78 protein-coding genes and 2 pseudogenes are annotated in these 86528 nt (G+C 53.1%); 44 read left to right on the top strand and 36 right to left on the bottom strand.

Annotated elements, in window-relative coordinates; translation table 11 throughout:
* From X965_RS19580 to X965_RS16255, 5 genes and pseudogenes are all read left to right on the top strand, one after another.
* A pseudogene (locus X965_RS19580) lies at positions 1-408 on the top strand (hypothetical protein); the annotation flags it as partial.
* Between the two features lie 512 nt (positions 409-920).
* Positions 921-2219, top strand: coding sequence for a dicarboxylate/amino acid:cation symporter (locus X965_RS16270; protein ID WP_036413821.1), 1299 nt, complete (start codon positions 921-923; stop codon positions 2217-2219).
* 446 nt (positions 2220-2665) lie between these two features.
* Positions 2666-4324 carry a fumarate hydratase gene (locus tag X965_RS16265; protein ID WP_004236173.1) on the top strand — a complete coding sequence of 553 codons (1659 nt, stop codon included), beginning with the start codon at positions 2666-2668 and terminating at the stop codon, positions 4322-4324.
* 26 nt (positions 4325-4350) lie between these two features.
* Positions 4351-4941, top strand: a complete 591-nt coding sequence (gene cobO, locus X965_RS16260; RefSeq protein ID WP_004236172.1) for a cob(I)yrinic acid a,c-diamide adenosyltransferase — start codon at positions 4351-4353, stop codon at positions 4939-4941.
* Between the two features lie 173 nt (positions 4942-5114).
* Positions 5115-5867, top strand: coding sequence for a M48 family metalloprotease (locus X965_RS16255; protein WP_004236171.1), 753 nt, complete (start codon positions 5115-5117; stop codon positions 5865-5867).
* A 43-nt stretch (positions 5868-5910) separates the two neighbouring features.
* On the opposite strand, the gene X965_RS16250 is transcribed toward X965_RS16255, so the two are convergent.
* Genes X965_RS16250 through X965_RS16145 form a run of 22 tightly spaced genes read right to left on the bottom strand, consistent with a single transcriptional unit; the run spans position 5911 to position 24119 of the window.
* Positions 5911-6822 (bottom strand): LysR substrate-binding domain-containing protein, encoded by a 912-nt coding sequence (locus tag X965_RS16250; protein WP_004236170.1) that lies wholly within the window; start codon positions 6820-6822, stop codon positions 5911-5913.
* A 31-nt stretch (positions 6823-6853) separates the two neighbouring features.
* Complete coding sequence (gene cobT, locus X965_RS16245) at positions 6854-7915, bottom strand: nicotinate-nucleotide--dimethylbenzimidazole phosphoribosyltransferase (protein WP_036418890.1); 1062 nt, start codon at positions 7913-7915, stop codon at positions 6854-6856.
* A gap of 30 nt (positions 7916-7945) precedes the next feature.
* Positions 7946-8572 carry an alpha-ribazole phosphatase gene (gene cobC / locus X965_RS16240; protein WP_036418887.1) on the bottom strand — a complete coding sequence of 209 codons (627 nt, stop codon included), beginning with the start codon at positions 8570-8572 and terminating at the stop codon, positions 7946-7948.
* Between the two features lie 4 nt (positions 8573-8576).
* Positions 8577-9344: an adenosylcobinamide-GDP ribazoletransferase gene (cobS, locus tag X965_RS16235; RefSeq protein WP_036418884.1), complete on the bottom strand. Its 768-nt coding sequence runs from the start codon at positions 9342-9344 to the stop codon at positions 8577-8579.
* Positions 9341-9886 (bottom strand): bifunctional adenosylcobinamide kinase/adenosylcobinamide-phosphate guanylyltransferase, encoded by a 546-nt coding sequence (cobU, locus tag X965_RS16230; RefSeq protein ID WP_024472834.1) that lies wholly within the window; start codon positions 9884-9886, stop codon positions 9341-9343. The genes cobS and cobU overlap by 4 nt, the downstream gene beginning before the upstream one ends.
* Positions 9883-11418 carry a cobyric acid synthase gene (locus tag X965_RS16225; protein ID WP_036418881.1) on the bottom strand — a complete coding sequence of 512 codons (1536 nt, stop codon included), beginning with the start codon at positions 11416-11418 and terminating at the stop codon, positions 9883-9885. Before X965_RS16225 ends, cobU begins: the two co-directional genes overlap by 4 nt.
* 17 nt (positions 11419-11435) lie before the next feature.
* Positions 11436-12263, bottom strand: coding sequence for an ATP-binding cassette domain-containing protein (locus tag X965_RS16220; protein WP_036418878.1), 828 nt, complete (start codon positions 12261-12263; stop codon positions 11436-11438).
* Positions 12260-12937, bottom strand: coding sequence for an energy-coupling factor ABC transporter transmembrane protein (locus X965_RS16215; RefSeq protein ID WP_036418875.1), 678 nt, complete (start codon positions 12935-12937; stop codon positions 12260-12262). The genes X965_RS16220 and X965_RS16215 overlap by 4 nt, the downstream gene beginning before the upstream one ends.
* Positions 12924-13202, bottom strand: a complete 279-nt coding sequence (locus tag X965_RS16210; RefSeq protein WP_024472830.1) for an energy-coupling factor ABC transporter substrate-binding protein — start codon at positions 13200-13202, stop codon at positions 12924-12926. The genes X965_RS16215 and X965_RS16210 overlap by 14 nt, the downstream gene beginning before the upstream one ends.
* Complete coding sequence (locus X965_RS16205; protein ID WP_036408521.1) at positions 13199-13933, bottom strand: energy-coupling factor ABC transporter permease; 735 nt, start codon at positions 13931-13933, stop codon at positions 13199-13201. The genes X965_RS16210 and X965_RS16205 overlap by 4 nt, the downstream gene beginning before the upstream one ends.
* A 15-nt stretch (positions 13934-13948) precedes the next feature.
* Positions 13949-14674, bottom strand: a complete 726-nt coding sequence (locus X965_RS16200; protein ID WP_004236156.1) for a cobalt-factor II C(20)-methyltransferase — start codon at positions 14672-14674, stop codon at positions 13949-13951.
* Positions 14675-14683: 9 nt separating this feature from the next.
* Positions 14684-15466, bottom strand: coding sequence for a sirohydrochlorin cobaltochelatase (locus X965_RS16195; protein WP_004236155.1), 783 nt, complete (start codon positions 15464-15466; stop codon positions 14684-14686).
* 17 nt (positions 15467-15483) lie between these two features.
* Positions 15484-16272 (bottom strand): cobalt-precorrin-6A reductase, encoded by a 789-nt coding sequence (locus X965_RS16190; protein ID WP_004239029.1) that lies wholly within the window; start codon positions 16270-16272, stop codon positions 15484-15486.
* A complete protein-coding gene (locus X965_RS16185) occupies positions 16269-16994 on the bottom strand; it encodes a precorrin-3B C(17)-methyltransferase (RefSeq protein ID WP_004236153.1) in 726 nt (241 codons plus the stop codon). Before X965_RS16185 ends, X965_RS16190 begins: the two co-directional genes overlap by 4 nt.
* On the bottom strand, positions 16988-18055 hold the full coding sequence (locus X965_RS16180) for a cobalt-precorrin 5A hydrolase (protein ID WP_004236152.1): 1068 nt from the start codon (positions 18053-18055) through the stop codon (positions 16988-16990). The genes X965_RS16185 and X965_RS16180 overlap by 7 nt, the downstream gene beginning before the upstream one ends.
* Positions 18030-18809, bottom strand: a complete 780-nt coding sequence (locus X965_RS16175) for a cobalt-precorrin-4 methyltransferase (RefSeq protein WP_004239025.1) — start codon at positions 18807-18809, stop codon at positions 18030-18032. Before X965_RS16175 ends, X965_RS16180 begins: the two co-directional genes overlap by 26 nt.
* A complete protein-coding gene (locus X965_RS16170) occupies positions 18802-19371 on the bottom strand; it encodes a decarboxylating cobalt-precorrin-6B (C(15))-methyltransferase (protein ID WP_004236150.1) in 570 nt (189 codons plus the stop codon). The genes X965_RS16175 and X965_RS16170 overlap by 8 nt, the downstream gene beginning before the upstream one ends.
* Positions 19371-19982 (bottom strand): cobalt-precorrin-7 (C(5))-methyltransferase, encoded by a 612-nt coding sequence (locus X965_RS16165; RefSeq protein WP_004236149.1) that lies wholly within the window; start codon positions 19980-19982, stop codon positions 19371-19373. The genes X965_RS16170 and X965_RS16165 overlap by 1 nt, the downstream gene beginning before the upstream one ends.
* Positions 19979-21136, bottom strand: coding sequence for a cobalt-precorrin-5B (C(1))-methyltransferase CbiD (cbiD, locus tag X965_RS16160; RefSeq protein ID WP_004236148.1), 1158 nt, complete (start codon positions 21134-21136; stop codon positions 19979-19981). Before cbiD ends, X965_RS16165 begins: the two co-directional genes overlap by 4 nt.
* A gap of 2 nt (positions 21137-21138) precedes the next feature.
* Positions 21139-21768 (bottom strand): cobalt-precorrin-8 methylmutase, encoded by a 630-nt coding sequence (locus X965_RS16155; RefSeq protein ID WP_004236146.1) that lies wholly within the window; start codon positions 21766-21768, stop codon positions 21139-21141.
* A gap of 9 nt (positions 21769-21777) precedes the next feature.
* Positions 21778-22737: an adenosylcobinamide-phosphate synthase CbiB gene (gene cbiB, locus X965_RS16150; RefSeq protein WP_004236142.1), complete on the bottom strand. Its 960-nt coding sequence runs from the start codon at positions 22735-22737 to the stop codon at positions 21778-21780.
* On the bottom strand, positions 22734-24119 hold the full coding sequence (locus X965_RS16145; RefSeq protein WP_036418871.1) for a cobyrinate a,c-diamide synthase: 1386 nt from the start codon (positions 24117-24119) through the stop codon (positions 22734-22736). The genes cbiB and X965_RS16145 overlap by 4 nt, the downstream gene beginning before the upstream one ends.
* A gap of 779 nt (positions 24120-24898) precedes the next feature.
* Here X965_RS16145 and cobA point away from each other — a divergent pair.
* The 11 genes from cobA (at position 24899) to X965_RS16090 (ending at position 37576) form a co-directional block, all read left to right on the top strand.
* On the top strand, positions 24899-25684 hold the full coding sequence (cobA, locus tag X965_RS16140) for a uroporphyrinogen-III C-methyltransferase (protein ID WP_036418868.1): 786 nt from the start codon (positions 24899-24901) through the stop codon (positions 25682-25684).
* Between the two features lie 63 nt (positions 25685-25747).
* On the top strand, positions 25748-26830 hold the full coding sequence (gene cobD / locus X965_RS16135; RefSeq protein ID WP_255267026.1) for a threonine-phosphate decarboxylase CobD: 1083 nt from the start codon (positions 25748-25750) through the stop codon (positions 26828-26830).
* Positions 26823-27683 (top strand): GHMP kinase, encoded by an 861-nt coding sequence (locus X965_RS16130; protein WP_004236135.1) that lies wholly within the window; start codon positions 26823-26825, stop codon positions 27681-27683. Before cobD ends, X965_RS16130 begins: the two co-directional genes overlap by 8 nt.
* A 767-nt stretch (positions 27684-28450) precedes the next feature.
* On the top strand, positions 28451-29152 hold the full coding sequence (locus X965_RS16125; RefSeq protein WP_225310093.1) for a bifunctional precorrin-2 dehydrogenase/sirohydrochlorin ferrochelatase: 702 nt from the start codon (positions 28451-28453) through the stop codon (positions 29150-29152).
* Positions 29153-29811: 659 nt separating this feature from the next.
* On the top strand, positions 29812-30252 hold the full coding sequence (gene glmS, locus X965_RS16120; protein ID WP_004236129.1) for a methylaspartate mutase subunit S: 441 nt from the start codon (positions 29812-29814) through the stop codon (positions 30250-30252).
* On the top strand, positions 30252-31643 hold the full coding sequence (glmL, locus tag X965_RS16115) for a methylaspartate mutase accessory protein GlmL (protein WP_004236127.1): 1392 nt from the start codon (positions 30252-30254) through the stop codon (positions 31641-31643). Before glmS ends, glmL begins: the two co-directional genes overlap by 1 nt.
* 21 nt (positions 31644-31664) lie before the next feature.
* Entirely contained in the window at positions 31665-33110 is a 1446-nt protein-coding gene (locus X965_RS16110) for a methylaspartate mutase subunit E (protein ID WP_004236125.1), read from the top strand.
* Positions 33110-34351, top strand: coding sequence for a methylaspartate ammonia-lyase (locus tag X965_RS16105; protein ID WP_004236123.1), 1242 nt, complete (start codon positions 33110-33112; stop codon positions 34349-34351). Before X965_RS16110 ends, X965_RS16105 begins: the two co-directional genes overlap by 1 nt.
* 9 nt (positions 34352-34360) lie before the next feature.
* Positions 34361-35734 carry an acyclic terpene utilization AtuA family protein gene (locus tag X965_RS16100; RefSeq protein ID WP_004239011.1) on the top strand — a complete coding sequence of 458 codons (1374 nt, stop codon included), beginning with the start codon at positions 34361-34363 and terminating at the stop codon, positions 35732-35734.
* Positions 35731-36048 (top strand): DUF4387 domain-containing protein, encoded by a 318-nt coding sequence (locus X965_RS16095; RefSeq protein ID WP_004236121.1) that lies wholly within the window; start codon positions 35731-35733, stop codon positions 36046-36048. Before X965_RS16100 ends, X965_RS16095 begins: the two co-directional genes overlap by 4 nt.
* Before the next feature lie 232 nt (positions 36049-36280).
* Positions 36281-37576 (top strand): dicarboxylate/amino acid:cation symporter, encoded by a 1296-nt coding sequence (locus X965_RS16090; protein ID WP_004236120.1) that lies wholly within the window; start codon positions 36281-36283, stop codon positions 37574-37576.
* A gap of 142 nt (positions 37577-37718) precedes the next feature.
* Here X965_RS16090 and nirD read toward each other — a convergent pair whose 3' ends face one another.
* The 5 genes and pseudogenes from nirD to X965_RS16065 all read right to left on the bottom strand — a co-directional run bounded on the left by nirD (position 37719) and on the right by X965_RS16065 (position 43901).
* Positions 37719-38054 (bottom strand): nitrite reductase small subunit NirD, encoded by a 336-nt coding sequence (gene nirD, locus X965_RS16085; protein ID WP_004236118.1) that lies wholly within the window; start codon positions 38052-38054, stop codon positions 37719-37721.
* A 2-nt stretch (positions 38055-38056) separates the two neighbouring features.
* Positions 38057-40597, bottom strand: a complete 2541-nt coding sequence (gene nirB, locus X965_RS16080; protein WP_036418896.1) for a nitrite reductase large subunit NirB — start codon at positions 40595-40597, stop codon at positions 38057-38059.
* A 335-nt stretch (positions 40598-40932) separates the two neighbouring features.
* Positions 40933-42115 (bottom strand): annotated as a pseudogene (locus tag X965_RS16075) (MFS transporter).
* Between the two features lie 83 nt (positions 42116-42198).
* Positions 42199-43173, bottom strand: a complete 975-nt coding sequence (locus X965_RS16070) for a sugar phosphate isomerase/epimerase (RefSeq protein ID WP_036413845.1) — start codon at positions 43171-43173, stop codon at positions 42199-42201.
* Positions 43174-43190: 17 nt separating this feature from the next.
* Positions 43191-43901 (bottom strand): UTRA domain-containing protein, encoded by a 711-nt coding sequence (locus tag X965_RS16065; RefSeq protein WP_004236111.1) that lies wholly within the window; start codon positions 43899-43901, stop codon positions 43191-43193.
* A 958-nt stretch (positions 43902-44859) separates the two neighbouring features.
* Here X965_RS16065 and eutS point away from each other — a divergent pair.
* The 23 genes from eutS to X965_RS15945 all read left to right on the top strand — a co-directional run bounded on the left by eutS (position 44860) and on the right by X965_RS15945 (position 67164).
* Positions 44860-45195, top strand: coding sequence for an ethanolamine utilization microcompartment protein EutS (gene eutS, locus X965_RS16055; protein WP_004236109.1), 336 nt, complete (start codon positions 44860-44862; stop codon positions 45193-45195).
* Positions 45196-45222: 27 nt separating this feature from the next.
* Positions 45223-45669 (top strand): EutP/PduV family microcompartment system protein, encoded by a 447-nt coding sequence (eutP, locus tag X965_RS16050; protein ID WP_036418865.1) that lies wholly within the window; start codon positions 45223-45225, stop codon positions 45667-45669.
* 12 nt (positions 45670-45681) lie between these two features.
* Positions 45682-46446: an ethanolamine utilization acetate kinase EutQ gene (gene eutQ, locus X965_RS16045; RefSeq protein ID WP_004236107.1), complete on the top strand. Its 765-nt coding sequence runs from the start codon at positions 45682-45684 to the stop codon at positions 46444-46446.
* A gap of 11 nt (positions 46447-46457) precedes the next feature.
* Entirely contained in the window at positions 46458-47303 is an 846-nt protein-coding gene (gene eutT / locus X965_RS16040; RefSeq protein ID WP_004239002.1) for an ethanolamine utilization cob(I)yrinic acid a,c-diamide adenosyltransferase EutT, read from the top strand.
* The gene (pta, locus tag X965_RS16035) at positions 47293-48315 is read left to right on the top strand and encodes a phosphate acetyltransferase (protein WP_004236104.1); all 1023 of its coding nucleotides are present in this window, start codon (positions 47293-47295) and stop codon (positions 48313-48315) included. The genes eutT and pta overlap by 11 nt, the downstream gene beginning before the upstream one ends.
* Positions 48316-48353: 38 nt before the next feature.
* Entirely contained in the window at positions 48354-48647 is a 294-nt protein-coding gene (gene eutM / locus X965_RS16030) for an ethanolamine utilization microcompartment protein EutM (protein WP_004236103.1), read from the top strand.
* Between the two features lie 144 nt (positions 48648-48791).
* Complete coding sequence (eutN, locus tag X965_RS16025; protein WP_004236102.1) at positions 48792-49079, top strand: ethanolamine utilization microcompartment protein EutN; 288 nt, start codon at positions 48792-48794, stop codon at positions 49077-49079.
* A 38-nt stretch (positions 49080-49117) separates the two neighbouring features.
* A complete protein-coding gene (locus X965_RS16020; RefSeq protein ID WP_004236100.1) occupies positions 49118-50554 on the top strand; it encodes an aldehyde dehydrogenase family protein in 1437 nt (478 codons plus the stop codon).
* A 98-nt stretch (positions 50555-50652) separates the two neighbouring features.
* A complete protein-coding gene (eutJ, locus tag X965_RS16015; RefSeq protein ID WP_004236098.1) occupies positions 50653-51498 on the top strand; it encodes an ethanolamine utilization protein EutJ in 846 nt (281 codons plus the stop codon).
* On the top strand, positions 51488-52690 hold the full coding sequence (locus tag X965_RS16010) for an iron-containing alcohol dehydrogenase (protein WP_004236096.1): 1203 nt from the start codon (positions 51488-51490) through the stop codon (positions 52688-52690). The genes eutJ and X965_RS16010 overlap by 11 nt, the downstream gene beginning before the upstream one ends.
* Positions 52691-52738: 48 nt before the next feature.
* Positions 52739-54004 carry an ethanolamine utilization protein EutH gene (gene eutH, locus X965_RS16005; RefSeq protein ID WP_036413848.1) on the top strand — a complete coding sequence of 422 codons (1266 nt, stop codon included), beginning with the start codon at positions 52739-52741 and terminating at the stop codon, positions 54002-54004.
* 2 nt (positions 54005-54006) lie between these two features.
* Positions 54007-55425: an ethanolamine ammonia-lyase reactivating factor EutA gene (eutA, locus tag X965_RS16000; protein ID WP_004238997.1), complete on the top strand. Its 1419-nt coding sequence runs from the start codon at positions 54007-54009 to the stop codon at positions 55423-55425.
* Between the two features lie 11 nt (positions 55426-55436).
* Complete coding sequence (locus X965_RS15995; RefSeq protein ID WP_004236092.1) at positions 55437-56798, top strand: ethanolamine ammonia-lyase subunit EutB; 1362 nt, start codon at positions 55437-55439, stop codon at positions 56796-56798.
* A gap of 18 nt (positions 56799-56816) precedes the next feature.
* Positions 56817-57710, top strand: coding sequence for an ethanolamine ammonia-lyase subunit EutC (gene eutC / locus X965_RS15990; RefSeq protein WP_004236091.1), 894 nt, complete (start codon positions 56817-56819; stop codon positions 57708-57710).
* Between the two features lie 13 nt (positions 57711-57723).
* The gene (eutL, locus tag X965_RS15985) at positions 57724-58383 is read left to right on the top strand and encodes an ethanolamine utilization microcompartment protein EutL (RefSeq protein WP_004238995.1); all 660 of its coding nucleotides are present in this window, start codon (positions 57724-57726) and stop codon (positions 58381-58383) included.
* Positions 58384-58430: 47 nt separating this feature from the next.
* Positions 58431-58988: a BMC domain-containing protein gene (locus tag X965_RS15980; RefSeq protein WP_004236088.1), complete on the top strand. Its 558-nt coding sequence runs from the start codon at positions 58431-58433 to the stop codon at positions 58986-58988.
* Entirely contained in the window at positions 58981-60333 is a 1353-nt protein-coding gene (locus tag X965_RS15975) for a 4Fe-4S dicluster domain-containing protein (protein ID WP_004236086.1), read from the top strand. The genes X965_RS15980 and X965_RS15975 overlap by 8 nt, the downstream gene beginning before the upstream one ends.
* A 2-nt stretch (positions 60334-60335) precedes the next feature.
* The gene (locus X965_RS15970) at positions 60336-60890 is read left to right on the top strand and encodes a BMC domain-containing protein (RefSeq protein WP_004236084.1); all 555 of its coding nucleotides are present in this window, start codon (positions 60336-60338) and stop codon (positions 60888-60890) included.
* A 35-nt stretch (positions 60891-60925) separates the two neighbouring features.
* Positions 60926-61960, top strand: coding sequence for an HTH-type transcriptional regulator EutR (gene eutR / locus X965_RS15965; protein WP_015422472.1), 1035 nt, complete (start codon positions 60926-60928; stop codon positions 61958-61960).
* A gap of 215 nt (positions 61961-62175) precedes the next feature.
* Positions 62176-63219: an L-asparaginase 2 gene (gene ansB, locus X965_RS15960; RefSeq protein WP_004236080.1), complete on the top strand. Its 1044-nt coding sequence runs from the start codon at positions 62176-62178 to the stop codon at positions 63217-63219.
* 338 nt (positions 63220-63557) lie between these two features.
* Positions 63558-65522: a TonB-dependent siderophore receptor gene (locus X965_RS15955; protein WP_241157482.1), complete on the top strand. Its 1965-nt coding sequence runs from the start codon at positions 63558-63560 to the stop codon at positions 65520-65522.
* A gap of 12 nt (positions 65523-65534) precedes the next feature.
* On the top strand, positions 65535-66254 hold the full coding sequence (locus tag X965_RS15950) for a ferredoxin (protein ID WP_004236078.1): 720 nt from the start codon (positions 65535-65537) through the stop codon (positions 66252-66254).
* Between the two features lies 1 nt (position 66255).
* Positions 66256-67164 (top strand): ABC transporter substrate-binding protein, encoded by a 909-nt coding sequence (locus tag X965_RS15945; RefSeq protein ID WP_004236076.1) that lies wholly within the window; start codon positions 66256-66258, stop codon positions 67162-67164.
* Between the two features lie 18 nt (positions 67165-67182).
* On the opposite strand, the gene X965_RS15940 is transcribed toward X965_RS15945, so the two are convergent.
* Positions 67183-67905 carry an NUDIX domain-containing protein gene (locus tag X965_RS15940; protein ID WP_004236075.1) on the bottom strand — a complete coding sequence of 241 codons (723 nt, stop codon included), beginning with the start codon at positions 67903-67905 and terminating at the stop codon, positions 67183-67185.
* Between the two features lie 158 nt (positions 67906-68063).
* Between X965_RS15940 and X965_RS15935 the strand changes: the two genes are divergently transcribed.
* Both X965_RS15935 and X965_RS15930 read left to right on the top strand, forming a co-directional pair.
* Entirely contained in the window at positions 68064-69086 is a 1023-nt protein-coding gene (locus X965_RS15935) for an SPFH domain-containing protein (protein WP_004236074.1), read from the top strand.
* A complete protein-coding gene (locus tag X965_RS15930) occupies positions 69083-70009 on the top strand; it encodes a hypothetical protein (protein ID WP_004236073.1) in 927 nt (308 codons plus the stop codon). Before X965_RS15935 ends, X965_RS15930 begins: the two co-directional genes overlap by 4 nt.
* 85 nt (positions 70010-70094) lie before the next feature.
* Here X965_RS15930 and X965_RS15925 read toward each other — a convergent pair whose 3' ends face one another.
* The 7 genes from X965_RS15925 to X965_RS15895 all read right to left on the bottom strand — a co-directional run bounded on the left by X965_RS15925 (position 70095) and on the right by X965_RS15895 (position 81938).
* Positions 70095-71462: an NCS2 family permease gene (locus tag X965_RS15925; RefSeq protein WP_004236072.1), complete on the bottom strand. Its 1368-nt coding sequence runs from the start codon at positions 71460-71462 to the stop codon at positions 70095-70097.
* Between the two features lie 57 nt (positions 71463-71519).
* Positions 71520-72836, bottom strand: a complete 1317-nt coding sequence (guaD, locus tag X965_RS15920; RefSeq protein WP_004236071.1) for a guanine deaminase — start codon at positions 72834-72836, stop codon at positions 71520-71522.
* Positions 72837-72897: 61 nt separating this feature from the next.
* Positions 72898-75768 carry a molybdopterin-dependent oxidoreductase Mo/Fe-S-binding subunit gene (locus X965_RS15915; protein ID WP_004236070.1) on the bottom strand — a complete coding sequence of 957 codons (2871 nt, stop codon included), beginning with the start codon at positions 75766-75768 and terminating at the stop codon, positions 72898-72900.
* Between the two features lie 3 nt (positions 75769-75771).
* A complete protein-coding gene (gene ygfM / locus X965_RS15910) occupies positions 75772-76545 on the bottom strand; it encodes a molybdopterin-dependent oxidoreductase FAD-binding subunit (RefSeq protein ID WP_004236068.1) in 774 nt (257 codons plus the stop codon).
* 58 nt (positions 76546-76603) lie between these two features.
* Positions 76604-77929: a putative aminohydrolase SsnA gene (ssnA, locus tag X965_RS15905; RefSeq protein ID WP_004236066.1), complete on the bottom strand. Its 1326-nt coding sequence runs from the start codon at positions 77927-77929 to the stop codon at positions 76604-76606.
* A 2-nt stretch (positions 77930-77931) separates the two neighbouring features.
* Positions 77932-81042: a putative selenate reductase subunit YgfK gene (ygfK, locus tag X965_RS15900; RefSeq protein WP_036418856.1), complete on the bottom strand. Its 3111-nt coding sequence runs from the start codon at positions 81040-81042 to the stop codon at positions 77932-77934.
* Positions 81043-81386: 344 nt separating this feature from the next.
* Positions 81387-81938, bottom strand: a complete 552-nt coding sequence (locus X965_RS15895; protein ID WP_032099120.1) for an NTP transferase domain-containing protein — start codon at positions 81936-81938, stop codon at positions 81387-81389.
* Between the two features lie 146 nt (positions 81939-82084).
* On the opposite strand from X965_RS15895, the gene yqeC reads away from it, so the two are divergent.
* Both yqeC and yqeB read left to right on the top strand, forming a co-directional pair.
* Positions 82085-82900 (top strand): selenium cofactor biosynthesis protein YqeC, encoded by an 816-nt coding sequence (yqeC, locus tag X965_RS15890; protein WP_004236063.1) that lies wholly within the window; start codon positions 82085-82087, stop codon positions 82898-82900.
* A gap of 40 nt (positions 82901-82940) precedes the next feature.
* The gene (gene yqeB, locus X965_RS15885; RefSeq protein WP_036418854.1) at positions 82941-84557 is read left to right on the top strand and encodes a selenium-dependent molybdenum cofactor biosynthesis protein YqeB; all 1617 of its coding nucleotides are present in this window, start codon (positions 82941-82943) and stop codon (positions 84555-84557) included.
* A 38-nt stretch (positions 84558-84595) separates the two neighbouring features.
* Here yqeB and X965_RS15880 read toward each other — a convergent pair whose 3' ends face one another.
* Positions 84596-85954: an Nramp family divalent metal transporter gene (locus X965_RS15880; protein WP_036418853.1), complete on the bottom strand. Its 1359-nt coding sequence runs from the start codon at positions 85952-85954 to the stop codon at positions 84596-84598.
* A 102-nt stretch (positions 85955-86056) separates the two neighbouring features.
* Between X965_RS15880 and X965_RS15875 the strand changes: the two genes are divergently transcribed.
* Positions 86057-86353, top strand: a complete 297-nt coding sequence (locus tag X965_RS15875; protein WP_036418850.1) for a hypothetical protein — start codon at positions 86057-86059, stop codon at positions 86351-86353.
* The last annotated feature ends 175 nt before the right edge of the window (positions 86354-86528 follow it).

The following is an 86528-nucleotide window of genomic DNA, read 5'->3' as shown; positions in this document are numbered from 1 at the left end:
AACCGCCAGTCTGTCGGCAATATTAAAACCAAATGTTTTGATAAAGCAGAACTGGTCGCCTATATCGAATCCGATTACGGAGAAAAATTACAGCCGGTGGCGCCGGGTGATGAGCTGAAAGACAGCGTCAATATGACTTTCGATTACGCCATTCCGGAGCCGAAGTTTAAAGATGCGGAAACACAGAAACAGGCGCTGAAATTAACCGGCCTGCTGAAGCAGATTAACGAATCTGATAATCCGGATATTCACGACAAGCTGAATAAAGAGATTCACCAGACCACCATGGATCTGGTATCCGCGTCTGCCGGGTCCGCATCATCCAATACGGTGGCGGAAAATGAGTATTACAACACCTTTATCACGCAGACCGGCAATTTCCGCGCCTTCGGGGTTCTGCCGAAATAAGTGATTTTTCATTCAGTTCCGGAAAGGGCCGCATTATCACGCGGCCCTTTTTTATTAAAAATTTTAATGAAAAATAATGAATTGCTGGTTTTATCAGCAACAAAAAATTAAACAATAAAGAGAGGGACATCAAATAAAAAAGGAGTATGATTTCAGGAGAGCCGTATTTTTCATCTGAAAACCGGCCGGTAGTATAAAAAAACAACATCAGGGTTAATCTGATGTAAATAACAGTTTAAAACACACTTTATTACGTAACATCTGTTACGGAATCCTTTATCTGCAACAAAGTAATGGCGGAATAATGTACGGTCCGCCCGGTAAAATAACACATCACTATGTCAATAGCGGTGTATTTTATTGTTCATTTTGTTAAAGGCAGATGTCAGTTTTGTTCTGAACTCCCTCACTTTCTGCTTATTATTTTTTCTGCTGCCGTCAGGCTCAGAAGAAATTAATCAGATTTTTTAAAGTCTCCGGGGGATTAAGTACATCAGCATTATGGAGATAGTATGAAGTCAAGAAGTTTAACGACCTGGATTGTGGCTGCGTTATTTATCGGGGTGATTGTCGGCTTTGCGCTGAACAAACTGGCCACACCCGGGTTTAATCAGCAATATTCTGCTGATATCTCAGTGGTGACAGATATTTTCCTGCGACTCATTAAAATGATTATCGCGCCGCTGATCCTCTCCACGCTGGTGGTGGGTATTGCAAAAATGGGGGATGCGCGGACACTCGGCCGGGTTTTCTCCAAGACGTTGTTTTTATTTATCTGCGCTTCTTTTATTTCCATCACTCTCGGGCTGGTGATTGTTAACCTGCTTAAACCGGGTGCGGGAATTAACTTTGTGGCACCGGCGGATACAGTGGTGGACAATGTGGCGACCGCCGCGTTTTCGGTGAAAAACTTTATCGCCCATCTGATCCCGACCAGTATCGTTGATGCCATGGCCCGTAATGAGATTTTGCAGATCGTTGTTTTCTCTATTTTTATGGGAATTGCTCTTTCCGCTATCGGTGAAAAAGGTAAGCCGATTCTGACACTGCTGGAGTCGGTGGTCAGCCTGATGCTGAAACTGACCGGCTATGTCATGCTGTTTGCGCCGCTGACGGTTTTTGCCGCTATTTCCGGTATGATCGCCGAGCGCGGGCTGGTGGTGCTGCTGGAAGCCGGTATTTTTATGGGTGAATTCTACCTGACACTGGCAACATTATGGCTGGTGTTAATCGGTCTGGCAGTTCTGATCGTGGGGCGCTGTATTCTGCGGCTGACCAAAGGGATCGCTGAGCCGGCGCTGCTGGCATTTACCACCTCCAGCTCTGAAGCGGCGTTTCCGGGCACACTGAAGCAGCTCGAGCAGTTCGGTGTCTCCAATAAAATCGCCAGCTTTGTACTGCCGATTGGCTACTCCTTTAACCTCGTCGGCTCTATGGCGTACTGCTCTTTTGCGGTTATCTTTATCGCCCAGGCCTGTAATATTGAGATTTCCATGGGAGATCAGATTACAATGTTGCTGATCCTGATGCTGACATCCAAAGGTATGGCGGGTGTGCCGCGTGCCTCGCTGGTGGTGATTGCCGCCACACTGACACAGTTTAATATCCCGGAAGCCGGGTTAATTCTGCTGATGGGAGTCGATCCGTTCCTGGATATGGGCCGCTCCGCGACCAACGTGATGAGTAATGCGATGGGCGCGGCGATTGTCGGGCGCTGGGAAGGCGAGCATTACGGGGAAGGCTGTCACGGAAAACCGCCGGTAGCGGTTGTTGAGATGGCAGAACCGGAGCCGCTGAAAAAAGCAGGCTGAAGAACCTATTCTCTGTATGAAAAAAAACACAGGTACCGATTTTCACCTGTGTTTTTTTATATCTGCAGTTTGTATCTCATGACCCGCTTAACACTTTTACATTTTCATTATTCTGTATTTCCGTATTAAGATCTCATTTTTATTAAAATAAACTTTGGTTTTTTATTTTATAAATTTAATTCAATCATCAAATGTAACGATAATATGTTATTTTCTCATTTTGAAATCGTTAATTTATGGTTTATTACTTTGTTTTTAAACGGATTTAATAATGATATTAAAATGGTGTGATACGTGTCTGTTCCTTCATGAAATTCACCAACTTCTTCATTTTAATCATTTGTTTTCGTGCATAATAAGCCACCATAATCGGGACAGGTAATTTTATTTTTTAAATTGTGAGTCAATAGGTTCTTCATTTTTCTGATTTAATACGAGTGAATATAATGACAAATAAAACTTTTGAGTATCAGGAGCCATTCCCGTTATCGGAAGATAAAACGGACTATTATCTGCTGAGCAGGGAGCACGTTTCCACGGCGACATTTGAAGGCCGTGAGATGCTTAAGGTTGAACCTGAAGCGCTGACGCTGATTGCCCAGCAGGCCGTGCATGATGCCTCCTATTTCCTCCGTCCGGCACATCAGAAACAGGTTGCACAGATTTTAAGCGACCCTGAAGCCAGCGAAAACGACAAATATGTCGCGCTGCAACTGCTGCGCAATGCGGAAATCTCTGCCAAAGGGGTTCTGCCGAACTGTCAGGATACCGGCACCGCGACTATCGTGGCGAAAAAAGGCCAGCAGGTATGGACCGGCGTCAACGATGCGGAATGCTTATCCCGTGGTATTTACAACACATTCCAGCGTGAAAACCTGCGTTATTCACAGAACGCAGCGCTGGATATGTACACGGAAGTGAATACCGGCACCAACTTACCTGCACAGATTGATATCCTGGCCACCGAAGGCGCGGAATATCACTTCCTGTTTATCAATAAAGGCGGTGGCTCTGCCAACAAAACCGCGCTGTATCAGGAAACCAAGGCCATTCTGGAACATGATCGCCTGAAAGCATTCCTGATCGACAAAATGAAGTATCTCGGTACCACTGCCTGCCCGCCGTACCATATTGCGTTCTGTATCGGCGGCACCTCACCGGAAATGAACCTGAAAACGGTGAAACTGGCGTCCACCAAATATTATGACAATCTGCCGGATACCGGTAATGAGCTGGGACGCGCCTTCCGCGATCGCGAGCTGGAGCAGGAACTGCTGGAAGCCACCCGTGAGTTCGGCTTCGGTGCCCAGTTTGGCGGTAAATATTTCGCCCATGATATCCGTGTGATCCGTCTGCCGCGTCACGGCGGTTCCTGCCCGATTGGTCTGGCACTGTCCTGTTCGTCTGACCGTAACATCAAAGGCAAGATCACCAAAGACGGGATCTGGCTGGAGAAACTGGAATACAATCCGGCAAGTTACATTCCGGAATCCATGCGCAAAGAGAATGAAAGCGACATGGTCAGTATCGATCTGAACCGGCCGATGGCGGAAATCCTCAAAGAGCTGAGCAAGTATCCGGTCTCCACCCGCGTCTCTCTCAGCGGCCCGCTCATCATTGCCCGTGATATCGCGCATATGAAACTGAAAGAGCGCCTGGACAGCGGACAGGGATTACCGCAGTATTTCAAAGATCATATGGTGTACTATGCGGGTCCGGCGAAAAAACCGGAAGACCTGGTCTCCGGCTCTCTCGGCCCGACCACCGGTAACCGGATGGATCCGTATGTGGACTTGTTCCAGTCGCAGGGCGGCAGTATGCTGATGCTGGCAAAAGGAAACCGCAGTCAGGCGGTGACCGATTCCTGTAAAGCACACGGCGGCTTCTATCTGGGCAGTATCGGCGGTTCTGCGGCGATTCTGGCTCAGGAATATGTGAAGAGCCTGGATATTCTGGAATACCCTGAACTGGGTATGGAAGCAGTCTGGAAAATGGAAGTGGAAGGGCTCCCGGCCTTTATCCTGGTGGATGACAAAGGGAATAACTTCTTCGAACAGGTTCAGACGAAAAAATGTGAGAAATGCGTGGCAGGCCAGCCTGCCTGAGCCAACACTTTCCCTGAGGAGTTTGCATGAGCGACGAACGTTATCAACAACGGCAACAGAAACTGAAAGAGCATGTCGACGGGCGCGTTGCCGCGGCTCAGAAGACCGGCGGAGTCCTGATGGTCTTCACCGGTAACGGGAAAGGGAAATCTACTGCGGCCTTTGGTACCGCGACCCGCGCCGCCGGACACGGTATGAAAGTGGGCGTGGTGCAGTTTATCAAAGGCCAGTGGGAATGCGGCGAGCGCAATGTGCTGGAAAAACTGGGGGTTGAATTCCATATCATGGCCACCGGTTTTACCTGGAACACGCAGGACAAAGAAGGCGATACCAAAGCGGCACAGGAAGTATGGCAGTTCGGCAAAGCGATGTTAGAGGATCCGTCCTATGACCTCGTGGTGCTGGATGAACTGACGTACATGGTGCGCTACGGCTATATCGACCTGGATGAGATTATCAGTTACCTGAAAAATCGCCCAGAAAACCAGAGCGTGATTATTACCGGCCGGGGATGTCACCGCGATATCACGGATCTGGCAGACACCGTCAGTGAGCTGCGTCCGGTTAAACACGCGTTTGACAGTGGTATTCAGGCACAGAAAGGTATCGACTGGTAATTCATCCCGTAAATACAGTCTGTTATCACAATCGCTCCGTTTATACGGGGCGATTTTTTTTGCCGGTCCGGCAGTGCTGCGCTTTGTTTTTCGGAATAGACTGCTGGCAGCGGATGAACATAAATTGATACCTTTGCATCCGTAAAAATACTGAGTAAACGGAAGCAGACAGAATGAAATTAAAGACGATCTCAGCCCTTGCGGTATCCGCTGTTGTTCTGGCCGGTTGCCAGAATATGAATTATGACACCCTGGCACAGTCCGGCGGCCAGTTATTTCAGGCGGCCACCTTAACCGATGCGGATATGGTGAAACTGACGGACGGTGCCTGCAAAGAGATGGACGCAAAAAATAACATTGCACCGGCCTCCGGAAAATACGCGGCACGCATGGACAAAATCGCCAAATCATTAGGTTCCGATGTGAACGGCACAAAAGTGAATTACAAGGTCTATATGACCAATGAACCGAATGCCTGGGCGATGGCGAACGGTTGTGTCCGTGTTTACAGCGGTCTGATGGATATCATGAATGATAATGAAATCGAAGGTGTCCTGGGGCATGAATTAGGACACGTCGGCCTGGGTCACACCCGTAAAGCAATGCAGGTTGCCTATGCTGCGGTGGCGGCAAAAACCGCGGCGGGTTCAGCGGGCGGTCTGGCGTCTGAACTGAGTAATTCTCAGTTTGCTGATATGGGTATCAAACTGGTTAATGCGCAGTTCTCACAGCGTCAGGAAACGGAAGCGGACAATTATTCCTATGATCTGCTGAAAAAACGCGGCATTTCAACGGAAGGTCTGGCCACCGGGTTTGAAAAGCTTGCGAAAATGGATAAAGGGCAGAACAGCATATTTGATTCTCACCCGCCGACCGCAGAGCGCGCAGAGAATATCCGCAACCGGATCGCGGCAGATAAACAGTAAGTATTCCGGATAACAAAAAAGGTGGCTGAGCCACCTTTTTTATTTAAGACAGAATCAGTTCTTTTTCCCGCGATTTCTCGTGGATCCAGTCACTGAATTTCCGCAGGTTGAGTGATCCTTTTTTGTCCTCTTTATAGGTGAGAACAAAGCGGTTGCCGGTGCTCATCGGCAGATCGCACGGGATCACCAGATCGCCGTTTTCCAGATCTTTCTGGATAGCAAAACGCGGCAGCAGCGCCACACCGAGATTTGAGCGGATGGCGGAGATCAGCATCGAAAGCAGATCAAAGCGCGGGCCGACCCGGGTTTTCGGGTTGTGAATGCCCGAGAGCTGGAACCAGTCACTCCAGGCATCGAGGCGGGTGGTCTGATGCAGCAGAGTAAACTCTTCCAGCACCTGGCTGGTGGTGAGTTTGATACTGTCATCCCGCCACAGCATGCGGCTGCAGACCGGTACCAGCTCTTCCTCAAACAGATATTCAAAATCCGGCCACGGATTACAGAAATCCTCACGCATGATTGCCGCATCGTATTTCAGGCTGGTAAAGTCCGCCGGTGTGGTTAATGCGCTAATACTTAATGCGATTTCCGGATGTTTCTCACGGAAGCTCTGCAGGTTCGGGATCAGCCAGTGTGTGCTGAAGGTCGGTGTTACCGCCAGCTCAAACAGCTGCTGTGATGACTGCCAGGACATAATATCCTGGGTGTCTTTTTCCAGCTTATCCAGCGTGTCATGCACCAGCCCGAGGTAATGCTTTCCGGCATCACTGAGGAAAATACGTTTGCGGACGTGATGAAACAGCGACACATTCAGAAATTCTTCCAGCGCGGCTATCTGACGGAAAACCGCACTCTGGGTCAGTGATAACTCTTCGGCTGCCCGGGTGTAGCTCTCATACTGCGCGACAGCTTCGAAGGTGATCAGTAAATCCGTTTTCGGGATCTTCTTTCGCATGGCGTTTTACTCCCTAAAAATATAATCCATTTTACCGGGTGGGGGATGGCGGCAGAGTGAAACCACTCCCGGCCTGATGCCCCATATGACAATACATGCTGCATGCGGCATTAATAACGGACATGGCTAATGCCGCGCCGCTGCCTTCACCCAGCCGGAGATCCAAATATAAGAAAGGTTTCAGACCGAGCTGCTCAAGCGCGATACCTGCGCCTTTCTCGGCGGAAAAGTGGGACGGGATCAGATAGTTCCGGACAGCAGGAGCCAGACGGCAGGCCGCGATGGCGCAGGCGTAAGATAAAAAGCCGTCGAGCACGACAGGAATACCGCAGACGGCGGCACCCAGAATCACACCGGTCATCCCGGTCAGATCATACCCGCCGACTTTGGCGAGCACGTCAATGGCATCTGCCGGATCAGGGTTGTTGACCGCGATAGCCTGCCGGACAATAGCTTCTTTGTGTGAAACGCGATCCAGCGGCAGATTGGCGCCGATCCCGACCGTATCATGCGGATCAAGTCCGCACAGGACGCTGATCATCGCAGACGCCGGGGTGGTATTGGCAATCCCCAGTTCCCCGGTGCCGACAACGCGGATCCCGGCGGCAACCCGCTGTTTTACCAGCTCTGCACTGGCAACCAGCAGGTGCTCCGCATCGGCGTAAGACATTGCCGGGCCTTTGGCGATATTGCCGCAGCCGCGTGCCAGTTTCAGGGAAATCATGTCATCGATAGGATCGCAGTCAATGCCGATATCCACAGGCAGCACGCTGGTACCGTTGCTGCGGGCAACCGCGCAGACACCGGTCAGCTGTTTCTGAATATTGCGGGCCTGGATAGCGGTGACTTCCTGCGGGGTGACGGCGACACCTTCTGCAAATACGCCGTGATCCGCACACATCACAATAATTTCTTTCGGCAGATTATCCGGATGGTCAATCCCCGGCATTCCGGCAAGATGTACCGCCAGATCTTCCAGGCGGCCGAGACTGCGCGGCGGCTTGGCCAATCCGTTGATATGTTGTTCTGCCGCCTGCATGGCCGCGTGATCCAGAGGCGGGATCGCACGGATCAGGTCTTTCAGTGTTGTCATTGTTTTTATGCTCACATTATATTTTTATAATCAAACAACAGGCGTAAAACGTGATCGCCCGTTAAACACAGCTAACGTCATAAATCCGTCGCGGCATTCCGCCACACTGTAACTGTCCTGTGCACAGGGGAACTGCCACATGGCCTCTGCGGGCAGGCCGAACCAGCGGGTGATAATAAGCCCGAGCACGCCCTTGTGGGCGACAATCAGCCGGGTTGCCGGGGTTTCTGATGCTTCCCGGCGCAGTTCATCCGCCACCGCCTGAACCCTCACCGCAAACTGCGGGAACGGCTCGCCGCCGGTCGGTGCGGCATGCAGCCAGTCATTCATCCAGGTCTCCCAGTCTGCCGGGTAACGGGCGGCAATCTCACTGTAATGCTGCATTTCCCACTCGCCGAAGTGCATTTCATTGAGGCGCGGGTCGCAGTGATAGTGATGAGTTTCCGGGGCACGGATATATTCCGCCGTCTGTTTTGCCCGCTGCAATTCACTGATCAGTATAGTATCTATCTGAATATCACGCAGATAAGCGGCCACGCTGGCGGCCTGGCGGTGGCCGTGTTCCGTCAGCGGTAAATCGGTGCTGCCGTAGAACAAACCGTCTTTGTTCCCGGCGGTTTCCCCGTGGCGGACAAGAATAAAGCGGCTGATACTCATCTGCTTACACCCAGAACAGCGCGAGCAGGAAGATAATTTCCCCGCACTCTTCAGCGGCACCGAGTGTGTCCCCGGTCTGTCCGCCGAGGTGATGGCGGAAATAACGCCCCAACCCGTAAATAATAAAGGCGGTGATAATCAGTGCGCCGAGGGCTTTCATTCCGCCTGCAACCGTGACAATCACCGCGCCGGTGGCGAGAGTGATGACAAACTGACGCAGAGTGATACGGCCGATATAAATATTGCCCATACCTTCCCCCTCGCGGGCATAGCGCTGGTTGTACATCACCAGTGACATACAGGTGCGGCCTGCGACCGGGGCGCAAATCAGCAATCCGGCAGCGGTGATCAGGGAAAGGGAAGAGGAGGCGAGAAGCTCATACGCGGCAGCGGATTTTGCCATCAGGGCAAAAATCAGTGCCAGACAGCCATGCGTACCGATGCGGCTGTCGCGCATGATCTCCAGCATTCTTTCGCGTTTGCGGGCGGAGAAAATACCGTCACAGGTATCTGCCAGGCCATCGAGGTGAAAACCGCCGGTGATCAGGATCAGTGCCAGCACATAGCCCAGCGCGGCGATCAGCGGACTGTGAGCCGCTTGCGCAATCCACACCGTCAGCAGTGTTGCAATGATCCCGGCAATCAATCCGACCACCGGAAAAAATGGTACGCCACGTCCGTACTGCTGAAACTCCGTGCCTTCACTCCAGCGCTGCGGCACCGGAATGCGGGTAATAAACTGGAGTGTCGCCCACAGGTATTTCAGGTTCATTTGATCTGAACTCCGATCCCGGAGACCACCAGCCAGACCTGTTCGGCCTGACGGGCGAGTTTCTGATTAATACGTCCGGCGATATCGACAAAATGACGCGCCAGCCGGTTTTCCGGTGTGATGCTCATCCCCAGTTCGTTGGTGACGATATACACCGGGCACTCACTCTCTTTGCAGGCATCAATAATATGGTCGATTTCGCTGTTGATGCCGATCTCCAGTTGTGCGTAATCGAGCGTGTCCGGATCCGCGCCGCCCGAGGCGTCATAGAGCAGATTGGCAATCAGCGTGGTGATGCATTCCAGCATCACCCCTTCGCCCGGTTTGCGTTCATAACGGATAGCACGGGCAATGTTTTTAAAACCTTCCCATGTGCGCCAGTGCTGCGGGCGATCGGCCTTATGGCGTGCCACGCGGGCGGCCATTTCATCATCCGTCACCACTGAGGTGGCGATATAGAGCGCACTGTGACAGCGGTTATCCACCAGTTCTTCAGCAAAACTGCTTTTACCGCTGCGGGCTCCGCCGGTAATTAAAATCATGCTGTTTTCTCCTTGTGTGCACGCATCAGACGGCAGATTTCATCAATATTGAGGTGTTCCCGCATCTGCTGCGCCAGAATATTAAACTGCTGTTCTTTATGCAGTGCATAGTCAAACGTGCTTTCCGGCAGCGGCTCCAGCCCTTTCTTTTTCCGCAGCTGATTGAGCAGCGGACGGGTGAAATTGTTGCGGTCAAAAATTCCGTGCAGATAAGAGCCCATCACACTGCCGTCCGGGTTGACTGCACCGTCAGCATGGTTGCACGGCTCGCGGTTTTTCTCATGCATCTGTGCAAACGGGATGGCATCCGCGCCGGTTTCGGATACGCCCATGTGGATCTCGTAGCCGCTGATCGGTTCACCCTGACAGGCTGACCAGATCCCCGGCAGTGCGCCGCACACGGTTCCGGCGGTCTGGGTGGTATTTTTTTCCGGTGAGAAGCGGGTGGTGATATCGAGCAGCCCCAGTCCCGGCAGATCGGATAATCCGGATTCGACATCATCATAAATATGTTTACCGAGGATCTGATAGCCGCCGCAGATCCCGGCGACCGGTGTACCCTGTGCATGGCGGGTGAGAATGGCTTTATCCATTCCTTTCTGACGCAGCCACAGCAGGTCACCGAGGGTATTTTTACTGCCCGGGATAATCAGCAGATCCGGTTCACCGACCAGCAGCGGATCGGATTCATAACGCAGACGGACATCCGGCTGGGCGGCAAGGGCATTGAAGTCGGTGAAGTTGGCAATGTGCGGCAGCTGAACCACCACAATATCCAGCACTTCCTCTGTTTTGCCGTCATATTTGCCGACCTGCAGCGCCACGCCGTCCTCATCTTCCAGATCCACATCCAGCCACGGCAGCACGCCGAGCACCGGAACGTTGGTCAGATCTTCGATTTGTTTAATGCCCGGCATCAGCAGAGCGACATCACCGCGGAATTTATTGATGATCACGCCGATCACCCGGGCGCGTTCGTCGTCTGCCAGCAGGGCGAGTGTGCCGTAAATCGAGGCGAACACACCGCCGCGATCGATATCCGCCACCAGGATCACCGGCGCGTCTATCATTTCAGCCATACCCATATTCACAATATCGCCGTCGCGCAGATTGATCTCCGCCGGGCTGCCTGCGCCTTCCAGCACAATAATGTCGTGCTCAGAAGCCAGGTCATTGTAAACATCACGGATCATGGCTTTCAACTGAGGTTTGTAGAGGTGATACTCCGCCGCATCCATATTTTGCGCGACTTTCCCCATCAGAATAACCTGGGATTTGCGGTCAGAGGTCGGTTTGAGCAGAACCGGGTTCATGCGCACATCCGGTTCTATACCGGCAGCTTCCGCCTGAAAGATCTGCGCCCGGCCCATCTCTTTGCCGTCACGGGTGATCCCCGAGTTCAGTGCCATATTCTGTGATTTGAACGGCGCGCAGTGATAGCCATCCTGAGAAAAAATCCGGCAGAATCCGGCAACTAATACACTTTTTCCGACATCGGAAGCAGTACCCTGGATCATCAGTGAAAATGTCATGCCATTACCTCGTGTGTTCAGGCGGCGGGAGTTGTCTGCTGCTGCAATTGTGCAAACAGCGCCTGTTCAGTTTTGCACAGCGGCAGTCCGGTTTCGCAGTGGAGTTTGACCAGCCACGGCTGTTCCAGCCCGGCGGCGGTGATCATCTCTTTTTGCAGGAAAACGGACTCCGGCGTGCCGTGGCCGCACACTTCGCCGTGCGACATCACGTAAATACCATCACAGACCTGATAAATCAGATCAATGTCATGGCTGGAAATCACAATGTGTTTACCGGCGGCGGCAATACGGGCCAGCAGATCGATCATCTGCTGACGTCCGGCAGGATCCAGCCCGGCCGTCGGTTCATCGAGCAGCAGATAATCTGACTGCATCACCAGCGCCCCGGCGATCGCCACGCGTTTTTTCTGGCCGAAGCTCAGATGCTGCACCGGTTTGTCTCGGAAGGCGAGCGCATCCACCAGACGCAGTGCCTCATCAGTGCGGCGTTTGATTTCATCCTCTTCCACGCCGAGATTACGCAGGGCGAAAGCGATATCACTGTCCACATCTGTGTAGAAAATCTGCATATCCGGATCCTGAAAAACGGTCACCACATGCTGACGCAATTCCAGCAGGGATTTTTTGTCGTATTTCAGCGGATTACCCCGCCAGTTCACCTGACCGTCCTGTGGTTTCAGAATACCGGACAGGTTCATAAACAGGGTGGATTTTCCGCAGCCGTTGGCACCGATAATCCCGGTGACCTGGTGTGCGCCAAAATCCATCGTCAGGTTTTTCAGGATATTATCGTCCTGATAGCGGAATGTGAGACCGCTGACCGATAATTGCGGATGATGATTCATAGATGGAAATCTCCCCGATAGAGCTTCACATTCAGTGCGACGGACATTTGCTGATAGCGCATCATCACGCGGGAAAACAGCATGGTGACCAGCATCGCCAGTGAGCGGTAGCCGGTGCGCAGGTTGCGGTAGCCGAAGCGCAGGGATTGTGCGTGATAAATGGTGGCGGCTTCTTCCAGAAAGATAAAGATAAAGCGCCAGGTCAGCAGGATCTGCTCGATCAGCACCAGCGGCAGGTGGCCGCGTTTCATCAGTTTAATCAGCTGCTCAAACGGCATATTGAGCATAAACCAGAAGGTGGCAGCGAGAGCCGCCATGCTGCGCCAGAAGGTCTGATTGGCAGTTGTCAGACCGGCGGGATCAAGGCCAACCCAGTACTGACCAATCTGAATGCCCCACAGCAGAGTGTCCGGTGTGCGGGCAAATGAGATAATAATGGCCACCAGACCCACCGCCAGAAAACTGAACGGGATCAGCAGCCATTTCAGATAGCGGAGCGGCGATACCCGCAGTAACCAGCAGGTAAACGCCGCAATACACAGCAATAAAGCCGCCTGGCCTGCCGGCGGCAGGCTCATCGCCAGAACCATCATCACGACCCAGAAGGTAAACTTCACCCCCGGGTCACGCTGACGCCAGCGGCTTTGATAACTCAGCGCATCAAGGCTTTGCATTTTTCCGGCCGCTGCGGTAGTAACCGAGCACGTAGAAAATCACTGCAGTGCCCAGACAGCCCTGTAATGTGAACAGCAGACTTTCGATTTCACCACTGGCCGGCTCGTACAGAGACTCAAACCAGGGCTCATAATCCGGCGCGATGGCCAGGATCTGCTGCTCAGCCTGATCGTCTGAACCGCCGTATTCACCGCCATGATCGATAAAGAACGGGATGATAAAAATCGCAACAGTCAGAAACAGTAAAATCAGTGTCTTTTTCATGCCCGCACCTCGTTACCCACCAGGTTACGTTTCACCAGCTGATCATAGACCAGTACCGTCAGCAGACCTTCCGCAATCGCAATCGGTACCTGGGTCAGACAGAAGATACCCATGAATTTCAGGATCGCCGCACCCATCCCCATCTGCGGATCCGGGAAAGCAACACCGAGCTGCACCGAGGTGACAAAATAGGTGGTTAAATCCGCTATCACCGCGACAAGGAAGACGCAGACATCCTTACGCCAGCCCAGTTTGATGGTGAAACGCCAGACCAGATAACCGACAATCGGTCCGATAACCGCCATCGACATGCCGTTGGCACCGAGGGTGGTCAGGCCGCCGTGCGCCAGCAGCAATGCCTGGAACAGCAGCACGATGGAGCCGAGCACAGCTACCACAGATGGCCCGAACAGGATCACTGCCAGCGCCACCCCGGTAGGGTGAGAGCAGCTGCCGGTCACTGACGGGATCTTCAGCGCGGAAAGCACAAAGATAAAGGCGCCGCACAGTGCCAGCAGAACTTTCTGGTTGGCATCTTCCTGAACAATCGCTTTAAGGCGGACAATCCCCGCGCCGAGGAACGGCAGGAAAATCAGCCACCAGGCAATCGCCCACATCGGCGGTAAAAAGCCTTCCATGATATGCATGGCAAAGGCTTCCTGGGGTGCAATCATCAGCAGAATAGTGACGGCGGCACCGGTTAACGAGAACTGCGTGAGTTTCTGTTGCATAACAACCTCACCGAATTATTTCCGGGTTTTATTAATTAATACCGTTGAGAAATAAGGCAGTGTCTGTTCGTCGTCGATCTCATCCAGGCGCCGCCAGCACTGTTCAGTTTCCAGTGTGGCATCGGCCATCAGGATGGCATGATCAAACAAATCATGGCGGCGGAGCAGATCGCGTACCTGTTGTAAACGACCATAGACTTTCATTAACACAATGCATTCATGATGCGTGATCGCATGCTCCAGCTCTTCGGGAGATGCGGTACATGACATGACAGCAAGGCTCTGGTTTTCCATTGCCAGCGGGACAACGGCCCGTGAAGCGATAGCCGCAAACGAGGTCACGCCCGGAATCACTTCCAGCCATGGCTGATTGCCGATACGCTCCAGCAGGGAAACCCAGGTACTGAACAGCATGGAATCGCCCAGGGTGATAAAGCCGACTTTTTTACCGTCAGCCACATCCTCCTGAATCGCTTTCGCGACATCATCCCAGACTGCTTCTTTCGCTTCCTGAGGCGCTTTCATCAGGAAGTGATAGGTTTTCACCGTAGTTTTACCGGTGATATACGGGGCGACAATGGTATGTGCCAGGCTCGGGGCATCTTTCTTACCGGCCGGGGCATACAGGATATCCAGCTCGCTGATAATCCGTGCGCCGCGCACCGTGATAAGGTCACTGGCACCGGGACCGGTGCCGATAGCGTAAAGTCTGCCCTGTGGTTTTTCTGTTTGCTGACTCATGTGCGGATATTACTCCCCGTTATCCATTGTCTGCGCCAGGTGTTCGACAAACATCTGACGGATCATATTGTTCTCACCCATGCCCTGTAACCATGCGGTAGCCTCGATTCCGGCCTGTTCCAGCTGTGTTTTCCAGGAATCTTCTTCATCGGAGGCCATATCATTGATGGCATGGTCACCGGCGACCAGCATCAGCGGCATCAGGTGTACTTTGCGGACGTTTTCGGCTTTCAGACCTTTAATAATCAGGTCGATTTCCGGATAGCTCTCCACCGCCCCGACACGTCCCGGGAAGCCGCTGTTGGTCATCATGTGATCCAGGCAGGCATAAGCGGAGAAGGCGTGGTGAGTGGCACCGTGACCCATAAATACCACACGCTCGTCGGCTTTCAGTTCCGGCATCTGGAAGTGCAGGGCATCAATCAGCTGTGAGTAATCCTCAAAACTGCTCAGCAGCGGCTTGCCCACGCGCAGATAGCGGAAGAACGGACGGTATTTTTCAACCTGGCCGACAATCTTTTCGTATTCGTCCCCGTTAATCACATGCAGTGACTGGATAGCCACATCCTCATAACCCTGCTCGTGCAGATGGCGTAATGCCTCTTCAGGGTTATTGATATGCAGGTTATCGCGCTCTTTTAATTTGCGGATAATCATGCCGGAGGTGAAGGCGCGGAAAAAATCACGGCCGGGGAACGCTGCCGCAAGCTGCTTTTCACAGCTTTCGATATTTTTTTCACGGGTTTCCGCGTAACTGGTGCCGAAACTAATCACTAATAACGCTTTTTTCATCTCATAACCTCAGTAAATCAACAGACAGAAAAACGGGATGTCAGATACTGCTCTACCCCGCAAAGATCCTGCAATTCAGTCACATCACCGGACACCCGGGTCTGCGGGCGTACCACGACAATGCAGGGAATTCCCAGCGCCAGACAGGGGGCGATTTTTTCACTGAATCCGCCCTGGGTGCCGGACTCTTTGGTGATCACCACATCCGTGCCGCAGTAACGGTAAAACGCTTCATTAAATTCCGCCGAAAACGGCCCTTTGAGGGCAAAAATCTGGTCAATGGTCATCCCGTAAGATTCGCACTGCGCCAGCACTTCCTGTGTCGGCAGTACCCGCGCCAGCACGGTTTTGCCCGGCAGCCGGGCAATATAATCCGCCAGCTGTTTGCTGCCGGTGGTCAGCAAAATCCGCTGACCGAGTGTCATGGCAATCTCACAGGCGCTGTCGATGGAGTCCGTTTTGTAAATCAGCGGGTTATCAACCGCGTCAATATCACTCGGGCGGTTATAACGCACCAGCGGAATGCCCAGCTCACGCTGCACCTGCAAAATAGTGTCGCTGAGCACGGCGGCGTAAGGATGCGAGAGATCCGCCAGCAGGCGGATCCCGTGACGGCGGCAGTATTCCGCCATCGCCTGTGCATCCATCCGGCCTTCCCGGATCTCACCCTGTAATCCGGCTGCCTGCTGACGGCCTGCGGCGGTGGCGACCGAGAGCCGGTAGCGGACTCCCTGTGCATCCAGGCGCTCACAGAGCAGACGGGCATCACTGGTCCCGCCGAAAATCAGCAGTCTGCCGTCATTCACAGTTTGTATCCCCGTGGTGTGATCATCAGGTCATCACTGATATAGGTGGATTTATTACCGACAATCACCAGGCTGGTCATATCGACACGCTCATATTCCATCTCACCGAAGGTGGTGATCCATTTCTCTTCTTTCTTACGGGCCGCAGCTTTCACCACGCCGATCGGGGTGGTGGCGGCTTTGAACGGTGCCATCAGTTCAAAGGCACGGGCCAGATGACCTTCGCGGCCCAGGCTGCGCGGGTTATAGAAACAGATAACAAAATCGGCTTCGGCGGCGGCTTTGATGCGTTTCTCAATCACCTCCCACGGCGTGAGCAGGTCGCTCAGGCTGATATGGCAGAAGTCGTGCATCAGCGGGGCACCCAGTAAAGATGCGGCGGCGATACTGGCGGTAATACCCGGCACCACACGCACCTGAATATCGCGCTTCTCTTTGGTGACGATTTCGAGGATAAGCCCGGCCATGCCGTAAATCCCGGCGTCACCGCTGCACACCATCGCCACGTTTTTGCCTTCCTGTGCAAGCTCAATGGCCAGATAGCAGCGTTCGATCTCTTTGCGCATGCCGGTTTTGATGACTTCTTTGTCGCCCACCAGAGGTTTCACCAGATGGGTATAGGTTTTATACCCGACGACCACTTCCGCTTCTTTCAGTGCGGTGACGGCTTCTTCGGTCATCATGGCTTCACTGCCGGGGCCAATGCCTATAACGGTTAACATACTGTTTCTGCTCCTAACGTAATGGTGATCCCCCGGGTCTTACAGGTTTGCCCTATCAGACAGCCTTTGCTCATCAGCCAGGCGACCGGCCGGGATACACTCCCGACACCCGTGGTTTTTTTAACAAATTCTGATTCCGGGAACTGTGCCGCCACAGGGGCAAGCTCCTCAGCACTGAATACGGTAAACGGCACCTGATAGCGGGCAGCGAGCGCCAGCAGGGCGGGCTCCTGTGCTTTCAGGGTAATACTGCCGATAGCGCGGACGGCTTCCGGCAGCAGATTGTTCTCAGCCAGCTGTTCAGCAAACAGCTGCTGAACCTCGTCTGCCCCGGTATCTCTGCGGCAGCCCATACCGGCAATAATCCGGCGCGGGATCAGTTTATATACCGGCACCGGCAGCATCACTTCCTCGCGGCGGTAACTGACACACACCAGCGCATCCAGTTCCGGCAGAGTGCGCAGATCCGCCACCGGGATAAGCCCCGGTAAGGCGTATTTATCCTGCTCTGCCGCCATATCAGGATGCCACCAGATGCCGATACGATCCCCGCTGACCATCATCTGGTTCAGGGTTTTGACGGTGGCGCGGAAATCGGTGAACGTGGCATTCATCTCCTGCGCCAGCAGATCAAAACTGGTGACCTGATTGACATCGGTTGCGGTGGTGATCACCGCCTGTCCGCCGATCCGGCCCGCCAGCCAGGTGGCCAGCTCGTTAGCCCCGCCGAGATGGCCGGAGAGCAGACTGATCACATGCTGTCCTTTCTCATCCATCACGATCACGGCAGGGTCACTCATTTTGTCCTGAATCACCGGTGCCAGTACCCGCACGGTAATGCCGGTCGCGCCGATGACAATCAGAGCGTCATTCTCTGCAAATGCCTGCTGTAAGGTGGCGGCAAAGCCGTCACGGAACGGTTCAAAGCCATCCGAGACCAGTTTTTCGCTGGTGTAACAGGTCACCGGCAGCAGCGGGCGGATCTTTTCCGCCAGCGCTTTGCCGCCCGGTGTCAGGCAAAACAGCGCAATGCGCTTACCGCGAGGCTTTGCGGTACTCATGGCTGAAGCCTGCGTCATACAGTTTTGAATAGTGATACTCGTCGCCGAGGAACGGACCGACCAGAATCAGTGCGGTTTTGCGGATTTTTGCGTCGCGCACGGCAACGGTGATCTCCGCCAGAGTACTGCGCAGCACCTGACAATCCGGCCAGGTCGCTTTATACACCACGGCGACCGGGGTGGTTTCCGGATAACCGCCTTCGGTCAGTTGCTCCACCACGCCTTTGATATCCTGAACAGACAGGAAAATCGCCATTGAGGTCTGGTGAGCGGCAAAGCTGCGCAGACTCTCTTTCGGCGGCATCGGTGTGCGGCCTTCGATACGGGTGATGATCAGGCTCTGGGACACTTCCGGTACGGTGTATTCCACACCCAGTTCGGCTGCGGCACCGAGGAAGGAACTGACGCCCGGGATCGCGCTGAAGCCGATATTGTGTTCTGCCAGCACTTCGCCCTGTTCACGGATAGAGCCGTACAGGGATAGGTCGCCGGTCTGCAGACGCACCACCAGTTTGTGGCTTTTCACGCCGTCAACCATCACAGTGATGATGTCGTCGAGGGTCATGGCGGCGCTGTCGTAGCTTTCGACGCCGTCTTTGCAGTAGTCCAGCAGATCAGTATTGATAAGCGAACCGGCATAAATGACGATGTCAGCCTGTTGTAAAATACGGTAGCCTTTCAGGGTGATAAGACTGATATCCCCGGGACCGGCTCCGACAAACCAGACTTTCTGACGGTCAAACTGTTCAGCCACAACGCGCCTCCTTACGGCAGGAAATAAGATAGGTAGGATTATTCGGTTTAAAATAATAACTGTGTCCGAGCGCGGTCATATTTCCGGCCTGTAATTCACAGCAGTCCAGTTCGCTCACCGCACACTGTTTCAGGTGCGCAATGGCTTGTGTCAGGTTATCCAGCAGGATAAAGGTCATCACCAGGGTGCCGTCGCTGTGCAGATGATCGAGAGACCAGTCGATAATCTCCGTGAGATTTCCTCCGGTACCGCCGACAAACACGGCATCTGCTTTTTCGGCCAGTTCCACCGGTGCATACGCGTCAATCACGCGGATTTGCGGGCAGCGGAAATGGAGGCAGTTCTCTTTGATAAGCGCAATGGCTTCCGGTTTTTTCTCGATGGCAATAATCTCAAGCGCCGGGTGGCTGAGTGCCGCCTCAATCGAAACACTGCCGGTGCCCGCACCCACATCAATCAGGCGCTGTGCACCCTGTAAATCCAGCCGCGACAGGGCGAGAGCCCGTACCGGCTCTTTGGTCATCGGGATCTGTTGTCCGCGCAGAAACAGTTCGTCTTTCATCAGGCCACACTGCCTTGTTTATCAATTAACACCACATTCATGTCGTAATCCCCGCTGACATCGTCCGCATTGAGGATGGTGATCCGTTCATTGCGGCCGGAGAGGTTTTCTCCGATGATCATCCGCCGGGTCTGGCCGCGCTGACGGATTTCAGCGGCAATTTCTTTCGGGCCGATCTTACTGTCCGTCACCATACCGATACGCTCATGGGCGAGCAGCCAGTCAAAATCCGGGCTGCGGTTGTGGCTGCTGGTGAGATAAATATCATTCATATCCATTCCCGCGCGGGAACACAGATATTGTACGGAGCTGATGCCCGGCACCATCTGCACCTGCTCCGGTGCGAAGGTTTCACTGATGCGTTTGCCGATGCCGAAAAACATCGGGTCACCGGAAGCCAGAATGACAATGCGGCGATCAAGACGCTCTGCTATCCAGTTCATCAGGCCGCTGATATCCGCATCAATGACACGGGTTTCTGTGGTCAGCCCGGCAAATTCATCCAGATGGCGCTGACCGCCGATTAAAATGTCCGCCCCGGAAATCACATCCGCTGCCCGCCGGGTCAGATACGCTTCTGAGCCGGGGCCCACACCTGTCACATAAATCATCGGAATCCCTCCGTTATGGCGCTGAGCGGCCGGTTGGTCCCCAGCACCTGATTATCAAACGAGAACAGAATGGCATCACAGTGCGGCGGCTCATCGGAGAAACGCAGCATCTGATTAATCCGGTCACAGATTTTTTCTGCGATCCGCGGATAGACCGCCTGCCAGCCTTGTGCGTTAATCAGTTCAATCGCCGCTTCGGTGGTGGTGCAGCCGTCCACTTCCTGTAATAAGGAGAGCGGGGCGCCGATCAGGGCGAGATTGGCGATCAGGGTTTCCATCCGCGCATCCGCAATATGGCTGTGGGTGTGGAAAATGCCTGCCGCGATTTTGACCAGCTTGCCGAAGTGCCCGAGGATCACCACCTGCTCAAACTTCAGTCGTGTGGCTTCCTGCAGCATATAGCCGACAAAGTTACTCATAGTGACGACATAGGTGCCGTCCAGCCCGAGCTGTTCGCTGACAAACCGTTCGCCGTGGTTACCCGGCACCAGGAAAACGCGGGTCATACCCTGGGTGCGTTTCATTTCCAGCTCGATGGAGAGGGAGCGTTTCCAGCTCTCTTCCGACATCGGCGTGACAATACCGCTGGTGCCGATGACAGAAATTCCGCCGAGAATACCGAGGCGACCGTTATAGGTTTTTTTCGCCCGCTCTTCCCCTTCCGGGGCAAATATGGTGATATCCGCCCCCCGGTTCGGGCCGATGACTTCGCGGACCGCCGCTTCAATAGTCTGACGCGGCGTTTTGTTGATCGCCGCGTCACCGATAGGCAGACCAACACCGGCCTTCGTCACCCGGCCGACACCTTCGCCGCCGTCCAGGGTGATAATGCCGCTGTCATTGACTGCGACACGGGCAAAAATCAGCATGCCGTGGGTGGCATCAATATCATCCCCGCCATCTTTACGGATGGCGGCGGTGGCGGATTGCCCGCAAATCAGCGGATCTTCCACATTCAGGTTCAGTGTCACACCGGACGGCGTGACAATCGACACCTGCTGAATCACTTCCTGACGCAACACCATCAGCGCCGCCACTTTGGCGGCAGCGGTGGCACAGGAGCCGGTGGTATACCCCTTGCGCAGTGCCTTGCCTTTGTGCCAGACGACGCCGGTGCCGTTATCGTCAGGTGCTGTGATGTTTTTCTGCGTCATGATTACGCCTCCGGCATCCGGTAAAGGATGGCGTTGATAATCGCAGCGGCCACGTTACTGCCGCCTTTGCGGCCGAGCGCGGCGATACACGGCAGCGAACTCTCCGCCAGCGCATCTTTGGATTCCGCCGCGCCGACAAAACCGACCGGTACACCGACAACGGCAACCGGTTTTTCTGCGTGTTCCAGCACGCGGAACAGGGCGGTCGGGGCATTACCGAAGACAAAAATTTTCTCACCCGGCTCCTGCATGGCGATATCCACGGCGGCCATAGAGCGGGTCATCTGCTGCTCTTTGGCGGCAGCGACCACACGCGGGTCGCTGACATAGCAGCGGCACTCTGAGCCGTATTTCGCCAGGCGGGTTTTGTTGATCCCGGACAGCGCCATAGTGGTATCGGTATAAATAGTGCAGCCGCGCATAATGCCGTCACGGAGGATTTCAATCACACCATCAGAAAAATGCAGGATATCCAGCCAGTCAAAATCGGCAGTGGTATGGATAGCGCGTTTGATAATTGCCGCGTGATCATCACTGGCGAAACGGTATTCCGGCCGTGTTTCGCGGATAATGTCATCAATGATCAGAAAACTGTTTTTTTCGATTTCCTGCGGCTGTTGTATGTAACTCATATTTTTCCCTTACAAAATCCACTGTGCCAGAAGATGAATGACGGCGAACAGCGCCAGTGCGGCGGAGGAGGCAACCCACATCAGCCGGATGGTGCTGAGAATATCGTCTGCATTGATGTCGCGGGTGTTGTCGCCGATCCACGGCTTATCCACCAGCTGACCGAAATAGGTATTCGGCCCGCCCAGCTGTACACCGAGTGCGCCGGCGACAGTCGCTTCGGACCAGCCGCTGTTCGGGCTGCGGTGATTGGCGTGATCACGTAATCCGGTGCGGAAAGCCTCGCGGTAACGGTATTTCAGAACAAAGGCGGCGAAGGTGAACAGCAGCCAGCTCAGACGCGCCGGGATATAGTTGGCGACATCATCCGCACGGGCGGAAAACATACCGATATCGCCGTACTTTTCATTTTTATAGCCGACCATCGAGTCCAGGGTATTCACCGCTTTATAGGCCATCGCCAGCGGTGCGCCGCCCAGTAATAAGAAGAACAGCGGGGCGATTACGCCGTCGGTGGTATTTTCCGCGACGGTTTCGGTTACCGCGCGGGTGATTTGCGGCGGTGTCAGCTCCCGGGTATCACGCCCGACGATCCATGATAATTTTTCACGGCTCTCCGCCAGATCATCCGCCTTCAGCGCGTCATACACCCGCATCGCCGCATCCTGTAAACAGCGGGTGGCAAGGACGGTGTAGGTCATCCAGATGGTGACGAGCCAGCCGAGACTGGTTTCCAGATAAAACGCCAGCGCCAGCACGCCGTAACTCACCGCCCAGGTGCCGCCGACGATCACAATCCACAACACGGCTCCGCCACGGCGCAGTGCCGCACCGCTCTGACAGCGGCGGCGGATCACACCTTCGGTTTTACGGATGGCGTTGCCAATCCAGCGGATCGGGTGCGGCCAGTGCTCCGGGTCACCGAGGCGCCAGTCGAGCAGGAAAGCGGCCAGCCAACTGAGCAACGTCATAACACACTCCGTGCCAGGGCAAACCAGTGATCCAATAACCCCGGACGCTGGGCAAAATGCACATGCAGATATCCGGCAAAGGTATTTCCGACCTGATAACCGCCGCGCCAGCGTTTGAGGATTTCGCCGTCGCGCTCTTTGATAAACTCAAAAGCAGACGGCAGATCAGTCTCAAAATCAGAATAATGAAACTCGTGGCCGCGCAGGCGTTCACCGGCACGAACCAGAGTGGTGTCTGTCAGTGCGGTACCTTCACAGTAACCAAAGCGCTTCAGTCGGTTACCCATGGTGCTGTGCCCGGCAATGATGCCGGTCATCGGGAAGGTGTTGCCGGTGCTGTCTGTCAGGGTTTCACCGAGATACATCAGCCCGCCGCACTCCGCATAAACAGGAATACCGCGCTGATGCGCTGCCAGCAGTGCGTCCCGCATCACGGTGTTAGATGAAAGTTTTTCAGCATAGACTTCCGGATAACCGCCGCCTATGTAAATCATATGGCACGGATCCGGCAGGACGCTGTCATTGAGCGGGCTGAATGTGACAATCTCCGCGCCGCTCTGACGCAGTAAATCGAGATTATCAGGATAATAGAAGTTAAAAGCGGCATCATCCGCCACAGCGACAGTCAGCCCGCGTCCGGTACCCGGTGTGGCCAGCGGCAGCGGTGTGCCGTCTGCCGGTGCCTGCCAGCGTGTCAGGGAAAGCAGCTTATCCACATCAACGGTTTTTTCTATCTGATCAGCCAGACGCTGCCAGCGCTCAGTCTGCTGTGCCTGCTCCTGCGGCGGGATCAGCCCCAGATGACGGGAAGGAAGTTCAATATCGTTCATCACCGGCACGTAGCCGATCACCGGCACATGGCAGTAATGTTCAATGGCGTGTTTCAGGAGCTGAAAATGGCTGTCACTGTTAACGCGGTTAATCAGTACCCCGGCGATATTCAGTGACGGATCAAAATGCTGAAATCCCATCACCGTGGCGGCAATTGAGGTGGAAACCGCTTTGCCGTCGACCAGCATAATCACCGGGCAGTTCAGCTGTTTTGCCATCGCGGCGGTGCTGCAATAGTGAGGATCGGTACCGAAGCCGTCATACAGGCCCATCACACCCTCAATCACACCGGCGTCTTTGTCCTGCATATAATGACGGAATTGCGGGGTCAGAACGGACTCCGGCAGCATAAAGGCATCCAGGTTACGGGAAGGTACGCCGGTGACGGCGGTATGCCAGCTGCTGTCGAGGTAATCAGGGCCGACTTTGCAGGGCTGGACACGCAATCCGCGTGCACTGAGTGCCCGCATGATCCCGAGGGTGATGGTGGTTTTTCCGCAGCCGCTGCTGGTGCCCGCGATTACGAAGACCTGTTTTTGTGCCTTATTCATACGCTACCTTTGACACGGTGTTGTTGCCAAAAAAACGTCCTGATACCAGGAAAGCAAAAAAAGGTTAAATAAATTAACCCGGTGAACTGTCTTTTTATTTTCATGATCATAAGCAACACGGAATATTGCTGAACAGCGACACGAAAATGTAATGATCATTTAATTAACATTGCCGATTTTTGATATAGTGATTTTTTTACGGCTATTTATATTCGGGTTTAATAAAACATAAAATGCTGCTTTTATATATCTGCTTATTACAGTTTGTGAGTTTCTTCACATAAATACTTGATTTGTGATCAAGATGAATAAAATGCAACTATTTTATTTTTATAAACATATGCAAATATGTTAATTAAATGATCTTGTTTTTATTATTTGTTAATGATAATTTCAGAAATGGCGGCTGATTTGTTGATTATAATAACCTGTTTTTATGAGGTGAATGTAAAAACCCATTTATTTCAGTTGCTTGAAAGTTCATGATCTACTTGATTTTTTTTCATGAACTCTTCCGTTACGTGAACGTATTATTGGGATATTAGTCATATATTTTTTCCTGTGATTATTTAATAATACAAAATATTAAACAGAATTGTCTTTATTACGCATTTATCGTGAATAGATCAAAGAATAAAGTTCACGGGTAATTAATACTGCTGTCCAACTACAAAACATCATTAATAAATAGTATTTTTTATCACCACCAGGTGTCGTGCATAACGAATAAAATGATGTGATTTTTTCATGTTGATTAATCTGATTGATAAGGCAATAAAATGAGCAAAGGTAAAGTATGGCTGGTCGGAGCCGGACCCGGAGATGCATCATTAATTACCGTAAAGGGACTTCACTGTATACGTCATGCCGAAGTGCTGGTGCATGACCGTCTTGTCAATCCTGAGCTGATCGCCTGTGCACCGGCGGACTGCAAAATCATCAATGTCGGTAAAACACCGAATCACCATCCGGTGCCGCAGGAAGAAATCAATGCCATCCTGGTGAAATATGCCGCAGAAGGCAAAAATGTTGTGCGCCTGAAAGGCGGGGATCCGTATGTGTTCGGCCGCGGCGGCGAAGAAGCGGAATCTCTGGCCGAAAACGGCCTCGATTTTGAGGTTATCCCGGGCATCAGTTCCTCTATCGGCGGGCTGGCGTATGCGGGGATCCCGGTGACTCACCGCGATCACGCATCAAGCTTCCATGTGGTCACCGGCCATATGTGTCAGGGGAATGAGCCGCAGAACTGGAATGCACTCGCTGCCCTTAACGGCACACTGGTGATTCTGATGGGGATGACCCGCCTGGCCGAAATCAGTCAGTTGCTGATCGACGGCGGAAAATCACCGGATACCCCGGCTGCCGTGGTCATGTATGCCAGCCAGCAGCGCCAGCAGGTGGTTACTGTCACCCTCGCCACCTTACCGGAAGAGGCTGCGCGTCATAAATTACATCCGCCGGCACTGATTGTCGTTGGTAATGTGGTGAATCTGCACCAAATTCTGGCATTTGCGGCCACACAAATTGATATTACGCAGGAAGCCCCATTAGAAGCTGCGTCATAGTATTATCCTTAAAATAATAAGCATCCGGCTGTATGCAGGTGATTCTGTGTGCAGCCCTTACATTTGGAGGAGGCTATGAGCGAACACGGTGGTAATGTGGTAGAGGTGGCTGAGCTCCTCGGCATCTCACCCGCATCTATCTTCGATTTCAGTGCCAATATTAACCCGCTGGGGCCGCCCGAGAGGGTTAAAGCCATCATCCGCGATAACCTGTCAGTTATTGAACGCTACCCGGATATTGAATACCGCTATCTGCATGCCGCACTGGCCAAAGGTGCGGGTTGTGAACTGGGGCAGGTCATTGCCGGTAACGGAGAGACGGAACTGATTTACGCGCTGGTGCGCCATCTCAACCCCCACAGCGCATTACTGTTAACCCCCGGATTTGCCGAATACCGCAGAGCACTGGAACAGCAGGGCTGCGATATCATCGAACACCCGCTGACGGAAGAGAATGATTTCCAGCCGGATGAATCCCTGCTGGCGGATATTGAAGCCCGCCGCCCGGACTGTGTGTTTATCGCCACACCGAATAACCCGACCGGTCTGATGCCGGATACCGCACTGCTGCACAAACTGGTGTCCCTGTGCGAATCCCGCCATATTCATCTGATTGTCGATGAAGCGTTTATTGATTTTCTGCCGGAAGGATCACCGCTGACAGCGCGCCTGCCGGAAACCCGCTACCTTTATCTGCTGCGTTCGCTGACAAAATTCTTCGCCATTCCCGGTCTGCGCCTCGGTTATCTGCTGTGCGGCGACAGCCACATTATCAGTAATCTGAAAGCCTGGCGTGAGCCGTGGACTATCAATGGTCTGGCTGCGCTGGTGGGTGAAGCACTGCTGGATGATGAAGACTATATCCGCAAAACACAGGATTTTATTGCCGCCCAGCGGGAATACCTGTGCAATGAACTGCGGCAGTTTCCGCTGCTGAAAATCCGGCAGCCATCGGCAAACTATATCTTTATCCGCTGCCTGAACGGCGTGGAACTCCAGTCCGCTCTGCTGAAATATAAGCTGCTGATCCGCCGCTGTCAGAACTACCCGGGGCTGGATGGCTCTTATTACCGGATCGCGGTCCGCAGTCAGGCGGAGAACCGTCATCTTATCGGCGCATTAAAACAGGTATTTCAACATGGCTGAGGCACATTGTCCGGCATCCTGCGGAGAATTGTTGCAGGGATGGATCCTCGGGGGAGAAAAACTGGTTTCCTGCCCCATCAACTGGTACAGCTATGTCTCGGTGGAAGAAGGTGTTCCGCTGGGGCTGGAACGGCCCCGCATGCGCCAGATGCTGGAACGCGTACTGAAACATCTGGATATCGTGCCGGAAGCCACCGGTATGCTGCGGATCGAATATGAATCCACCATCCCCGTCGGTAAAGGGCTGGCTAGCAGCACAGCGGATATTGCCGCCACCGCCCAGGCGACCGCACGTTTTTACGGCCATGAATTATCACCGGAAACTCTCGCAGAACTCTGTGTGGCGGTTGAACCGACAGACAGCACGCTCTTTTCCTCCCTGACACTGTTTGACCACCAGACGGCTGAGACACAAATATCACTCGGCTGGGCGCCGGATCTGAAACTGCTGCTGCTGGAAAGTCCGGATGTGGTACTGACGGAAGATTTCCACAAGCGCGACCGCCGGGCCGCATTGCTGGCGCGGGAACCTCTGCTGGCTCAGGCCTGGAAACTGCTTACCGCCGCCTGTGAACAACAGGATCCGCAGCGACTGGGCGAAGCAGCCACTCTGAGTGCGATCGCCAGCCAGGATCTGCTGCCCAAACCCGGTTTCAGCGAGCTGCATGCCCTTGCAGATAAAGGAAAGATTTACGGTCTGAATGTCGCCCACAGCGGCAGCGTGGCCGGGCTTATCTATGATGACACCCTGCACGATAAAGATTTTATTTATGACTGGATCCAGCGGCATCAGCTGGACAGATTCTACCCTCAGGTGCATGAGGTGAGCATGGCGCCGGGCGGCGTCCGCTAAATACTCATCATCCTTCAGCCTGTGGCTGTGTTGGCTTCATTCAGCTGACCGGGTCACATACTGGTGTATGCTCCCCGGTCATCTTCACTTTGCCGCCTTGCCACAGACCGAATGATTTTGAGTATTCCTATCCGCGTCATTCTTCAATCCGCAGCTGCGTTGGCTGCACTCAATAAACCGGGTCACATACTGATGTATGCTCCCCGGTTTCTTTCGTTTGCCGCCTTGCTGCAAATTGAATAATTTAGCGGATGACTCCTGAGTCTCTTTTTATTTAACGTCCTGACTTCTGTGGGATGATATTGAATATCCACGGTTTTCATCATGCCAAAGTAAAAGGCAGATAACCGGCAGAGAGACGAAAAGCATGCGCGTCATGGATGACGCGCCTGAGCGCACAGGGAGGTGTTTACAGCGGCTTTTCGTTTTGCCGGTTATCAGCCCGGCCCCGGTGCTGAGCGTTTCACCCCCCTTTGTTAACAACAGGCCACCGAACCAAAGTTCGCATCATTCCATCCGCAGCAAAAGTAAAAGGCAGATAACCGGCAGAGAGACGAAAAGCATGCGCGTCATGGATGACGCGCCTGAGCGCACAGGGAAGTGTTTACAGCGACTTTTCGTTTTGCCGGTTATCAGCCCGGTCCCGGTGCTGAGCATTCCGCCTTCTTTATTAACAACAGACTCAGGTGCTGAGCATTCCCCCTCTATTTAACGCGCTGCCCCACAAAGTACGCGCCGCTTTGCTGCGTCCCGGTAACGGGCAGGATATGATTCAGACAACTGATTCTGACGCTGTCCGCAAAGGAGACACTATGCTGCGTTATCCGCTGTTTTGTGATTTACAGGGAAAGACCTGTCTGGTCGTGGGGGGCGGGGAAGTTGCCGCCCATAAATGCCGGACACTGTTACAGGCCGGGGCGCATGTCACCGTCATTGCCCGCTGGTTCCACGGAGATCTCACCGCTCTGGCGGGAAATCCGCATCTTACGCTGACAGAAGCGGACTTTGATGCTGCACTGTGGCCGCAGGGCTGTTGGCTGGCCTTTGCCGCGACAGACTCACCGGAGGTAAATCAGCAGGTGCTGGAACAGGCCAATGCCCGTCACTGCTTCTGTAACGTGACTGACGCGCCGGAAAGCGCCTCATTTATCTCCCCGGCCACCATTGATGTCCCGCCGGTTCAGATTGCGCTGACCTGCGGCGGAAACCCGGTCTATACACAGTTTCTGAAACACCGTGTTATGCAGGCGATTCCGGCGGATGCCCCGGTGAAGCTGCGTGCCGCCGCACGGCTGCGCGAGCAGGTTAAAGCCACCAATGCTTCCCGCGATGCCAAACGGCTGTTCTGGCAGAAGTTCTTTACCGACACCGCCCTGGAACAACTCCTGCCGCTGGAAGATGAGGAACTGCTGACTGACTACCTTAATTACCTGCTGGCTCAGTTTACCGAAGAGCACGGAATCCGCTGAAAAAATAAAACCCCGGCACCGTAATAGCGGTTCCGGGGTAATTATGTGAGCTGAATGGCTTATTTCAGTCATTGGAATAACAAAAACAAGACAGCATCATTATCATATTAATAATAAGTCATTTACTTTTTTGTATCATTTATTTTTTTATTTCTCTGTGGCATTCCGTTGCATACTTTAATAAGATGTTCGTCACACTATTTCGTCATTTTTTATCAAAATATATTCATGTTGAATATACTATAAAATATAGTTTAAACATTAAAAATTAATTGCTATTTATGGTGAATTTAATAATATAACAATGATCACAAAATCAGGATTGATTTATTTGTCATTAGGTTTAAATAATTGTTAATTAAAGTTTTTGTTTGTTGTTTTTGATGGTATCTATATGATTTTAAATGGAATTTAAGTGTGATCTGCATCGTGTTTTATACCCCACCGAAAACCATTCCGTTTTTGCAAGATATCCTTACTTTATATCAATTGTTTTTAAATCCCCTGAATTGCACATTATCATCAGTGGAAAGTTAAGGAATTAAATAGGGATGAACACCTGATTTGTACTTAGATACTTTCTTAATTAATACCAAACGGATTTAACAGATTTTGTTTTAACTTTAATTCCGAACATTCAGTTTATTTAGAGGTATATCATGCAGAAGCCTACCATTGTTATTGGTGTAATTGGTGCCGATTGCCATGCCGTCGGTAACAAAGTTTTAGATCGCGTGTTTTCCCAGCACAATTTTAATGTGATTAACCTGGGTGTCATGGTCAGCCAGGACGAATATATCGACGCCGCTATTGAAACCGGCGCGCAGGCAATCGTTGTTTCCTCTATTTACGGTCACGGCGAAGTGGACTGTTTAGGTATGCGTGAGCGCTGCATCGAACGTGGTCTGGGCGAAATTCTGCTGTATGTCGGCGGTAACCTGGTTATCGGTAAACAGGAACCGGCTGAAATCGAGAAAAAATTCAGCGACATGGGCTTTAACCGCGTGTTCTTCCCGAGCACTGACCTGGAATACGTCTGCGATGTCATGAAAAAAGACATTGAAAAAAGCCCGGCCCGCAAAGAAGGAATGACCGCGTAATGATCAACGTCTCGATAGATATCGGTTCAACCTGGACAAAAGGTGCCGTGTTCGACGTGGGAAGTGATGATCATATTGAATTAAAGAATTATGCCCTGACCCCCACGACGATTGACCATCTGGCAGACGGATTTTTCACTGTACTGAATAAAATCCTCAATGTGTCCGATGCGCGTCCTTTACTGGAAGCCGGGAAAGTTAACATTAACTATTCCTCTTCCGCCAAAGGCGGGTTAGCGGTAGCGGCACTGGGTCTGGTTCCGACAATTACCCTTGAGTCAGCAAAAGTCACTGCTCACTCAGCGGGCGCAAAAGTGTCTCAGCACTTTGCGTACAAGCTCAACCGGACTGATATCCGCAAACTCGAACAGACACCCCCGGATATTTTCCTGTTCACCGGCGGGACGGATGGCGGCGATGTCGGATACGGATTACAAAACGCAAAAATGCTGGCGGAATCCGATCTGAACTGTTCCATCATTTATGCGGGTAACCGTGATATTCAGGACGATATTGCTGAGATCCTCGGCCATAAAGAACTGACTGTCGTTAACAACATTTTACCGAGTCTGGATAGTCCGAACCCGTTTGATGCGCGTAAAGCTATCTGTGACATTTTTCTGAAAAAGATTGTGAAGGGCAAGGGACTGGACGTCATTGTTGAACAGACCGGCGAAGAGCCGCGTCCGACACCATTCTCTGTCTTTGAGTTAGTACAGCAAATCCGTGACAACGTTCCCGGCTGGGAAGAGTTTGTGCTGATGGATATGGGTGGCGCAACGACGGATATTTATTCGTCCTGCAACAACAGCTTACTGCCGGATACCATTTTACACGGGATTCCGGAGCCGAAAGTGAAACGGACTGTGGAAGGTGACCTTGGCATGCGTGTATCGGCGGTGATCGCCGGTGAGGCAGGCCGCGAATTAGCCGAAGCGCAGTTTGTGAATCATCCGGAGCAGCTGGATGCCTTTTACCGCTACACCCGTTATGTCAATGAGCACCCTGATTATCTGCCTCAGACGGACGAAGAACGTGTTTATGACCATCTGTTAGCCGGTATTTGTGTCGCACTGGGAACTGAACGCCATGCGGGCACAAAACAGCAGGTGACCACCTGTGCAGGTACGGTGGATTTACAGATTGGCCGTGATTTATCACGGGTCAGCAAAATCATCGGTACCGGCGGCTGGTTGTCGCGGACAGCTGATTTTGACATTAAACAGTATATGCGGTACCGCAAATTCGATAACAAAGGCCGTCAGATTCTGCTGCCGGACGAATTTGAGTACTACCGGGATTCACAAGGGTTATTTCCTCTGTTAGCCAACGTCGCCTGCCGGTATCCGAAAGCAGCAGCTCAGACCGGCGTGCAGATTTTGACCAGATAGCAAGATTATTGGAGCCATTAAATGGAACTGAAGAATAAAAAAATTGCAATCGACGACTTCATGGCCGAGCGCAAAGACGTATTAAAGACCTGGGTGACAGGGAAAGACGTGGAAAACTTTGAAGATGGTGTCAAATATCAGGCGACTATCTCTGAAGATAAAAACTTTGCCAAAAAATTATTCGAAGCTGACCGCGACGGCATCACATTAAGCCAGCCGCGTGCAGGTGTTGCCTTAATCGAAGAGCACATCGAGCTGCTGAAAAAACTGCAGAAAGAGTGTGACCTGCTGCCGACCACTATCGATGCGTATACCCGTCTGAACCGTTATGAAGAAGCGGCAGTCGGTATCCAGAAATCTGTTGAAGCCGGTACCTCTAAACTGAACGGCCTGCCGGTGGTTAACCACGGTGTTGCAGCCTGCCGTCACATCACTGAATCCCTGGATAAACCACTGCAGATCCGTCACGGAACCCCGGATGCACGTCTGCTGTGTGAAATCTCCATGGCGAGTGGTTTCACCAGTTACGAAGGCGGCGGTATCTCCTATAACATCCCTTACGCAAAACGCGTCACCCTGGAAAAATCCATCCGTGACTGGCAGTACTGCGACCGCGTAATCGGTTTATATGAAGAAAACGGTATCCGTATCAACCGCGAACCATTCGGTCCGTTAACCGGTACGCTGATCCCGCCATTCATTTCCCACACTGTGGCAATCATCGAAGGTCTGGTGGCGCTGGAGCAGGGCGTTAAATCCATCACCGTCGGTTACGGCCAGGTCGGTAACTTAGTGCAGGATATCGCGGCAATCCGCTCCCTGCGTGAACTGTCTCATGAATATTTCCGCGCTTACGGCTACGAAGATTATGAGCTGAGTACCGTATTCCACCAGTGGATGGGCGGTTTCCCTGAAGATGAATCCCGTGCGGCGGCAGTTATCTCCTGGGGTGCGGCGGTTGCCGGTATGTCCGGTGCAACCAAAGTAATCACCAAGTCTCCGCATGAAGCATTCGGTATCCCGACTGCGGAAGCGAACTGCCAGGGTCTGCGTGCCTCCAACCAGATGCTGAACATGGTCCGCGACCAGAAATTCCCGCCGTGCAAAGACGTGGATCTGGAAGTGGAACTGATTAAACGCGAAGTCCGCGCAGTGATGAAGAAAGTCCTTGAACTGGGTAACGGCGACATTGCAGTCGGTACTGTCCGCGCATTCGAAGCCGGTGTTCTGGATATTCCGTTCGCTCCTGCGATGTGTAACTCCGGCAAGATGATGCCTATCCGCGACAACAACGGTGCAATCCGTGTGTTCGACGCAGGCGCGGTTCCGCTGCCGGATGACGTTCTGTCCATGCACCATGATTTCGTTGCTGAGCGTGCCCGCGAAGAGGGTCGTGAAGCTTCATTCCAGATGATTATTGATGATATTAACGCAGTATCTCACAGTAAATTAGTAGGAAGACCATAATGAAAATTAAACAGGCATTGTTCACGGCGGGTAACTCATCCTTCTATTTTGACGACCAGCAGGCTATCAAAGACGGCGCAGGTCACGACGGTTTCGTCTACACCGGTAAGCCGGTCACTCCGGGCTTTACCGCAGTGCGTCAGGCGGGTGAGTGTGTGTCAGTCCAGTTAATCCTGGAAAACGGTTCTGTGGCAATGGGTGACTGTGCCGCGGTTCAATACTCCGGTGCGGGTGGTCGTGACCCGTTATTCCTGGCGGAAAACTTCATTCCGTTCCTGGAAAAACACATCAAACCGCTGCTGGAAGGCCGTGATGTCAGTGAGTTCCGCAACAACGCTAAGTTCTTCGATGAACTGAAAGTGGAAGGCAAACAACTGCATACCGCTATCCGTTATGGTCTGTCCCAGGCTCTGCTGGACGCTACAGCACTGGCAAGCAACCGTCTGAAAGCTGAAGTTGTGTGCGACGAGTGGCATCTGCCGGTTGTGGCTGAGCCAATCCCTCTGTTCGGTCAGAGTGGTGATGACCGCTACAACGCTGTGGACAAAATGATCCTCAAACACGTTGACGTTCTGCCGCACGGCCTCATCAACAACGTGGATGAAAAACTGGGCCGTCAGGGTGAAAAACTGCGCGCTTATGTTGAGTGGCTGGCCAAACGTATCGTTGAATTACGTACAGAAGACACTTACAAACCGTCTCTGCACATCGACGTTTACGGCACCATCGGTTTAATTTTCGACAAAGATCCGATTCGTTGCGCAGAGTACATCGCAAGTCTGCAGGAGCAGGCCGGTGATCTGGAACTGTACATCGAAGGTCCGGTTGACGCAGGTAACAAACCAGACCAGATCCGCCTGATGAAAGGCATTATGGATCACCTGAAAAAACTGGGTTCCAAAGTCAAAATCGTTGCTGACGAATGGTGTAACACCTGTCAGGACATCATCGACTTCACGGATGCCGGCTGCTGTGACATGGTTCAGATCAAAACCCCTGACCTGGGTTCTGTTCACAACATCGCTGACGCGGTGCTGTACTGCCAGAAACACGGTATGGAAGCATACCAGGGCGGTACCTGTAACGAAACCGACGTCAGTGCGCGTACCTGTGTGCATATCGCGATTGCGACACGTCCGATGCGTATGCTGATCAAGCCGGGTATGGGCTTCGATGAAGGTATGAACATTGTTCATAACGAAATGAACCGCACACTGGCTGTACTGAAAGCAAAAGCATAAGGAAGCATTATGTCCAGGACATTTAAAATCCTGTCCCCTACTGCCATCCTGGGGTACGGATTTCCGGAAGAGAGTTTTATGAAGGCGATGGAAGAATCGCCGGATCTTATCGCCGTCGACGCCGGGTCTTCTGACCCGGGTCCTCACTACCTCGGTTCCGGTAAAGCCTTTACCGACCGTGCCGGGGTAAAACGCGACCTGCGTTATATGCTGAAAGCCGGTGTGAAAAACAATATTCCGGTTGTCATCGGTACTGCCGGTGGTTCAGGTGCACAGCCTCATCTGGAATGGTGCCGAGAAATCATTCTGGAACTGGCAAAGGAAGAAGGTCTGTCATTCAAGATGGCCCTGATCCCTGCGGATGTTGAGAAGAAAACCGTTCACGAAGCGCTGGATGCAGGCAAAATTACGCCGCTGGCGTTCGTGCCTGAACTGACGCATGAAGTGATCGACGAAAGTACCTATATCGTTGCTCAGATGGGTGTCGAGCCGTTCCAGGAAGCACTGGCAGCCGGTGCTCAGGTTGTTCTGGCCGGCCGTTCTTATGACCCTTGCTGCTTCGCGGCTCTGCCGATTATGAAAGGGTTTGACGAAGGTCTGGCACTGCACTGCGGTAAGATTCTGGAGTGTGCGGCAATCGCAGCCACCCCGGGTTCCGGCTCTGACTGTGCAATGGGTATTATCGACGAAACCGGTTTCACCCTGAAAGCATTCAACCCGATCCGTAAGTTTACGGACACCTCAGCAGCGGCTCACACCCTGTATGAGAAATCCAACCCGTACGTATTACCGGGACCGGGCGGTGTGCTGGATCTGAAAGAGTGTAAGTTTGAAGATCTGGGTAACGGGCAGGTTCGTGTAACCGGTTCACGCCATGTATCAACACCGTATACCGTTAAACTGGAAGCTGCACGTCCGGTCGGTTACCGCACCATCACTATCGCCGGTACGCATGACCCTATCATGATCGCCGGTATGGATAAGATTCTGGTGGAAGTGCGTAAAAGTGTTGAGAAAAACCTCAGCATCGACCCTGATACCGTGAAAATGAATTTCCATCTGTACGGTAAAAACGGTGTGATGGGTGACGCAGAACCTGAAACTGTGACCAAGAGTTATGAGCTGGGTATTTTACTGGATGTTGTTGCTCCTACCCAGGAGCAGGCAGACAGTATCTGTTCCCTGGCACGTTCCACTATGCTGCACTACGGGTATGATGGCCGTATCGCCACCGCGGGCAACTTAGCCTTCCCGTTCTCTCCGTCGGATATCCGTGCCGGTAAAGTGTATGAGTTCTCCATCTATCATCTGATGGAATACACCCCGGATATTAAATTCACATTCCGTATGGAGAATGTAACACCTGAAGGAGTGGCGAAATGAAAAAGTCAATTTTAGAATTAGCCAAAGTTGTGCGTTCTAAAAACTCCGGTCCGTATGAAATTGTGATGGATATTTTATTCAAGGATAAAGAAACTTATACCGCGGTAAAAAATTCAAAACAATTTAATAAAGACTTAGTCGCTGGTCTGTATTGTGTGAAACCTGACTTTATCGATAATATTGTCTGGTTTGACCCGGCGAATGCTGTGAAAATTGTAATGCCGAGACATATTGTTTCTGGTGCTGTCGGAGATACCGATGTTTATGGTGCCCAGCAACATGCGCCTTTATTAAAAATGGAATTTGATATTTAACAATATCAGTCATTCAATATCTCATTAGTACGACAACTCGGTGTGGCGTACGGGGTTCCCCCGCGCTCCACATCGATTTCAGAAACAGAAATCGTCATTTTTCTCAGTGTGATGTATAAAATTATTTAATATTTAAAGCCACGGAAGGCTGGGTAAAAATAACTGAAATAAAATTTCAGAGGATATTAAGTAAGTTGAGAATAAATGCGACCCAACACAGAATGGAATTATTATGAAATCGAAGAGTTTAACCACTTGGATAGTCATTGGTCTTATTGTCGGTGTGATTGTCGGCTTCAGCTTTAATGAAATGGCATCTGCTGAATTTAATAAGGTCTATGCAAAAGATATCTCCATTATTACCGATATCTTCTTACGTCTGATTAAAATGATTATCGCCCCATTGATTATATCAACACTGGTTGTTGGTATCGCGAAAATGGGTGATGCGAAAACGTTAGGTCGTGTTTTCTCCAAAACACTGTTCTTATTTATCTGCGCATCCTTTATCTCAATCCTGTTAGGTCTGGTTATTGTTAACCTGTTCCAGCCGGGCGCAGGTATTAACTTCGTTGCGGATACTGCCGGTGCGGTTCAGGGTATTGTGGAACCTGTTCCTTTCTCCTTCAAAACCTTTATTGCTCATGCGATTCCGACCAGTATCGTTGATGCAATGGCGCGTAACGAAATTCTGCAGATCGTTGTATTCTCAATCTTTATGGGTATCAGCCTCTCCGCTATCGGTGAGAAAGGCCTGCCGATTGTGAATGTGCTGGAATCCCTCGTCAGCCTGATGCTGAAATTAACCGGTTACGTCATGCTGTTCGCACCACTGACAGTGTTTGCCGCTATCTCAGGTATGATTGCAGAGCGTGGTCTGGGTGTTCTGGTCAGCGCCGGTATCTTTATGGGTGAGTTCTATTTCACACTGGCGATGCTGTGGGTGATTCTGATTGGTCTGGCTGCGGTGGTTGTCGGCCGCTGTATCTTCCGTCTGACCAAAGGTATCACTGAACCTGCACTGCTGGCATTCACCACATCAAGTTCTGAAGCTGCATTCCCGGGTACTCTGGAAAAACTGGAAGAGTTCGGTGTTTCCAACAAGATCGCCAGCTTCGTACTGCCAATCGGTTACTCCTTTAACCTCGTCGGTTCAATGGCTTACTGTTCATTCGCGGTTATCTTTATCGCTCAGGCATGTAACATCACCCTGTCTATGGGTGAGCAGGTTACCATGCTGCTGATTCTGATGCTGACATCGAAAGGGATGGCCGGTGTACCGCGTGCGTCTCTGGTGGTTATCGCGGCGACACTGAACCAGTTCAACATTCCGGAAGCGGGTCTGATTCTGCTGATGGGTGTGGATCCGTTCCTCGACATGGGCCGCTCTGCCACTAACGTAATGAGTAACGCCATCGGTGCCGCTATCGTCGGCCGCTGGGAAGGTGAGCACTACGGTGAAGGCTGCCGCGGAAAACCAAAGGCAGTTATTGAACCTCCGGTAGCACAGGCCACAACGTCAGCCTGACCGGTCGTTCAGAATAAACAAGACAGGCGCGGTACAAGGGATACAGATACCGCGCAACAATAAAAAATCAGTTTTATGTGTTATGTACTAAGTATTAAGCGCAAAATGCCCTCAGTCATTTTGCGCTTTTTTTTGTATGGGGTTACTGCGGCACGGCGGAAACACTCACAGTGCCATCCGTCACCTTAACGGCAAAGGCGGCGACGGAATATGCGGCGTCTTCCGCACACAACCCGTCCGTCAGCCGGAAACGCTGTTTTTTCAGCGGACTGACAATCCACAGCGAGCCGTCATGCTCTGCAATTAATCCGCGCGACAGCACACTGGCCTGCGCAAAAGGATCGATATTACTCAGGGCAAAAATGCGCTCGTCCGGATAAGGACGGAACAGCGCCACCTGTTCACCCTTTACCAGCGCACACACACCGGTTCCCGGGGTGATATCACTGACCTGACAAACCGTAATCCATTGACTCATGATTATTCCTCCCCGATCAGAGTGACAGCAATCCGCTCTTCCGGGCGGGCCGGACGATGTTGTGAGCGCTCACTTACCATTTGCACATTCGGATCCGGCAGCGGGCTGTTAACAAAGTGACTGAAGCGTTTGCGGGCATGCGGGTTGTTCACCGTTTCCTGCCACTCGCAGGTCACTTTTTCGCGCAGCTGCGCCAGTTCCTGCTCCAGCTGTGCATTGAGCCCCAGTTTATCGCTGACAATCACATCCCGCAGGTAATCAATCCCGCCCTCCAGGCTTTCCAGCCAGGTGGATGTCCGGCTGAGTTTGTCGGCGGTGCGGATGTAAAACATCATAAAGCGGTCGATGTAGCGTATCAGGGTCTCTTTATCAAGGTCAGCCATCAGCAGATCGCCGTGGCGCGGTTTCATGCCGCCGTTTCCGCAGACATACAGGTTCCAGCCCTTGTCGGTGGCGATAATCCCGATATCTTTCCCCTGCGCCTCCGAGCACTCGCGGGTGCAGCCCGAGATGCCGAATTTCATTTTATGCGGGGTGCGGATACCTTTATAACGGTGTTCCAGCTCAACGCCCAGCGCGGTGCTGTCACCGACCCCGAACCGGCACCATGCCGTGCCGACACAGGTTTTCGCCATCCGCAGTGCTTTGGCATAGGCGTGCCCGGTTTCAAATCCGGCGGCGATCAGTTTTTCCCAGATAGCCGGTAAATCCTGCTTTTGCGCCCCGAACATGGCAATGCGCTGTGAGCCGGTAATTTTGGTATACAGATTGTATTCCTGTGCAACTGTACCGATAGCCAGCAGACCTTCCGGGGTAATTTCGCCGCCCGGTGAACGCGGGATCACCGAGTAGGTGCCGTCCTTCTGCATATTAGCGAGGAAATTATCGTTGGTATCCTGTAACGGTACCAGGTCGTCGCGCAGAATATAGTCATTCCGGCAGGACGCGAGCAGGGAGCCGATGGTCGGTTTACATACTTCACAGCCGTAACCTTCGCCGTAGCGGCCCAGCAGCTCATCAAAGGTAGTGATTTTTTCCACGCGGATCAGGTGATACAGCTCCTGGCGTGAATAGGCAAAATGCTCGCAGAGGTGATGATTCACCTCAATACCCAGATTAGTCAGTTCTGTATTCAGCACCTGAGTGATCAGCGGAACACATCCGCCGCAGCCGGTACCGGCTTTGGTTTCCGCTTTGATATCCGCAACCGTCTGGCAACCGTTATGAATGGCCTGAATAATGTCTCCTTTGGTGACATCAAAACAGGAACAGATTTGTGCACTGTCCGGCAGGGATTCCACGCCGATCGCCGGTTTGCTGCCGGCGTGTGCCGGGAGGATCAGAACATCCGGATTTTCCGGCAGTTCGATACGGTTCAGTGCCAGTTGCAGCAGATTACCGTAATCTTCGGTATCCCCGACCAGCACCGCACCCAGCAGATATTTATTATCGTCGCTGACAATCAGCCGCTTATAAACCTCATTGGCTTCATCGAGATAAATATAACTGTGGCAGCCGTCGTCTGTCGCATGTGTATTGCCGATACCACCGACATCCACACCCAGCAGTTTCAGTTTTGCGCTCATATCCGCACCGGTAAACTGATTCTCCTTCCCCAGCAGATGATCAGCCGCCACCTGTGCCATTTTGTAGCCCGGTGCCACCAGTCCGTAAGTTCTGCCGTGCCATGACGCGCATTCCCCGATAGCATACACATCCGGGTCAGATGTCTGACACTGGTCATTAATCACCAGACCGCCGCGCTCCGCCACGGCCAGTCCGCACTGACGGGCAAGCCGGTCACGCGGGCGGATCCCGGTGGAAAAGACGACAAAATCGGTCTCCAGCGATGAACCATCGGCAAAATGCAGCACTTTGCGGCTCTCTCCGCTGCCGGATGCGGTAATTTCCGTGGTGTTTTTGCCGGTATGTACCGTTACACCCATCCGTTCAATTTTCTGCTTCAGCTGTTCACCGCCGAGCGCATCGAGCTGTTCCGCCATCAGGACTGGCGAAAATTCAATAACATGGGTTTCAATACCCAGGTTTTTCAGGGCCCCGGCGGCTTCCAGCCCCAGCAGACCACCGCCGATCACCACACCTTTGCGGCTGCGGCGGGCGCAGGCTTCAATGGCATTGAGATCTTCAATCGTCCGGTAAACAAAACAGTCGCGGGTATCACTGCCTTTGATCGGCGGGATCCACGGATAAGAGCCGGTCGCAATCACCAGTTTGTCATAATGCACAGTGCGGCCGGTATTGGTATGCAGCACCTTTTCCTGACGGTTAACGGTAATCACCCGCTCATTGATTAATACCGAAATATTGTGTTTTTCATAGAAACCGGGTTTAACCAGGGATAATTCTTCCGCCGTATGATGAGAAAAATAGGAGGAGAGATGCACGCGGTCATAAGCGACACGCGGCTCTTCGCAGAATACGGTGATATCGAACTGTCCGGCGTCCGCTTTATCGGTAAGCTCTTCGGCAAAGCGGTGGCCGACCATACCGTTACCGATGATTGCTAACTTGACGTTGCTCATTTCAGCCTCAGATTTTGTGTGGATTAAGGCTAAAAATACGGCGATCCCGGTTTTTCTCATTGATGTATATCAAATGCAGCTTAATCAATTCAGCTTATGTAATTCATTGCTTTAAATAATTTTTGTCAATACTCCTTAAGGGGTAGTGATGTATTGGTTTTTCAACCGGTTATTTTTACTCATTTAATGGCAAATATATATTTCACGACATATGACACAATTTCCGGATTAAAAGAAATATATTTAACTAAAGGTAAATATCTGAAATAGTCATCCGGAAAACAGAAACGGATAACACCACCGTATATCAGGGGGATGTTATCCGTACGGTATGATTAGCGGGAAGATGCCATCATATCAGCGCGAGCTTTGCGGTTTTTAATACTGATAATCAGAATACCGGAAGCGAAAGCGCCGCAGCAGGCAAACAATGCCATCAGGCCGAACACGATTTTGTAACCGGTCATGCCCGGATAGCTGTCGAGAATATGGCCGTAGAGGCTGAAGCAGAACATGGCCGGGGCATAACCGATAAAGCTGCCCAGTGCCATTGCAGCCCCGGTACTGGACTCTTTGATATTGGCTTCACCAATCGGCGCAAAGAAAATCGCGCGCTGAGTGAAAACAATAGTACCGAAGCCCAGTGTGCAGACCATACCCAAATACACCGGCATACTTTCGTGCGGCAGGAAAATAAAGGTGACCAGGACAATCACACTGATAATAAAGGTATAAAACAGGTATTTGGTCGGTGATTTTAAAATCTTATCCGCGATTAATCCGCCGATAGGGCCGCCGACCATTTTCAGGCAATACTGATTCAGAATACCGTAAATACCGGCCAGTGCGACAGGCAGTGCCGTCTTTTAATACCGCGCTGACGCCGGGTTTTTTCTCTTTATTTTCACCGGATTCATTCACCGGTTCGGTGACAGCGTGTTTATCATCTTTCAGGAACAGGAAGATAATACCACCGACCAGAATAGCCACGCCGGAATAAAATAAGATCCCCATTTTAAAACCGAGATAACCACTGCCGAACCAGGCAAAGACCGCAAGAGCGGAGAAGGCCACCACGGTATCGACCACACCGCGGCCGGTTTCAAAGAAGCCGAATATCCGGCCATGCTGTGAGCTGTTGCCCAGCAGGCTGACAGATTTTAATAATACCGGCCAGTTAAGCATATCGCAGGTGACACCAAATAATGCCCAGACAAATAAAATGCCCCAGTAGCCCGGCATTGTGGATAAATACACACCCAGCAGGCCGGTTGCAATTAATGAGAATGAAATTGTCAGACGGCGCGGTAATTTGTCAGAAAAATAAATAGATAAAAAGAAACCAATGGTCGTCACAATTGAGTTTACTGACATGGCATTACCAATCTGACCATTTGTCAGATGGAAATATTCCTGCATCGGAACATAAAAGGCGTCTTTCAGTGACGGTAATTTATAGATAGTACCGCCACACAGAACTAACAGGCTGAATATAGCCCATCTTTTTTTATCAAGCATAGTGTGCCTCCCGACTGAAAAATAATTTTCAGCCAGTATTGAGTGTTGTTTTTAAATTAATGGTGTGTAGTGCTGATATTTTTTTATTTATGAATAACGGCGAGTGCCTCTGTCTTTATTTCATCAATGACGTTACGGACATAAATCAGCTGATTGACGGCATCTTCTTTTTCACGGGCGAGACGTTCTTCAATTTCATTTTCAGGTAACGGTGTTTCACTCAGCTGACGCCACGGGATCCACGGATCATTCCCTTCATTTTTAAAACGGAAGGCCGGTGCGTAATAATCCACTTCTTCTTCCAGCCCGTAGGAAATAACCTGTGGTTTCTCTTCACCCAGACATATTAATGCCCGCAGCATCTCTTTAAACGGCAGATTACCTTCCCCGGAACGGCAGGCGGTATGGCCGAAACCATCACCTTCTTCCAGAATCACCGCATCCTTGATATGCACCTGAGTAATATGATCCTGCATGACTGCCAGGGCTTCCATTGGTAATTCACAGGCATTGATCATATTGCCGAAGTCAAATAACAGCGTCAGTTCCGGGAAATCAGCTTCTTTTATCAGCTTAACCAGCTCGTGGCTTTTTAAATCTTCATGCTGTTCCAGAACAAATGTCAGACCGGAGTGCTGATAGTGTGTTTTTAAATAACCGATATCTGCGGAAATACGGCGGAGCACGTCAGACAGCGCACCTTCATAGCGCGGATAAAAACGGACAGAGCTTGCCCCGGTTTTCAGTGCGATTCTGACCGCATCATCCAGGGTTTTATTATCGGAGGCGCTGGTTTCAATATTAATATCCAGATGATAGCGTTTTGCCTTCTCTGCAAAAGCCTCAAGCTGTTCGTCTGTCATGGTTGAAAGAGATTGTGTTTCACCATCCAGCACATGTATTTTGACGCCCGGCAAATGATGTTCGTTTGCGATATCCAGTAAGTCACCCGGCAATATTTTTTCAAAACGCATATTCAGATGATAGGCGTAGGCATGCAGATATAACGGTAATTTATCTGCACGTTCAATAATCCGGCGGGCATCATCAGTATTCATGATTCAGATTCCTGTGTCTAAAGCTCAACAAAAAAATAAACAGATTCAAACCGCCAGTACTCAATGTCGATTTGAACGATATTATGTTCCGCATCACAGCGGTATTTTTCCACCCGGATGCCGGGGGAATTCGCTGTACAGCCGATAGCCTTACTGGCGGTTTCCGGCATCCGGGCCGGTTTGAATGCCAGTCCGGCAGTCGTGGTGGTGATATTGTATTTTTCTTCCCAGATTGCCGCGAAAGAGTGGTTATCCAGTTTTGCGGTAAAGTCCGGACCGGCAGCCGGGTTAATATAGGTCTGGTGCCAGAACACTTTATGCCCGTCCAGTGCCCCCCATCCGGTAATGAGATACACCGCATCACCGGCCGCAAGACCGAATTTACCGGTAATCTCCGCAGGGGCATCAGTGACCGTCAGTTTGTCTGTGTATTCCCATGACGGTACCCGTCCCTGTGCTTTTGCCGCCTGATTAAAACTTGCCGGGGATTTCGGGTTGTAATTGAAGACCGGCAGGGCTGCGAACCACCCGCTGCGGTTTTTGCGGAAGATCTTTCCGTCATTTTCCAGGCTGAGCAGTGCCTGGCGCAGTGACATCCGGTTGACACCGAGTTGTTCTGTCAGCGGACGTTCTGCGGGCAGCTTGTCTCCGGGCGCGATAACGCCGGCGGTCAGCATGGCATCGAGTTTCTCTCTGGCAAGATCAGCTGCAGTTTGTGTTGTTTTCATCGGATGACCTTTTTTTGGTTTAAACCAGATTGGTTTATACGTTACGTGAGTGCTATTGTACGTACAAGTGAGGAAGTGATAAATAAATGTCAATTTGCGGGATACTTCACACTCTGCCGGTGATCCGGCGAAAATCCCCGTTGTGACCGGTTTCTCATTCCGGATTGATAAAAATAGCAGGCTGTCTGCTTTATTTTTTATCAGACGGGAAAATAACAGAAAATGAATATTTATCTCACTGGTTCTTATAACTATTTTATTTCCCCGTTCGTATCATAAGAAAAATCTATATCCTGATAAAAAAGGCTATTTGATTTTATTTGCCGGACACACCCGCTGGTACAGTATAAAAAAGATTAATATCCGCGAGCTGGCAAATTACCCGGCCGTGATGTACGTACAGAATAACAGTGATTTTCTCAGTGAAATGTTTTTTATGGAAGAGGCGATTGTGATTGAGGACCCGGACCGGGTTATCTATACCCATGACCGAGGATCGATGAATAATATATTATCAAATACAAACAGTTACACAATAGGGATAGGATGTCTTATCAAGGATATCATCCCGGAAGAAGAGGACCTGTTTATCAGTCTGCTCAAGCAGTCGCCGGATAAAAACTTTATTCGTGACACACAGAAATAATCACACCGCGAACCCGCTTTCTCTCTTATTGCCTTACCGGAATATCGCGGGTAAGGCAATTGCTGTATTTTACGCATTTCAGTACTACGTATTTTGCTTATTACCGCATCTGAAACAATCCTGTGACAAATAACAGATTCAATTTCCGTGCCTTTTCCCCGGGTGATCGCTGTTTGTTACCAAATTAACAATTCTGCCAATTAGTGATCTGTTTCAACATTTAATCGTGATTGCCGATTTTTGTTATCCCCTTTTTAAGAGTGTGACTAGGATTGAATCAATTCTTATGAGGAGAGTGACGAGGTAAGCACGATGGAAAAGGAACGTATCATCCAGGAATTTGTTCCCGGCAAACAGGTCACGCTGGCGCATCTGATTGCGCATCCGGGCAGTGATCTGGCGAAAAAAATCGGGGTTCCCGGTGCTGAAGCCATCGGCATTATGACGCTGACACCCGGCGAAACCGCAATGATTGCGGGTGATCTTGCCACAAAGGCCGCTGGTGTGGATATCGGCTTTCTTGACCGTTTCACCGGTGCTCTCGTGATTTACGGCTCTGTCGGCGCAGTGGAAGAAGCATTGATCCAGACTGTACGCGGGTTAAGCCAGCTCCTCAATTATGCCGTTTGTGATATCACCCGCAGCTGAGCGGGTGCAGTTAAGGATGCCGTCTGAATGAAACGAATTGTGTTTGTGGGTGATGTGGGTGCAGGAAAAACGACATTATTCAATGCGTTGCAGGGAGATTTTGATCTTGCGCGTAAAACACAGGCGATTGAGTTCAATGATGAAGGCAGTGTTGATACTCCGGGTGAATATTTCAGCCATCCCCGTCTCTACCACGCGCTGATTAATACGCTGGCAGATTGTGATGTGCTGGTTTATGTCCACGCGGCAAATAACCCGGAGTGCCGGATCCCTGCCGGATTACTCGATATCTATCCCCGTATGCGCCGCTTTGCGGTTATCAGCAAAGCCGATGCACCGGATGCGGATGTGCCCGCCGTGCGCGAGCTGCTCTCCACGCGGGGGTTTGAGGAACCGTTACTTGCCATCAACAGCCTTGATCCTGATGACGTCCTGAAAGTGAAACAGTTTTTGGCCACAGCCGACAGCCAATAAGAGGAATATCCGATGAAGAAACTAATAACGGCCAATGACATCCGGGAAGCACACGCAGCGGGCAAAACCCGTCTGGATGTGGTGCTGAAAGAGAGCATTGTCACGCCGGAAGCCCATGTTGTGGCTGAACAATTGGGCTTTGTGATTTGTGAGGTGGATGCCGCACAGAACAGCGCACCGGCCGCCGCACCGCTGGCCGCAACCGCCGGAACAGAACCCAATATTTCATCCGCAGAGCGTCAGAAAATCCGCGAGTGCATTATCGCGCAGCTGCCTGACGGCAATGTCACCGAAACCCTGATTGCACAACTGGTCGATAAAGTGGTGCAGGAGCGTATCGCGCAGATTAAAGCGAAAGTGGCGGCATTCAAACCGGCGGAAGAGAACACTGATACCCCGAATACCCAGAGCTACCGCAGTGTCACCGGCAAAGGCGGCATTAAAGTGGTCGACAGCAGCTCGGTTAAGTTCGGTAATTTCGATGGTGCGGGTCCGCACCGTGTCGGGATTGCGGATCTGATCACCGCGCAGGACAACAGCAGCATGGCTGCCGGGTTTATGCAGTGGGAAAACGCATTCTTCCCGTGGACACTGAATTACGACGAAGTGGATCTGGTTCTGGAAGGCGAGCTGCATGTGCGCCATCAGGGCGAAACCATGATCGCGAAAGCCGGGGATGTGATGTTTATCCCGAAAGGCTCCGCGATTGAGTTCGGCACACCTTCGACTGTCCGCTTCCTGTATGTGGCCTGGCCGGCTAACTGGCAGGATTGCTGAGGGGTATCGCCATGACCTTTATCACTGAAGACTGGTTGCGGGATAACTTTACGCTGAGCGAAGGCAGTGAAATTCATCTGCCTGCTGACAGCCGGATGACACCATCCGCCCGTGAGCTGATCGAAAGCCGCCGTTTACAGGTGAAATTTCAGGATAAACAAGGTCGTCTGTTTGTGGAAACCCCGGATGAGTCCGGTAAAACCGAAACGGCTGTCCCTGACCTGAAGGCGGTACACGGCTTAACCAGCAAGGATAAAGCGGATGTCGCGGCCTGCGAATTATGCCATCAGCCGGTGGCGAAAAAGCCGGACACGCTGACACACCTTAACGGCCACACCATGGTGGCGAAAAATGATCCGCGCCTGGCCTTCCGCGCCGCGCTGGATGCCACCATCGCCGAAGCCGTCTGGTTACAGACTGAATTTGCACAGACGCCGCTGAAAGGCTGGCTGGCGGATATCCGCTCTGTGCTCGGCAATATTATGCGTGCCGATGCGCTCAATGAACCGCTCGGTGAGCAGAGCATTGCGGATCTGAACGCGGATGAGCTGCACAAGCTGTCTCATAATCCGCTGAAATACCTGGGTCATGACCATATCGTTCCGGATGTGAGTCACGGCCGTGATGCGGCGGCGCTGAACCTGCTGCGGACCAAAGTCCGTGAAACGGAAGTCAGTGCGGCACGTATTTATATCGATTGTTATTTTCAGGTCATCCGCCCTGACATTATGCAGGCGCTTAACCGCCTCTCCAGTGCGGTGTATGTCCTGATGGTGATGGTGGTGCGCGAAGGCGGCGTAATGACCACACAGGCTCTGAAACAGGCTCTGATGCAAGGGGGAACACATGCTCATTGAACGATGCCGTCAGCAGGCAAAACTGAACCCGCCGCGGGTGGTTCTGCCGGATGCGCTGGATGAGCGCGTGATCCACGCCGCCCGTTATCTGAAACAAAATGGTCTGGCGGAGCCCGTTCTGCTGGCAAACCCGTTTGCGCTGCGTGATTTCTCGCTGCGTACCGGTGTCATTATGGACGGCCTGAGCACCATTGATCCGGACAGTGCGGATGAGTGGCGTGCAGAGTTTGCGGATACCATCACCGCGCGCCTCGGCGAAAAAGCCCCGGAAGATGCGGATGAGGCCATGCGCCAGCCGCTGTGGTTCGGTGCCGCCATGGTTGCCGCCGGAAAAGCGGATTTATGTGTGGCGGGGAATATCTCGTCAACCGCCGCTGTTCTGCGGGCCGGGCTGAAAGTGATCGGCCTGAAGCCGGGCGTGAAAACATTATCATCTATTTTCATCATGTTGCCGCCGGGAACGGAAGGCAATGTGCTGGGTTTCGCTGATTGCAGTGTCGTACCTCAACCCACTTCTGCACAGCTGGCGGATATTGCGCTGAGCAGTGCGGAAACCTTCACGGCAATCACCGGTGAAACCGCGCGTGTGGCGATGTTGTCTTTTTCAACAGCAGGCAGCGCGAAACATCCTAATGTGGCGATGGTGCAGCAGGCAGTGGAAATCATTCATGCACGCGCCCCGCAGTTACAGGCGGATGGTGAACTGCAGTTCGACGCGGCATTTGTGCCCAGTGTCGCTGCGCAAAAAGCCCCGAACAGTGAGTTAAAGGGGCGGGCAAATGTCATGGTCTTTCCGTCACTGGAAGCAGGCAATATCGGTTACAAGATTGCCCAGCGTCTCGGCGGTTACCGGGCACTCGGCCCGCTGATTCAGGGATTAAATGCACCGGTGCATGATTTGTCACGCGGCTGTAATGCCCGCGACATTATTGAACTGGTGCTGGTAGCACAAACACAGTTAGCTCAGGCCGGACAACCTGTCCGCCGCACTGAAGCAGAAAGCGTTATTTAAACCGGTCCCTGATGGGATCTCAATGAGAGGAAAATATCATGGAAGCATTAGGACTGATCGAAACTAAGGGTCTGGTTGCATTAATCGAAGCATCCGATGCGATGGTCAAAGCAGCACGCGTTAAATTAGTCGGTGTTAAACAAATCGGCGGTGGTCTGGTAACAGCCATGGTGCGCGGTGATGTTGCAGCATGTAAAGCAGCGACTGACGCAGGTGCGGCAGCAGCTCAGCGTATCGGTGAACTGGTCTCTGTACACGTTATTCCTCGTCCGCATGGCGATCTGGAAGAAGTGTTTCCTATCAAAATGTCCGGCGATAAATCAATCGATTAATCGTTGTTAGCGTGGCGTGCTTCTGACGCCACGCGATTTTAATCTCCCCGGTTTTTTTGCTGTCACTCAGACGGCAGGGGATTTTTTTACCTGAAATCCGTAGCCGGCTGTATTCAGGCTGCTGAAATATAAAGAGAGGTGAACATGAAACTGGCTGTCGTTATCGGACAAATCGTGTGCACCGTGCGTCATCCCGGACTGGAATCCGACAAGTTACTGCTGGTGGAAATGATTGACCGCCAGGGGCGTCCTAACGGTGAGGTGGCCGTCGCAACCGACAGTATCGGTGCGGGTAATGGTGAATGGGTGCTGATCGTCAGCGGAAGTTCGGCGCGGCGTGCTCAGAGCAAAGAAGCGTCACCGGTCGATCTCAGCATCATCGGCATTGTGGATGAGGCCGTTATGGAAAGTCAGGTGATTTTTCATAAATAAATCGCCGCAACGAGTCACAGAAAGAGGCGTGGGTGAATATGGATCAGAAAGAAATTGAGAATGTGGTAAAAGCGGTTCTGGCCAGCATGAGTGCGGGCACACAACCGGCGGCTGCATCAGCGGCACCACAGCAGGCGGCAGCCTCACAGAATAACGGTTTCGGGGTGTTTGAATCCCTGGATGATGCCGTTCTTGCCGCCAAAGAAGCACAGAAATCATTAAAAACTGTTGAAATGCGTAATCTCTGCATCGGCGCAATCCGCCGTGCGGCAACAGAACATGCCCGCGAACTGGCGGTTCTGGCTGTTGAAGAGACCGGCATGGGCCGCGTGGAAGATAAACTCGCGAAGAACTTAGCACAGGCAAACGGCACCCCGGGTGTTGAGTGTCTGCGTCCTGAAGTGTTAACCGGCGACCACGGTTTAACCTTAATCGAAAATGCGGCATGGGGTGTTATCGCCTCTGTCACACCATCCACTAACCCGGCGGCGACGGCAATCAACAATGCCATCAGTATGATCGCCGGGGGTAACAGTGTGATTTTCGCGCCGCATCCGGCAGCGAAAAAAGTCTCACAGCGCACCATCACGATTCTGAACGAAGCCATTGTTGCCGCAGGCGGCCCGAACAACCTGCTGGTGACTGTCGCCAAACCGGATATCGAAACCGCACAACGTTTATTCAAATATCCGGGGATCGGCCTGCTGGTCGTGACCGGGGGTGATGCGGTGGTGGAATCCGCCCGCAAACACACCAACAAACGTCTGATCGCTGCCGGTGCCGGTAACCCGCCGGTCGTGGTGGATGAAACTGCCGATATCGAACGTGCGGCGAAAGCCATTGTTCACGGTGCATCATTCGATAACAACATCATTTGTGCGGATGAAAAAGTGCTGATCGCGGTTGACTGCATTGCAGACAAACTGATCACCGAAATGCAGCGTAATCACGCGGTATTACTGACCCGCGAACAGAGCGAGAAGCTGATCCCGGTTCTGCTGAAGAATGTTGATGAAACCGGCCACGGCACTGTCAGCCGCGACTGGGTAGGCCGTGATGCAGCGAAAATTGCTGCGGCTATCGGTATGACTGTGCCGGCAGATACCCGTCTGCTGATCGCGGAAACCGACTGCAAACATCCGTTTGCCGTCACTGAACTGATGATGCCGGTTCTGCCGATCATCCGCGTGAAAGATGTGGATCAGGCGATTGACCTGGCGGTGAAACTGGAAGGCGGCTGCCATCATACCGCAGCGATGCACTCCAATAACATCAGCAACCTGAACCGCATGGCGAATGCCATCGATACCAGTATTTTCGTGAAAAACGGACCGTGTATTGCCGGTCTGGGACTGGGCGGCGAAGGCTGGACAACCATGACGATCACCACACCGACCGGTGAAGGTGTGACCTGTGCGCGGACGTTCGTTCGTCTGCGCCGCTGCACCATGGTGGATTCATTCCGCATCGTGTAAGCCGCTGCGGTGGGGCCTGCGGGCTTCACCGCTTTTTTCCCGGTTAGTGTGAGTTATTCACGTTAACCCTGACGTTATGTTTTAAACCGGAGGAACCGATGGTTCAACGCAATCAGGAATGGCTGGCATCGCGCTTACAGCGGGCGGCGGAAATCTGTAATCAGCCGCAGGCGGGTGATCACAAAGATGCGCCGTTGTGGCTGGGGATCGATCTCGGTACCTGTGATGTGGTGTCCATGGTGGTGAATGCGGAAGGTCAGCCGGTCGCGGTGTGCCTGGACTGGGCAGATGTGGTGCGCGACGGTGTGGTCTGGGATTTCTTCGGTGCGGTAAAAATCGTTAATAAACATCTGGATGCGCTGGAAAAACAGTTCGGTTTCCGGTTTGAGGTGGCGACAACGTCATTCCCGCCGGGAACAGATCCGCGTATCTCCGTGAATGTGCTGGAATCTGCCGGTCTGGTGGTCGCCAGAGTGCTGGATGAGCCGTCTGCGGTCGCTGACATGATGGGGCTGGATAAAGCCGCTGTTGTGGATATCGGCGGCGGTACCACCGGGATCGCGATTGTGCAGAAGGGCGAAGTGACCCGCTCCGGCGACGAAGCCACCGGCGGTCATCATATTTCCCTGACCCTGGCGGGCAACCAGCGCATTGAACTGGAAGATGCCGAGCAGATGAAGCGTGAGCGCGGTGAAAGCATCTGGCCGGTTATTCGTCCGGTATACGAAAAAATGACGGATATCGTCGACGATCATATTCGCGGTGAGGATGTGACTGAACTGTGGCTGGCGGGCGGCTCCTGTATGCAGCCCGGTGTGCAGCCGCTGTTTCAGGCGCGTTTCCCGCATCTTACCGTGGTACTGCCACAGCATTCTATTTTTATGACGCCGCTGGCGATTGCCGTCTGCGGTGTGTCTCAGGGAGAAAACCGTCATGCCGGATAATCGTTTACCCGCGGCTGAGGTTCAGTCCGCTATCTATCAGGCGCTTGATTTGGTGAATGCCCGTCAGGTGCGTGAGTTTTCTGTCCCGCCGACCACGTTAATCGGCCCGGGCGCCGTCGGCCGCAGCGGGGATGTGCTCGCGGAGCGCGGAATTAAGCACGTTTTTATTATGGTGGACGGCATGTTGTTACAGGCCGGTCTGACCGATGTGCTGGAGCGCAATCTGAGCCGCAGCGGCATTGCATATGAAATCTGGCCGTGCCCGCCGGGCGAGCCGATGGATAAAGATGTGTTCCGTACCGTTGAGCATCTGCTGAGCGTGCAGTGCGACGGCATTATCGCCCTCGGCGGCGGGTCGGTGCTGGATGCGGCGAAAGCCGTGGCGGTGCTGGCTGCCAATCCGGATCTGCCGCTGGCGGATATGATGCCGGGTGCGGCGCTCAATCCGCGTCTGCCGTTTATCGCTATCCCGACCACTGCCGGTACCGGCTCTGAAGCGACCAATGTTTCCGTGATTATTACTGCGGAAAATCATATCAAACTGGTGCTGGCACACAGCCAGTTACTGCCTGATCTCGCCATTATTGATGCCTGTCTGACACTCGGTGTTCCGCCGCATGTGACAGCAATGACCGGTATCGATGCCTTAACACATGCGATTGAAGCGTATGTGGCGAGCAACGTCACGCCGCTGACACAGGCGCTGGCACTGCGGGCGATCTCCATGATCAGCCACGCGCTGCCGATCGCTGTCGGTCAGGGGCATGACATCAAAGCCCGTGAGGACATGATGCTGGCTTCTTATATGGCCGGGATGGCGTTCTCCAATGCCGGTCTGGGGCTGTGCCATGCGATGGCGCATCAGATTGGCGCGGCATACAACATTCCGCACGGCAAGGCGAACGCCGTCATGCTGCCGCAGGTAATGCGTTTTAACCGCCTGGTCTGCAAACAGGCGTACAGCGAAATTGGTCATGCGCTGACTCAGCGGCCGATGACCGACATGGAGGCCATTGAGGCCGTGGAACAACTGATCAGTGACGTGGAACTCGCGCAGACGCTGCCATCCCTGGGCGGAAAACGTGAGGATTTCGATGGTTTTGCCAAAGCGGCATTGCAGGATATCTGCATCAAAACCAATCCGCGCGCGGTCACAGCGGCTCAGATAACGGCGATTTACGAGTCAGCCTGAGTCAATCAATAAGAACAGCCTGCGCGACAGGCACGGAAGGAGAAGGGTATGGGCATTAATGAAATCATCATGTACATCATGATGAGTTTTATGCTGATAGCAGCCGTGGATCGTATCTTCAGCCAGTTCGGTGGCTCAGAGGCAATCCTCGGTAAGATCGGCCTGGGTAAAGTCGGGAAAGGCATTGCCGGTTCCGGTGAACAGTTTGAAGAAGGCTTTATGGCAATGGGTGCACTGGGTCTGGCAATGGTCGGTATGACCGCGCTGGCACCGGTGATCGCCATGCTGCTCGGGCCGGTGATTATTCCTGTCTATGAAATGCTGGGTGCGAACCCGTCAGTGTTTGCGGGCAGTATTCTGGCCATCGATATGGGCGGCTTCTTCCTCGCGAAAGAGCTGTCCGGCGGTGATGTGGCTGCGTGGTTATATTCCGGCGTACTGCTGGCATCCATGATGGGTGCGACCATGGTGTTCTCCATTCCTGTTGCGCTGGGCATTATCGAGAAGAAAGATCGCCGTTTTCTGGCACTCGGTGTGCTGGCCGGTATCGTGACTATTCCGGTCGGTTGTATTGCCGGTGGTCTGGTGGCGAAATTCTCCGGTGTGGAAATTGACGGTCAGGTCGTGGATTTCAGCATGACCATGCTGCTGGTCAATATGATCCCGGTGATCATCGTGGCGGCGCTGGTGTGTCTCGGCCTGAAATTCATTCCTGAGAAAATGATCAACGGCTTCCAGATCTTCGCCAAAATCCTTGTTGCCATCATCACTATCGGCCTGGCTGCCGCTGTGGCGCAGTTCACTGTGGGCTGGAACCTGATTCCTGGCCTGGATCCGATTTTCATGGCGGAAGGTGATGTGCCGGGCAAAGTGATGCGTGCCATTGAAGTTATCGGTTCTATCTCTGCGGTGCTGTTAGGGGCGTACCCGATGGTGCTGCTGCTGACCCGCTGGTTTGAAAAATCCTTTATGAAGATCGGCAGCCTGCTGAAAATCAACAACATGGCCGCAGGCGGTATGATCGCGACTCTCGCGAACAACATCCCGATGTTCGGCATGATGAAGAAAATGGATACCCGCGGCAAAATCATCAACTGTGCGTTCTCCGTGTCCGCTGCCTTCGCACTGGGTGACCACCTGGGCTTTGTGGCCGCCAACATGGCACCGATGATCTTCCCGATGATTGCAGGGAAAATTATCGGCGGTATCACTGCGATTTTCGTTGCCATCATGATGATGCCGAAAAATATTGAGCAGGAAGATGCCGCTGCGGCCGCTGAAGCTGCTGCTGAAAGCGTCGCGGAGGAGAAATAAGCATGAAAACCCTCGAACTCTTAAGTGTCGGTATTGACGTGGGCACCACCACTACACAGGTGATTTTCTCCCGTCTCGCTCTGGTAAACCGCGCGGCGGTGTCACAGGTGCCGCGTTATGAGTTTGTGGATCGCAAAATTATCTGGCAGAGCCCGGTTCTGTTCACGCCGGTGGATAAAGACGGCCACCTGCGTGAGGAAGAGCTGCTGGCGCTGGTGCTGGATCAGTACGCCGCCGCCGGGATGGACCCGGCGACGATTGACTCCGGTGCCATCATCATTACCGGTGAAACCGCTAAAACCCGCAATGCGCGTCCGGCTGTGGTGGCGTTATCCCAGAAACTCGGGGATTTCGTGGTCGCCACCGCCGGTCCGCACCTGGAATCGGTGATTGCCGGTTTCGGATCCGGTGCCCAGACACTTTCTGAGCAGAAGATGGCGCGGGTACTGAACATCGATATCGGCGGCGGCACAGCAAACTACGTGCTGTTCGAAGCCGGTCATGTGATCAGTTCCGCTTGTCTGAACGTCGGCGGCCGTCTGTTCGAAACAGACAGCAGCGGACGCGTTACTTATGTGCATGCGCCGGGCCGCCTGATCGCCCGTGACTGCTTTGGTGAGCAGACCGATCCGATGTCCCTGACACCGGCACAGCTGAATACCATTGCCGACCGCATGAGTGAGCTGCTGTATGAAGTGATCAGCGGCAACCTCACCCCGCTCGGGCGTGAGCTGCTGATGACGGACGGCCTGCCTGCGGAAAGTTCTTTTTATGCGGTCACACTGTCCGGCGGTGTCGGGGAGTGTTACAGCAATCCGGAAAGCGGTAATGATTTCCGTTTCGGTGATATCGGGCCGCTGCTGGCACAGGCGATACACCGCAATGCGGATTTCAGTGCTTTACCGATGCAGACTCCGGCACAGACTGTCCGTGCCACGGTGATCGGCGCCGGTGCGCATACGCTGTCCCTGTCCGGCAGCACCATCTGGCTGGACAGCATCACGCTGCCGGTCCGCAATATTCCGGTGGTACATCCGGCGCTGGGCCGCGCGGATGATGAAGATCTGGTGAATACCTGGAGCCGCGCCCTGACGCAGATGGATCTTAATCCGCAGCAGGATCTGTACGCGCTGGCCTTACCGGAATCACTGCCGACTAACTACGCCTCGGTACAAAGCTGTATCGATGCTCTGGAACGCTTTACCAAAACATACCCGAACACCATGCCGCTGCTGGTGATCGCGGGACAGGATTTCGGTAAGGCACTGGGCATGCTGCTGCGTCCGCTGATGAACGGCCGCGAACTGGCTGTTATCGACGAAGTTATCACGCACACAGGCGACTATATCGACATCGGCACGCCGTTATTCAGCGGCTCTGTCGTCCCTGTTACTGTTAAATCACTCGCATTTCCTTCCTGAGGGAACGTAATATGAAATTGAAAACCACGCTGTTTGGTCAGACCTACCAGTTCCGGGACGTGAAAGACGTTCTCGCGAAAGCTAACGAACTCCGCTCCGGGGACATCCTGGCGGGTGTCGCGGCCAGTAACGCCCAGGAACGTGTGGCAGCAAAACAAGTGCTGTCTGAACTGACGATTGCGGATGTCCGCAACAACCCTGTCGTTCCGTATGAAGAAGACTGCGTAACCCGTCTGATCCAGGACGATATCAATGAAACCGAATACAACCGGGTCAAAAACTGGACTATCGGTGAGCTGCGTGAGCATGTCCTGAGCGACACCACCTCTCTCGATAATATCAATCTGCTGCGCAAAGGCCTGACCTCAGAAGTCATCGCCGGTGTGGCAAAAATCTGCTCCAACGCAGACCTGATTTACGGCGCGAAGAAAATTCCTGTCGTGAAACGTGCGAATAACACCATGGGTCTGCCGGGCCACTTCAGCGGCCGCTTACAGCCGAACGATACCCGTGACGAAGTGCAGAGTATCGTGGCACAGATTTATGAAGGTCTCTCTTACGGCTGCGGTGATGCGGTTATCGGTGTTAACCCGGTAACGGACGATGTGGATAACCTCAGCCGCGTGCTGGATGCTGTCTACGGCATCATCGATAAATACGATATCCCGACTCAGGGTTGTGTACTGGCGCACGTCACCACACAGATGGAAGCCATCAAACGCGGTGCGCCGGGCGGCCTGATTTTCCAGAGCATCTGCGGCAGTGAAAAAGGTCTGCGTGAGTTCGGTGTTGAGCTGGAAATGCTGGACGAAGCCCGCCACGTCGGTGCGCAGTACAACCGTATCGCCGGTCCTAACTGCCTGTACTTTGAAACAGGACAGGGCTCTGCACTGTCAGCGGGCGCTCACTACGGTGCTGACCAGGTGACTATGGAAGCCCGTAACTACGGCCTGGCGCGTCACTATGATCCGTTCATGGTGAACACCGTTGTCGGTTTTATCGGACCTGAATATCTCTATAACGACCGCCAGATTATCCGCGCCGGTCTTGAAGATCACTTCATGGGCAAACTGAGCGGTATCTCCATGGGCTGTGACTGCTGTTACACCAACCATGCGGATGCGGATCAGAACCTCAACGAAAACCTGATGATCCTGCTGGCCTCTGCGGGCTGTAACTTCATCATCGGTATGCCGCTGGGTGATGACATCATGCTCAACTACCAGACCACTGCGTTCCATGACATCGCAACTATCCGTCAGTTACTCGGCCTGCGCCCTGCGCCGGAATTCGAAGCCTGGCTGGAAAAAATGGGTCTGATGGAAAACGGGCGTCTTACCAATCGTGCCGGCGATCCGTCACTGTTCTTCTGATTTTCGGGGTAAATCACCATGGATCAAAAACAAATTAATGACATCGTACGCAGCGTGATGGCTCAGATGGGACACACGGGCGAAAACGTACAGGCGGTTGCTGCGGCAACGCAGGCTGTGCTGAATCAGGGTAATACGTCTGTTGAGTCCGTTGAGTGGGATCTCGGTTCACCGGAAGCAAAACAGTGGATCGGCGTGCAGAACCCGCACCGTGCAGAAGTGTTACAGGAACTGCGTAACAGCACCGGTTCCCGTGTCTGCTCCGGCCGTGCCGGTGTGCGTCCGCGCACCCAGAGCCTGCTGCGCTTCCTGGCTGACCACTCGCGCTCCAAAGATACCGTACTGAAAGAAGTCCCGGCGGAATGGGTGAAAAAACAGAACCTGCTGGAGTTACAGTCTGAAATCACAGACAAAAACCAGTATCTGACCCGTCCGGATATGGGCCGTATTCTGAATAAAGAATCCATCGAACTGCTGAAAACCAAGTGTGTGCAGGCGCCGGATGTGCAGGTCATTATCTCTGATGGTCTGTCCACCGATGCTATCACCGCAAACTACGACGAAATTCTGCCGCCGCTGATGAAAGGTCTGGAGCAGTCCGGTCTGAAAGTGGGCACGCCGTTCTTTGTCCGTTACGGCCGCGTGAAAATTGAAGACCAGGCCGGTGAAGTGCTCGGCGCGAAAGTGGTTATCCTGCTGGTGGGCGAACGTCCGGGGCTGGGTCAGTCTGAAAGCCTCTCCTGCTACGCGGTGTACTCACCGACAGTGGCGGGTACAGTGGAAGCAGACCGTACCTGTATCTCGAACATTCACCGCGCAGGGACACCGCCGGTGGAAGCCGCCGCTGTTATCGTCGATTTAGCCAAACGCATGCTGGAGCAGAAAGCGTCCGGTATCAACATGAACCGTTAACGGGGAACTGAATATGCCTGCATTAGATCTTATCCGGCCGAGCGTGACAGCGATGCGTCTTATCGCTAATGCACACGAAGATTTCTGCCGTGAACTGAAATTACCGAAACACATCCGCAGCCTCGGCCTTATCACCGCAGACTCCGACGATGTTGCTTACATTGCCGCTGACGAAGCCACCAAACAAGCTCTGGTGGAAGTGGTTTACGGACGTTCCCTGTATGCAGGGGCGTCAAACTCACCATCACCGACCTCCGGTGAAGTGATGATTATCCTCGGTGGCCCGAACCCGGCGGAAGTCCGCGCGGGTCTGGATGCCATGGTCGCCAATATCGAATCCGGCGCGGCATTCCAGTGGGCGAATGACAAAGAAGATACCGCATTCCTGGCGCATCTGGTCTCCCGTACCGGCTCTTACCTGTCTGATGGTGACAAAGTTAAACACGGTGACCCGATTGCCTATCTGGTGGCACCGCCGCTGGAAGCGACCTTCGGGATTGATGCCGCACTGAAAGCCGCTGATGTGCAGCTGGCCACTTATGTGCCGCCTCCGTCAGAAACCAACTACTCAGCAGCCTTCCTGACCGGCAGCCAGGCAGCATGTAAAGCAGCATGTGATGCCTTTACCGAAGCCGTTCTGGATATCGCGCGCAACCCTATTCAGCGCGCCTGAGCAGTGCAGTCAGTCGTCAGTTCAGTCATTAACACAGGAGAAAGGTCATGATCGATTCACTGGGATTACTTGAGGTATACGGCCTGGTGTCCGGCATTGATGCGGCGGATGCGATGCTGAAGTCGGCAAATGTCCGCATCCTTAACTATGAAATGGTGATCCCGGGGATGGTGACGCTTGTTGTTGAGGGCGATCTGGCGGCGTGCCGTGCGGCGGTGGATGCGGGCATTGCAGCCGCAAACCGTACCGGTAAAGTGATCGGCCACAAGGTCATCGGCCGTCCGGATGGTGATACCGAGTGGCTGGTCACCGGTTTCAGCGGTGTACCGGTGAAGGTAAAACCGCAGTCTCCGGCACCGGTTCCGGTATCTGAACCGGCTCCGGCGGCAGCTGTTTCTGCCGCTGCACCGGATGCGGATGCTATGATGATCTTTGCCGCTGGAGCCAAACACCGCCACGGCGTGACCGCCGGAGAAGCGGCCATGCATTTCAGTTGCCTGATAGAGGACAGCCGTGATGTGCTGGAAGACCTGTTTAAACAGGGCAAACTGCGCAAACGCGGCAGCCGCTACCGGGTAAAACAGGAGGGAAACCGCGATGAGTAATCTGATGCCGGGTCTGCATGAGTGCGGGCCCGAAATCATTCGTCAGCGTGTGCAGGATGCAGGGGTTGTCGGTGCGGGCGGGGCGGGGTTCCCGACCCACGTCAAACTGGCGGCACAGGCGGAAATCTATCTGGTGAATGCGGCTGAATGTGAGCCGCTTTTGCAGGTGGATCAGCAGCTGGCTGTCCTTGAGGCGGATGCGATGATCCGCGGTTTGCTGTATGCGATGCGGGCCACCGGCGCGAAAGAGGGCATTATTGCCATCAAAGGCAAGCACCAGGCGGCCATTGATATCCTGAATGCCCGCGTGCCGGATTCTGTCCGTCTGCATATCCTGCCGGATGTTTATCCGGCCGGTGATGAAGTGATCACCATCTGGCTGGCGACCGGCCGCCGGGTCCCGCCTGCGGCACTGCCGCTGTCTGTCGGCGTGGTGGTCAGTAATGTGCAGACGCTGATCAATGTCGCGTATGCCGTTGAACAGGAACAGGCCGTGATACACCGTGTCCTGACGGTGAACGGCGCGGTTCATCATCCTGTTACCGTTTCCGTTCCGGTCGGCACCACACTGCGTGAAGTGCTGGCACTGGCAGGCGGATCCACCATCAGCAACCCGGCGTATATCAACGGCGGGCCGATGATGGGCAAATTACAGACATCCCTTGATGATGCTGTGACCAAAACCACCGGCGGCTTATTAGTCCTGCCGGATGACCATATTTTAATTCAGCGCCGGACCCGTTCGGAGCGCACGGTGATCAACCAGGCGCGTACCGTATGTGAACAGTGCGGCATGTGTACCGAGCTCTGCCCGCGTCATATGATCGGCCACGAACTGCCGCCGCACCTGATTGTCCGCGCGGTGGGGTATGAGCAGATCTCCGCACCGTCAGCCGTTGTTGCGGCACTGACCTGCTCGGAATGTGCGATTTGTGAAGCCTGGTCCTGCCCGGTGGAGATCTCACCGATGCGCCTGAATCAGATGCTGAAAGTGAAGCTGCGCGAAGAAGGGATCCGCTACGAAGGTGAACTGCGCCCGGAAGATCCGATGGCTCAGCACCGCATGCTGCCGGTCAAACGCCTTGTCCGCCGTCTGGAACTGACGGAATACATGCACAAAGCGCCGATGACTGATGAGATCTACGCGCCGCAGCAGGTGATTATCCCGTTACGTCAGCATATCGGTGCCCCGGCGGTACCGGTTGTCAGTGAAGGGGATAACGTCACGGCGGGCATGCTGATCGCCGCTGTCCCGGAAAAAGCACTGGGTGCGCCGGTTCACGCCAGTATCAGCGGTGTGGTTCGCCATATTGACAGCTCGGCTGTCACGATAGAGAAGGAATAACTATGCACAGTGCAATTGCGATGGTGGAACTGTCCAGTATCGCCAAAGGGATGGAAGTCACCGATTTTATGCTCAAAAGTGCGGAAGTCACCCTGCTGATGGGCAAAACCGTGTGTCCCGGCAAATATGTGGTGATGGTCGGCGGTGATGTTGCCGCCGCACAGCAGGCAATGCGCTGCGGTGTGGAAAAAGGCGGTGCTCAGGTAGTGGATGAGTTTCTGCTCAGTAATATCCACCCGGATGTGCTCCCGGCTATCGGTGGTGTGACGGATGTGAATGCCCGCGAAGCCGTCGGGGTAGTGGAAACCTTTAGTGTCGCAACCTGCATTGAGGCGGCGGATTTTGCTGTTAAAGCAGCCGGCGTCACGTTAATACGACTTCATATGGCGTATGGTATCGGGGGTAAATGTTACTTTGTGATGAGCGGCGATGTTGCAGACGTCGAAACCGCCAAAAAAGCCGCATCACAGGTCGCCGCAGATAAAGGTGCGCTGGTTTACAGCATGGTCGTACCGAATCCTCATCCCGATTTCTGGCAGCAATTGGTCGCTGGTTAACATTTATGGCGGCCGTTCATTTTGGGGAAAAAATAATGATGAAAAAAATCACACCAGATTTACATCACCTTAATGATGAAGTGCCGCATGACCGCGATCTCAGCCCTATCGTGATCGAGCAGAATTTTACACAGCGTTATACGCATGATGCCTATGATCAGGCGTGTGCTATTACCGCCTGGCAGCAGCTTTATGATCAGCTGACTCCGGGCCGGTTTGAAGGGGAACTGACCGAAACCCTGTTTGACGGGCTTCAGGTATTCCACGAATACACTAATCTGTCTCTGCGCCAGTCCTGTATGGTCTGGCCGAATGCCTTCTGGTTCGGCATTCCGGGGGAGCAGCAGAATACCGGCTATATCGGCAATCAGATGCTGTGCCGGCAGAAAATCGCTGTGCGTCCGGGCGGAAAAGAATTTGAACTGAGTACGCCGGATGATTATCACATTCAGGGGCTGGTGATTTCTCACGATATCCTGAAAAAGCACTCTGTGGTGCTGCAAAACCCGGAGCGGCTGATGAATCTGCTCAGCGAAAATCCGGCTGTGGGTGTGAACCCCTTCAAAAAAGAGGCGATCTGGCAGTATATCCGCCATGCCCTCTGGCACTCCAAAATTGAGCAGGAACGCAACCGTACCGTCAGCCGTGTCCTGAGTCATAACCTGCTGACGGCATTCCTCGGCTTGCTGGAAGATGCCAGCACCGTGGCCGATGAGCACTACACCAACCGTGTGAACTACCTGAAACTGGTCTCTAAAGCCCGTGAATACCTGTTTGAAAATGCCACCGAACCGGTGACCGTGCTGGAATTGTGTAATGAGCTGTATGTCAGCCGCCGCACGCTGCAGAATGCCTTCCAGCAGGTACTGGGTATTGGCCCGAATGCTTATCTGAAAACCATCCGGCTGAATGCTGTGCGTCGTGAGCTGGTCAGCCCGTATTCAAAACAGACTACCGTCAAAGACGCAGCAATGCAGTGGGGGTTCTGGCACCTGGGGCAGTTCGCCACTGACTATCAGCGCCTGTTTAATGAGAAACCGTCGGAGACACTGAGCCGCCGTCTGATGTGATTGTTGTTCTGCTTCCGCTTTCTGACCTGCATCGTGTTTTCTTTCCGGCAGGTCAGAATGGCTTCTTCTGAGTCACCGTTTTAAAATACCGCTTCTGATCTCATTTTCAGCATCTTGCTGTGAATATTCTCTGTAAGGAGAATTTAAATATCTAATTAGTTCTATATTTATTAATTGGCTATTTATAATTCTACTGAGCAACGGAGTATTCAGGTATGAAAAACCGCAACAAGATTCTGCTGTCCGCGTTGATATCTCTCTTTATGACCCCTGCGTTTGCACTTCCTTCTGTGACAGTTCTGGCCACCGGCGGCACTATTGCCGGGGGCGGGGAATCGTCGGTTTCGTCCGGTTATCAGGCCGGAAAAGTAGGCGTCAATGCGCTGATTGATGCCGTACCGGAAGTCAAAGCACTGGCAGATCTCAGTGGTGAGCAGATTGTGAATATCGGCTCACAGGATATGAATGACAAGGTGTGGCTGACGCTGGCAAAAGAAATCAACCGGACCTGTGATAAAACGGACGGATTTATCATCACTCACGGCACCGATACGCTGGAGGAGACCGCGTATTTTCTTGACCTGACAGTATCGTGCCATAAGCCGGTTGTGCTGGTGGGGGCAATGCGTCCGTCCACGGCACTGGGCGCGGACGGCCCGCTGAATCTCTATAATGCAGTAGTTTTGGCAACGGATAAGTCGGCGGCCGATCGCGGCGTTCTGATGGTGATGAATGACAAGGTGATTAGCGGGCGGGATGTGGTCAAAATGAATACCACGGAAGTTCAGGCGTTTGAAGCGGTGAATGCCGGGGATACCGGATTTATCCATAACGGCAAAGTGACCTATTATCAGGCAGCGCTGCCACGGCAGGCCGGTGCGGTGTTTGATATCAGTAAACTCAGCGAACTGCCGAAAGTCGGTATTGTTTATAATTATGCCAATGCTTCAGATGCGCCGGTAAAAGCCCTGCGGGAAGAGGGAAATGCCGGGATTGTCAGTGCCGGCGTGGGTAACGGCAATATGTATAAAGGCGTTTTTGATGCATTAGCCGCCGCAGCCAAAGAGGGCGTGGTGGTTGTCCGCGCCAGCCGGGTGCCAACGGGCTATACAACACGTAACGCGGAAGTGGATGATGATGTATACGGTTTTGTGGCTTCCGGCAGACTGAACCCGCAAAAAGCCAGAGTATTGCTGCAACTGGCTCTGACACAGACCACTGATCCGCAGAAAATTCAGTCATTCTTCGAAAAATATTAATTAAATTATTTTCAGACCGCAGTCTCTCTTATAAGGGGCTGCGGTTTTTTATTCTCGGATCGGTTTTCATGCATTTATTGTTATGTTATAACATAACAATGAATGAGTTTAAGGTGATAGTTGTCATTAATGATAATTAACAAATGAAACAAAAAAGACACAGCTGCCTACAGGAATTTAAAGAAAAAAGGGGCTGAATCTGTCCGTATTCACAAAGCGGGAAAAAGAACTGTTCTCATATTTACCCATTGAATTCATTCAGTATATTGTCTGCTTCTGAGTCAGAGCGACTCTGTCTTCACGGCATGTATCACAACAAAATAATAAAAGAGAAAGGTATGAAATCAGTTAAGTTTGCATTGGCACCGTTATCCGCCATGGTGCTGTTATCGTTCTGTGCGCAGGCCGGAACACTGGGAAATAATGACGACACGATTATTGTCCGATCTTCCACCATTGAATCCACCACCGTTAATGAACTGGCCGACTACGGGAATAAATTACAGGTTATTACCCGTGAGGAAATTCAGCGTTCCGGGCCGTCATCCGATTTAAACCAGGTATTACAGCAATATGTGCCGGGATTATATGTCTCTCTGGGACAAGGGGCTTACGGCTACGGTAAATATTCCTTTATGGGCGGCCGCCCGGATGACACCTTAATTCTGATTGATGGCGTCCGTCTGAACAACCGCCTGTTCGGCGGGATCTATCTCGATACTCTGCCGCTGATTGCGATTGACCGCATCGAAGTGTTACAGGGGGCGCAGAGTCTCTCTTTCGGTACTCAGGCGATCAGCGGTGTGATTAATATTGTCACCAAAAAACCGACCTCAGAGGTACTGTCCGGTGAATTCAGTGTCGGCGCGGATACGGATAAAGGCCGTTACGGAGAGGGTTACGTCGAGAAAGCGTTTGATAACGATATCGGCAAAACCGGTCTGATGGCGTGGGTAACCCGCAGTAAATCTGACGGTTATCAGCCATATCGCGACAGTGATTACAACGGCACGATCGGTCAGAAAAAGCGTGGCTATGACGTGACATCTGTTGGTGTCCAGGTTACCCAGACTATTGCGGATACCGCACAATTGCAGGGATTCTACCAGTACACACAGGCCGATCTGGATATGGTGTCCCCGAACCATCACCGTCAGGCAATGAACAAACGTGACCATCATCTGGCCACAGTTTCCTTTGAGCATTTCCTGACGCAGGATACCAGCTACTCAATCCGTGCACATCTTAATGACTGGAATACCCGTTATGACCGCAGCCGCTATCTGGCGGACGGCTCCGTGGATATTCAGAATGATGATTCTTACTGGGGATTCCGGGACTACGGCGTTCAGGCACAGATCAAATCTTACCTGTTCGGGGATAATGAGTTTGTCGTCGGGACAGATAACCAGTGGTACAAAGGTAAAGATGAGGTCATGAAGATCGAAACGGATACCGCGAAAGCCAATGCCCTGTATTTACAGGTGCGGCCGGATATCCCTGTCTTACCGGAGCTGAAACCAAGTCTCGGCGTGCGTTATGAACGCTTTGAAGGCGGCCAGGATGCAACCGTCTGGATGGCAAGCACCAAATATGAGGTGAATGAAAAGCTCAATTTACGCGGCCAGGTGGGAACAGCATTTAAACTGCCGAACGCTGAGCAGTTATATGTCAAAGATGAAAGTAAGCAAACCATCGGTGATGCCAACCTGAAAGCGGAAACCAGTAAAAACATCGAAGCCGGTTTTGACTACCTGACGAAGTGGGAAAACGGCGGTGCATGGCAGTTCGGTGCAACGGCCTACGCCCGTGAAATCAATGATCTGATCACGACAGTGAAAGTCGGTAAATACGATAAATGGGTTAACGGTGATGGTGAAATCCGTACCAAAGGTGTGGTACTGGCGACCAAACTGAACTTTGATGAGTCCTGGTATGTCTCCGGGGATATCACCCGTAACTGGCTGGATACCAAAAACGGCGCGACACTCAACGATATCCCGGAACTCTTTACCCGCGGCCGCATCGGTTATGACGCCCCGGCAAAACAGTGGGGTGCAGAACTGGCTGCCCGCTATGTGGGTGAACTGAAATCCGGCGGTGATACCTACGGCCATTACACCGTGTTTGATGCCAGCGCGTATCTGTATGTGGATCATGCGCAGCAGCATAAGCTCACGCTGCTGGTGGAAAACCTGTTTGACCGCGATTACCCGGCGGGTCTGACCAGCAACGGCCTGGAAAAAGTGGACAACCTCGGTCGTCCGTTAACCGCTGAACTGCGTTACACCTACCGTTTCTGAGGACACTGAGCTATGGGAAAGAATGTCACACTGTATCTGAACACGTTGCAGAATGAGGCGTGCTTATCTGCGGATTTCTGGCTGTCACTCAGTGAGAAGGGCTTTCCCGGTGATACCGCCTGCTGTGTGGGCAGCGGGGCGGTATTGCATCAGCTGAAGGAAACGGTCACACCGGAGACCCGCTGTGTCCTGCTGATGGTGCTGACAGACCCGGCGCAATCCGGTGAAAAACTGATGTCTCTGACGTCGGCGCTGGAGCTGGAGATAGCAGAGTATTACCCGCAGTTACGGGTGTTCCGGAGTTTGTGTGTACTTACCGGGGGGGATTCTGCGGCAGATGCCAAACAGGCCGGTGACGTGATGACGGAACTGGAAAAGCAGTCAAACAGTCGTGAGCCGAAAGCTGAATCCAACCCGAACTGGGAAAAAACACCGCCATACCGCTATCACCTTTTCTTCTGTATGGGGCCGCGCTGTGTCTGCCGGGGAGCCAAATCCCTGCTGATGCAGCTGCGCCATCAGCTTGTGGTGCGGAACCTGTTTGAAAATGAAAACGGCGTGCTGCTGACCCGCTCTCACTGTCAGTATCCCTGCAACCAGGGACCGCTGGTAACGGTCTATCCGGATAATTTATGGTACCGGCTGACCACGCCGGAAGAGATCCATCTGTTTGTTTCTGAACAGATAGAGCAGGGAAGAGTGGTACCGTCGTTGCTGGCGGATCATAAATAAAATGAAGATTACCCGGTATGCTGTCAGTGTGATCCTGTTGCTGCTGTCTGCAGGGGCTGCGGCAGGAAATAAATGCGATCCGCTGTGGGATAAAACCGCGCCGCCGCAGCATATCATTGCCATGAATCAGCATGCCGCTGATATGGTACTGGCGCTGGATGCCGGGCCGCAGATGCTGGGCGTGAGTTATATTGATGATTCAGCGGAGGCACTGAAATCAGGGCGCTATCACGGTATTCCGGTTTTTTCGGCCAAATACCCCGCGACAGAAAAACTGATCGCCTCCGGGGCAGATTTTGTCGTAGCCGGGTTTTCCTCTGCCTTTATGGCTTCGATGGGCGGGCAGGATGATCTGCAACGTGCCGGTATCGGCAGCTATCTGATGGCATTTTCCTGCGAACGTCAGGCATACAGCGGATTTGACAGTATTAAAATTGATTTGCAGCGCCTGGGGCGGGTCCTCGGGCGGGAAAAAGAGGCGGATGCCGCCGTTGCCCGTATCGATGCCACGCTGGCGCAGGTAAAATCCCTGCCGCCGCTGCCCCGGAAACCGGTGATTTTTTACCTCGACAGCCAGAGTGACACCCTGATGTCACAGGGAAAGAAAGGGTTTATGACCGAAGTTATCACCCTGGCCGGGGGCGAAAATGTGTTTATCGACATGCCGATGGCAGGTATTCACGTCTCTCCGGAAACACTGCTGGATAAACAGCCGGACTATATTATTCTCGCCGATGCGGTCTGGTCACCGGCAGAAAAGAAAAAAGCCTGGCTGGCAAATCATCCGGCGCTGTCTCACCTGGAAGCTGTCAAAAACGGACGTTACATTGTTATTCCGTTCAGCGGCGTTTATCCCAACGTCAAAAGCCCGGATGTGTTGCTGACGATAGCAGAAGCCGTCAGGAAGTAATACAGGCGGAACACGGTTTTATTCTTCGTCTGTTTCCAGATTACGGATAAAACGGTAATCAGCCGACGCCGGTTTCAGGCGGTACAGTGCCGCCGGGCGACCGCGTTCAGCCCGTTTTTCACCGGTATCAATCAGCAGATCGGCCTGTTCGAGACGGCGGCGGAATGATTTTTTCTGAATCGGCTGACCAATCAGAATTTCATGAACGTGCTGTAATTCCGGCAGGGTAAAGGTTTCCGGCAGGGCGAATCCCGGCACGACGGAATAGAGGGATTTCTGGCGCAGCCGCGCTCTGGCCTGACGGATAAGTAACTGGTGATCAAACGCCAATATCATATTCTCTGCTTCATCCAGCGGTATCCATCTGACTGAATTCACTGTGTTAATTTGCTTTTCACACGCCTGCATGGCAATCAGTGCCGTATAGCAGACGGTGACTGACCAGCCGCGTTTGTCCCGCTGACCATTGCCGACCGTACATAACTGCTCAATGTACGGCGGTGTGACACCGGTTTTTTCCCGCAGTTTCCGCAGTACGGTATCTTCCAGAGTCTTATCCTGTGCCTCATCCACAAAACCACCGGGCAATCCCCATTTGCCTTTCTCCGGATGTTCCGCACGTTCGGCCAGCAGCACATGCAGGGTTTCATTGTGATAAGTGAAAAGCACAGCATCAACAGTCACCAGGGGCGACAAAAAATCACGGCGCTGATAACCGGCGAGGTAAGTTTGTTCATCCATTTGCGTCACATCCTGAAATCGGGATAAGTCATTCTATTGTAAGGAGAGAAATCCGGATTGCAAATTAAATGTCATTCAGACACTAATTCAGCTTGACATTAATAGTGTCAATAAGTCACTATTTGTTATTGTCATAACAACACTAATGAGGTGATACTATGTTTAATTTAAAATTCTTTAAAGCAGACCCGTCCACATTTGTTATCCGTTCCGTGAACGGTCATGTCAAAAGTCAGGGACAAGGGCTGAGCTTCTGGTACAACAGTGCGACCACATCGATCGCCGCACTACCCTTAAGTGCGCAGGAAACCCCGTTTATTTTCAATTTCCAGACAGCGGATTTCCAGAGCCTCCGCGTTCAGGGGCAACTCTCCTTTCAGGTCAGTGCGCCGGAAAAAACGGCCGGAGTGCTTAACTTTGTACTCAACCGGGACGGAAAAACCTACGCGACCGACGACCCGATGAAACTGAATGACCGGATTGTCCGCGCGGCACAAACCATTATCCAGGCGGAGATCCAGTCCACGCCGCTGCGCCGTGCATTATTGCTCAGCCAGTCGCTGGTGGCATTGGTGCAGTCACGTCTGTCACAGCAGGCGGCGCTTGAGGCTCTGGGGATCACCATTCTGGATTTCTCTGTCACCGCGATTACCCCGACACCTGAAACGGCCCGCGCACTTGAGGCGGAAGCCCGGGAATCCCTGCTGAAAGAGGCGGATGATGCGATTTATGCGCGGCGTAAATCCTCCGTTGAACAGGAGCGCACGATCAAAGAAGCTGAGCTGGAGACCGATCTCTCTGTGCAGAAAAAAGAGCAGCAGATAGAGGAATCCCGGCTGGAAAACGAACGCGCACTGTTGCGTGAACAGGCGGCAATGGCGCAGGAGCGGCTGGTGGCAGAGATTGGTGAGGAGCAGCAGCGTCAGACACTGGTTTCTCTCAGTGCCGATAATCAGCGCGTTCAGTCCGATGCGGATGCGTATGCCATTGAAACCAAAATGAAAGCGTACCGTGAGCTGCCGGTGGAGAATCTCAAAGCCCTGGCACTGAGCCGGATGGCGCCGGAGCAGCTGATGGCGATGGCCTTTGAGTCACTGGCACAGAATGCCGGAAAAATAGGTGAGCTGAATATCGCGCCGGATATGTTCAGTCAGATGATGAAAAAAGTGAGCAAAGCATGAGCCGCCGGGATGAGGTACGGTTTGTCCTGGTCACACAGAAAACCCGGTTACAGGAGCTGATCGCCCGTTTCAATACCTGGCCGCAGGCGAAGTTTTATCTGGAGCATAACGGCATCTCCGTGAGTGATTATCTCGCGGAGCATGATCGCTACCAGGCGCAGCTGACAGAGGCGAAACGTATTTTGCTGCAGGCGGGACAGGTACAGATTCCGGATCGCACGCTGCTGCCGGGGTATCAGTTTTCTGACCGCGATATTGTGGTGATTATCGGTCGCGACGGGCTGGTGGCGAATACCCTGAAATACCTGAACGGCCAGCCGGTGATTGCGGTTAACCCGGATCCGGAACGCTGGGACGGTATACTGCTGCCTTTTGAACTGCCGCAGCTGGCATCGGTGGTGATGCGGACACTGAACCTGGATATGCCGTCGAAAGTCCTGAGTTTTGCACAGGCGGTCACCAATGACGGACAGAAAATGCTGGCGGTCAATGATCTGTTTATCGGGCCGAAAAGTCACACATCGGCCCGCTATATTCTCAGTCACGGCGGGCAGGCGGAGGCGCAGTCTTCCTCCGGGGTGATTGTCTCAACAGGGCTCGGTTCGACGGGCTGGTTACAGTCTGTTCTGGCCGGTGCGCTGGGCGTGACCGGCGGCAGTTCACATCCGCTGCGCGCCGGGATCGCCTGGGATGAAAAGCGGCTGCAGTTCAGTGTGCGGGAGCCTTTCCCGGGGCGGACATCCGGAACCTCACTGGTTTTCGGGGCGGTCGATAATACGATGACATTACAGCTTGAATCACAGATGCCGGAAAACGGGGTTATTTTTTCTGACGGGATAGAGTCCGATTTTCTTCATTTCAATGCAGGATGTATTGTCACAATCGGTATTGCGGATATACAGGGAAGGCTGATGTATGAATAACAAACCAGTGTACCGCCGGGCGGCGGATAACAGAACGGGGCACACAGCGTGCCCCGTAAGGAATAAAACCACGTTTGTTTATTGATCAGATAGCCCAGCCGCCCGCATAGAAGGCGACTAACACCACCGCAATAATCACTGTGCCGGTGTTGAGTTTACGCCACTCTTTTGCCACCAGGCGGCCGATGACCAGGGTGACATAACCCAGCATAATACCGGTGACGATATTACAGGTCAGTACGATAAAGACCGCACACACCAGCCCGGACATGGCATCGACAGAGTCGTCGAAATCCAGTTTTGCCACATTACTCAGCATCAGCAGGCCGACATACATCAGTGCTGGTGCGGTTGCATACCCCGGGATCAGGTAAGAGAGTGGTGAGAAGAACAGGATCAGCAGGAACAGCACGCCGACGGTTACGGCAGTCAGCCCGGTTTTACCGCCTGCGGCTGTCCCCGCAGCGGATTCAATATATACCGCTGCCGGAGAAGCACCCACCGCACCGGAGATAATGGAGCTGACGGAGTCCACGGTCAGCGCTTTGCCGCCGTTGATAATCTGATTGTCTTTGTCCAGCAGGTTGGCTTGTCCGGCGACGGCACGGATGGTGCCGGTGGCATCAAACACCGCTGTCATCACCAGCGCCAGCACACTCGGCAGAACCGCTGTTTGCAGGGCACCCATAATATCCATACTGAAGATCAGAGATTTACCGTCCGCACCACTCAGTGACGGCATGGCGATCAGCCCCTGATAGGTGACGTTCGGGTCAACAATCAGGCCGATAACTGAAATCCCGATAATCACCAGCAGGATCCCGCCCGGGACGTGCATTTTTTCCAGACTGACAATCACCGCCAGTCCGATCAGTGACATGGCGACCGGGAAGGAGGTAAATGCCCCCATTGCCACCGGCAGACCTTCCAGCGGGTTCTTGATAACCAGACCGACACCGTTGGCGGCAATCAGCAGCAGGAACAGGCCGATACCAATCCCGGTGCCGTGGGCTATCCCCATCGGCAGGTTGCGCAGGATCCAGTTTCGCACCCCGGTAACGGAAATCAGGGTAAAAATCACACCCATCAGAAAGACCGCACCGAGCGCAACCGGAATACTGATTTGCTGCCCGAGCACCAGGCTGAATGCGGTAAAGGCGGTGAGTGATATAGCACAGCCGATAGCCATCGGCAGGTTTGCCCACAATCCCATCATGATGGAGCCGATACTGGCGACCAGACAGGTGGCGACAAAGATGGCACCCGGCGGGAACCCGGCTTTGCCGAGCATGGAAGGGACGACGATGACAGAATAGACCATGGCGAGGAAGGTGGTGACTCCCGCCAGAATCTCCCGTTTGACGCTGCTGCCGCGGGCGGAGATTTTAAAGTACGCGTCCAGTGCGCCTTTTGCTGCCGCCCCGGAGTTATCCGGTGTTGTATTATCAGACATAATTGCAGACCCCGAGAATGAAATGAAAATGTGTTTTAATCACTGCATTGGTGTGCGTCAGGTCCGTTCATAGACCAGGCGTCCATCGATGTAAGTCCGGTAAATCGTGCGGTCATCACCAAGCGCAATCATCACAAACAGTTTCTCCGCCAGCGTGCGTGAGTTGTCATAACGCAACTGCTGGAGCGGGGTCGCGGTCGGTTCAAGTACCACAAAATCCGCTTCTTTGCCGGCGGCAAAGTTACCGATACAGTTATCCAGTCCTAATGAATGCGCGCCGCCGAGAGTGGCGAGATAAAACGCTTCAAAGGCGGTTAAACAGGTTTTCTGCAACTGCATCACTTTGTAAGCTTCACTCAGTGTCTGCAGCATATTGAAGGTCGTTCCGGCACCGACATCCGTACCAATCCCGACTTTCACTTTTTTCGCCAGCGCCTTTTTCAGATTAAACAGGCCGCTGCCGAGATAAAGGTTTGATGTCGGACAAAATGCCACCGCCGAGCCGGTATCGTGCAGGCAGTCCCACTCTTCTTCCTCAAGGTGGATACAGTGCGCAAATACGCTGCGTTCGCCGGTCAGTCCGTAGTGGTGATAGACATCCAGGTAGTTTTTACTGTCCGGATAGAGCTCTTTTACCCACTCAATTTCTGCTTTGTTTTCATCAAGGTGAGTGTGAACCCAGGTGTCCGGATACTCTTCGCGCAGCCGCTGACACACCGCCAGTTGTTCCGGGCTGGAGGTCGGTGCAAAACGCGGGGTGATGGCATAGAGCAGACGCCCTTTCTTATGCCAGCGTTCGATCAGTGCCTTACACTCTTCGTAGCTGCTTTCCGGTGTGTCGGTGAGGTAGTCCGGCGCGTTTCTGTCCATCATCACTTTACCGGTGATGAGGCGCATATTGAGCTGGCTTGCCGCATCAAACAGGGCATTGACCGATTCCGGGTGAACAGTACTGAAGACCAGTGCGGTCGTGGTGCCGTTACGCAGCAGTTGTTTGATAAAAAACGCTGACATTTCACGGGCGTAATCAATATCCTGATACAGCTTTTCGGTCGGGAACACATGGCGGTTGAGCCATTCGAGTAACTGCTCGCCGTGAGCACCGATCATCTCGCTCTGCGGATAGTGAACGTGGGTATCAATAAAGCCCGGCACCACCAGTTTCCCGGTGTAATCACGGACACGGACGGTTTCCGGGATCAGATGCTTCCCGTCTTCCCACTGTCCGAACCACTCTATTTTTCCGTGCCGGATTAGCATCAGGCCGTCATCAATCAGGCGGACTGCATCGGGCAGATCGTCCATCGAGGTCACTACGCGGGTGATATCCAGGAACTTCCCGCGTACCGCTTTGACGGTATGTTCAGACGACATAGCTGACTCCTCTGCTTACAAAAAGCCCTCACCGGAACCGGCGAGGGCAGGGTTGATTTAATTATATTTTGCTCAGGCCGCGCAGAATTTTTTCCGGCGTGAAGTGCCATTCACGCAGCCAGACACCGCAGGCATCATGAATTGCGGTGGCGATAGCCGGTGCTGCACCGTTAACCGCGATTTCCGAGATGGATTTCGCACCATACGGGCCGACCTGGTCATCACTCGGCACCAGGAACGCGCGGAAATCACGCGGAATATCGCCGATCTTCGGTGCGCCGTAGGTTTTCAGGTCGCGGGTCAGCGGTACACCTTTGGCGTCGTAGCGGATCTCTTCTGACATACTGTGGCCGATGGCACGCATGGAGGCACCGTAAATCTGACCTAAGGCCAGATCCGGGTTCACCGGCGTACCGCAGTCGAGCAGTGCGTAGAATTTATCCAGGCGGATTTCACCGGTACGGGTGTTCACGGCCACTTCGGCAAAGTTTGCCCCGTACGGGAAGGCAAAGTCCGGTGTGATATAACTGGCGTTTGCCACCAGCACACCAAACCCGGTACCGCCTTCGGCTGCATGCGCCAGATCCGCGAATGTGATTTCGCCTTTCTTACCGCGCACCACACCCGGTGCCGCCAGGGTGACATCCTCCACCGGCTCGCCGATTTGCGCGGCACCGTGGAACAGGATTTTTTTACGCAGATTCTCTGCCGCCATTTTCGCCGCATTACCGGAGAAGCAGGTGCCGGAGGAGGCATAAGCTCCTTTGTCGAACAGCGCGTGGTCAGTATCCCCTGAGATAACATGGACATCATCCGGGCAGCAGCACAGCACTTCGGCGGTCAGTTTTTTGACCACGGTATCGAGGCCGGTACCGATATCCGCACCACCGGAGTGGACGATAAAGGTGCCGTCAGATTCCAGTTTGACCATACAGTTTGCCTGGTCGATATCCGGGATCCCTGATTTCTGCATGATGATGGCCACGCCGCGTCCGGTTTTCCAGTCGCCGTCCTGTTTGCGCGGGGAATCCCAGTTGATAAGTTCGCGGCCTTTTTTCAGGATCGGGCCGAGGGCGCAGCTGGCGGCAGTCGGTACCGAGGTCGGCATTTTACCTTCCCCGATAGCACCGAGGATCTTCAGTTCCTGACCTTCATGCACGCGGTTGGTTTCAATCAGATCCAGCAGGTCGATATTCAGTTCTTTCGCCAGTTCGGCCAGGATCATGGTCAGGGCGAAGTTACCTTTCGGTGCCCCGTAACCCTGATATGCACCGGTCGGGCAGATGTTGGAGTAGTAAGTGGTCACCTGAAAATCGACGTTATCACACGGATAGAGCGGCAGTGACAGTGCCGGACCGTTACTCGGTACCGTCAGTGAGTGGTTACCGTAAGGGCCGGTGTTCGCCAGGAATTCCATATTGATGGCGGTGATTTTCCCGTCTTTTTTCGCGCCCAGTTTGATCTTCACTTTTGCCACATGGCGGCTGGTGTTCGCGATAAATTCTTCTTCACGGGTGTAGCGGAATGAGACCGGACGGCCGGTGACATACGTTGCCCACGCGCAGACTTCTTCCAGCAGGATATCCTGCTTGGAACCAAAGCCGCCGCCGACACGCTCTTTAATCACATGCACTTTGTTTTGTTTCAGGCCGAGAATACGCGCCACCTGGCGGCGTAAGTGCCACGGTACCTGAGTGGAGGCGTGGATCACCAGACGGTCGCCGTTCATGTAGGTGTAGCAGATATGCGGTTCGGTCGGGCACTGCTGAACCTGGCGGGATTCATAGGTGCGCTCGATAACGGTATCCGCTTCGGCAAAGCCTTTATCCAGATCCCCGATATGGCCGTGAACACCCGCAGCAATGTTTTTGCACGGTTTTGCGCCGATCGGGAAGTTAATCTGTAAATGCTCGCCGCGATCTGCCGCGTTTTTATTCTGCTCTGCCAGGTCAGCCGGCGCGCCGTTAACATAAATCACCGGCTCATCATGCACCAGCGGTGCGCCGTCAGCTTTGGCTTCATCGATAGACAGAACCGGTTTCAGCACGTCATATTCGACTTCGATTAACGATAATGCTTTCAGTGCGATAGCTTCGTTTTCTGCCACCACAGCGGCCACGCGGTCACCGACGTGACGGAGTTTTTTACCGAACATGCGGCGGTCAAGCGGAGACGGCTCCGGCGCACTCTGTCCGCCGGGGGTGTAATACACATCCGGACAGTTTTTGTGGGTGATAACATGCACCACGCCCGGCAGGGCTTCCGCTTTACTGACATCCAGGCGGGTGATCAGCGCGTGAGCGTGCGGGCTGCGCAGCATTTTAATGACACAGGTATTGGCAGGAATGCGGTCTTCCACATAGCACGGTTTTGCCTGCACCATTACGGCAGCATCGGTTTTCGGCGTGACTTTCCCGACAACGGTCAGGTCATCACGGAAGGCCGGTGCATTGTCAGCTTTGTAGTGCGGATCTTTGCGGCGTTTTACCAGCAGATCAATGACTTCATAGAATTGCTGATAACCGGCGTCACGGCTGAACAGTCCGGAAAGGGCATCATCAATCTGGTCGCGATCCGGCTCCGGAATACGTTTGATAAGATCAGTCAGGATCAGGGCAGCCGCCGGGTCGTTATAACCGGACTGGATCACACCCACATCCACCATCGCCTGCTGAACATCACTCAGTTCATTCCATTTGCCGAGAGATTCGGCGGTTTCAATCACTGCGCCTTCCAGCTGGGCGGCGATCAGCAGTGAGGCGTTGACAATACGGCCGTTGAACAAAATGGCGTCAGAGCCTGCGAAGCCATAGCCGTCATCACTGTTACGCACAGAGTGCATACCCAGGCTGAACAGAATGTTACGGACGTTTTCGCCCGGAATGCAATCGGGTGAATGCGGGGTGCCGTTAAGTATAAAATGGACGTTCATTTCTTATTCCTCCCCCATTTGCCGGCAGTCTGTCAGCAGGTCTGAAACTAAAATTCCGGTGATATAGCGTTTATATTCTTCGCTGCCCAGTAAATCCGCTTTCGGATTCACGGCCTGACTGACGGCTTTCTCCAGCGCTTCCCCGCTGAGATTTTTCGCCTCAACCTGCGGCAGACGGCTGATACCGCAACCGACACCGTCAACGGCGATCCGCTGCTCATTATTACCGGTCAGTGCGACAGCGGCAGTGACCACAGCCCAGCCGTCAGCGGTTTCGCGGACAGTACGGGTGGCACAGCGGCGGAACGGATCCTGTAAAATCAGATGGGTGATCAGGCGGTCATCCGGTGCGGCGAGATAGCTTTCCAGCGGGATCACATCATTGCTGGCCAGCTGAACCTGAGCATCCAGTACCAGCAGCACCGGCAGCAGCGCATGTTCGCGCTGACAGGCGGCGATCTCCCCGCCGATGGTGGCCTGGTTACGGATATGGCGTGAATAGACAAAACCGAGCGCGTCATACAGCGCACGCGGGATCAGCGGGCTTTCACGCAGCGTTTCCAGCGTGACAACCGCGCCGATGCGCAGAATACCGTCCTGCCACTCGATGGACTTCAGCGGCAGCAGTGACAGTGAGATAGCGACAGTGCGGTCAGTTTTGGTCGGTACCGCATTCAGTTTACTGCCGCCTGCAAACCAGACAGCGTTTTCCTGAAAGCGTTGTTTCAGCTCAGTTGCCTGCGTTAAGGTGGCAGGGCGGAAAAATTGTTCGATCATGGGTTACCCCTACATTGCTCTTCCGGCCTGCGGCAGTGCCGCAGGCCATGGTTTTTTATTACAGTGCGTCCATCCGGGCCCACATCTTTTTCGCGGCTTTGCGTGCTTCTGCAAAGAGCGGTTCGATATCGAACGGGAACTGACGGTTTTCATACACCATCACACCATCCACCATCACGCTGTTCACACTGTTGGATCCTAAACCGAAGGCCAGATGGCCCGGCAGGTTATCCCCGACAAACGGTGTTGGTGGTGTGTAATCACAAATGGTCAGGTCAGCCTGATACCCGGTTTCCACGCGGCCGAATTGTTTGCCGAAGTTGCGTGCCAGTAAGCGGTTACCATTCCACAGGAAGCGGGTGAAGCTGTCCGGCCACATAGCGCCGCCTGCATCGCGGTGTTTGAAGAAGGCAAACTTCATTTCTTCTAACATATCGGAGCCGATACCGTCTGTGCCGAGTACCACGTTGTTGTAGTCACCCAGGCGGTGGTTGTAGCCGACATGGTTGTTCATATTGGAGCGGGCGTTGTGGACCAGGAAGCCATCTTTTTTATTCAGCAGCTCAATATCTGCGGAAGAAAGATACAGGCCGTGGGCGATCAGGGTTTTTTCATCAATCAGATCAAACTCACCCAGGCGGATCAGCAGGTCCTTGCCGTATTTGTCATGGCTGAAAGAGACGTCATAACTGTCTTCCGCCGCATGGATATGCAGGCCGCGTCCGGTTTTCTTAATCGCCTCGCGCAGCATTTTCAGACCTTCATCCGCCACGGTGAACGGCGCGTGTGCCCCGATGTGCGCTTCCACCAGATAGCGGGATTTACCGCTTTTGCGTTCGCTGTCGATAAGCTCCGCAAAGGCGATATTCTCTTCCACCCCGGCTTCCAGCTCTTTCAGGCCGCCGTTGCGGTCGGTGGTTTCGTAGCAGGTCATGCCGCGCAGACCGGCTTTCAGGAAGCCGTCGCGCAGGGTTTTCAGGGAACCGGCGATATAGTTTGGTGAGGCATGGTGGTCAATCACCGAGGTACAGCCGCTCTTAATCGCTTCGAGAGAGCAGATAAGGCCGCTGTAATAAAGGGATTCCTCATCCAGCGCGCGGTCGAGCCGCCACCACAGGTTTTTCAGGGTGGAGATGAAATCAGGGCTCGGCGCGATATTCGCCATAATGCCGCGTGACAGGCCGGAATAGAAATGGTTATGGGAACAGACGATCCCCGGCATCACCAGTTTGCCGTTCATTTCTTTGACTTCCGCGCCCGGGTAACGGGAATGAAGCCCGTTACCCACAGCCGCAATTTTGTCACCCTCTATGGCGATATCGACCCCTTCGCGGATCCCCGCCGGTTCGAACTCAGTGATGGTGGCATTTTTCAGAATCAGCATAATTATTTCTCCACCCGGCCTAACAGATAACGATAGTGTTTATGGACATGGCTCATGATGCGGCACATCTCTTCCAGCTCCTGAGGAACCTGACTGAATTCCCCGTCAGCACCCAGCTGTAATTTGCTGACTTTGCCGTCCAGGCGGACAGTAAAGGTGCTGCCGTCAGCCAGGAAGCCCGGGTTGGTGCTGTTTTCGAAGTCTTCCGGCAGGCTGAAGATAGTGACTTTGTCTTTGTACGGCTTGCCCTGCCACGGGCAGAACTGGGCACAGTTGCCGCATTCGTTACACATCGCATCCAGGTGCAGGGTCTGATAACGGTTACGGAAGCCCGGAATCGCCACTGAAATGTTGGCGCGGTTCGGGCACACATCGACACATTTCGCACAGATGTAATTACATTCCAGGCAGCGCTGAGCTTCCTGTTTCACGAACGCCTCGCGGTCGTTGCTGTCCACCATCTGCACGGCGATAGCGCCTTTGCGGTCAGTGATATCCTGCGGATCCACATTGAGCCAGTATTTGTCGCTGTAGTGAGAGAGGATATTTTCGCGCTCCAGAATGGCATCCGTCGCACGACCCGCATCACCGATAGCCGCCACGATAGAGGACGGGCCGCTCTGCACATCACCAATCAGGAACACATTGGCGCGGGTGGTTTCACCGCTGTTGCGGTACACCGCCGGCCAGCCGTCTTCACCCATCGGCACGCCGATTTGTGACAGCACTTCGCAGTCCTGCTGTTCGCCGATAGCGGTGATCACGCTGTCGATTTTCAGGGAGACAGTCTCTTCTGTCGCCACCGGACGGCGGCGGCCTGACTCATCCGGCTCACCCAGTTTCATGGTGCGGACCAGCAGGGTGCCGTCAGCATTGAACTGCTCCGGATTGTGCAGGAACATGAATTTCACATCATCTTCAACCGCTTCTTCATACTCTTCCGGCCAGGCTGGCATTTCTGCCTGAGAACGGCGGTAAATAACCGTCACATCTTCCACACCGGCAATCCGTTTGGCGGCGCGGGCGCAGTCCATCGCGGTGTTACCGGCACCGATAACGGCAACATGTTTGCCCATTTTCAGCGGCGCATTGTTGTTGTAATCATGCAGGAACGGCAGGGATTTATAGACGTTGCGGTTGTCACCGGCGAGTTTCACGCCGCTGTTTTTGTCTGTCCCTATCGCGACCAGCACATAGGTGAAACCCTGCTCCAGCAGTTTATCGACGGTCAGACGTGGGTCACAGCCGTACTCAAATTTCACGCCGTGGTCGGCGACGAACTGAATATCGTGCTCAATAGTTTCACGCGGGATACGGAAGTGCGGGATGATATTCGCCACCACACCACCGGCATTGGCTTCTTTCTCAAATACCGTCACCGGATGACCGGCACGGGCGAGGAAATACCCGGCAGCCAGACCGGCAGGACCGGCACCAATCACCGCGACCGGGTTTTTATCACCGGAACCGGCCGGTTTGTGCCAGCGGGCTTTGTACTCTTTCCAGCCTTTTTCCACCGCCACTTTTTTCAGTTCGCGGATATTCAGCGCACTTTCGTAATCCAGGCGGGTACAGTTGTACTGGCACTGGTGATCACAGATATGACCGGTGATGGCAGGCAGGGCGTTACGCTGGTAAATCAGTTCCAGTGCATCCGCATAGCGGCCTTCGCCCAGCAGGCGGATATATTCAGGAATGTCCTGTTTGATGGCACAGGCAGTCACACACGGTGCGACATAACAGTCGGTCAGCGGCAGCGGGCCACCGGCGTCGATTTCCTGGTCTGATTTCCAGTGTTTCTGGGTATATTCCATGCTGACGGCACGTTCTGCCAGCGCATTCAGTTTACCCACATCAATCTGCGTCATGCCCCACGCATCGGACTTATCCAGCTCACGCAGGCACTCGGTCTGGCGCATATAACCACCCGGTTTCAGCAGGTCAGTCGCCATGGTGATAGGGCGGATACCGGATTCAAAAATATCGCGGATATTGAACTTACTGGCACCGCCGGAGTAAGAAATCGGCAGTTTGCCGTCAAAATGACGGGAGAGCAGCGCGGCAACGTTGATGGAGAGCGGGAACAGGGCTCGGCCTGACATATACATCTCGCCGCCCGGCAGACGCCCTTTGTTATTGATGGTGCCGAGGGTGTTGGTCAGCTTGACCCCGAAACCGCGATCCACTTCCTTCGCCAGATCCATCAGGCGCTGTAACATTTCCAGGGCGCGATCCAGTTTCAGGTCATGAGAGAACGATTCCTCACTCAGCCCGATGTAATCAAAGCCGCAGGTGTCGAGGATTTCACGGACACGCGGGAAGCCGAGCAGTGTCGGGTTCAGCTTCACATAGGTATTGATGTGCTTTTCTTCCAGCATGTAGCGGCAGATAGCCTCAATCTCATCCGGCGGGCAGCCGTGCATGGTGGAGAGGGTCACACCTTTGGATAAATCCCCCGGCACGCGGTCAGTCATGGCCAGCAGATCGGCTTTGCGATCTTCCAGACCCAGCTCTTTCAGGAAGCCCGGACGGGAAATAAAGGCTTTCATCTCCTCGCGGTATTTCGCGAAGACCGGCAGCTGTGAGGAATCCATCATGGCGTGGATATACTGCTGCATGCGCGGTTGTTTAATCCCTTCCAGGTTATAACCGACACTCATATTAAAGATGAAGGATTTCGCCTCGCCTTTGGTGCGCGGGTCAAAAATCGCTTCTAATAAATGAAGGGCAAACCAGGCTTTGAGGTATTCGTCGTGGGCTTTCGGCAGGGTAAATTCGGTGGACCATTCGGTGTTGAAACATTCGTCCTGAGCATCGATACACGGCTTTTCGAGCTCAAGTTCATCGAGGATCTGAACGGTTTTCACCTCGATAAAACGGCCGCCGGTCAGCCAGGAAACCACAATATTCTGAGCAAGCTGAGTATGGGGACCGGCCGCCGGGCCGATCGGCGTCTCGCAGGTTTCACCGAAGACAGACATCAGAGGATTCTGATGTTCTCTGCGGTAAAACTGCCGTTCATTGATACCAAAAATGGAACGGCTCGCCTTATATTCTTCAAAGATCCGGTTCAGAAGTTCGCCGAACGGGACGGGACGCATTATATCTCCCATAAAACTCTCCTTGCTGCAATATGAGGGGGCATGCCGGTGATGCCGGACATGCAACTGTATGCACTCACAGTTGCAACAATTACGCCAGGATTGTTTAAGGCTGCGGATTTCGTATTCAGAGAAATAAAAAAATGTGAGACAAATCTAATCTTAATGTCAAAGTGTGAAACAGCTCGCACAGCGCTAAATGAGAATATGAATCAATAAAAAAGATCTTTATTACCATGGGATTAACATGTGAATGAGATTCTCAAAAAAAGAAAAAATGTATCACATTGATAATGGGAAAACCGCGTTAACAATTAATGTTATTAATGAGACGGAAGTAATAGTGTACAGCCGGATTACCCGCGATAATGCTGCTGATAAGCCTCCGGTGTATCGATGTCGGTAATAACCTCATCGCTCTGCATATTCAGGAAGGTGTGAGGACCGGCCAGCAGCCGTTTTTTCATGGTATTGCCCGCCGGTTGTGATAGTGCGGCGAGCAGACATGCGCGGGAGAGCAGCACGGGGTGGCCCGGAACTTGCTTGTAACAGGGAAGGAGTGCGGCATCACCGCGCTGTGCCCACAGGGTCTGCCAGATAGCCGGGGTGAGAAACGGTACATCACCGTGGGTAAGAAAACAGTATTCGCTGGTCACCGCCTGTGCGGCCAGGTGCTGCGAGGAGAGCAGCCCGGTTTCATAGTCCGGATTATGCAGAATCTGAATACGTTTTACGGACTGATAACGCGCAGCCAGTTCCGCGCCGCGAAAGCCGGTCACCAGCAGAACCCGGTGACAAAAGCGCAGTGCATTCGACAGACTGGTATCCAGCAGAGTGGCACCGCCGCTGCCCCATGGCAGCATCATTTTCCACTCACCCATCCGTGAGGAGAGCCCGGCCGCCGTCATTATGCAGTCCGTTTCCTGCGGGCAAAGCGGCTCCCGGACTGATAAATAAGATAAAGCGGTATCGGCTGAGGTCGGGTGAGACGGCATAATGGGTATAAACTCCGCTGATAAATATTGAAAGTGACTGATATTCAAAGGATTCGGTAATGACGATGACAACGGCCCTCAATACACAGATCCCTGTCCGAAGTTGCGCCACTATACCTGAACCGCTGCGCCGGTTATGTGATACACATCCGGGCGGCCATGCAATGGTGATCAGTATTGTCGGGGCAGGCGGCAAAACCAGCTGTCTGTTCTGGCTGGCACAGGCTTTTTCTCAATTAGGGAAAAAGGTGATGATCACCACCACCACCCATATGTTTCTGCCCCGCGAAGGGTTCCCGGTCATTCTCGCCTGTCACCCGGTCCGCCTGCCTGATGCGGTCACAAACAGAGGCTCATTTGCCTGTTATACCGGCTGGAACCCGCTGAATAACAAGGTTCGCGGCTTTTCCTCCGCCGATATTAACGCCCTGGCGGAACAAAATGCCGTTGATGTTATTTTAGCCGAAGCTGACGGAGCTCGCGGTTTTGGCATAAAAGCGCCGGCTGAGCATGAACCTTGCATACCTGATTACAGTGATTGTGTTATTGCTGTGACGGATGGCCGGCTTCTGGGGGCTCCCGTCGGGCCTGACAATGTTCACCGGTGGTCACATTTCTCTGCCGTTACCGGCTTAAACAGCGGTGATACGCTGGATTTGGGGGCGATAAGCCGCCTGATCCGGCATCCGCAGGGGATGTGGAAATCAGCACCACCGGACGCATTACGGATCTGGCTGATAAACCGCTTTTCTCAAAATGAGAATTTTTCGCCGGATATACTGGCAGACTGGCTCCGCGGCACACCGCTGAACGCAGTATGGTTCGGTGCCGTCAGGGAAGATCCCGCAATTACACACATATTGCAGCGACAATAATATCAATGATAAATGCAGGGATATCCATTGAGGTCTGTTTATGAAAATTTTTACCGAAGCAGCGAAGTTGGTTGAGAAAAATTGCCCGTTTGCCATGGCGGAAATTATTGAATGTTCAGGCAGCACTCCCCGTCACAGCGCACAAATGCTGGTGCTGGGGGACGGAAAAACTATCGGTACCATCGGCGGTGGTATGGTGGAGCGCAAAGTGATTGAAGAGGCGGTGGAAGCGCTGCACGAAGGGCGTTCCCGCATGTTCCACGGCCGGATGGCCCGCAACGGGCAGCATGCTGTCGGCTCTGACTGCGGCGGCGCGATGTCGGTGTATATCGCGGTACACGGTGTGCGTCCGCGTCTGATCCTGCTCGGCGGTGGTCACGTCAACCGTGCCATTGCACAGCTGGCGGCTTTCCTGAATATCGATATTCATGTGGCGGATGTGTATGCCGGCAGCCTTGAGCCGGATCTGTTCCCGCCGTCAACCCGCCTGTGGCACGTACCTTCATTTACCGATGCGGTGAATCAGCTGGATCCGCAGCCGGAAGATTATGTGATTATCGCCACCAACAGTCAGGATCTGGAATCTCTCAACTGCCTTATCGACAAGCCGTTAAAATACCTCGGGTTACTCGGCAGCCGCCGCAAAGTACAGACATTCACTAAACAATTAAGCGAATCCGGGGTATCTGATGCACAGCTCTCCCGGCTTCATGCGCCGGTTGGCTATGATATCGGCGCGGAAACGCCCCATGAAATCGCGGTCAGTATTCTGGCTGAGCTGTTACAGGTTATGAATGATGCACCGGGCGGGGCAATGAAACAGAACCCGGCAGAAGCCCGCAGAGCAAAACGCGTGGTGATCCGCGGCGCGGGTGACCTGGCAACCGGCGTGGCATTACGTCTGTATCACAGCGGTTTTGAAGTGGTGATGCTGGATGTCTGCAAACCGACCGTGATCCGCTGTACGGTCTCTTTCGCCCAGGCGCTCTATGACGGCGAAAGCTGTGTGGAAGGCGTCTGTGCCCGCTATGCTCATGATATTGATGAAGTAAACCGCTACCTGAAAGAAGGCGCTATCCCGGTGCTGGCGGACGAACACGGCGAACTGTTACCGGCGCTGCACCCGGATGTGGTGGTGGATGCCATTATCGCCAAACGCAATGTTGCCGGTACCCACCGCAAGATGGCTCCCTGCACCATTGCCCTCGGACCGGGCTTTGAGGCCGGTGTGGACTGTGATGCGGTGATTGAAACTCAGCGCGGTCATCACCTCGGACGGGTGATCACCCACGGCAGCGCGGCACCGAATACCGGTATTCCGGGCAATATCAACGGCAAAACCACCGAACGCGTGTTACGCGCACCGCACAGCGGCATGATGACGCGCCATGTGAATATCGGCGACCTGGTACACGAGGGGGATGTGATTGCCCGTATTGGTGACACAGAAATTCTCTCGCCGATGGACGGCATGGTACGCGGCCTGCTCAATGAAGGGCTGTGTGTGCCGGAAGGGTTTAAAATCGCTGACGTTGACCCGCGCGGTGCACTGGCGGACTTCCGTTCGGTTTCTGACAAAGCCCGCGCGATCGGCGGCGGCGTGCTGGAGGCCATCATGACACGGCTGAATAAAATGGACAGCGCCCCGAAGTGCTGATCACGGATTTTCCGGGTACGGCACCGTACCCGGATTATTCAGGCACGGAACAGCATCCCGGCCACTTCCCGGATCAACTGTAAATTGAGGATCACCAGTGCTACAGTGGAAACAGTCCCGAGTATGATCGTCAGCTGCGAGTTCACAAACACCCCCATGATTTTTTTGCTCGAGGTCAGCAGCAGCAGCGGGATCATGGAGAACGGCAGGGCGATACTCAGAAACACCTGGGTATAAATCAGCAGACTTTCCACCACATCCTCGCGATCCCCCCACAGGTAAATACAGATAATCACCGGGATCACGGCCAGACCACGGGTGATCACCCGGCGCAGCCACATCGGCAGCCGCAGATGAATAAAGCCTTCCATCACAATCTGCCCGGTCAGTGTACCGGTGATTGTGGCGTTCTGCCCGGAGGCGAGCAGCGCCACCGCGAACAGTGTGGAGAGCGTGGCACTGGCGATACCGCCGACGATACCCGGATTCTGCAGCGCGTCATACAGCTGGGTGAAACGTCCGAGGTCAGACGGATCGTTACCGAAAAACAGCGCTGCACCGAGCACCAGCAGCAGACAGTTGATAATAAATGAAAACCCGAGCTGGATATTGGAATCAATTGTTGCAAAGCGGATCGCCTCGCGCAGCCCGGCCTCACTGCGGCGGTCATACTGACGGCTCTGCACAATAGAAGAGTGAAGATAGAGGTTATGCGGCATCACCGTTGCCCCGACAATCCCCAGCCCGATCAGCAGGGCGGAATCCTGCCCGGCCAGTGTGGCGGTGAAGATTTTCTCCGACGGAATAAAGCCGCGCAATACTGCACTCATGTCCGGGTCCGACAGCATCACCTCGTAGGCAAAAATCAGGAAAATCGTTAAGATCAGGACAAACACAAAGGCTTCAATTTTGCGGAAACCGAGTTTCATCAGCACCAGCAGCAGAAATACATCCAGCACTGTCAGCAGCACACCGGCCATCAGCGGAATGCCGAACAGCAGGTTCAGTGCCACCGCACTGCCGATCACCTCCGCAATCTCGGTCGCCATAATCGCCAGTTCAGTGGTGATCCACAACAGCGCCGCCAGCTTCGGCCCGACCCGTGCTCGGGTAGCCTGCGCCAGATCCTGGCCGGTGACGATCCCGAGTTTTGCGCACATTGCCTGTAACAGCATCGCAATCAGGCTGGACAGCAAAATCACCGACAGCAGCAGATAACTGTACAGCGCCCCGCCCTGAATCGAGGTGATCCAGTTTCCGGGATCCATATATCCCACCGCCACCAGTGCACCCGGGCCGGAAAAGGCAAACAGCTTGCGCAGAAAACCGGATTTTGCCCCGGCAACCGGCACGGTATTATTGATTTCAGCCAGACTGAGTTGCGGTGTATTCAGCATGATAAATCCGTCCGTGATCGTAATGAGAACTATTATCACTATATTCCTTATCGCGATGCGGGATTATCACAATTGTGCGATCGTAGTACCGGCGGATTTCGGATGATACCGGGTACAGGACTTCTCTATACGCCGGATTCCCTGAAAATGCATGCACAGGCTGCGATTAACCGCGATTTTCAGGTGGGGGATATATCAGATCTCACCATCAGCAATATTAAAGAAAATCCGCCGTCCGTTACCGGTAAGCGGAATATTGATTTTACGGTATCCTCTGCCGCATCAGGCCGGGTTTATCACTGTATCCGCTCTGATTATTCTGTCCGCCGCTTCGGCACCCGTGATCTGAATCCGGAATCACCGGGGCATATGGTCTGTGAGCCGCAGAAAAAATCCTGAATTTCCCGCCGGAAATAACCGGTAACAGCCTGATATCACCTGTAATCAAACACACATATTTTACCTGTGTCAGACTCTATTGCTGATATTTTGATGTATGCTGTGAGATATGATGGAAAAATTATCTGAATTATATAATTTTATTACCGCAAGCGCCGTTTTATCGGCGGTGATT

This window comes from Morganella sp. EGD-HP17 (assembly GCF_000512315.2).
GTDB lineage: Bacteria > Pseudomonadota > Gammaproteobacteria > Enterobacterales > Enterobacteriaceae > Morganella > Morganella morganii.
Note: the sequence above shows the minus strand (reverse complement) of the source record. Positions and strands in the feature narration are given on the sequence as shown.

Coding starts and splice junctions, on each gene's coding strand:
- X965_RS16250 (WP_004236170.1), bottom strand. CDS start 6,822: ATGCGAAAGAAGATCCCGAAAACGGATTTACTGATCACCTTCGAAGCT.
- ygfM (WP_004236068.1), bottom strand. CDS start 76,545: ATGATCGAACAATTTTTCCGCCCTGCCACCTTAACGCAGGCAACTGAG.
- guaD (WP_004236071.1), bottom strand. CDS start 72,836: ATGTCGTCTGAACATACCGTCAAAGCGGTACGCGGGAAGTTCCTGGAT.
- ygfK (WP_036418856.1), bottom strand. CDS start 81,042: ATGGGAGATATAATGCGTCCCGTCCCGTTCGGCGAACTTCTGAACCGG.
- pta (WP_004236104.1), top strand. CDS start 47,293: ATGCTCATTGAACGATGCCGTCAGCAGGCAAAACTGAACCCGCCGCGG.
- eutA (WP_004238997.1), top strand. CDS start 54,007: ATGAAAACCCTCGAACTCTTAAGTGTCGGTATTGACGTGGGCACCACC.
- X965_RS16195 (WP_004236155.1), bottom strand. CDS start 15,466: ATGAAAAAAGCGTTATTAGTGATTAGTTTCGGCACCAGTTACGCGGAA.
- eutN (WP_004236102.1), top strand. CDS start 48,792: ATGAAACTGGCTGTCGTTATCGGACAAATCGTGTGCACCGTGCGTCAT.
- X965_RS16165 (WP_004236149.1), bottom strand. CDS start 19,982: ATGATTTATGTGACAGGTGTGGGCCCCGGCTCAGAAGCGTATCTGACC.
- eutH (WP_036413848.1), top strand. CDS start 52,739: ATGGGCATTAATGAAATCATCATGTACATCATGATGAGTTTTATGCTG.
- X965_RS16200 (WP_004236156.1), bottom strand. CDS start 14,674: ATGAGTCAGCAAACAGAAAAACCACAGGGCAGACTTTACGCTATCGGC.
- X965_RS16265 (WP_004236173.1), top strand. CDS start 2,666: ATGACAAATAAAACTTTTGAGTATCAGGAGCCATTCCCGTTATCGGAA.
- glmL (WP_004236127.1), top strand. CDS start 30,252: ATGATCAACGTCTCGATAGATATCGGTTCAACCTGGACAAAAGGTGCC.
- X965_RS16185 (WP_004236153.1), bottom strand. CDS start 16,994: ATGTTAACCGTTATAGGCATTGGCCCCGGCAGTGAAGCCATGATGACC.
- X965_RS16065 (WP_004236111.1), bottom strand. CDS start 43,901: ATGAAAACAACACAAACTGCAGCTGATCTTGCCAGAGAGAAACTCGAT.
- X965_RS16130 (WP_004236135.1), top strand. CDS start 26,823: ATGGCTGAGGCACATTGTCCGGCATCCTGCGGAGAATTGTTGCAGGGA.
- X965_RS16090 (WP_004236120.1), top strand. CDS start 36,281: ATGAAATCGAAGAGTTTAACCACTTGGATAGTCATTGGTCTTATTGTC.
- eutS (WP_004236109.1), top strand. CDS start 44,860: ATGGAAAAGGAACGTATCATCCAGGAATTTGTTCCCGGCAAACAGGTC.
- cobU (WP_024472834.1), bottom strand. CDS start 9,886: ATGATTTTAATTACCGGCGGAGCCCGCAGCGGTAAAAGCAGTTTTGCT.
- X965_RS16215 (WP_036418875.1), bottom strand. CDS start 12,937: ATGCAAAGCCTTGATGCGCTGAGTTATCAAAGCCGCTGGCGTCAGCGT.
- cobT (WP_036418890.1), bottom strand. CDS start 7,915: ATGACAACACTGAAAGACCTGATCCGTGCGATCCCGCCTCTGGATCAC.
- nirD (WP_004236118.1), bottom strand. CDS start 38,054: ATGAGTCAATGGATTACGGTTTGTCAGGTCAGTGATATCACCCCGGGA.
- ssnA (WP_004236066.1), bottom strand. CDS start 77,929: ATGCTGATTCTGAAAAATGCCACCATCACTGAGTTCGAACCGGCGGGG.
- yqeB (WP_036418854.1), top strand. CDS start 82,941: ATGAAAATTTTTACCGAAGCAGCGAAGTTGGTTGAGAAAAATTGCCCG.
- X965_RS16070 (WP_036413845.1), bottom strand. CDS start 43,173: ATGAATACTGATGATGCCCGCCGGATTATTGAACGTGCAGATAAATTA.
- X965_RS15930 (WP_004236073.1), top strand. CDS start 69,083: ATGAGCCGCCGGGATGAGGTACGGTTTGTCCTGGTCACACAGAAAACC.
- X965_RS16210 (WP_024472830.1), bottom strand. CDS start 13,202: ATGAAAAAGACACTGATTTTACTGTTTCTGACTGTTGCGATTTTTATC.
- X965_RS16095 (WP_004236121.1), top strand. CDS start 35,731: ATGAAAAAGTCAATTTTAGAATTAGCCAAAGTTGTGCGTTCTAAAAAC.
- X965_RS16170 (WP_004236150.1), bottom strand. CDS start 19,371: ATGAAAGACGAACTGTTTCTGCGCGGACAACAGATCCCGATGACCAAA.
- X965_RS15925 (WP_004236072.1), bottom strand. CDS start 71,462: ATGTCTGATAATACAACACCGGATAACTCCGGGGCGGCAGCAAAAGGC.
- X965_RS15915 (WP_004236070.1), bottom strand. CDS start 75,768: ATGAACGTCCATTTTATACTTAACGGCACCCCGCATTCACCCGATTGC.
- X965_RS15950 (WP_004236078.1), top strand. CDS start 65,535: ATGGGAAAGAATGTCACACTGTATCTGAACACGTTGCAGAATGAGGCG.
- eutL (WP_004238995.1), top strand. CDS start 57,724: ATGCCTGCATTAGATCTTATCCGGCCGAGCGTGACAGCGATGCGTCTT.
- X965_RS16100 (WP_004239011.1), top strand. CDS start 34,361: ATGTCCAGGACATTTAAAATCCTGTCCCCTACTGCCATCCTGGGGTAC.
- X965_RS16155 (WP_004236146.1), bottom strand. CDS start 21,768: ATGAGTTACATACAACAGCCGCAGGAAATCGAAAAAAACAGTTTTCTG.
- X965_RS15955 (WP_241157482.1), top strand. CDS start 63,558: ATGAAATCAGTTAAGTTTGCATTGGCACCGTTATCCGCCATGGTGCTG.
- cobC (WP_036418887.1), bottom strand. CDS start 8,572: ATGAGTATCAGCCGCTTTATTCTTGTCCGCCACGGGGAAACCGCCGGG.
- eutC (WP_004236091.1), top strand. CDS start 56,817: ATGGATCAAAAACAAATTAATGACATCGTACGCAGCGTGATGGCTCAG.
- cobS (WP_036418884.1), bottom strand. CDS start 9,344: ATGAACCTGAAATACCTGTGGGCGACACTCCAGTTTATTACCCGCATT.
- X965_RS15895 (WP_032099120.1), bottom strand. CDS start 81,938: ATGACGGCGGCCGGGCTCTCCTCACGGATGGGTGAGTGGAAAATGATG.
- X965_RS15975 (WP_004236086.1), top strand. CDS start 58,981: ATGAGTAATCTGATGCCGGGTCTGCATGAGTGCGGGCCCGAAATCATT.
- X965_RS16220 (WP_036418878.1), bottom strand. CDS start 12,263: ATGAATCATCATCCGCAATTATCGGTCAGCGGTCTCACATTCCGCTAT.
- X965_RS15935 (WP_004236074.1), top strand. CDS start 68,064: ATGTTTAATTTAAAATTCTTTAAAGCAGACCCGTCCACATTTGTTATC.
- eutJ (WP_004236098.1), top strand. CDS start 50,653: ATGGTTCAACGCAATCAGGAATGGCTGGCATCGCGCTTACAGCGGGCG.
- cobA (WP_036418868.1), top strand. CDS start 24,899: ATGAGCAAAGGTAAAGTATGGCTGGTCGGAGCCGGACCCGGAGATGCA.
- eutR (WP_015422472.1), top strand. CDS start 60,926: ATGATGAAAAAAATCACACCAGATTTACATCACCTTAATGATGAAGTG.
- X965_RS15880 (WP_036418853.1), bottom strand. CDS start 85,954: ATGCTGAATACACCGCAACTCAGTCTGGCTGAAATCAATAATACCGTG.
- X965_RS15995 (WP_004236092.1), top strand. CDS start 55,437: ATGAAATTGAAAACCACGCTGTTTGGTCAGACCTACCAGTTCCGGGAC.
- X965_RS15875 (WP_036418850.1), top strand. CDS start 86,057: ATGATACCGGGTACAGGACTTCTCTATACGCCGGATTCCCTGAAAATG.
- X965_RS15980 (WP_004236088.1), top strand. CDS start 58,431: ATGATCGATTCACTGGGATTACTTGAGGTATACGGCCTGGTGTCCGGC.
- X965_RS16255 (WP_004236171.1), top strand. CDS start 5,115: ATGAAATTAAAGACGATCTCAGCCCTTGCGGTATCCGCTGTTGTTCTG.
- cobO (WP_004236172.1), top strand. CDS start 4,351: ATGAGCGACGAACGTTATCAACAACGGCAACAGAAACTGAAAGAGCAT.
- eutQ (WP_004236107.1), top strand. CDS start 45,682: ATGAAGAAACTAATAACGGCCAATGACATCCGGGAAGCACACGCAGCG.
- X965_RS16110 (WP_004236125.1), top strand. CDS start 31,665: ATGGAACTGAAGAATAAAAAAATTGCAATCGACGACTTCATGGCCGAG.
- X965_RS16205 (WP_036408521.1), bottom strand. CDS start 13,933: ATGCAACAGAAACTCACGCAGTTCTCGTTAACCGGTGCCGCCGTCACT.
- cbiB (WP_004236142.1), bottom strand. CDS start 22,737: ATGACGTTGCTCAGTTGGCTGGCCGCTTTCCTGCTCGACTGGCGCCTC.
- X965_RS15970 (WP_004236084.1), top strand. CDS start 60,336: ATGCACAGTGCAATTGCGATGGTGGAACTGTCCAGTATCGCCAAAGGG.
- yqeC (WP_004236063.1), top strand. CDS start 82,085: ATGACGATGACAACGGCCCTCAATACACAGATCCCTGTCCGAAGTTGC.
- glmS (WP_004236129.1), top strand. CDS start 29,812: ATGCAGAAGCCTACCATTGTTATTGGTGTAATTGGTGCCGATTGCCAT.
- ansB (WP_004236080.1), top strand. CDS start 62,176: ATGAAAAACCGCAACAAGATTCTGCTGTCCGCGTTGATATCTCTCTTT.
- X965_RS15940 (WP_004236075.1), bottom strand. CDS start 67,905: ATGGATGAACAAACTTACCTCGCCGGTTATCAGCGCCGTGATTTTTTG.
- X965_RS16105 (WP_004236123.1), top strand. CDS start 33,110: ATGAAAATTAAACAGGCATTGTTCACGGCGGGTAACTCATCCTTCTAT.
- X965_RS16020 (WP_004236100.1), top strand. CDS start 49,118: ATGGATCAGAAAGAAATTGAGAATGTGGTAAAAGCGGTTCTGGCCAGC.
- cbiD (WP_004236148.1), bottom strand. CDS start 21,136: ATGACGCAGAAAAACATCACAGCACCTGACGATAACGGCACCGGCGTC.
- X965_RS16270 (WP_036413821.1), top strand. CDS start 921: ATGAAGTCAAGAAGTTTAACGACCTGGATTGTGGCTGCGTTATTTATC.
- eutT (WP_004239002.1), top strand. CDS start 46,458: ATGACCTTTATCACTGAAGACTGGTTGCGGGATAACTTTACGCTGAGC.
- X965_RS15945 (WP_004236076.1), top strand. CDS start 66,256: ATGAAGATTACCCGGTATGCTGTCAGTGTGATCCTGTTGCTGCTGTCT.
- X965_RS16180 (WP_004236152.1), bottom strand. CDS start 18,055: ATGAGTACCGCAAAGCCTCGCGGTAAGCGCATTGCGCTGTTTTGCCTG.
- X965_RS16125 (WP_225310093.1), top strand. CDS start 28,451: ATGATTCAGACAACTGATTCTGACGCTGTCCGCAAAGGAGACACTATG.
- eutM (WP_004236103.1), top strand. CDS start 48,354: ATGGAAGCATTAGGACTGATCGAAACTAAGGGTCTGGTTGCATTAATC.
- eutP (WP_036418865.1), top strand. CDS start 45,223: ATGAAACGAATTGTGTTTGTGGGTGATGTGGGTGCAGGAAAAACGACA.
- nirB (WP_036418896.1), bottom strand. CDS start 40,597: ATGAGCAACGTCAAGTTAGCAATCATCGGTAACGGTATGGTCGGCCAC.
- X965_RS16145 (WP_036418871.1), bottom strand. CDS start 24,119: ATGAATAAGGCACAAAAACAGGTCTTCGTAATCGCGGGCACCAGCAGC.
- X965_RS16010 (WP_004236096.1), top strand. CDS start 51,488: ATGCCGGATAATCGTTTACCCGCGGCTGAGGTTCAGTCCGCTATCTAT.
- X965_RS16225 (WP_036418881.1), bottom strand. CDS start 11,418: ATGACATTTTCACTGATGATCCAGGGTACTGCTTCCGATGTCGGAAAA.